At 63.4% G+C, this 111,540-nt stretch carries 121 protein-coding genes and 2 tRNA genes (2 of these 123 cut by a window edge); 54 read left to right on the top strand and 69 right to left on the bottom strand.

Annotated features, from left to right (window positions below; all coding sequences use genetic code 11):
* The 4 genes from K3136_RS09605 to dksA all read right to left on the bottom strand — a co-directional run.
* Window positions 1-343: the 5' portion of a DUF4112 domain-containing protein gene (locus K3136_RS09605; RefSeq protein WP_221430095.1), read on the bottom strand. Its footprint begins 128 nt before the window's first position; 343 of the gene's 471 nt are visible here — the first part of the coding sequence; the start codon lies at window positions 341-343; its stop codon lies beyond the left edge, outside the window.
* Window positions 344-348: 5 nt separating this feature from the next.
* A complete protein-coding gene (locus K3136_RS09600; protein ID WP_221430094.1) occupies window positions 349-1,812 on the bottom strand; it encodes an ABC transporter substrate-binding protein in 1,464 nt (487 codons plus the stop codon).
* 43 nt (window positions 1,813-1,855) lie between these two features.
* A complete protein-coding gene (locus tag K3136_RS09595) occupies window positions 1,856-2,221 on the bottom strand; it encodes a PilZ domain-containing protein (protein WP_221430093.1) in 366 nt (121 codons plus the stop codon).
* Between the two features lie 125 nt (window positions 2,222-2,346).
* Window positions 2,347-2,805 carry an RNA polymerase-binding protein DksA gene (gene dksA, locus K3136_RS09590; protein ID WP_221430092.1) on the bottom strand — a complete coding sequence of 153 codons (459 nt, stop codon included), beginning with the start codon at window positions 2,803-2,805 and terminating at the stop codon, window positions 2,347-2,349.
* 289 nt (window positions 2,806-3,094) lie between these two features.
* Between dksA and K3136_RS09585 the strand changes: the two genes are divergently transcribed.
* Window positions 3,095-3,424: an SEL1-like repeat protein gene (locus K3136_RS09585; RefSeq protein WP_221430091.1), complete on the top strand. Its 330-nt coding sequence runs from the start codon at window positions 3,095-3,097 to the stop codon at window positions 3,422-3,424.
* A 1-nt stretch (window position 3,425) separates the two neighbouring features.
* Here K3136_RS09585 and K3136_RS09580 read toward each other — a convergent pair whose 3' ends face one another.
* From K3136_RS09580 to K3136_RS09560, 5 genes are read right to left on the bottom strand one after another with little or no spacing between them, the layout of a single operon-like run.
* Window positions 3,426-4,562, bottom strand: a complete 1,137-nt coding sequence (locus tag K3136_RS09580) for a GNAT family N-acetyltransferase (protein WP_221430090.1) — start codon at window positions 4,560-4,562, stop codon at window positions 3,426-3,428.
* On the bottom strand, window positions 4,559-5,329 hold the full coding sequence (locus K3136_RS09575) for a glycerophosphodiester phosphodiesterase family protein (RefSeq protein ID WP_221430089.1): 771 nt from the start codon (window positions 5,327-5,329) through the stop codon (window positions 4,559-4,561). The genes K3136_RS09580 and K3136_RS09575 overlap by 4 nt, the downstream gene beginning before the upstream one ends.
* Window positions 5,304-5,759 carry a RidA family protein gene (locus tag K3136_RS09570; protein ID WP_221430088.1) on the bottom strand — a complete coding sequence of 152 codons (456 nt, stop codon included), beginning with the start codon at window positions 5,757-5,759 and terminating at the stop codon, window positions 5,304-5,306. The genes K3136_RS09575 and K3136_RS09570 overlap by 26 nt, the downstream gene beginning before the upstream one ends.
* A complete protein-coding gene (locus K3136_RS09565; RefSeq protein WP_221430087.1) occupies window positions 5,756-6,385 on the bottom strand; it encodes an HAD family hydrolase in 630 nt (209 codons plus the stop codon). Before K3136_RS09565 ends, K3136_RS09570 begins: the two co-directional genes overlap by 4 nt.
* Window positions 6,382-6,672 carry a DUF3572 family protein gene (locus K3136_RS09560; RefSeq protein WP_425594347.1) on the bottom strand — a complete coding sequence of 97 codons (291 nt, stop codon included), beginning with the start codon at window positions 6,670-6,672 and terminating at the stop codon, window positions 6,382-6,384. Before K3136_RS09560 ends, K3136_RS09565 begins: the two co-directional genes overlap by 4 nt.
* A 53-nt stretch (window positions 6,673-6,725) precedes the next feature.
* On the opposite strand from K3136_RS09560, the gene K3136_RS09555 reads away from it, so the two are divergent.
* The 4 genes from K3136_RS09555 to K3136_RS09540 all read left to right on the top strand — a co-directional run bounded on the left by K3136_RS09555 (window position 6,726) and on the right by K3136_RS09540 (window position 9,215).
* The gene (locus tag K3136_RS09555) at window positions 6,726-7,094 is read left to right on the top strand and encodes a response regulator (protein WP_221430086.1); all 369 of its coding nucleotides are present in this window, start codon (window positions 6,726-6,728) and stop codon (window positions 7,092-7,094) included.
* 131 nt (window positions 7,095-7,225) lie between these two features.
* Entirely contained in the window at window positions 7,226-7,471 is a 246-nt protein-coding gene (locus tag K3136_RS09550; RefSeq protein ID WP_221430085.1) for an acyl carrier protein, read from the top strand.
* Window positions 7,468-8,724 carry a serine palmitoyltransferase gene (spt, locus tag K3136_RS09545; protein ID WP_221430084.1) on the top strand — a complete coding sequence of 419 codons (1,257 nt, stop codon included), beginning with the start codon at window positions 7,468-7,470 and terminating at the stop codon, window positions 8,722-8,724. Before K3136_RS09550 ends, spt begins: the two co-directional genes overlap by 4 nt.
* A gap of 59 nt (window positions 8,725-8,783) precedes the next feature.
* Complete coding sequence (locus K3136_RS09540) at window positions 8,784-9,215, top strand: OsmC family protein (RefSeq protein WP_221430083.1); 432 nt, start codon at window positions 8,784-8,786, stop codon at window positions 9,213-9,215.
* 49 nt (window positions 9,216-9,264) lie between these two features.
* Here K3136_RS09540 and K3136_RS09535 read toward each other — a convergent pair whose 3' ends face one another.
* Window positions 9,265-10,119 (bottom strand): sterol desaturase family protein, encoded by an 855-nt coding sequence (locus K3136_RS09535; protein ID WP_221430082.1) that lies wholly within the window; start codon window positions 10,117-10,119, stop codon window positions 9,265-9,267.
* Window positions 10,120-10,194: 75 nt separating this feature from the next.
* Here K3136_RS09535 and K3136_RS09530 point away from each other — a divergent pair, with 75 nt between their 5' ends.
* Together K3136_RS09530 and K3136_RS09525 are read left to right on the top strand one after the other, a co-directional pair.
* A complete protein-coding gene (locus K3136_RS09530; protein WP_221430081.1) occupies window positions 10,195-10,863 on the top strand; it encodes a Crp/Fnr family transcriptional regulator in 669 nt (222 codons plus the stop codon).
* 142 nt (window positions 10,864-11,005) lie between these two features.
* Window positions 11,006-12,418: an Ig-like domain-containing protein gene (locus K3136_RS09525; protein WP_221430080.1), complete on the top strand. Its 1,413-nt coding sequence runs from the start codon at window positions 11,006-11,008 to the stop codon at window positions 12,416-12,418.
* A gap of 18 nt (window positions 12,419-12,436) precedes the next feature.
* Here the strand turns inward: K3136_RS09525 and K3136_RS09520 are convergent, their stop codons facing one another.
* On the bottom strand, window positions 12,437-13,099 hold the full coding sequence (locus K3136_RS09520; RefSeq protein WP_221430079.1) for a YqaA family protein: 663 nt from the start codon (window positions 13,097-13,099) through the stop codon (window positions 12,437-12,439).
* Window positions 13,100-13,335: 236 nt separating this feature from the next.
* On the opposite strand from K3136_RS09520, the gene K3136_RS09515 reads away from it, so the two are divergent.
* From K3136_RS09515 to K3136_RS09420, 20 genes are all read left to right on the top strand, one after another.
* Window positions 13,336-13,797: a hypothetical protein gene (locus K3136_RS09515; RefSeq protein WP_221430078.1), complete on the top strand. Its 462-nt coding sequence runs from the start codon at window positions 13,336-13,338 to the stop codon at window positions 13,795-13,797.
* Window position 13,798: 1 nt separating this feature from the next.
* Entirely contained in the window at window positions 13,799-15,133 is a 1,335-nt protein-coding gene (locus K3136_RS09510; RefSeq protein WP_221430077.1) for a DNA-packaging protein, read from the top strand.
* A gap of 322 nt (window positions 15,134-15,455) precedes the next feature.
* Complete coding sequence (locus K3136_RS09505) at window positions 15,456-16,610, top strand: phage portal protein (protein WP_221430076.1); 1,155 nt, start codon at window positions 15,456-15,458, stop codon at window positions 16,608-16,610.
* Window positions 16,607-16,915, top strand: a complete 309-nt coding sequence (locus K3136_RS09500) for a DUF6127 family protein (RefSeq protein ID WP_221430075.1) — start codon at window positions 16,607-16,609, stop codon at window positions 16,913-16,915. Before K3136_RS09505 ends, K3136_RS09500 begins: the two co-directional genes overlap by 4 nt.
* The gene (locus K3136_RS09495) at window positions 16,912-17,358 is read left to right on the top strand and encodes an HK97 family phage prohead protease (protein ID WP_221430074.1); all 447 of its coding nucleotides are present in this window, start codon (window positions 16,912-16,914) and stop codon (window positions 17,356-17,358) included. Before K3136_RS09500 ends, K3136_RS09495 begins: the two co-directional genes overlap by 4 nt.
* Window positions 17,359-17,465: 107 nt before the next feature.
* Window positions 17,466-18,614: a phage major capsid protein gene (locus tag K3136_RS09490; protein ID WP_221430073.1), complete on the top strand. Its 1,149-nt coding sequence runs from the start codon at window positions 17,466-17,468 to the stop codon at window positions 18,612-18,614.
* A gap of 71 nt (window positions 18,615-18,685) precedes the next feature.
* Window positions 18,686-19,222 carry a head-tail connector protein gene (locus K3136_RS09485; RefSeq protein ID WP_221430072.1) on the top strand — a complete coding sequence of 179 codons (537 nt, stop codon included), beginning with the start codon at window positions 18,686-18,688 and terminating at the stop codon, window positions 19,220-19,222.
* Window positions 19,219-19,359, top strand: a complete 141-nt coding sequence (locus K3136_RS09480; RefSeq protein WP_221430071.1) for a hypothetical protein — start codon at window positions 19,219-19,221, stop codon at window positions 19,357-19,359. Before K3136_RS09485 ends, K3136_RS09480 begins: the two co-directional genes overlap by 4 nt.
* A complete protein-coding gene (locus K3136_RS09475) occupies window positions 19,359-19,751 on the top strand; it encodes a DUF3168 domain-containing protein (RefSeq protein ID WP_221430070.1) in 393 nt (130 codons plus the stop codon). Before K3136_RS09480 ends, K3136_RS09475 begins: the two co-directional genes overlap by 1 nt.
* Window positions 19,752-19,760: 9 nt before the next feature.
* Complete coding sequence (locus tag K3136_RS09470; RefSeq protein ID WP_221430069.1) at window positions 19,761-20,168, top strand: phage major tail protein, TP901-1 family; 408 nt, start codon at window positions 19,761-19,763, stop codon at window positions 20,166-20,168.
* Window positions 20,165-20,503 carry a gene transfer agent family protein gene (locus K3136_RS09465; RefSeq protein ID WP_221430068.1) on the top strand — a complete coding sequence of 113 codons (339 nt, stop codon included), beginning with the start codon at window positions 20,165-20,167 and terminating at the stop codon, window positions 20,501-20,503. Before K3136_RS09470 ends, K3136_RS09465 begins: the two co-directional genes overlap by 4 nt.
* Entirely contained in the window at window positions 20,504-20,701 is a 198-nt protein-coding gene (locus tag K3136_RS09460) for a phage tail assembly chaperone (protein ID WP_221430067.1), read from the top strand.
* Window positions 20,691-21,254: a tail tape measure protein gene (locus K3136_RS09455; protein WP_221430066.1), complete on the top strand. Its 564-nt coding sequence runs from the start codon at window positions 20,691-20,693 to the stop codon at window positions 21,252-21,254. The genes K3136_RS09460 and K3136_RS09455 overlap by 11 nt, the downstream gene beginning before the upstream one ends.
* A gap of 10 nt (window positions 21,255-21,264) precedes the next feature.
* Window positions 21,265-23,571, top strand: a complete 2,307-nt coding sequence (locus K3136_RS09450; RefSeq protein WP_221430065.1) for a DUF2460 domain-containing protein — start codon at window positions 21,265-21,267, stop codon at window positions 23,569-23,571.
* Complete coding sequence (locus K3136_RS09445) at window positions 23,568-24,383, top strand: DUF2163 domain-containing protein (protein ID WP_221430064.1); 816 nt, start codon at window positions 23,568-23,570, stop codon at window positions 24,381-24,383. Before K3136_RS09450 ends, K3136_RS09445 begins: the two co-directional genes overlap by 4 nt.
* Window positions 24,380-24,790, top strand: coding sequence for an NlpC/P60 family protein (locus tag K3136_RS09440; protein ID WP_221430063.1), 411 nt, complete (start codon window positions 24,380-24,382; stop codon window positions 24,788-24,790). The genes K3136_RS09445 and K3136_RS09440 overlap by 4 nt, the downstream gene beginning before the upstream one ends.
* Window positions 24,791-24,799: 9 nt before the next feature.
* A complete protein-coding gene (locus K3136_RS09435; RefSeq protein ID WP_221430062.1) occupies window positions 24,800-26,974 on the top strand; it encodes a GTA baseplate fiber-binding domain-containing protein in 2,175 nt (724 codons plus the stop codon).
* 22 nt (window positions 26,975-26,996) lie between these two features.
* A complete protein-coding gene (locus tag K3136_RS09430; protein ID WP_221430061.1) occupies window positions 26,997-27,449 on the top strand; it encodes a DUF2793 domain-containing protein in 453 nt (150 codons plus the stop codon).
* Between the two features lie 201 nt (window positions 27,450-27,650).
* Window positions 27,651-28,778, top strand: coding sequence for an OmpA family protein (locus K3136_RS09425; protein ID WP_221430060.1), 1,128 nt, complete (start codon window positions 27,651-27,653; stop codon window positions 28,776-28,778).
* A 95-nt stretch (window positions 28,779-28,873) separates the two neighbouring features.
* Entirely contained in the window at window positions 28,874-29,416 is a 543-nt protein-coding gene (locus K3136_RS09420) for a superoxide dismutase family protein (RefSeq protein WP_247711325.1), read from the top strand.
* 9 nt (window positions 29,417-29,425) lie between these two features.
* On the opposite strand, the gene K3136_RS09415 is transcribed toward K3136_RS09420, so the two are convergent.
* The 7 genes from K3136_RS09415 to K3136_RS14130 form a co-directional block, all read right to left on the bottom strand.
* Complete coding sequence (locus K3136_RS09415) at window positions 29,426-31,009, bottom strand: spinster family MFS transporter (protein WP_221430059.1); 1,584 nt, start codon at window positions 31,007-31,009, stop codon at window positions 29,426-29,428.
* A gap of 4 nt (window positions 31,010-31,013) precedes the next feature.
* Window positions 31,014-31,730 carry a 7-cyano-7-deazaguanine synthase QueC gene (queC, locus tag K3136_RS09410; RefSeq protein ID WP_221430058.1) on the bottom strand — a complete coding sequence of 239 codons (717 nt, stop codon included), beginning with the start codon at window positions 31,728-31,730 and terminating at the stop codon, window positions 31,014-31,016.
* A 37-nt stretch (window positions 31,731-31,767) separates the two neighbouring features.
* Window positions 31,768-32,184, bottom strand: coding sequence for a hypothetical protein (locus K3136_RS09405; protein WP_221430057.1), 417 nt, complete (start codon window positions 32,182-32,184; stop codon window positions 31,768-31,770).
* A 117-nt stretch (window positions 32,185-32,301) separates the two neighbouring features.
* Window positions 32,302-33,207, bottom strand: coding sequence for an Hsp33 family molecular chaperone HslO (hslO, locus tag K3136_RS09400; RefSeq protein WP_221430056.1), 906 nt, complete (start codon window positions 33,205-33,207; stop codon window positions 32,302-32,304).
* Window positions 33,208-33,252: 45 nt separating this feature from the next.
* Window positions 33,253-34,218, bottom strand: a complete 966-nt coding sequence (gene argF, locus K3136_RS09395) for an ornithine carbamoyltransferase (protein WP_221430055.1) — start codon at window positions 34,216-34,218, stop codon at window positions 33,253-33,255.
* The gene (locus K3136_RS09390; protein WP_221430054.1) at window positions 34,218-35,408 is read right to left on the bottom strand and encodes an aspartate aminotransferase family protein; all 1,191 of its coding nucleotides are present in this window, start codon (window positions 35,406-35,408) and stop codon (window positions 34,218-34,220) included. Before K3136_RS09390 ends, argF begins: the two co-directional genes overlap by 1 nt.
* Before the next feature lie 134 nt (window positions 35,409-35,542).
* Window positions 35,543-36,343 carry a cold-shock protein gene (locus K3136_RS14130; protein ID WP_221430053.1) on the bottom strand — a complete coding sequence of 267 codons (801 nt, stop codon included), beginning with the start codon at window positions 36,341-36,343 and terminating at the stop codon, window positions 35,543-35,545.
* Between the two features lie 259 nt (window positions 36,344-36,602).
* Between K3136_RS14130 and K3136_RS09380 the strand changes: the two genes are divergently transcribed.
* Entirely contained in the window at window positions 36,603-37,409 is an 807-nt protein-coding gene (locus K3136_RS09380; protein WP_221430052.1) for a TerC family protein, read from the top strand.
* Window positions 37,410-37,412: 3 nt separating this feature from the next.
* A complete protein-coding gene (locus tag K3136_RS09375) occupies window positions 37,413-37,853 on the top strand; it encodes a protein tyrosine phosphatase family protein (protein ID WP_221430051.1) in 441 nt (146 codons plus the stop codon).
* On the opposite strand, the gene K3136_RS09370 is transcribed toward K3136_RS09375, so the two are convergent.
* A complete protein-coding gene (locus tag K3136_RS09370; protein WP_221430050.1) occupies window positions 37,854-39,272 on the bottom strand; it encodes an amidohydrolase in 1,419 nt (472 codons plus the stop codon).
* A gap of 66 nt (window positions 39,273-39,338) precedes the next feature.
* Here K3136_RS09370 and K3136_RS09365 point away from each other — a divergent pair, with 66 nt between their 5' ends.
* Genes K3136_RS09365 through K3136_RS09350 form a run of 4 tightly spaced genes read left to right on the top strand, consistent with a single transcriptional unit; the run spans window position 39,339 to window position 42,661 of the window.
* Window positions 39,339-39,740 (top strand): hypothetical protein, encoded by a 402-nt coding sequence (locus tag K3136_RS09365; RefSeq protein WP_221430049.1) that lies wholly within the window; start codon window positions 39,339-39,341, stop codon window positions 39,738-39,740.
* Window positions 39,741-39,750: 10 nt separating this feature from the next.
* Window positions 39,751-40,695: a sterol desaturase family protein gene (locus K3136_RS09360; protein WP_221430048.1), complete on the top strand. Its 945-nt coding sequence runs from the start codon at window positions 39,751-39,753 to the stop codon at window positions 40,693-40,695.
* Between the two features lie 24 nt (window positions 40,696-40,719).
* Window positions 40,720-42,306, top strand: coding sequence for a GMC family oxidoreductase (locus K3136_RS09355; protein ID WP_221430047.1), 1,587 nt, complete (start codon window positions 40,720-40,722; stop codon window positions 42,304-42,306).
* Window positions 42,299-42,661 carry a YkvA family protein gene (locus K3136_RS09350; RefSeq protein WP_221432288.1) on the top strand — a complete coding sequence of 121 codons (363 nt, stop codon included), beginning with the start codon at window positions 42,299-42,301 and terminating at the stop codon, window positions 42,659-42,661. The genes K3136_RS09355 and K3136_RS09350 overlap by 8 nt, the downstream gene beginning before the upstream one ends.
* A gap of 125 nt (window positions 42,662-42,786) precedes the next feature.
* Here K3136_RS09350 and K3136_RS09345 read toward each other — a convergent pair whose 3' ends face one another.
* The 19 genes from K3136_RS09345 to K3136_RS09255 all read right to left on the bottom strand — a co-directional run bounded on the left by K3136_RS09345 (window position 42,787) and on the right by K3136_RS09255 (window position 59,416).
* Complete coding sequence (locus tag K3136_RS09345; protein WP_221430046.1) at window positions 42,787-44,175, bottom strand: ammonium transporter; 1,389 nt, start codon at window positions 44,173-44,175, stop codon at window positions 42,787-42,789.
* Between the two features lie 20 nt (window positions 44,176-44,195).
* A complete protein-coding gene (locus tag K3136_RS09340) occupies window positions 44,196-44,534 on the bottom strand; it encodes a P-II family nitrogen regulator (RefSeq protein WP_221430045.1) in 339 nt (112 codons plus the stop codon).
* Window positions 44,535-44,677: 143 nt separating this feature from the next.
* Window positions 44,678-45,379, bottom strand: a complete 702-nt coding sequence (locus tag K3136_RS09335; RefSeq protein ID WP_221430044.1) for an endonuclease/exonuclease/phosphatase family protein — start codon at window positions 45,377-45,379, stop codon at window positions 44,678-44,680.
* 41 nt (window positions 45,380-45,420) lie between these two features.
* The gene (locus tag K3136_RS09330; RefSeq protein WP_221430043.1) at window positions 45,421-45,978 is read right to left on the bottom strand and encodes a pyridoxamine 5'-phosphate oxidase family protein; all 558 of its coding nucleotides are present in this window, start codon (window positions 45,976-45,978) and stop codon (window positions 45,421-45,423) included.
* A complete protein-coding gene (locus K3136_RS09325) occupies window positions 45,979-46,848 on the bottom strand; it encodes an alpha/beta fold hydrolase (protein ID WP_221430042.1) in 870 nt (289 codons plus the stop codon).
* A 51-nt stretch (window positions 46,849-46,899) separates the two neighbouring features.
* Window positions 46,900-48,423, bottom strand: coding sequence for a peptide chain release factor 3 (locus K3136_RS09320; protein ID WP_221430041.1), 1,524 nt, complete (start codon window positions 48,421-48,423; stop codon window positions 46,900-46,902).
* A 1-nt stretch (window position 48,424) separates the two neighbouring features.
* Complete coding sequence (locus tag K3136_RS09315) at window positions 48,425-48,703, bottom strand: hypothetical protein (RefSeq protein WP_221430040.1); 279 nt, start codon at window positions 48,701-48,703, stop codon at window positions 48,425-48,427.
* Between the two features lie 83 nt (window positions 48,704-48,786).
* Window positions 48,787-49,533, bottom strand: coding sequence for an SDR family NAD(P)-dependent oxidoreductase (locus K3136_RS09310; RefSeq protein ID WP_221430039.1), 747 nt, complete (start codon window positions 49,531-49,533; stop codon window positions 48,787-48,789).
* Complete coding sequence (locus K3136_RS09305) at window positions 49,530-50,027, bottom strand: DUF3617 family protein (RefSeq protein WP_221430038.1); 498 nt, start codon at window positions 50,025-50,027, stop codon at window positions 49,530-49,532. The genes K3136_RS09310 and K3136_RS09305 overlap by 4 nt, the downstream gene beginning before the upstream one ends.
* Complete coding sequence (gene pheT, locus K3136_RS09300; RefSeq protein WP_221430037.1) at window positions 50,024-52,414, bottom strand: phenylalanine--tRNA ligase subunit beta; 2,391 nt, start codon at window positions 52,412-52,414, stop codon at window positions 50,024-50,026. The genes K3136_RS09305 and pheT overlap by 4 nt, the downstream gene beginning before the upstream one ends.
* Entirely contained in the window at window positions 52,411-53,511 is a 1,101-nt protein-coding gene (pheS, locus tag K3136_RS09295; RefSeq protein WP_221430036.1) for a phenylalanine--tRNA ligase subunit alpha, read from the bottom strand. Before pheS ends, pheT begins: the two co-directional genes overlap by 4 nt.
* Window positions 53,512-53,626: 115 nt before the next feature.
* A complete protein-coding gene (locus tag K3136_RS09290) occupies window positions 53,627-54,526 on the bottom strand; it encodes a helix-turn-helix domain-containing protein (RefSeq protein ID WP_221430035.1) in 900 nt (299 codons plus the stop codon).
* Entirely contained in the window at window positions 54,523-55,437 is a 915-nt protein-coding gene (locus K3136_RS09285; RefSeq protein ID WP_221430034.1) for a helix-turn-helix domain-containing protein, read from the bottom strand. Before K3136_RS09285 ends, K3136_RS09290 begins: the two co-directional genes overlap by 4 nt.
* A 105-nt stretch (window positions 55,438-55,542) precedes the next feature.
* A complete protein-coding gene (rplT, locus tag K3136_RS09280) occupies window positions 55,543-55,902 on the bottom strand; it encodes a 50S ribosomal protein L20 (protein ID WP_100260195.1) in 360 nt (119 codons plus the stop codon).
* 23 nt (window positions 55,903-55,925) lie between these two features.
* Window positions 55,926-56,129, bottom strand: coding sequence for a 50S ribosomal protein L35 (gene rpmI, locus K3136_RS09275; RefSeq protein ID WP_221430033.1), 204 nt, complete (start codon window positions 56,127-56,129; stop codon window positions 55,926-55,928).
* Window positions 56,130-56,260: 131 nt separating this feature from the next.
* Window positions 56,261-57,010: an SDR family oxidoreductase gene (locus K3136_RS09270; RefSeq protein WP_221430032.1), complete on the bottom strand. Its 750-nt coding sequence runs from the start codon at window positions 57,008-57,010 to the stop codon at window positions 56,261-56,263.
* A gap of 1 nt (window position 57,011) precedes the next feature.
* The gene (locus K3136_RS09265) at window positions 57,012-57,776 is read right to left on the bottom strand and encodes an SDR family NAD(P)-dependent oxidoreductase (RefSeq protein ID WP_221430031.1); all 765 of its coding nucleotides are present in this window, start codon (window positions 57,774-57,776) and stop codon (window positions 57,012-57,014) included.
* Between the two features lie 99 nt (window positions 57,777-57,875).
* A complete protein-coding gene (locus K3136_RS09260; RefSeq protein ID WP_221430030.1) occupies window positions 57,876-58,514 on the bottom strand; it encodes a porin family protein in 639 nt (212 codons plus the stop codon).
* A 122-nt stretch (window positions 58,515-58,636) separates the two neighbouring features.
* Window positions 58,637-59,416 (bottom strand): inositol monophosphatase family protein, encoded by a 780-nt coding sequence (locus K3136_RS09255; RefSeq protein ID WP_221430029.1) that lies wholly within the window; start codon window positions 59,414-59,416, stop codon window positions 58,637-58,639.
* Window positions 59,417-59,532: 116 nt separating this feature from the next.
* Between K3136_RS09255 and K3136_RS09250 the strand changes: the two genes are divergently transcribed.
* Together K3136_RS09250 and K3136_RS09245 are read left to right on the top strand one after the other, a co-directional pair.
* The gene (locus K3136_RS09250; RefSeq protein WP_221430028.1) at window positions 59,533-60,519 is read left to right on the top strand and encodes a helix-turn-helix domain-containing protein; all 987 of its coding nucleotides are present in this window, start codon (window positions 59,533-59,535) and stop codon (window positions 60,517-60,519) included.
* A gap of 156 nt (window positions 60,520-60,675) precedes the next feature.
* The gene (locus K3136_RS09245; protein ID WP_221430027.1) at window positions 60,676-61,617 is read left to right on the top strand and encodes a helix-turn-helix transcriptional regulator; all 942 of its coding nucleotides are present in this window, start codon (window positions 60,676-60,678) and stop codon (window positions 61,615-61,617) included.
* A 12-nt stretch (window positions 61,618-61,629) separates the two neighbouring features.
* On the opposite strand, the gene K3136_RS09240 is transcribed toward K3136_RS09245, so the two are convergent.
* From K3136_RS09240 to glpX, 3 genes are all read right to left on the bottom strand, one after another.
* Window positions 61,630-62,565 carry a ribose-phosphate pyrophosphokinase gene (locus K3136_RS09240; RefSeq protein WP_221430026.1) on the bottom strand — a complete coding sequence of 312 codons (936 nt, stop codon included), beginning with the start codon at window positions 62,563-62,565 and terminating at the stop codon, window positions 61,630-61,632.
* 107 nt (window positions 62,566-62,672) lie between these two features.
* Window positions 62,673-63,245 carry a hypothetical protein gene (locus K3136_RS09235; RefSeq protein WP_221430025.1) on the bottom strand — a complete coding sequence of 191 codons (573 nt, stop codon included), beginning with the start codon at window positions 63,243-63,245 and terminating at the stop codon, window positions 62,673-62,675.
* Between the two features lie 52 nt (window positions 63,246-63,297).
* Window positions 63,298-64,287, bottom strand: a complete 990-nt coding sequence (gene glpX, locus K3136_RS09230) for a class II fructose-bisphosphatase (protein WP_221430024.1) — start codon at window positions 64,285-64,287, stop codon at window positions 63,298-63,300.
* 94 nt (window positions 64,288-64,381) lie between these two features.
* Here glpX and K3136_RS09225 point away from each other — a divergent pair, with 94 nt between their 5' ends.
* Entirely contained in the window at window positions 64,382-65,005 is a 624-nt protein-coding gene (locus K3136_RS09225) for a hypothetical protein (protein WP_221430023.1), read from the top strand.
* Here K3136_RS09225 and K3136_RS09220 read toward each other — a convergent pair.
* The 3 genes from K3136_RS09220 to K3136_RS09210 all read right to left on the bottom strand — a co-directional run bounded on the left by K3136_RS09220 (window position 64,965) and on the right by K3136_RS09210 (window position 67,583).
* Complete coding sequence (locus tag K3136_RS09220) at window positions 64,965-66,272, bottom strand: homoserine dehydrogenase (RefSeq protein ID WP_221430022.1); 1,308 nt, start codon at window positions 66,270-66,272, stop codon at window positions 64,965-64,967. The two genes, K3136_RS09225 and K3136_RS09220, sit on opposite strands and share 41 nt — an antisense overlap.
* Window positions 66,265-66,681 carry an acyl-CoA thioesterase gene (locus K3136_RS09215; RefSeq protein ID WP_221430021.1) on the bottom strand — a complete coding sequence of 139 codons (417 nt, stop codon included), beginning with the start codon at window positions 66,679-66,681 and terminating at the stop codon, window positions 66,265-66,267. The genes K3136_RS09220 and K3136_RS09215 overlap by 8 nt, the downstream gene beginning before the upstream one ends.
* A 68-nt stretch (window positions 66,682-66,749) precedes the next feature.
* Window positions 66,750-67,583: a hypothetical protein gene (locus K3136_RS09210; RefSeq protein ID WP_221430020.1), complete on the bottom strand. Its 834-nt coding sequence runs from the start codon at window positions 67,581-67,583 to the stop codon at window positions 66,750-66,752.
* A gap of 381 nt (window positions 67,584-67,964) precedes the next feature.
* Between K3136_RS09210 and K3136_RS09205 the strand changes: the two genes are divergently transcribed.
* The 5 genes from K3136_RS09205 to K3136_RS09185 all read left to right on the top strand — a co-directional run bounded on the left by K3136_RS09205 (window position 67,965) and on the right by K3136_RS09185 (window position 71,140).
* Window positions 67,965-68,615 carry an energy transducer TonB gene (locus tag K3136_RS09205; RefSeq protein WP_247711324.1) on the top strand — a complete coding sequence of 217 codons (651 nt, stop codon included), beginning with the start codon at window positions 67,965-67,967 and terminating at the stop codon, window positions 68,613-68,615.
* A 49-nt stretch (window positions 68,616-68,664) separates the two neighbouring features.
* Complete coding sequence (locus tag K3136_RS09200; RefSeq protein WP_221430018.1) at window positions 68,665-69,471, top strand: MotA/TolQ/ExbB proton channel family protein; 807 nt, start codon at window positions 68,665-68,667, stop codon at window positions 69,469-69,471.
* Between the two features lie 82 nt (window positions 69,472-69,553).
* Complete coding sequence (locus K3136_RS09195; protein WP_221430017.1) at window positions 69,554-70,078, top strand: ExbD/TolR family protein; 525 nt, start codon at window positions 69,554-69,556, stop codon at window positions 70,076-70,078.
* Window positions 70,079-70,124: 46 nt separating this feature from the next.
* Window positions 70,125-70,568 (top strand): ExbD/TolR family protein, encoded by a 444-nt coding sequence (locus K3136_RS09190; RefSeq protein ID WP_221430016.1) that lies wholly within the window; start codon window positions 70,125-70,127, stop codon window positions 70,566-70,568.
* A gap of 140 nt (window positions 70,569-70,708) precedes the next feature.
* Window positions 70,709-71,140, top strand: a complete 432-nt coding sequence (locus K3136_RS09185) for an ExbD/TolR family protein (protein WP_221430015.1) — start codon at window positions 70,709-70,711, stop codon at window positions 71,138-71,140.
* A 68-nt stretch (window positions 71,141-71,208) separates the two neighbouring features.
* Here K3136_RS09185 and K3136_RS09180 read toward each other — a convergent pair whose 3' ends face one another.
* The 8 genes from K3136_RS09180 to K3136_RS09145 form a co-directional block, all read right to left on the bottom strand.
* The gene (locus tag K3136_RS09180) at window positions 71,209-73,674 is read right to left on the bottom strand and encodes a ligase-associated DNA damage response DEXH box helicase (protein WP_221430014.1); all 2,466 of its coding nucleotides are present in this window, start codon (window positions 73,672-73,674) and stop codon (window positions 71,209-71,211) included.
* Window positions 73,675-73,717: 43 nt separating this feature from the next.
* Entirely contained in the window at window positions 73,718-75,364 is a 1,647-nt protein-coding gene (locus tag K3136_RS09175) for a hypothetical protein (protein WP_221430013.1), read from the bottom strand.
* The gene (locus tag K3136_RS09170; protein WP_221430012.1) at window positions 75,361-77,067 is read right to left on the bottom strand and encodes an Hsp70 family protein; all 1,707 of its coding nucleotides are present in this window, start codon (window positions 77,065-77,067) and stop codon (window positions 75,361-75,363) included. The genes K3136_RS09175 and K3136_RS09170 overlap by 4 nt, the downstream gene beginning before the upstream one ends.
* A gap of 10 nt (window positions 77,068-77,077) precedes the next feature.
* Complete coding sequence (locus K3136_RS09165; RefSeq protein WP_221430011.1) at window positions 77,078-77,896, bottom strand: DUF2059 domain-containing protein; 819 nt, start codon at window positions 77,894-77,896, stop codon at window positions 77,078-77,080.
* A 102-nt stretch (window positions 77,897-77,998) separates the two neighbouring features.
* On the bottom strand, window positions 77,999-79,423 hold the full coding sequence (locus tag K3136_RS09160; RefSeq protein WP_221430010.1) for a hypothetical protein: 1,425 nt from the start codon (window positions 79,421-79,423) through the stop codon (window positions 77,999-78,001).
* Between the two features lie 3 nt (window positions 79,424-79,426).
* Window positions 79,427-80,830, bottom strand: coding sequence for a phosphoglucomutase/phosphomannomutase PgmG (pgmG, locus tag K3136_RS09155; RefSeq protein WP_221430009.1), 1,404 nt, complete (start codon window positions 80,828-80,830; stop codon window positions 79,427-79,429).
* Window positions 80,827-81,129 carry a J domain-containing protein gene (locus tag K3136_RS09150; protein ID WP_221430008.1) on the bottom strand — a complete coding sequence of 101 codons (303 nt, stop codon included), beginning with the start codon at window positions 81,127-81,129 and terminating at the stop codon, window positions 80,827-80,829. Before K3136_RS09150 ends, pgmG begins: the two co-directional genes overlap by 4 nt.
* Window positions 81,126-81,935: a division plane positioning ATPase MipZ gene (locus tag K3136_RS09145; protein ID WP_221430007.1), complete on the bottom strand. Its 810-nt coding sequence runs from the start codon at window positions 81,933-81,935 to the stop codon at window positions 81,126-81,128. Before K3136_RS09145 ends, K3136_RS09150 begins: the two co-directional genes overlap by 4 nt.
* Window positions 81,936-82,024: 89 nt before the next feature.
* Here K3136_RS09145 and panC point away from each other — a divergent pair, with 89 nt between their 5' ends.
* A complete protein-coding gene (gene panC, locus K3136_RS09140; RefSeq protein ID WP_221430006.1) occupies window positions 82,025-82,879 on the top strand; it encodes a pantoate--beta-alanine ligase in 855 nt (284 codons plus the stop codon).
* A gap of 3 nt (window positions 82,880-82,882) precedes the next feature.
* Here panC and K3136_RS09135 read toward each other — a convergent pair whose 3' ends face one another.
* From K3136_RS09135 to pepN, 11 genes are all read right to left on the bottom strand, one after another.
* Entirely contained in the window at window positions 82,883-84,268 is a 1,386-nt protein-coding gene (locus K3136_RS09135) for a nicotinate phosphoribosyltransferase (protein WP_221430005.1), read from the bottom strand.
* Window positions 84,269-84,333: 65 nt separating this feature from the next.
* Window positions 84,334-85,401 carry a bifunctional nicotinamide-nucleotide adenylyltransferase/Nudix hydroxylase gene (locus K3136_RS09130; RefSeq protein ID WP_221430004.1) on the bottom strand — a complete coding sequence of 356 codons (1,068 nt, stop codon included), beginning with the start codon at window positions 85,399-85,401 and terminating at the stop codon, window positions 84,334-84,336.
* Between the two features lie 321 nt (window positions 85,402-85,722).
* Window positions 85,723-85,796, bottom strand: a tRNA-Gly gene (locus K3136_RS09125).
* A 73-nt stretch (window positions 85,797-85,869) separates the two neighbouring features.
* Window positions 85,870-86,511: an OmpA family protein gene (locus K3136_RS09120; RefSeq protein WP_221430003.1), complete on the bottom strand. Its 642-nt coding sequence runs from the start codon at window positions 86,509-86,511 to the stop codon at window positions 85,870-85,872.
* Window positions 86,508-88,379, bottom strand: coding sequence for a cation:proton antiporter (locus tag K3136_RS09115; RefSeq protein ID WP_221430002.1), 1,872 nt, complete (start codon window positions 88,377-88,379; stop codon window positions 86,508-86,510). Before K3136_RS09115 ends, K3136_RS09120 begins: the two co-directional genes overlap by 4 nt.
* Before the next feature lie 88 nt (window positions 88,380-88,467).
* Entirely contained in the window at window positions 88,468-89,004 is a 537-nt protein-coding gene (locus K3136_RS09110; protein ID WP_221432287.1) for an adenine phosphoribosyltransferase, read from the bottom strand.
* A 77-nt stretch (window positions 89,005-89,081) separates the two neighbouring features.
* Window positions 89,082-89,930: a cytochrome c1 gene (locus K3136_RS09105; RefSeq protein WP_221430001.1), complete on the bottom strand. Its 849-nt coding sequence runs from the start codon at window positions 89,928-89,930 to the stop codon at window positions 89,082-89,084.
* Between the two features lie 24 nt (window positions 89,931-89,954).
* A complete protein-coding gene (locus K3136_RS09100) occupies window positions 89,955-91,247 on the bottom strand; it encodes a cytochrome b (RefSeq protein ID WP_221430000.1) in 1,293 nt (430 codons plus the stop codon).
* Between the two features lie 23 nt (window positions 91,248-91,270).
* Window positions 91,271-91,825, bottom strand: coding sequence for a ubiquinol-cytochrome c reductase iron-sulfur subunit (petA, locus tag K3136_RS09095; RefSeq protein ID WP_221429999.1), 555 nt, complete (start codon window positions 91,823-91,825; stop codon window positions 91,271-91,273).
* Between the two features lie 218 nt (window positions 91,826-92,043).
* Complete coding sequence (gene pgeF / locus K3136_RS09090) at window positions 92,044-92,703, bottom strand: peptidoglycan editing factor PgeF (protein ID WP_221429998.1); 660 nt, start codon at window positions 92,701-92,703, stop codon at window positions 92,044-92,046.
* Entirely contained in the window at window positions 92,696-95,347 is a 2,652-nt protein-coding gene (gene pepN / locus K3136_RS09085) for an aminopeptidase N (RefSeq protein WP_221429997.1), read from the bottom strand. Before pepN ends, pgeF begins: the two co-directional genes overlap by 8 nt.
* A gap of 153 nt (window positions 95,348-95,500) precedes the next feature.
* Here pepN and K3136_RS09080 point away from each other — a divergent pair, with 153 nt between their 5' ends.
* The gene (locus K3136_RS09080) at window positions 95,501-96,745 is read left to right on the top strand and encodes a M48 family metallopeptidase (RefSeq protein ID WP_221429996.1); all 1,245 of its coding nucleotides are present in this window, start codon (window positions 95,501-95,503) and stop codon (window positions 96,743-96,745) included.
* On the top strand, window positions 96,742-97,533 hold the full coding sequence (locus K3136_RS09075) for a Rossmann-fold NAD(P)-binding domain-containing protein (RefSeq protein ID WP_221429995.1): 792 nt from the start codon (window positions 96,742-96,744) through the stop codon (window positions 97,531-97,533). The genes K3136_RS09080 and K3136_RS09075 overlap by 4 nt, the downstream gene beginning before the upstream one ends.
* Here the strand turns inward: K3136_RS09075 and K3136_RS09070 are convergent.
* Together K3136_RS09070 and K3136_RS09065 are read right to left on the bottom strand one after the other, a co-directional pair.
* Window positions 97,517-98,461: a DMT family transporter gene (locus K3136_RS09070; protein ID WP_221429994.1), complete on the bottom strand. Its 945-nt coding sequence runs from the start codon at window positions 98,459-98,461 to the stop codon at window positions 97,517-97,519. The two genes, K3136_RS09075 and K3136_RS09070, sit on opposite strands and share 17 nt — an antisense overlap.
* Window positions 98,458-99,453, bottom strand: coding sequence for a threonine aldolase family protein (locus K3136_RS09065; RefSeq protein ID WP_221429993.1), 996 nt, complete (start codon window positions 99,451-99,453; stop codon window positions 98,458-98,460). Before K3136_RS09065 ends, K3136_RS09070 begins: the two co-directional genes overlap by 4 nt.
* A gap of 54 nt (window positions 99,454-99,507) precedes the next feature.
* Here K3136_RS09065 and K3136_RS09060 point away from each other — a divergent pair, with 54 nt between their 5' ends.
* Window positions 99,508-99,804: a GNAT family N-acetyltransferase gene (locus tag K3136_RS09060; RefSeq protein ID WP_221429992.1), complete on the top strand. Its 297-nt coding sequence runs from the start codon at window positions 99,508-99,510 to the stop codon at window positions 99,802-99,804.
* On the opposite strand, the gene K3136_RS09055 is transcribed toward K3136_RS09060, so the two are convergent.
* The 4 genes from K3136_RS09055 to K3136_RS09040 form a co-directional block, all read right to left on the bottom strand.
* Window positions 99,801-101,327, bottom strand: a complete 1,527-nt coding sequence (locus K3136_RS09055) for a PH domain-containing protein (RefSeq protein WP_221429991.1) — start codon at window positions 101,325-101,327, stop codon at window positions 99,801-99,803. The genes K3136_RS09060 and K3136_RS09055 overlap by 4 nt on opposite strands.
* Window positions 101,324-101,791 (bottom strand): PH domain-containing protein, encoded by a 468-nt coding sequence (locus K3136_RS09050; RefSeq protein ID WP_221429990.1) that lies wholly within the window; start codon window positions 101,789-101,791, stop codon window positions 101,324-101,326. The genes K3136_RS09055 and K3136_RS09050 overlap by 4 nt, the downstream gene beginning before the upstream one ends.
* Window positions 101,792-101,823: 32 nt before the next feature.
* Entirely contained in the window at window positions 101,824-102,993 is a 1,170-nt protein-coding gene (locus tag K3136_RS09045) for an acyl-CoA dehydrogenase family protein (protein WP_221429989.1), read from the bottom strand.
* 164 nt (window positions 102,994-103,157) lie between these two features.
* Window positions 103,158-103,232: transfer RNA gene (locus K3136_RS09040), tRNA-Thr, on the bottom strand.
* A gap of 114 nt (window positions 103,233-103,346) precedes the next feature.
* Here K3136_RS09040 and K3136_RS09035 point away from each other — a divergent pair.
* The 9 genes in view from K3136_RS09035 to lspA are tightly spaced (at most 34 nt apart) and all read left to right on the top strand, a layout consistent with a single transcriptional unit that may run on beyond the window.
* Window positions 103,347-103,490: a hypothetical protein gene (locus tag K3136_RS09035; RefSeq protein WP_221429988.1), complete on the top strand. Its 144-nt coding sequence runs from the start codon at window positions 103,347-103,349 to the stop codon at window positions 103,488-103,490.
* 34 nt (window positions 103,491-103,524) lie between these two features.
* A complete protein-coding gene (gene gpmA / locus K3136_RS09030; protein WP_221429987.1) occupies window positions 103,525-104,211 on the top strand; it encodes a 2,3-diphosphoglycerate-dependent phosphoglycerate mutase in 687 nt (228 codons plus the stop codon).
* 1 nt (window position 104,212) lies between these two features.
* Complete coding sequence (gene purE, locus K3136_RS09025; protein WP_221429986.1) at window positions 104,213-104,704, top strand: 5-(carboxyamino)imidazole ribonucleotide mutase; 492 nt, start codon at window positions 104,213-104,215, stop codon at window positions 104,702-104,704.
* Window positions 104,704-105,771, top strand: coding sequence for a 5-(carboxyamino)imidazole ribonucleotide synthase (locus K3136_RS09020; RefSeq protein WP_221429985.1), 1,068 nt, complete (start codon window positions 104,704-104,706; stop codon window positions 105,769-105,771). Before purE ends, K3136_RS09020 begins: the two co-directional genes overlap by 1 nt.
* Complete coding sequence (locus tag K3136_RS09015; RefSeq protein ID WP_221429984.1) at window positions 105,768-106,259, top strand: dihydrofolate reductase; 492 nt, start codon at window positions 105,768-105,770, stop codon at window positions 106,257-106,259. Before K3136_RS09020 ends, K3136_RS09015 begins: the two co-directional genes overlap by 4 nt.
* Complete coding sequence (locus K3136_RS09010; protein WP_221429983.1) at window positions 106,256-107,437, top strand: dipeptidase; 1,182 nt, start codon at window positions 106,256-106,258, stop codon at window positions 107,435-107,437. Before K3136_RS09015 ends, K3136_RS09010 begins: the two co-directional genes overlap by 4 nt.
* A complete protein-coding gene (locus K3136_RS09005) occupies window positions 107,434-108,375 on the top strand; it encodes a bifunctional riboflavin kinase/FAD synthetase (RefSeq protein WP_221429982.1) in 942 nt (313 codons plus the stop codon). Before K3136_RS09010 ends, K3136_RS09005 begins: the two co-directional genes overlap by 4 nt.
* Window positions 108,368-111,250, top strand: a complete 2,883-nt coding sequence (gene ileS, locus K3136_RS09000; protein WP_221429981.1) for an isoleucine--tRNA ligase — start codon at window positions 108,368-108,370, stop codon at window positions 111,248-111,250. Before K3136_RS09005 ends, ileS begins: the two co-directional genes overlap by 8 nt.
* Window positions 111,247-111,540, top strand: the 5' portion of a protein-coding gene (gene lspA / locus K3136_RS08995; protein WP_221429980.1) for a signal peptidase II. Its footprint extends 252 nt past the window's final position; only the first 294 of its 546 coding nucleotides appear in the window; the start codon lies at window positions 111,247-111,249; its stop codon lies beyond the right edge, outside the window. The genes ileS and lspA overlap by 4 nt, the downstream gene beginning before the upstream one ends.

Genomic DNA, 111,540 nt, shown 5'->3' with positions numbered 1-111,540 from the left:
TCGTGTCGAAACCAATGCGCCCCATCATATGCCACAGCTTCCATTTCGGCAGGCCGAGATTGCGCGCCTCCCACACCAGGTAGGTGCCCATGGCGGCAGTGATGAGATCGCCGATCACAGGCACCAGCCCGACGACGGTGTCGAGGCCGATGCGGTAGTTCGTGCCCGGCAGGACCATGCTGCGCTCGAGGATCATTTCCATCGCCTCGATCCTGCGACGGATCGAGTGCGGATCATTTCCCATGGGAAAATCGAAACGTAGCGGCCCGGCACCGGCCTGCGATCCGAAACCGTCCTGCCTGTTGGCATCGGGTTCTATCGGCGTAAGGCGATTGTCATCCATGCGCCCTAGATGGGGGCGCGCGAGAGCGGGAACAAGGGATGGAACGCCCAGGCGTTTTCCGAGAAGCCTTCCACACCTGCACGGACCTGTGACCAGCGGATGGGTGCGCCCAGCGGGATATAGAGGTTCGTGGACAGCAGCGTCGATTCCGCTTCGGCGAGGTAGGACGCCTCCTCGGCGGGATTCAGCGCATCGAGCGCCAGCTGCATGAGATAATCGGCATCGGGCGAGCACACGCGCGGCGATACGCTGCAGTGAAACTGGTTGAGGAACCAGCGCGCCCCCGCGTAGCGCGCCGTCTCGTCGCGCAAGGCAAGGTCTGCATCTTGACCCGGACGGGCCCGCTTCGCGTCGATCCCGACGGCCGCGAAATCGCGCTGCAATGCCGCAAACAGGATGTCGGACCCCGGTCCTGTGGGAAGGTCGATCATCACTTCGACTGAATTCGACGTTGCGCTTTCCCATGCCCTAACGAGAGAGGAGGCACGTGCCCTGCGCTGTTCAAGGGAAACGCCGGGCCATCTTTCGCCCTGTTCGGCGGTATAGGCCGGCAGGCCAGCCGGCACGATCCGGGTGGTGTCCGCCCAGCCCCCGAGATTGAATTGCTGGACGAGGCCGGTTCGGTCAATGGCCAGTGCCAGGGCCTCGCGATTGGCAGCGCTGGCCAGGAAATCGTCCGTACGGATCACATCGAGGCCGAACAGCCCCAGGGTGGAATCCAGCCGCACCGTTCCGCGAGAAAGTGCGTCGGTGACCGCCAGCGGCAGCGAAGCCATGCGCCCGCCGAAGATTGCGTCGACCTGGCCGCGGGAGAAGGCCCGCGCCGCGGCCGGGGCCTTCGTCGGGATGACCTCGACGGCACGCGTGATTCCGTCCCAGTTCGACTGCTCGGCCATACCGCGCTGTTCGGGAGGGATTGCCAGCAATATCGCCACATTCCCTTCGCGCGTTACGCTCATCGGTCCGGCCTCGCCGCGCTCCAGATCGATGCCTAGCTCTGGCTGGGCGAGCAATTGGAGCAATGCAGGCATCGGGCTGCTCAGCCGGATTTCGATGACCCTTCCGGTCATCGCCCGCACTTCGGTGACCTTGGCAAGGTCGAGTCCCAGGCTGTCGCCCTCGTGCTGGCGGATCTTCCGGCGAAAGGATTCGGCAACCGCCTGAGCTGTCAGGCGGGATCCGTCGGGCAGGTCGAATTCGGTGATACGGAAGATATAGCTGCGACCATCGTCGGTGACGATCCACCGCTCTGCCAGCGCCGGAACGACCTCGCCCACCTGGTTGAAGCGCACCAGGCCCTGACGAGTGGCAGCCCGTATGGCTCGCTGCGATTGTGGTGCTGCCTCGGGACCAGGCGAGGCATAGGGTTCCGGATCGATGAAAGCGATATCGACAACGCCATCGTCCTGCGATGCAGTGCACGATGCCAGTGCTGCAAGGGCGAGGAGCGATGTGCCGATACGATGCATCGCAGCGGCCTAGCAGGCAGTCCGTGCGGCGCAAACGTCCAATCTAGACGCGGCGGATGTTCCAGTCGGGATTTCGCGGCGCAACTGCAGGGCGGGCATAGCGCGGCGCCTCGCTCTGTTCGCCAACCAGCTGGGTTCGGGCAAGGGATGCATTGATGGGTTCTTCGAAAGCCACACCCACACGCGAACCTTGCGTCCAGGCAACTTTCCCCATCACCGAACCGATGTTGCGCAACTCGACCATGACCCGTTCGCCGCTGCGCAGCATGGCGGTGCTTTCGACCATCATGCCGCCGTCGGACAAGTTGCGGATTTTGACGCGTTCGGCCTCGGCCGAACCTTCACGGCGCAGGCCGGCCATAAAAAACAGGCTGTCCCGCTTGAGGTTGCGGGTATCGATAGCAGTCATCCCAAGCGTCTCCAACTGGATGCTCACCCGTCAATACGATCCACGCACGGGTGTAGGCGCCGCTCTCATAAGCATTGGTTTCGACCAATGGTTAATTTGGAAACTTCCCGGAAAGGGACAGCCGCTCAGTTGTCGCGCGAAATCTTTTCGCGGCGTTCGTGCGCTTCCTGTGCCTCGACGGTCATGGTCGCGACAGGGCGTGCAATCAGGCGGCGCAAGCCGATCGGATCGCCGGTGACTTCGCACCAGCCGTATTCACCTGCATCGATACGACGCAGGGCGGAATCGATTTTGGAGATCAGCTTGCGCTGGCGGTCGCGGGTGCGCAGTTCGATGCCCCAATCGGTTTCCGAAGAAGCGCGGTCGTTGAGGTCAGGCTCGCGGATTGGGCCGTCCTGCAGCGACTGGAGCGTCTGGCCGGCAGCATCATGGATCGATTTCTTCCAATCCAGCAACAGCATGCGGAAATAGTCGAGCTGCCGCTCGCCCATATACTCTTCATCGTCCGACGGGACGTAGTCCTTGTCGACGGCAGCCTTGGCCTGCTTGAGTTTTTCGGAAACATTCGACGCCGAGGTGGCCATTGAGCCTTTCACCCTTCTTCCAAAATCGTATCCGAAGAGCCGCTTGACCCGCCGGTCCGGATTTTTCCGGTACCCGCAGCGCTCCGATGGCGCGGCCTATAGGAGGCGTGCCTTGGAGGCACAAGCGGCTTTCCGAATTCATCCTATAGCCTGTGACACATTAAGCGCAGCCTACCGGCAAGGACCCCAGCAAATGGTGAAGATCGGCGTTAACCATTTATTGACTATAAAGGCCGACACCTGAGCTTGTCCGGCAGGGGAGCCGGGTTGAATTGGGGGAGTTTGTAAGATGCAACTCAAGTCCATCGAAGGCGGTGCAGGCCGGATCGAACAGAGCGACGAGGCACTCGTCACCATCGCCGAACACCTGGCCGATTACGAGCAAGGCAGCATCGACGCGCTCTACGCGCTCGGCGTCGCATTCTCGACCGGAAGCCATGGCTGCACCACCGACATGATCGAAGCACACAAATGGTTCAACATCGCGGCCTCCAAGGGCCACGAGGAAGCCGCATGGTGCCGCGCCGATGTTTCGGACGAAATGACCGCTCGCGAAATCGCCGAGGCCCAGCGCCGTGCACGCGAATGGCTCATTGCCGGATCGCGCAAGGTTGCCTGACCTAGACCGATTTCCTGAAAGGCGTTCTTCGCTCGAGATAATTGCGGTCGGCGGCCACGCCTTCGCGCTCTCGCTCGAGGAACTCCGCCACCGCCGCGCGGAATCCGCTATCGGCGAACCAGTGTGCAGACACCGTTTCGACGGGCTCATAACCGCGGGCCAGCTTGTGCCCGCCCTGGGCGCCCGCCTCCACCCGTGAGAGACCCAGTTCGATCGCCACGTCGATCGCCTGGTAATAGCAAAGTTCGAAATGCAGGAAGCGGACCTGCTTCGAACAGCCCCAATAGCGACCGTACAGCGCGTCGCCGCCGATGAAATTGAGCGCACCAGCAATCGGTTCGCCATCTTCGAGCGCCAGCACCAGTACGATCTTCTCGCCCATCCGCTCGCCGAACAGGTCGAACGCCTCGCGGGTCAGGTAAGGCTGGCCCCATTTGCGCGCCCCTGTATCCTGGTAGAAATGCCAGAAGGCATCCCAGTGGTCGGGGCGTATCGCGTCTCCGCTCAGCCGGACGATTTCCAGACCTTCCTGCGCGGCGGCGCGCTCCTTACGCAGGTCCTTGCGCTTGCGTGAGGTCAATGTGGCGAGGAAATCCTCGAAGCTGCCAAAATCCTGATTGACCCAGTGGAACTGGATGTCGCTGCGCAGGAGCCAGCCGGCCTCCTCGAACAGGCTGAGCTGGTCGGGCTCGATGAAAGTCGCATGTGCCGACGAGAAGTCATTTTGCAGGCAGAGTTGCTCGGCTGCAGACAACAGCGGCGCTGCAAGCGAGCTGTCGGACAACAACAGGCGCGGCCCGGTGGCGGGCGTGAATGGCGCTGCAATCTGGAGCTTGGGGTAATATCGCCCCCCTGCCCGCTCCCACGCATCGGCAAAGGCATGGTCGAAGACATATTCGCCCTGGCTGTGCCCCTTCGCATAGGACGGCATGGCGGCAAGCGGCGGACCGTCTTCGGACGAAATGACGAGCGGGACAGGCTGCCATCCGGTGCCCGGCCCCACGCTGCCCGAATCCTCCAGCGAGGTCAGGAATTCATGGCTCATGAAGGGATTGTCGCCGGCAAGCGCATTCCATGCCGCACGGTCGATCGCACCGACCGACCCGGCGACACGTGCAGCAAGCCCCTCGTCACTCACGCCAGCCCTTCTCCTTCGGCGATAAGCGCGTCGGCATGCAGCTGTGCGTGCGCGCGGGTCTCGGGCGAATTGACGGTCCAGGTGAGCACCGGCATCCCGCGCTCTTTCAGTCCTGCTACCATCGGATTCGGCAGCGCCGCGACGTGATAGGCGATGAATTCGGGTCGCGCCGCCCACAGGGCGACATGACGCTGCCACGCCTTCTGCGTCATGCCGTGTTCGTCTTCGCGCATGACGAGCCCGCGCACCGTTTGCGGCGAATGGTCTGCAAACCATGCACAAACACGCGGATCGAAGCTCATCACCGCATGCGGTCCGGCATAGCCTTCCAGCGCATGGGCCACCGCACGGCAGGATCGCTTTACGTCGTAGCCGCGCTTCGACTTGATCTCGATGAGGATCGGGACCTTGCCGGCCAGGATGGGCAGCAGATCATCGAGGCGGGCAATCTTGTGCTCGCTGTCGAGGAAGGCAATCTGCGAGAGCTCCTCGGCGGAATGGCCGGCGGTCGGGCCGCTGACGGCGGTGAGGCGGTCGAGCTCCCAGTCATGCAGTAGCATCGCACAGCCGTCGCGGCTGCGCTGGATATCGCATTCTATTCCAAGACCGCGCTCGGCTGCGAGCGCGAAGGCGGCCAGCGAGTTTTCCGGAACGCCGTCCGAATGCAGGCCGCGATGGGCATAGGTCCAGTCGCGCAGCCAGCCGACCCGCGCCGGGTCGTGCTGGCCGACAATCAGCGCATCAAGCCTTGAGAGCAACGATCGCATCGACTTCGACAGCAGCGTCGAGCGGCAGGACCGGAACGCCGACGGCGCTGCGGGCGTGCTTTCCGACATCGCCGAAGACCTCGTACATCAGGTCCGACGCACCGTTGATGACCTTGGGCTGGTCGGTGAACTCGGGAACCGAGGCAACGAAACCACCCAGCTTCACGAATTGCGCAACCCGTTCGAGCAGGCCGGCGGCTTCCAGCTGCGCGAGGATCATCAGGCCGCAGGCGCGAGCAGCTTCGTGACCGCGCTCGATCGACACGTCCTTGCCCAGCTTGCCGGTGACGAGATTGCCGTCGACGAACGGCAGCTGGCCCGAAACATAGGCGATATGACCATCGACGACGACCGGCTGGTAGCTGGCAACGGGAGCTGCTGCTTTCGGGAGCTTCACTCCCAATTCCTCAAGTCGTTCGTGAACTCTCATGCTTCTTCCTTTTCCAGTTGCCTGCGCAGCCACGGCAGCGCTTCGGCCCAAGTGTCGATCCGGGCATCGGCATGGCCCGAAGTATGCGCGCAATCGATGTGCGGGGCGAGCATCGGTTCGCCGCACAGGTGGAGCGTCGTGATTTCGGAGATCGTCTCGCGGGCCGAACGGTGATGCTGTGCGAGATCATCGATGAAGATGGCCTTCGAGGGCGCATATTCCTGGAGGATGTTCTGCAGCGCCGGACCCTTGGGGCCCTGGTTTGTGAATACCCGCGCGTTCAGGCCATGACCCGCCAGCTGTTCGGTACGCATCTGCTGCCGTTTGTCGACGAGGTTGGTGAGGATGACGACATCGGCCTCCTCGGCCAGCGTGTTGATGCCCTCGATCGCGCCGGGGATGGGATCCTGCCGGTGCATTTCCGTATCGAAGAATCGGCCGAGCATTTTCCAGATATCGTCGGGCGCGAGCACCTCGCCGCTATCCTGCCAGCGCAGCGCCTGGCTGAAATCATTTCCGGTCATGCGGAATTCCACGCCCTGCGTTTCGGCCAGCCAGTACTTGAACGGCGAGACCATGTAGAGGAGCACCTCGTCACAGTCCGAGATGATGAGCGGGCGTGTCATGAATTCAGCTCCCTGGCGGCGGCGACCAGCGTTTCCGGTTTGGTGTTCAGTGCATCAGCGGCGGCGATGAGGTCGGGTTCGTGAGCCGCCAGAAATTCCAGAACGGCGGCCTGCACGGCCCGTTCCATTATCCCGTGCCTCAGGCGCTCTGGCGTGAGGCCGGTCAGCGACAGCAGGCGATCCGCGCGGCGTTCGTCGGTCAGCGCCCAGCCGAGCGCCTCCAGCGCGAGGACTTCGGGCGCGCGAGCGTCTCCATCCGCCGATTTGTCGCCTCTCGGAATTGTCACTGGTCCTGCTAACTCCTAAGCCCTGCCAGCAAGTGACAGGAGTGACCCGCCCCGTGGCAAAGAGAATCCTCGTTGTCGAGGACAACGACCTCAACCGTAAGCTGTTTTGCGACGTGCTCAAAGCGAGCGGATACGAGGTGGTGCCGGTTTCCGATGGCAGCAATGTGGTGGCGACCGCGAAGAAGTTCCACCCCGAGCTGGTCATCATGGATATCCAGCTGCCCAATGTCAGCGGGGTCGACCTGATCACCCAATTGAAGGCGGATGCCGATTTCGACGAGGTTCCCGTGCTTGCGGTCACCGCCTATGCCGGCAAGGGCGACGAGGAACGCATTCGCGAAGCAGGCGCGCAGGATTATCTCGCCAAACCGGTATCGATCGGGCCGTTCATGGCTGCCGTGCGCAAGCTGCTCGACGGATAATCGGGCGCGCGGCATGCAATCGAATGGATTAGGCCGCGCTTGACAAAACGCGGCGGAAACCGCTTTGCCGCCTCATTCGTTACGATCCGCGAATGCGGGTCGCACTGCACAACTTAGAATTGGACCTTTTCATGGACCGTGCCCAGGTAGACGCGAAGATCCGCGAACTCGCTGAACCCTTCAACAAGAAGGGCGTTACCATCACCGAAGAGACGACCTTCCAAAACGACCTGGAATTCGACAGCCTAACGGTCATGGATTTCGTCGCCGAGATCGAAGACGAGTTCGACATCATCATCTCGATGAACCAGCAGGCCGAGATCGAGAATTACGGCCAGCTGGTCGACGCGGTGACCAAGCTGCAGGCCGACGCATGAGCGAAGGTATCAGCCAGCCGGACCAGCCGGAACCGATCGAGGGCCACGCAAGCGACAAGGACCTCTTCTCCAAGTTCGACGATATCATTGCGCTGCGCGAAGGGCTGCTGGCGACCGGCCAGACCGACCCCTTCAACCTGGTGATGGAAAAGGTCCTCTCGCCGACCCGTGCGATCTGCAACGGACGCGAGACGATCCTGCTCGGCACCTATAATTACATGGGCATGACCTTCGACCCCGACGTGGTCGAGGCGGGCAAGCAGGCGCTGGCCGATTTCGGATCGGGCACCACCGGCAGCCGCGTTCTCAACGGCACCTACCAGGGCCACAAGGAATGCGAAGAAGCCCTGCGCGAATTCTACGACATGGACCACGCGATGGTCTTCTCGACCGGCTATCAGGCCAATCTCGGGATCATCAGCACGATCGCGGGCAAGGGCGATTACATCGTCCTCGACATCGACAGCCACGCCAGCATCTGGGACGGCTGCGCCATGGGCAATGCCGAAGTCGTGCCCTTCAAGCACAACGACATCGAAGCGATGGAAAAGCGCCTCAAGCGCATTCCCGAAGATGCCGGCAAGCTCGTCATCCTCGAAGGCGTCTACTCGATGCTGGGCGACGTTGCCCCGCTGAAGGAAATGGTCGCTGTCGCGAAGAAATACGGCGCCATGGTGCTGGTCGACGAAGCGCATTCGATGGGCTTCATCGGTGAACACGGCCGCGGCGTGGTGGAAGATGCCGGCGTGATCGACGATGTCGATTTCATCATCGGTACCTTCTCCAAGAGCGTCGGTACGGTCGGCGGTTTCTGCGTCTCGAACCATCCCAAGTTCGAGATCATGCGCCTCGTTTGCCGCCCCTATGTCTTCACCGCATCGCTCCCGCCGAGCGTTGTCGCGACTGCGGCGACCAGCATCCGCAAGCTGATGCACGGTTCGAACAAGCGCGCGCACCTGTGGGAGAATTCGAAGAACCTCCACAAGGGCCTGCGCGATCTCGGCTTCAAGCTCGGCACCGAAGAGCCGCAGAGCGCGATCATCGCGGTGATCATGCCCGATCTCCAGCAGGGCGCGGCAATGTGGGAAGCGCTGATCAAGAACGGCCTTTATGTGAACCTCGCCCGCCCGCCGGCGACGCCTGCAAACATGACGCTGCTGCGCTGCTCGCTGTGCGCCGAACATTCCGAAGAGGAAGTCGGCCAGATCCTCGATATCTTCGAGAAATCGGGCAAGGAAATCGGCATTATCTAGGCCGTCAGGGAACGCGCCCGCCCGCTCGTCCGTCTCCTCGGGGAAAGGAGATTTCTGCGATGAAAACGACGAATAGCGGCAGCGCAACCTACGAGGGCCTTGGCAAGGACGGCAAGGGTCACGTCTCGACCGGTTCGGGCGCCTTGGCCGCCCAGCCCTATGGCTTCAACACCCGTTTCGAGGATGCACCCGGCACCAATCCGGAAGAACTGGTGGCAGCCGCCCACGCGAGCTGCTTCACCATGGCGCTTTCCTTCAAGCTTGCCGAGGCCGGTTTCAGCGATGGCCGCGTAACCACCAGCGCGGAGGTTACGCTCGAGAAGGAAGATGGCGGGTTCAGGGTGACGAAATCGGCGCTGTCGACCAAGGGCAAGGTCGCAGGGATGGACCAGGGCAAGTTCGAGGAACTGGCTGCCGATGCCAAGGAAAACTGCCCGATTTCAAAACTTCTGGATTGCGAGCTCACTCTCGAGACGACGTTCGAGGGCTGAGACTTAGAAGGGCCGGCCGGGAGGGTCGCAAACCCGACCGGCCCTTCCGTCAGGCGGCGCCTTGCGCCGTCCCCTCTCCTACCTTGTCCTGCGGCTTGGCCTCTTGGGGGATGCTTCCGAACAGCGGCCATGCAAGCTGTTCGCCCAGCGAAGTCTCCGGAAGGTTCTCGACCCCGTAGCTTTGCGGATAGCTGCGCGTGATCTTCGCGGTACCGAACAGCACGTCCCAGAAGAACAGCAGGTTCCCGTAATTGCCCTTGTAATTCACCGCCGGATCGCTGGCATGACGGCCGTGATGGGCATGGTGCGTCGAGGGCGTCGAGATCGTGCGTTCGACCACCCACATCACCGGTGAAAGCCATTTGATCGCATAAAGCGGCTTGTCCCAGGCAACATCCGAATGCGCGCCGGTAATCACCAGCAGCTTCACCACGATATAGCCCGCATATACCCAGCCCAGGCCGAGGTATATCAGGACGCCGGACAGCCAGATTCCCGGCATCATCGCGTAATAGAACAGGTTGTTACGGTACACGAGCCGGACGCTCATGTAGCGCGCGTTGTGGTGCGGGCGGTGCAGGTTGTAGAGCCAAGGGAACGTGTGTGCCGCACGGTGCCACCAGTACTGCATCATGTCGTCGAGGATCAGGAACAGCCCGATCGCCGCGAAGACGTTGAGACCCGACAGGGCGCCTTGGTACTGGGGAGCGATCAGCCCGGCCAGCGCAGCCGCACCGAACAGCACCATCGGCTGGGTGAAACCTAGCAGGGCCACAATGCTGACGATTTCCACGATACCGTCATCGCGGGTCTGCTCCGCCTTTGAAAACAGGTTCGAGCGCCACAGTTCGAGCGCCGCAAAACCGAGGTAGATGGCGAGGATGGCGATGGTCGATGAGGGCACGGGGATTCTCCGGGCAAACTTGTCGAATCCCTGTCTAGCCTTTACCGCATCGTCAGAATGTCGAGAATTTTACAATTGAGCGCGACTCGGCGCTCGCTGGTGACGCCGATGCTGTTTTCGGCGCTCGACACCGCGCTCCAGGCGCATCTGGTCCGCACCTCGCGCGAGCGCACATTTGCCGACGGACAGATCATCCAGCAGCGTGGCGATCCGGCCGATGGCTTCTGGCTGATCGAGGAAGGCGCGGTTCGCGTGGGCCAGTTCCTTCCGGATGGAGAGTTTCGTGCCGTGGCGCTGCTCGGCGCGGGCGATTCCTATGGCGAGCTGGCGGTCTTTTCCGGCAATCCGAGGATCGTCGATGCGATTTCACGCGGACAAAGCCGGTTGCGCCTGATCGCCGCGCGCCCCTTCCTCGAAGCGCTGGGCAATTATCCTGCCTCGACCCGCGCCCTGCTCGGCGCGCTGTCCGAGCAATTGCAATACAGCCTGTCGATCCTCGCCGGCCTGCGCCACGGGACCAATCCCGCGCGGCTGGCCGGACTGCTGGCCGCAATGATCGGCGAGGAGGAGCGCAGAGCGAGCGTTGCCATCACCCAGCAGGAGCTTGCCGACCTGCTCGGCGTCACCCGCGCAACCGCCAACGCGGCGCTGAAGGAACTGCAACGGCACCGGCTGGTCGAGCGCGGTTACGGTACGATCCGCATTCCCGACCGCGACCGGCTCGCGCGGTTCGCGCTCAGTTGAGCGTGAAAAAACTGAATTTCTTGGTAAATTTGCCACCACGCCTAATTGTTCAACGCTTGACTGTCGCCGCTCCACAGTTACGGTCATTGAATAGATTGGGGGTTGGGTCGTGATACTTAAGAAACTTGCGCCGGCATTTGGCATGGCGTTCCTTATTGCAGGCTGCGGCGGGGATGATGGCCCTTCAGCGGGATCGTCGCAGAATATCGCGCCCCGTTTCTCTTCCCCCGCATCCGCGACTGTGGACGAGAATAACGCGGGAACGTTCTACACTGCAGCAGCGAGCGACAGTGACGGAGACGCCCTAGACTTCTCCATTGCGGGCGGAGCAGACGCTCAATCGTTCCAGCTCACCGCCAGCGGACAACTGAGTTTCGTTGATGCTCCCAATTTCGAAGATCCCGGCGATTCTGACGGCGATAATGTGTATTCGGTAACTCTGGCGGTCAGCGATGGAAGGGCCAGTTCTACGCTCGAACTCGCGGTCACCGTATCGAATCTTGCCGATGGCGTTAATCTCGAGAGAGTTGCGACAAATCTCGTCGATGCCGTGCACATTATGGGCGAGGAAGATTCGACATCCTTGTACCTTGGAACCGAGGATGGCCAGATTTTCGCATTCGATACGGTCAACGAGACTACGAGCGACATTGGCAATATTTTTGAGAACGACATCGACCGCGGCAACGCAAGAGCTGCTGGGTTAGGGATTTTTCCTTCCGATGAGGGCGGGCTTATCGCCTATGTCATCGAGACAGCGTTCTTCGACGGAATGCATCACGTTATCACGAGGACTATCCGGGCCAACCTAGTTGGAGAATGGAGCGGCGGCAACGCGATCAGCGGTACAGTGATATCCGAGGAGCAAGCCCCGCAGATCGGAGGGTTGGTGTTGGGCGGCGGCGATAGCTCCGTTCTCTTCTTTATCGACGATGGAGGTGAGCCGTCTCGCGCGCAGGAAGAAGGAATGCTAGGGAATGTTGTAAGGGTAACACCGCGCACTGCTCCCTGCCCGGGCGCCGCTTGTGGTCCATTCATCTTCGCGCGCACCGGCATCGGCACTCACAAACCGGTCGGCGCCACCAGGGTCGGCGACCAGATCTTCTTTCTGGATCAGGGCGACACTCGTTACGACGAGATCAACCGCTTCGATATTGACGAGACCGCCATCAATTTTGGCTGGTTTTACCGTGAAGGGCGGGCCGAGGTTCAAGCGGGCGGCGTGGGGCCGTTTCGCGATCCGGTTCTGGCATACGACCGCAATGGCACCACCCATGGCAATTTCGCCGCGATCACATATACGGGAACTGCAGTGCCCAATCGCGCCGAGCAATTTCTCACCGTGACAAGTGACGGCCGGTTCTTTCAGGTTGATCCAGCAGATTTGGAATCCCAGGATGTTTCGGGCAACTCGGAACTGTCAGAGATTGTCGGCGAGTTTCAAACAGACATAGGGACGCTGGAAAACGTGAAGGGTATGGCAATCGCCAATGGGATGCTCTTCGTGCTTGACGGTGACGGCGAACTATATCGCGCAGTTTCCGAACAGCTCTGACCCAGCCTGACAATCGTCTCAGCTAGCCTCTGCTGCCGGGTTTACCTCGGTCACGCCCGAACACACGCCGCCCTCTTCGTCCTCGCTGCCGCCGAGCTGGGTCAGCACCAGCACGCCGCCGACCACCAGCACCACGAAGGCGGTGGTCACGAGGCCGAGATACTTCTCGATCACATTTTTGATCGGTGCGCCGAAAACGCGGAACAATATGCCGACGGTCATGAAGATCAGCGCGCGGGCGAACAGGCTGGAGAGCACGAAGGTGACGAGGTTCATGCCGACGAAGCCCGCCGTGATCGTCAGCAGTTTGAACGGCACCGGCGTGGCGCCTGCAATCAGGATCGCCTCGAAGTCGTATTCGCGCAAATGGCAGGCGGCGACAGGGAAGGCTTCGGTCAGGCCCAGCGCGGAAATCAGCCACACGCCGACCGTATCGTAGAGCCCCCAGCCGATCGCATAGCCGAGCAGCGCGCCCGCGACCGAGGACAAGGTCGCAACTATTGCGAACTTCACCGCCTTCTTCGGCTCGGCCAGGCACATCAGGCCCAGCAGCGGATGCGGCGGGATCGGGAAGAAGCTCGATTCGACGAAGCAGAAGAAAGCCAGCCACCACACGGCATGCGGGTGCGCGGCCTTGTCCATTGTCCAGTCGTAGAGCCCGCGCAACGGTTTCATCAGCATTGGGGGGTGATTCCTCGCGTCCCGAAAGGTGCACGCCGGATTAGGCGAGCAAGGAGCTGTTGGCAATCACCTGCGATGAACCTATTTGGTTCTTTTTGCTTGACATCGTCACGCTGTTTTGGCACATAAAGGGAACATCGCGATAGTGTGATTCACCGGCCAGCGGGTCGGAGCAAGGGCGGCCACAGGGTCGCCCTTTCGTGTTTCATGCTGTCGCCGGATCGGGAGGCCGCGCGATGGCAGAAGTCAGAACGACACAGCGACACGGCAAGAACAACGGCAAGAAGGTCAGCTCGCGCTGGCGGGAGGCCTTTATCGAGGCCCTCGCCCGGACTTCGAATGTGACGAAAGCGGCAAAGGAGGCCGGCATCGAACCCGGCCAGGCCTATCGCGAACGCCGGGAAAAGCCGCAGTTCTACCAGCGCTGGCAAGATGCGCTGTGCGAAGGTTACGACCATCTCGAGCTCGAGGTCCTGAGGCGCCTGCGCGAAGGCGACTTCGTGACCGACGACGGCAACAAATACGACTTCGCTTCGGCGCTGCGCGTCCTTGCAGCTCACCGCGACAGCGTGGCGAAAGTCCGGGCGCAGCGCAGCAATACCAGCGTCGCGGACATCCGTGCCTCCATCGATCGCAAGGTGGACGAGATTCGGCAACGCGTGGCGGCCCGCGAACAAGCCCGGTCGGAACCGCACTGACATGGGACAGGAACCCGAACCTTCCGACTGGATGGACGCCATGACTGCCGCGGACAAGCGCGCGCTTGCTCGCAAGCTGACGGCTGCCGAGCGGGATGAATGGCCTTACCACTGGCGTAAGCAGGGCCGCGAGAGCCAGTTCGCACCACCGGGAGACTGGCAGACATGGCTCGTGATGGCCGGGCGCGGGTTCGGCAAGACCAGGGCGGGCGCCGAGTGGGTACTGGAAGTGGCGGATCGCGATCCAACCGCGCGCATCGCTCTTGTCGGGGCATCGCTTGGCGAAGTCCGTTCGGTGATGGTCGAAGGAGAGAGCGGCATTCTCGCCTGTTCGCCCCCCTGGCGCGCCCCGGAATACCAGTCCTCGCTCAGGACAGTCACATGGCCCAACGGCGCCATTGCAACGCTCTATTCTGCCGCCGAGCCGGAGAGCCTGCGCGGTCCGCAGCACAGCCATGCCTGGTGCGACGAGGTGGCGAAATGGTCCAACAGCCATGAACGCGCCACGCGCAGCTGGGACAACCTCCTGCTTGGGCTCAGGCTCGGCAAGGACCAGCGGATCATGGCGACCACCACGCCGCGCGCCGTCCCGCTGCTGCGCCGCCTGCTCGATGAGAAGCGCACGCAAGGTCTGGTGCTGACGCGCGGGGCGACGCGGGACAATGCCGCGAACCTGCCGACCAAGTTCCTCGCCGCGATGGATGCGGAATTCGGCAATAGCGCGCTGGGCTTGCAGGAGCTCGACGGAATTTTGCTCGAAGATATCGATGGCGCGCTGTGGAGCCGCTCGTTGCTCGATAGGTGCCGCGCTTCCAGCGCGCCTCAAGGTAACCGGCGTGTCGTGATCGGGGTCGATCCCCCGGCCAGCTCCAAAGGCGACGAATGCGGCATCGTGGCCTGCGCGCTGGACAAGAACGGCAATGGCCTTGTCCTCGCAGACTGCTCGATCGGTCCCGCCTCACCCGAACAATGGGCCCGCGCCGTGGCCGAAGCTGCAAGCGTGTGGGATGCCGACCGCGTGGTCGCCGAAGCCAACCAAGGCGGCGACATGGTCGCAAGCGTCCTGCGCGCCGCCGATGTGTCGCTGCCGCTAAAGCTGGTGCACGCCAGCCGCGGCAAGGCAGCAAGGGCCGAGCCGGTCGCCGCGCTCTACGAAGCGGGCCGGGTGAAGCACGCCGGAATGTTCGCGAAGCTCGAAGACCAGCTCTGCGGGCTGATGGCGGGCGGCGGTTACGAAGGCCCGGGACGCTCGCCGGACCGTGCAGACGCGCTCGTCTGGGCGCTTACGGAATTGATGCTCGGCAAAGCCAAGAGGCCGCGGGTCCGGCAGGTTTAGCACGGTCCGAGCGCTGGCTCAAAATCGAGATACTAAAGGCAGATATCGCAAATAGCCGCGTCTGGAGTGACGACGCCAGCGCCGAAGGCAAATGGGTTCTTACAGTGAAGGCACTCATATGTCGGAACGCCGGAGTTTGTTCGGCGCTGCGACGAGGCCGCTTTCGCTTGATGATGCTTATGCGATTTAATTGGTCCGCTCATTACGAAAACTTGCCCCTTAATCTTGAGCGTAAATGCCTAATAAGTTTGATCTTTCGATTTCCCTAACGGCCCGATTTTCGACGTTCCACTATCTCGGCTTCGAACTCTAGGAGCATCACATGTCCTTCCTCACCAGTCTCGCCACCGCCTTCAAGGGCGGGGGGCAATCGCGCGTGCCTGTCAGCCGCGGCTTTATATCGCCCTGGGCGACTGCCTTCGATGCGGCCCCGGGTCATGCGCCCTTCGACTACAGCCGCGAGGTGGGCGAGGCCTATCTCGCCAATCCGGTGGCGCAGCGTGCGGTGCGGATCGTGGCCGAGGGTGTCGGCGGCGCGCCTGTCATTTATCCCGACGAAAAGTTGCGCAGGCTCATCGAATGCTCCTGCGGGTCGCAGCCGCTGTTGGAAGTGCTCGCCGCGCATCTCGCGCTGCATGGCAACGCCTTTGTCCAGATCATCAAGGACGGGGCGGGCGTGCCGGTCGAACTCTACCCTCTTCGTCCCGAGCGGGTGCAGGTGGTGGCGGGCGAGGATGGCTGGCCGAGCGCTTATCGCTACATCCTCGCCGACCGCACGCTGACGCTGCCGCTTGAGGACGAAGACGGGTGGCCCAACGTCATTCACCTCAAGGGCTTCCACCCGACCGACGATCATTATGGCGCAGGCTGCCTTGCCGCTGCCGCGCCCGCAGTCGCCATCCACAATGCAGCGAGCGTATGGAACCGCGCTCTGCTCGACAATGCTGCGCGGCCCAGCGGCGCACTGGTCTATGACAGCGGCGATGCGGCGGGCCTGTCGGCCGAGCAGTTCGACCGGCTGAAGGCAGAACTCGCCGCCGCCTTCCAGGGCCAGGGCAATGCGGGCAGGCCAATGCTGCTCGAGGGCGGGCTCGATTGGAAGGCGATGAGCCTTTCGCCCGCCGACATGGATTTCGCCACGCTCAAGGCAGCCGCCGCACGCGATATTGCGCTCGCCTTCGGAGTTCCGCCCATGCTGCTCGGCCTGCCGGGCGACAACACCTATGCCAATTACCGCGAGGCCAACCGCGCGCTGTGGCGGCTCACGCTGCTGCCGTTGCTCTCGAAGATACTGAAGGGGCTGCAAGCGGGCATGAGCGACTGGTTTGCCGAGCCGCCGAGCGTCGATCTCGACCGTGTCCCCGCGCTCGCCGACGACCGCGAGAAGCTCTGGAGCCAGGTGACCTCTGCCGATTTCCTAGATGCGGACGAGAAGCGCGAGCTGCTCGGACTGCCAGCCAGAAAGGTACAGCAATGACTCGTGAAGACATGCTCGCGCGGCTGGTCGCGCAGGCCGATACGCAAGGCGCGGACCTCGTGACCCTGCGCGCCATCGTGGAGGAATCCAGCGAACTGGGCGCGCGCCGCGTGCTCGGCCGGCTGGGTCTCGACGATGCGGATGCTCAGGACGACATCGACGAACTGCGCGAGCTGCTTTCCGCCTGGCGCGATGCCAAGGCCAGCGCGTGGAAGGCGGCGATCGAGTGGATCGTGCGCGGCGCTCTCGCGCTGTTGCTGGTCGGGATCGCGGTCCGCCTCGGCGCGGGCGAGATGCTTTCGTGAGCGCTCTTCGCATCGCTGGCTATGCCGCCCTCTTCGACAAGCCGGACGGCGCGCGAGACATCATCCGTCCCGGCGCCTTCCATCGCACCTTGGCCGAACGCCGCGAGCCCTTCCCTCTCTACTGGCAGCACCGTCCCGACCAGCGCATCGGCTGGATCGAAACCGCGGGCGAGGATGCGCGCGGATTGCGCATCATTGCCAGCATCGACAACCCGCAAGGGCGCGCAGCCAAGCTGCTGCGCGAGCGGGCGGTGAACGGCCTCAGCTTCGGCTACCGGGCGCGCGGCTTTCGCAAGACCGCAAATGGCCGCGAGCTCGCCGATATCGAACTGTTCGAGGTCAGCCTCGTCACGCATCCCCTGCAGGATAGTGCCCGGGTGCATTTTTTGTCAGACCCTCAAACGCCGGGCGCGACCCGTCCGGGTCGCTTGGCTTCGGCCTGACCGGCCGACGCGCAGTCGCGCTTTGGCTGCCGCGTCCAAGAACACACCCATTTACCCTCGCCGCCTTCCGGGCGGCTTTTTTGTGCCCTGAAGAAAGAGGAATTCCTATGGATACCCCCACGACTACCCCTGACGCCGCCGAAGCCAGCTTCGACATCGTCGCCCGTCAGGACAAGACCGAAGCCGACATGGTTGCCCTGCGCAGCGACGTTGACGAGGTTAGGGCCCGTGTCGACAAGATCGCACAGGCCGCGACGCGCGCCGCCCGTCCGGCAATCGGCGGCACCGATGAGGCCGCACCCGAAGTGAAGGGCTTCGTCAATGGCTACCTGCGCCGCGGCGCTACCACCGAAATCAAGTCGATCAGCGGTTCGGTGCCGTCGGACGGTGGCTATGCCGTGCCGCGCCAGATCGATGCGATGATCGCCCGCGAGCTGACCGAGATCAGCCCGATCCGCGCTATCAGCCAGGTCGTCCAGACGGGCAGCGCCGGCTATCGCAAGCTCGTCACCACCGGTGGCACCGCCTCGGGCTGGGTGAGCGAGACTGCGGGCCGCCCCGAAACCGATGCCCCGAACTTCGCCGAGATCGCCCCGCCTACCGGTGAGCTCTATGCCAACCCCGCGGCCAGCCAAGCCATGCTCGACGATGCCGGTTTCGACCTCGAAAGCTGGCTCGCCAGCGAGATTGCGATGGAATTCGCCCGTGCCGAAGGTGCTGCCTTCGTCGGCGGTAGCGGTTCGAACCAGCCGATGGGCTTCCTCTCCTCGCCCGTTTCGACTGCCGAGGACGCGGTGCGCGCTTTCGGTACGCTGCAGTATATCGGCTCGGGCGATGCCGACGGCTTCGACACCAATCCCGACGCCAAGCTGATCGACCTCGTACACACGATGAAGGCAAGTCATCGTCAGGGCGCAAGCTTCGTGATGAATTCGGCCACGCTTGCCGAAGTCCGCAAGCTCAAGACCGCCGACGGCGCCTTCCTGTGGCAGCCGGGCCTTGTCGAAGGGCAGCCAGATCGCCTGCTCGGCTATCCGGTGGTCGAAGCAGAAGACATGCCCGATATCGCGGCAGGCGAATATCCGATCGCTTTCGGCAACTTCCGCCACGGCTATTTGATCGCGGAACGCAGCGCGACGCAGGTGCTGCGCGATCCCTTTACCAACAAGCCCTTCGTCCACTTCTACGCCACCAAGCGCGTGGGCGGCCAGGTGCTCGATTCCAACGCGATCAAGCTGCTCAAGATCGAGCTCTGATCCGCGACGCGCCCGCGCCGCCCCCCCTTCGGCGCGGGCGCACTTTTCCAGCCGACCATTGCGAGCTGTTTATGAAACACATTTCCGCCCCGCCGAGCCTGAGCGGAGCGCCGCTTGCCGAACTCAAGCGCTGGCTATCGATCGGCACGGCACATGAGGACGAATTGCTGACCGAACTGATCGCCGGCGCGCTGGCGCTATGCGAACGCTTCACCGGCACGGTCCCGTTCAAATGCGAGGTGCGCGAGACCATGCTGTCCGCCGCCGTCTCTCACCGGCTGTCGGCAACACCTTGCATCTCGCTGATCGACGCCACTGCAATCGACGGGCTCGACGCACGGCTGCTGACCGCTGACGACTATTCGCTCACGTTCGAGGCCGATGGCTGCGCGACATTCACTCTCGCCGGCGAAATCCCCGAAGCTCGCCTCGAGCTGCGCTATTACGCCGGCGCGGCAAGCGAATGGGAGGACCTCGACGAGGGTCTGCGCCACGGCGTCATCCGGCATGCAGCCCACAGCTTCCGCGAGCGAGAGCGAGGGGAACCGGGCCAGCTGCCCGCAGCCATCGCAGCGCTCTGGAGACCATGGCGAAAGCTGCGGCTGTGAGCGCGCTTGTGGACCGGCTGCAGGCACGCGCCGAACGCATCGCACTCGAACGAGCCGAACGCCTGCTGCGCCGCAAGCGCGTCGACTGGCGAGACCCTCGGCAGCTGTGGCCCGAATTTCTGAAAGGAGCGCTGTAATGGAGAGTGCCCTTCGCACTTCGCTTGTCGACTGGCTCGCCAGCGACACCGAACTATCGGCATCGCTCAACGCCGTGCAGGAAGAGGGGCCCTCGCCCGCACCTGCACCCACACTGTCCATCGCGGCAAGCGCGTCGGCCGACTGGTCGACCAAGACCAGCACCGGGCGCGAAGTGCGCCTGGCGCTGGAGCTTCTCGACCGCAGCGACGACCCCGCCGCGAGCGCCGCCATCGCAACCCGCATCGAACAGCGCATCGCCACCATGGCTCCGGCCCAGCCAAGCTTTCGCATCGTGAGCACGCAGTTCCTGCGCAGCCGCGTGGAACGCCGCGCGCGATCAATCCGGGCGGTGCTTCTCGAATACCGCTTCCGTCTTCTTTCGACTTCCTAGGAGTTACCAATGACAGCACAAAAAGGTGCCGCCTTCCTGCTCAAGATCGGCGACGGCGGTTCGCCCGTGACTTATGAAATCGTAGCCGGCCTGCGCACGACGAACATGTCGATCAACGGCGACACGGTGGTGGTCACGCACAAGGAGAGCGGCGGCTGGCGCGACCTGCTTTCGGGCGCGGGGACGCGATCGGTTTCGGTGAGTGCCTCGGGCATCTTCCTCGGTTCGGATGCGGAAAATGCAATCCGCGCCCATGCGCTCGCCGGTACGATCGACGACTATGAGCTGAGCTTCGAGGACGGCGCGAAGATGCAAGGGTCCTTTCTGGTCGAGCGGCTCGATTATTCCGGCGACTTCAATGGCGAGCGGACGTATTCGATGCAGCTCGAAAGTTCGGGCGCCGTGGTGCCCGCGTGACCCAAGCTCAAGCAGCCGAAGGCGGTAGCGCAACAGGAAACCCAGCCAGGGGCGAAACCTCGATCCATGTGGGAGGGCGCGAGCTTGTCTTGCGCCCCACATTCGATGCGTTGTGCCGGGCGGAGGAAGAACTCGGCTCGCTCTTCGCGCTCGTTGAACGCGCCGCTGCAGGCGAGCTACGCCTGTCCGAAATCGCCGCCCTGTTCTGGCATTGCCTCGCCAGACCGGGCGTTGTCGAGCGCGCCGATGTCGGTGAAGCGGTCGTCGAGATGGGCGTGGCCCGTGCATCGGTCCCGCTCAAGCTGCTTCTCGGCCAGGTTCTTCGCGGGCGCTGAATGGCAGAGGATTTCTCGGGCTGCGCAGTCAGGCTGTCCGGCATGGCCGCACGCCTGCTCGGCTGGACGCCCGACACCTTCTGGAATGCGACACCTGCAGAACTTGCCGCCTCTCTCGGGCCGGTCGAGCAGGCCGACGCGCCGCCCAGCCGCGATGAGATCGCGGCGATGATCGAAAGGGATCGCAATGGAAGATGATTTCGAACAGCTCGTCGTGTCGGTGCGCGCCGAAACATCGGGCTTTGCGCAGGACGTGGCCCGCATGAAGAGCGATTTCGACAGCTCGCTGCTGCCCGGTTTCGACAATGCAGGAAAGGTCTTGCAGCGCAGCCTGAAGAGCGCCTTGCAAGACGGGAAGCTGGGTTTCGAGGACCTCAAGCGCACCGCCCTTGCCGCGCTCGACGAAATCGCCGCGAAGGCGCTTTCAGGAGGGCTCGAGCAGATCTTTGCAGGTCTGGGCGGAGGAAGCGGAATCGGCGGAATACTGACTGGCCTGTTCGGCCTCCCCGGACGCGCGACGGGGGGACTTGTCTCGCCCTCGACGCCTTATCTCGTGGGCGAGCGCGGGCCGGAACTGTTCGTCCCGGACAGCGCAGGGCGGGTCGAGAGGAACGCGTCTATCGGCGGCACGCGCAACGACGTGCGCGTCTCTATCAACCTGCCCCAGCCGCGCGGAAGCTCTGCGCCCGCTTCGCTCCAGCGGTCCTCGCGCCAGGTGGCGAGCGCAGTACGTCGCGCGCTAACGGCCTAGGAGGCGAACAATGGCATTCTGGCTAGCCTCCGAGCGGAGGCGACAGCATTCCGACTGGATCCAGCGCTTCGATCCGCGATTCTGGACGGTGAACTTCCCGCGCCCGATGATGGCGAGCGTCGTCACAACGTCGCATGACGCGATGCGGGTGGACGCCGAGTTCTATCACGAGGGCGAACTTGCAGGGCTGATCTGGGAAAGCGAGGACACGCTCGACCACCCGCTCCTCGCTTACGCGACCCGCCGCGACTACGCGCATTGCGTGCTGCGGTTTCGCTGGCGCTCGTCGGGCCTGATCGCGCTCGACCAGCCCAATGGTCCGACGCTCACGATCGAGGGCCGCGATGCAAACGGCATCTCGCGTGCCTGGTATATCCGTTTGTGGAATTTCGCCAGTGGCACAATCGAAGACGCACTGATCGAATTGCCCTTCAGCGAGCTTCAGTCCGGCTATGCCTTGCCCGGCGAAGCGATCGAGCCGGGCGACATTGACCGCATGTTCATCAGCCTTGCGCCCCAAGGCTATGTCGAGGGTTCGAGCGAGCGACTGTCCGCAAGGCAGGATGCATGGGCGGAGATTTCCGACATCTCCTGCGAAGGCGAAGGCGCCATGCTCGAGATCAGCGATGTGATGATCCCCGCGCATGGCGAGCAGATGGCGACGGCCTATGACGATGCCTTCAACCAGACTCCGGCACGCCTGCTGCGGCAGGTCGAACAGCTCGGCTACCGCGGGCGGATCGTCCACTATGTCGGCATGAGCCATTATTACCGGCTCCAGGACACGGCTTCGCTGGTGAAGTATGCCGGCGAATTGTGCGGCCCTGCCACCAGCTGGCACGCGGATTTCTTCGCTCGCTCGGTTGAGATGGGCTTCGCTCCGATCGCCTCGCTGTCCTTCGAGCTGCTGGCGCAGGACTGCCCCGACTGGTGGGAGCAGCGCGACTGGAACTGGGGCTTCGGACGCACCGGATGGGACCCGCCTTCGGCCCTGCTCTCGCCGCTCAATCCGAGCGCGATGACCTTCCTGCAATCGGTCGCTGTGAACTTTGTCGCCCTGCTCGAAGGGGCGGGCGCCAAGGTCCTGTTCCAGATCGGCGAACCATGGTGGTGGGTCCAGTCGAATACGGGCGCACCATGCATCTATGACGCGAAAGCACGCGCCGAATGGGGCGGTGACATGGTCGCGATTACCGACATGCGCCAGCCGCTCGACGCGGATCAGAAGGCACTGCTCGACCGCGCCGGTCAGGCGCTCGCCGATGCGACCGCAGCGCTGGCGCAGGCCGTACGCGATGCGGCCAGTGAAGAGGCCGAGATCCTGCTCCTCGCCTTCACGCCGACGGTGCTCGATCCCGAAATGCCCGAACTGTACCGCGCCAACCTTCCGAGCGGCTGGGCATGGCCGGCTTTCGACAGGTTGCAGCTCGAGGACTACGACTGGCTCACCAGCGGCGCTGATGCTGCGCGCAAGGCAGCGCTGGAGTTCGTCGAGGCGCGCCTCGGCTACCCGATCGAGCGGCAGGATTACCTCGCCGGTTTCGTGCTCGACCAAGCCGATGCCCATGTCTTCTGGCCGCGCATCGACCGCGCACTCGACGATGCACGCGAGCGCGGCATCTCCCAGCGCTTCGTCTGGGCGCTGCCGCAGGTTTTGCGCGACGGATACACAAGATTGCCCACTTACGAGGAGGACGAGGTGAACGCCTTCGACGATGTCGCCTACCCGCTGGCACTGGGGCGCGATGCCTCTGCCAGCCCCGAGTTTTCGACCAGCGTCGCCGTGACCGCTTCGGGCCACGAGCGCCGCAATGCACTCTGGAGCGATGCACGCATGCGCTATGACGTCGGCCCCGGCGTCCGCTCGCAGGCGGAGCTGCGCGTGCTGCTCGAGTTCTTCCGCGCACGGTATGGCCCAGCTCGCGGATTTCGCCTGCGCGATCCCTACGACTTCAGCTCGAACGGAGGCGACGGCCAACCGACCGCATTCGACGAGATAATCGGCACTGGCGACGGAATGCTTGCCGATTTCCAGCTTCGCCGGAACTACGGCGATCAGCAGCGTCCGATTACCCGTCCCGAGGATGGCAGCATTCTCGTCAGTATCGACGGCCAGCCCGCATCCGGCTGGACGCATGTCGGCAAGGGCGTGATCCGGTTCGACGCAGCTCCCGCCGCGGGATCGGAAATCCGCGCAGGTTTCCTCTTCGATGTGCCTGTACGCTTTGCCGAAGACCGGCTCGACATTTCCGGCGCAACCTTTGCCGCAGGCGAAGCGCCTTCTGTGCCGCTGATCGAAATCCGCGAGACATCATGAGCCGCATCTTCTTCGACCGCGATCTCGATACGGTCGCCGCATATTGGCGCATCCACCGCAAAGACGGAGTGACGCTGGGTTTCACCACGCATGACCGCGACATCTGGTTCGGCGGGGTCCTGCATCGCGCGGCGCCGGGCATGCTTCCCTCTGCCATCCGCAAGTCGATCGATCTCGCCGACGACGAGGCCGAAGTCGAAGGCGCACTAGGTCACGACACGATCAGGCCGGGCGACCTTGCGACCGGCCGGTTCGACGGTGCGCGGGTGGAAACCGGCGTTATCGACTGGGAGACCCTTGAAAGCGCAAGCCTCTATTCGGGCTCGATCGGGTCCGTCAGGCAAGATGCGGCGGGGTTTTCCGCGCAGCTGCAGTCGGCCAAGGCCGATCTCGAAATCGACCCTGTTCCGCGCGCAAGCCCCTCTTGCAGGGCACGCTTCTGCGGTCCGGGCTGCACGCTGTCGTCCGCAGCATTTACGATCCGAAGCACCGTCGTGTCGGTCGACCTGCTCGCGAATACGGTCCAGCTCGACCTAGCCAATCATACCGCATACTCGCTTGGCGAACTGCGCTTTCTCGACGGACCGCAGACCGGATTGGTCATGCGCATCGTCGCCGAGAGAAGCGGCAAGCTCGAACTCGACCAATTGCTCGATCCGGCAACCGCTGTGGGCCAGCGCGTGCTGCTGCGGGAGGGCTGCGACAAGACGGTCGCGACCTGTGCATCGCGCTTCGCCAATGCGATCAACTTCCAGGGCGAACCGTTCCTGCCGGGCAACGACCTGCTCGCCCAGTACCCCCAGCCGCGATGACTTCGCTTGCCGAGCGCTTCGCGGCCGAGGCGGAGCGTCTGGAGGGAGCGCGCTTTCGCTTGCACGGACGCGAACCATGCACCGGGCTCGACTGCGCGGGGCTGGTTGCCTGCGCGCTGGAAAATGCCGGTGGCCCCAAGGCAGTTCTGCCGCCTTACCACCTGCGCAATCTTTCCATCGCTCCCTTCGCGGCAGCGGCACTTTGCTGCGGCTTTGAGGAAATCTCTGGCGCAATCCTTCGCGGAGACCTCCTGCTCGTTACTCCCGGCCCGGACCAACAACATCTCGTCATTGCGCTCGGACGCAATCGCTTCGTCCACGCGCACGCAGGTTTACGCCGCGTCGTGCTCCAGGGCGGGCTGCCGGCATGGCGATCTCTCGCGCAATGGCGCCTCACCAGTGACTAGAAATTGATCATGGCAACCTTGGTTCTTACCGCGGTGGGCAGCCTGTTCGGGCCCATCGGCCAACTGGTCGGCTCGCTCGCCGGCAACGCCATCGACAGCCAGCTTTTCGGCCCGGATGACCGTGAAGGTCCGAGGCTCAAGGAACTCGCGGTTACCGGCTCGAGCTATGGAACTCCGATAGCCCGGCATTACGGGTCGATGCGAGTTCCCGGAACGATAATCTGGTCGACCGACCTGCAGGAGCATCGCGACAAGCAGTCAAACGGCAAGGGTCAGCCGAAGACGGTGACCTATAGCTATTCGGTCAGTTTCGCAGTCGCGCTTTCGAGCAGGCCGATCAACCGCATTGGCCGCATCTGGGCAGATGGCAACTTGCTGCGCGGGGCGAATGAAGATCTGAAAACCGCAGGGACTTTGCGCGTCTATCAAGGCCGGATGGACCAGCCGTGCGATCCCTTGATGGAAGCCGCGCTCGGTTCGAAATGCCCAGCCTTCCGCGGCTGCGCCTATGCCGTGTTCGAAGATCTCGACCTGACCGATTTCGGAAACAGGATACCCGCGTTGAGCTTCGAGGTGATCGCTGGAGACGGTTCCCGCCTGATCGAAGAGTTGCTTGTCGATACCGATGCAGAAGTCCGCGAAGGAACCGAATTCCCGCATCTCACCGGCTTCAGTCACGAGGGCGGCAGCCTTCGCAGCGTTATCGGGACCGTTAATCGAATTCATCCGCTGGCATCGGACATTTCAGGCCAGGGCCTAGCCTTCAGCGGCGAGCCGGGCCTTGCGAACCAGCCCATATCCCTGTCTGGGCCGGCAACCTGGGACGAAGGCGAGTTCGGCAAGCAGAGCGGGCTTGCCCGCACCCGCTCGGAGGGTGCCCGCAGGACCTTTTCAGCGCTGCGCTATTACGATCCAGCGCGCGACTACCAACCGGGCGTGCAACATGCCGATGGCGACAACCGCGAGGTGCGCACCTACCAGTTCCCGGGCGCGCTGCGAGCTAGCGACGCCCTGGAACTGGTGTCGCGAGCAAGATCGCGCGGAACTGCACAGTCCGACAATCTCTATTGGCGTACGGGCGAGTTGGACCCGGCGCTCGGACCGGGCAGTCTGGTTACGCTGCCAGACACGGCCGGGCTCTGGAAGGTCGTTGGCTGGGAATGGCGAACGAACGGCGTCGAGCTAGAACTCGCGCGGCATCGAAACACCGAAGCTGCCGGGATCATTGCCGACCCGGGCGCGGGTTGGGTGCCACCGGATCGCAGCGTCGGTCCGACGACCCTGCAGGTTTTCGAGACCCCCTGGGACGGTCGCGGCAGTGCATCCCAGCGTCAGGTTTACGCCGCGGCGACGTCTTCCGGAGATCTTTGGCCCGGTGCGGCCTTTTTCGCCGTGCGCGATGGCGCCCTGGTCGAAACGGGGCAGACCCTCAATCAACGCGCGGTCATCGGCACGCTAGTCGATCTGATGCCGCCCTCCTCTGCTCTGCGATTCGAACCTTCCGCTCAGCTTCTTGTCGACCTGGTCGATGCCCAGGCTGAATTGACCAGCACGGACATGGCCGGCCTCGCATCTGGCGAAAACCGGATGCTCGTGGGCGAGGAGATCATCCAGTTCGCCAATGCCACACCGCTGGATGGCGGAAGATGGCAATTGCAAGGGCTGCTCCGAGGCCGGGGCGCCACCGAGTTCGAGGCCGGGCAAGGCCATCAGTCGGGCGCCTTGGCCATTCTCCTCGACCGGGGACTCTCGCCGCTGACGGAAGAAGGCCTGGCTGCTGGAGGGGAATCTTATGCCGCGCTTGGCCTCGGCGACGACACGGCGGTTATTGCGAATCTGGAGAATCCAGGCGCTAGCCTGCGCCCCCCTTCCCCCGTGCATCCGGTCATTTCCTTATCGTCCGGCGGCTCGCTGCTCCTGGAATGGACCCGCCGCGCGCGCGGCCAGTGGGACTGGCCGGCCGAAGTCGAGCTGCCGCTCGTCGAACAGGCGGAAAGCTATCAGGTCGGCTTCGGTCCGCTCGACCAGCCGGTTGCGCTCTGGACCACGCCCACACCCTCTCTCGCAATCGAAGGGGGAGAGGCTGCCGCTCTCATGCTGGCGAGCCCCGACCTCGAATTCTGGGTGCGGCAACAAGGCAGTTTCGCCCTCTCTCGCCCGCTTTCGCTGGGACGCCCCGAGTGACAGCCAATTTCGGAGAACACAGATGACGAATATCGCGAGCTATACTTCCACAACCGCGCGCCATTCATTGCCCCTATTATTCGCCGGCCAGGCCCAGAAGGAGTTCGTCGTCAATGAAGCCTTGGCGCGCCTGGACCTGCTTACCCAGCCAAACGTCGTCGATGAGCGTGCCGATCCCCCGACGAGCGTCGTCGCTGGCGATTGCTACCTCATCGCGGCCAACGCCACCGGCGAATGGGCGGGCAATGACGGTGCGCTGGCCGGATGGGACGGAACCCAGTGGACTATGGTCGCTCCGAAGCAAGGAATGCTCATTCGAGATACATCGCAAGCGACCTGGCTCATATTCTCGGATGGGTGGCAGCGACTGGCCGCGCCTGCCGAGCCGTCGGGAGGGAGCGTCGTCGATGTCGAAGCACGCGACGCCCTGGCCAACCTATTGTCGGCACTGAAGGAATTCGGGTTATTTTCCTGAGCCCTGCGGGAACCGCTATACGGTTGCGGCGTTGGGCCAGCGTCATGGAGGGATCATGCAGTCGTTTTTTCGAAAGGTTTCAATCGGAAAGCGCGACATTCTTGCAACAGTTCCCGTTCAATGCCCGCTTGCCAGTGAGACTAGGCAAAGTTAGATAAGTTTCACTCGGTGGCTCCAATTCGCAAAAAGGGGAAATAAATAATGCGGAAATTCGTCATAGGCATGGCGATGGCCTCTACGGCCCTTGCTTCGCCTGCCCTCGCCAAAGAGGATGCATGGTACATCGGCGCCGAATTCGGCCCGATGATCGTGGAAGACCTCGATCTTGATGTCGACGCCGGAACCGACGAAATCGTCGTTGGCACCGACACCGGTTACGATGTCGGCGGCTACGTCGGCTACGACTTCGGTGCTTTCCGTCTGGAAGCAGAAGTCAGCTATCGTGACGCGGACATCGAAGAAGCCCTTATCGGCACGAGCGGTATCGCCAGCGGCCTCGGCCCGAACGGCCGTACGCCCGGTGGTTCGTATGTCGCCGACGGTGGCATCGACGCCCTGAGCTTCATGCTCAACGGCCTGTTCGACTTCGGTTCGGACGACGGTATCCAGGCCTATGCAGGTGCTGGTATCGGTGTCGCTCGCACGAACGTCGAAATGGCAGTCAACGTCAACGGCCCGTCGATCGACGACTCGAGCAGCGACCTCGCATGGCAGCTTCTCGCTGGCGTTCGCGCTCCGCTGACCGACAACATCGATGTCGGCCTGCGCTATCGCATGTTCACGGCTGAAGACGTCGCACTCGTCGACCTCGGTGGTCGCGACCTGGAAGGCAAGCTCCGCACCCACTCGCTGATGGGCACGCTGAGCTACAACTTCGGCGCTGCGCCGCCGCCCCCGCCGCCCCCGCCGCCGCCGCCGCCGCCGCCGCCTCCGCCCCCGCCGCCTCCGCCGCCGCCGCCTCCGCCGCCGCCGCCGGTTTGCCAGCAGGGCCCGTACATCGTCTTCTTTAACTGGGACGAGTCGAACATCACGCCGGAAGCAGCGACGATCCTCGACAACGCGGTTTCGGCATACGCCAACTGCGGCACGGCTTCGGTCATGCTCGCTGGCCACACCGACACCTCGGGCTCGGCGCAGTACAACCTCGGCCTCGCCCAGCGTCGTAACACGTCGGTTCGCGACTACCTGACCGCCCGCGGCATCCCCGATGGCCGGATCAGCAGCGAAGCCTTCGGTGAAAGCCAGCTGCGCGTTCCGACCGCAGACGGCGTCCGTGAACTCCAGAACCGTCGTGTGGAAGTCACCTACGGTCCGGGTTCGGGCATGTAATTCACTCGAAAGAGTCGAAACACCGAGAAGGGGCCGGAGCAATCCGGCCCCTTTTTCGTTTGGGCTATCGAAACGTCTTGCTTAGCTAAGGACCAATGATGACCCGCACGCCATTGACGATCGCACTCGCGTTCACCGCCACCGCAGCCCTTGCAGCCTGTTCGACCGTGGGCGATCTACCCAGTGAACGGGTCGCCGAGGCCCGGCTGACCTTCGCTAACGGAGTGCCTGCCGGAACCGCTCAGCTGGTTTCCAACGGGCAGACACTTACACTGGCTGTACTGGCTACCGGTCTCGAACCCGGCGAGCACGGCTTCCATCTCCACACGACAGGCAAGTGCGAAGCCCCTGGCTTCACAAGCGCTGGAGGTCACCTCAATCCTGGCGGGAACGAGCACGGCTCGCTCAACCCGCAAGGCAAGCATCTCGGAGACTTGCCCAACCTCGTCGTCGGTGCGTCGCGTAGTGCCAGCGCCGATGTCGATCTCGGCGCCGACACCGCAGCCCTGCGGGAACAGCTCTTCGATGCCGATGGCACCGCAATCGTGATCCACGCAGGGGCCGATGATTATCTCAGCGACCCCGCAGGCGATGCAGGCTCACGGGTGGCCTGCGGAGTGCTCACGCAAACCCGCTAGGCGGCCGCGTCAGACATCTTCGCCGGCCGCGCGAGCACGCTCGAGCAGGCTCGCTTCGGCAGTCGGAACCGTGCGGTAAGCGATGAAGAGCATGACCAGCCCGATCGGAACCGCGATCAGCAAGCTGAGACCGCCCGTCGAGAGGCTATCCGTCATCGTCGACACCTGACCTGCCATGTATGGGCCGAGCGCAAGGCCGACCAGCGTCGTGGCGAGGAAGAACGTCGCCGTCGCAGTCCCGCGCATCCGCGGAAGGACCAGGTCCTGCGTGGTAGCCGCAGCCGCACCCAGCGCCGAGCTGCCGCAAAGCGATTGCATGAATGCTGCGATATAGAAGGTCGTGGGATCGAGCGTCGTGAACATGATGTAGAGGAACGGTGCCGCTGCCACGAGGCCGAAGGATACTACAAAAAGGCGGCCGGTCGGCATGCGTTCACGAAGGTAGTCGGCCATGCGTCCGCCGATGATGACACCGAGGAAACCAGCCACGGCGCCTGGTCCGCCGATCCACCAGCCGGCAGTCGACGGTGCCTCTTCCAGAATGCGAATGGCGTAGGGTGCCGCCCAGAACGACGCCGCATAGGACATGAAAGCGACCATGCCATAGCCCAGGATCGTCGACAGGAAAGCCGGCGTTCCCCAGATGAGCGAGAAGGTCGGTTCGTCGCGACGCTTGAGGGTCGATGCCCACGAGAAGATCGCGTAATAGCCGACACCGACTGCGCCCCACTGCTGCGCATTGCCGGTGAAATCGGCCATCAGATAGGCTATCCCGCCGATGATTGCCGCGCCTGCGAGATTGAGAGCTATCCCGCGGCCACCTGCTTGGGCGGCGCCAATCAGGGTGAAAGGCGGGATGACCGCAATCAGCTCCTTGAAGAAACCGCGGAAGGGATCCTTTTGAGCGGGAGTGATGATGCCTTCGCTCTGGCCACGCAGCGGTTCGCGTAGGGTGAACACCAGCATTGCGAGAAGCAGGCCGGGAAGACCGACGATAATGAACGCGGCCTGCCAGCCGGCGAGGCCTAGCGGCGCATCCGTCGGGAACGACTGGTTCCAGTTCTCGACGATCGCGCCACCGATCAGCAGCGAAATCCCGCCGCCGATGTAGAGGCCCGACGAATAGATCGCGAGCGCCGTCGCGCGCATCTTCTTGGGAAACCAGTCGGAGATCAGCGAATAGGCGCTCGGGCTGGCGGTTGCCTCACCCACACCCACGCCGATGCGTGCCACGCTGAGCGTGGTGAAGTTTTTCGCAAAACCGGAGAGCGCGGTGAACGCCGACCAGATCGCCAGACCGGCTGTCATCAGCCTCACGCGGTGCCAGCTGTCGGCCAGTTTCCCGAGAGGGATGCCGAAAAGTGCATAGAATACGCCGAATGCCGTGCCGTAGAGAAAGCCGATCTGGTCATCGCGCAGCCCGAGGTCAGCCTTGATGTCCTCTGCAAGGATCGAGATGATATTGCGATCGACGAAGTTCAGCACATAAACGATCACCAGAACCCCGAGGGCGTACCAGCTGTACGCGGGGACCTTGGTGTCGGCCTCGCCTGCTGGAACCTCGTTTGCTTCGGCAGGCGTCGGCTGGGTCAAATTCTTACTCCATCAGGGCAGGCGCGTCTTTTGCGTAGACCGTCGTATCGACAAGTCCCGCCTCGTCAAACCCCTTTCGGCGAAGTCGGCATGAATCGCATGCCCCGCAAGCGAGCCCCTCGGGTGTCGGATCATAGCAGGACCAGCTCCATGCGGGATCGAGCCCGAGCCGGTGACATTCGCGGGCAATGTCGGCTTTGCTCATATGCTGGAGGGGTGCGTGGATGATGAAGGGTTCGCCTTCGACGCCTTGTTTGGTCCCAAGCCGCGCAGTCTCCGCGAAGCTCGCGATGAATTCCGGTCGGCAATCGGGGTAGCCCGAATAATCCAGTGCGTTCACGCCAATGAAGATATCGCGGGAATGCGATGTTTCGGCAAAAGCAGTGGTCAGCGCGAGGAAGACCAGGTTGCGGGCAGGCACATAGGTGACCGGAATATCGTTGCCGACACCATGCTTCGGCACGTCGATATCATCGGTCAGGGCAGATCCTCCGAAGCGCCTGAGGTCCAGCGGCAATTCGACATGCCGCTCGACACCAAGCTTGGCAGCGATTGCCTTTGCCGACTGCAATTCGCGGACATGACGCTGGCCGTAATCGATGGTCAGCGCGTGAACCGCATGGCCCCGTTCGCGAGCAATCGCGGCGGTCACCATGGAATCGAGCCCTCCTGAAAGCAGGACAACTGCGGTTCCGGACGAATTTTCGGCTGTCTGGTTCATGCCGCGCAGCTAAGCGCAAGCGGCCCGCGCTGCAAGTTTATCGGCAGCTTCCGGTGCGACGCGCTTCGGCAGAGAACTGGAACGGGCGGCCGTCCGCGATCCCCTGGCTATCGATCTGAACAAGGCTGCTACCTTCCTTGCGGATGTTGGTGCGCCCGTAGCCATTGCCGCGGCAGGTATATTGCACAGTCACTTCGTCGGCGCCGTCTTCAACGACGAAGCGATTGCAACCCGGCTCGCTATGGCGAAGCTGGATGAGCTCTCGCCCGCTTCGCACACAGATCGAGCGAGGCGCGGTTCCATCGCGGAAACGCAATTCCCATGCACCCTTTTCCAGCGTGTCGAGCATGGCGAGCGAAGACTGCGCAAGCGCAGGGCCGCCTAAAACAGCCGCCGGAACGGCAGCCAGCAGCGCACTCAATGCGACGAGTTTGCGATTCGACATGAACTTCATCAATCAACCTTTATCACACGTGCAGGCCGCACGAACTTACCCAATATAGTATATGCGCACGATGAACCGTTTCGTAACGGCGATAATCCGAGTGCTTCGCGTAATTGGCCTGTCCGGTTACGCCTCGACCGGGAATTTCCGAGAGCAGAATGCGCAATCGACCAGAATGATCCCGTTCTCGTCGCGCATCTCGGCGCGATCGGCTTCCGGGAACTTGGCCAGCACCGTCTGGTAATGCTCGATCGAACAGCGGCAACCGCGCGAGATTTCGGTTCCTGCCGCAATGCGCACTTCCTCTTCTTCGTGGAACAGGCGCCATACGATCGCCTCCATCGAGAGGTCGCTGTCGAGCAGCTCCTCATGCTTGATCGAACCACCGAGCACGGCAATATGCTCCCATTCGGGATGATCGAGACGGGCATGGAGCCGTTCGCGCCCCTCCTCGCCATCGGGAAGGTGCTGGATCAGCATTCCGGCAGCAAGACACCCCTTGCTGCTCGAGCGCACGGCCGTGCGAATCAGGGTCGGGACCTGCTCCGACTGGAAGAAATAGGTTTCGCACGCCTCGGCCAGAGTCTCGCCCTCGAGCGGCACGATGCCCTGGTAGCGACCCTTCCCCTTCGCGATATCGAAGGTAATCGCGAGATAACCCTTGCCGAACAGTGCGAAGAGCGAGGGGTTCGCGCCCAGCTCGACCAGCCTTTCATTGTCGAAATCGACATAGCCGCGCAGTTCGCCGCTGCGATAATCGCAAGCGAGCAGGTTGATGGCCCCGGCCTCGGTTTGCGCCTGCATTGTCACCTGCGAGCCGTCATCCTTGAGCAGCGAACCCATCAAGGTGGTCAGAACGAGAGCCTCGGCCAGGAGGTGAGTGATCGGCGCCGGGTAGTCATGCGCGGACAGGATCTCGTCGAGCGTCGAATCGAGGCGCACGATGCGGCCCCGCGTATCGCGCGAAGGAATGGTGAAGCTCAGCGTGTGACCGGAATAGGTCTCGGTATCGGTGTGCGGGTTTTCAGTCATGCGCGCGCATATGGGAGCGCACGGGCCGATTGAACAGGGGTGCGGTCAGGCGCCGAGTTTGCCGAAGCACCAGAGCAGGATCGATTTCTGCGCGTGGATGCGGTTTTCCGCCTCGTCGAATACGATGGATTGCGAGCCTTCGAAGACTTCTTCGGTAACCTCGTCGCCGACATGCGCCGGAAGACAATGCATGAATTTTGCATCGGGCTTGGCCTCGGCCATCAGCTTGCTGCCGACCTGGAAGGGAGCCATCGCCGCAAGCTTGTTATGCGCGTGGTCCTGGCCCATCGAAACCCATGTGTCGGTCACGATGATATCGGCACCTCGCGCAGCTTCTGCAGCGTCATGCGTCAGCGTGACATTCGCACCGCCCTTGCGGGCCATCTCGACGAATTCGCTTTCGGGCTCGTAGCCTTTCGGAACGCCGATCCGGACGTTGAACTTGAAGAGACCCGCCGCCTCGAGGATCGAGTGCAAGACGTTATTGCCGTCGCCGAGCCATGCCACTTCGAGGCCGGGCAATGCCTTGCCATGCTCGACCATGGTGAGCAGGTCGGCGACGATCTGGCACGGATGCGAACGATCCGTCAGTCCGTTGATGACCGGGACATGCGCATGACGCGCAAGTTCTTCGGCCTTTGCGTGATCGTCGGTCCGGATCATGATCGCATCGACCATCCGGCTGAGCACCCGCGCGGTATCGGCAATGCTTTCACCGCGGCCGAGCTGGCTGGTACCCGAATCGAGGATCAGCGAGGTGCCGCCAAGCTGGCGCATGCCGATATCGAAACTCACCCGCGTGCGGGTCGAATTCTTTTCGAAAATCATGCCGAGGACATGCCCCGCAAGCGGCGCATCCGCATCCGCCTTGCCTTTCGGCCAGCCAGCGCGTGCAGTCTTGCGGTCCTGCGCGTCGGCGAGCATGGCGGCGATCGCATCCCCGCCCGCATCCGATAGGTCGAGGAAGCTCCTCACCACCGGGGCCAGGTCGAGCGCATCGCCGCCCGCCATCAGCTTGCCGCCGGGTCGAAGCTTGCCGCGCCGGCGGAAAGCTTGTCGAAGAATTCGTCGAATTCCGCATCATCGGCAACGAGCGGCGGAAGCACGCGCAGCGTCTGGTCGCCCGCAGCGACCGTGAGCAATTGGTGATTGTCGCGCAGGTGCACGAAGAAGGGCCGGCTTTCGACCTTCATGCGCAGGCCCAGCATGAGGCCCTTGCCGCGGACGAAATCGAACAGCTCGGGATAATTGCCGATGAACTGTTCGAGACGGCTGCGCAGGCGCTCGCCCTTCTCGGTCACTTCGGCGAGGAACTCGTCATTCGCCACCGCATCCATCACCGCCATGCCGGCCGCCATGGCGAGCGGGTTACCGCCGTAGGTCGAGCCATGCGTACCGAAGCCCATGCCGCGCGCCGCCTTTTCGGTGGCGAGGCAGGCACCGAAGGGGAAGCCGCCGCCGATACCCTTTGCGGTGGCCATGATGTCAGGCTCCACGCCATAATGTTCGTAGGCATAGAGCTTGCCCGTACGCGCCACGCCGCACTGCACTTCGTCGAACACCAGCATGAGGTCGTGCTCGTCGCACAGCGCCTTGAGGCCATGGATGAATTCGTCCGAGGCCGGACGGATGCCGCCCTCGCCCTGGATCGGCTCCACCAGGAATCCGGCAGTCTTGTCACTGACAAGGGCCTTGGCACTCTCGAGATTGTCGAACTCGGCATACTGGAACCCGGCAAGCATAGGGTAGAAACCCTTGTGCATCTTCTCCTGGTTCGAGGCGCTGATGGTCGCCATCGTGCGGCCGTGGAACGCGTTGGTGAAGGTGATCAGCTCGGTGCGGTTCGAATCGCCATCTTCATGCTGGTGATAGGCGCGCGCGGTCTTGATCGCGCATTCGACCGCCTCGGCGCCCGAATTGGTGAAGAAGACCGTGTCGCCGAAGGTCTTGTCGACCAGGCGCTGCGCAAGCGCTTCACCCTGCGGGCTGCCATAGAGGTTCGAGACATGCATCAGCGTCGCGGCCTGCTTCTGGATCGCGCCGATCAGCCCTTCGTGGCTGTGGCCGAGCAGGTTGACCGCGATGCCGCTGGCAAAGTCGAGATAGCGCGTGCCGTCTTCGTCGATCAGGTGGCAGTGGTCGCCCTTCACGGGGCGCACGCCGCAGCGGGGATAGACGGGCATCAGCGGGCTGATCGACATGTTCGGGTACTCTCCTCGAAGATTCAAAGACAAATGGCGGCCCCGGAACGGGAGCCGCCATCTGCGTGTTTGCCAGCGATCTATTCCTTCGCGCTTCTCAGGTCAAACGCCTCGCGAAGGTACCGGTCCGCGCCTTATTCGGCGGGGGACAGGTTGACCGCGGAATATTTGCCGCGTCGGTCGACTTCGAGATCGAACTCGTAGCGTTCGCCTTCGTTGATGGCGGACAGGCCCGAGCGCTCGACTGCGCTGATGTGCACGAATGCGTCCGGCTGGCCATCGTCGCGCGTCAGGAAGCCGAAGCCCTTCATCGAGTTGAAGAACTTGACCGTTCCGGTTGCCTTTTCGCCGGTCAGTTCACGACGGGGCGCTTCGCTCTTCGCTTCGACCGGGATCACGTCGCCAACGACCTGCAGGTCCTGGGCGGAAACCTTGCCGCCGCGATCGACGAGGTTGAACTCGAGTTCCTGGCCTTCGGCGAGGCCTTCAAGGCCGGCACGCTCGACTGCGCTGATGTGGACGAAGATGTCTTCGCCGCCGGTTTCCTGCTGGATGAAGCCGAAACCCTTCTGCGAGTTGAAGAACTTCACGGTACCCTTGCCGGTGCCGACGACCTGTGCGGGCATGCGGTTGCCACCGCCGCCACCGCCACCGCCGCCGCGCGGGCCGCCGCCGAAGCCGCCACCACCACCGCCGCCGCGGTTGCCGCCACCAAAGCCGCCACCGCCGCGATTACCGCCGCCGTAGCCGCCTCGGTCACCACCGCCGCCACCATAGCCGCCGCGATCACCGCCGCCGAAACCACCACGGTCTCCGCCGCCATAACCGCCGCCCTGGTCGAAACCACCGGGAGGACCACCAAACGGATCGTAGCTATCTTCGCCGATATTGTCCCGCTTGTCCCGTCCGCGGCGCCGCCCTCTGTCGTAACCCATAAGTCCTAAAATACCTTGTCGCGCAGCCAAGTAATCGTCGCGAGGGCACGTAGGCTGCAAGGCGTGCCGTTCGCATAAGTCAGGCGGATTCAATGAAGAAATCCTCCCGCACGGACCGAGGCATAGCGTGATTCTTCACAGCATGCGAATATTTTAGCGTCGAGGGGTCGTCTGGCGCACAAATGTGACATTTTCGCAAGGCGTCCCGCCTGCTCGTTTCCCTTGCAAGCCAGCCCTCGCTTCGGCAACGAGCATTTTCATGGACCTTATCGCACTGTTCAGCGACCCGGCAGCATGGCTGGCGCTCCTCACCCTGATCGCACTCGAAATCGTCCTCGGTGTCGACAACCTTATTTTCATCGCGATCCTGTCGAACAAGCTGCCCGAGCACCAGCAGCAGCGGGCACGGCGGATTGGCCTCGCGCTGGCGCTGATCATGCGTATCGGCATGCTGATGCTGATCGGCTGGCTGGTCACCTTGCAGGCCCCGCTCTTCGATCTGGGCATCACGGGCGAGCCGGGACCTTATGGCGAGCCGACGTTCGAAACAGCCTTCTCAGGCCGGGACCTGATCCTCCTGATAGGCGGGCTGTTCCTGCTCTGGAAGGCGACCAAGGAAATCCACCACTCGATGGAACCGGAGGACAATTCCGGTGACCTGCTCGACAAGACCCCGGGCCCGGCGGACGCGGTGAAGGCAACCTTCGGGGCGGTCATCGCGCAGATCGTGGCGATCGACCTGGTCTTCTCGGTCGATTCGATCCTGACCGCTGTCGGCATGACCGACGAGATCCCGATCATGGTCATCGCGGTGGTCATCACCGTTGGCATCATGATGATCGCCGCGGATCCCTTGGCGAAGTTCATCGAGAAGAACCCGACGCTGGTGATGCTGGCGCTGGCCTTCCTCGTCATGATCGGACTTGTCCTGATCGCCGACGGCTTCGGCTTCCACGTTCCCAAGGGATATATCTATGCCGCGATGGGTTTCTCCGTCGGCGTGGAAATTCTCAACATCATCCAACGCAAGCGCCGCGTTCCCGAAACCAGCGCACAAGAGGGCTGATCAATGACCGACTTCAGGAAGATTACCGAGAACCTGCTCGCTTCGCCCCAGATCGAGCCTGCCGACGTTGCGGCGGCCAAGGCCGAGGGCGTGACCCTCATCATCAACAACCGCCCCGACGGCGAAGCGCCCGACCAGCCGACTGGCGCCGTGATTCGCAAGGCGGCACTAGATGCCGGGATTGATTACAAGGCCATCCCAGTCAGTTCGGCGGGATTTTCCTTGCCGCAGGTCGACGCGATGGCCGAAGCGCTGGCCGGCACGACAGGCAAGACGCTCGCCTTCTGCAGGACGGGGACGCGCTCGACACTGCTCTGGGCCCTTGCGCAGGCAAAGAACGGTGGCGACCCCGAGACTATCGCGATGCAGGCCGAGTGCGGCGGCTACAATGTGGCGCCGGTCCGCCCGACCATGGACATGCTCGCCGGCAAGTCATCCGACTGATTACTTGCGATAGTCGAGGGGGGGATCGCGGTCCCCCAACAGCGAGACGTATTCGTAATCCTCACCTCGTGCGGCATCAAATTCCGCACGCGCCGCTTCGCGCAGCTCCGGGTTGCTGAATAGTTCAGCAGCCATGAGCGTCAGCGCTTTCGCGGCGTGCTGCGCGCCCTTGTGACCGATCGAATGACCGCTGGCGGCAACCGCCTGCCAGCTGTGAGCGCTGGTACCCGGCACCCATGTTGCCGTTCGCACTCCGACGGTCGGGGTGGCCCACGACACGTCACCGACATCGGTCGAGCCATAACCCAAGCTCTTCGCGTAGGGCTGGACCTTGCCTGCTTCCTCGAGCGGGATGGCGTTGTCACCGAAACTCTGTGAGATCGTTTCCGCCCATTCGCGCTCTTCTGGTGTGTATTCGATCCCGCCGAGACTTCGCAGCTTCTGATCCATCACCCGCGCCAGCGTCTCGTTCACGAGCAGCGGGTTGTTGCCGTGAATGATCTCCCATTCGACCTCTGTACCAGTTCCCATGGCGGCACCCCTCGCGGTGGCCTCAAGCCGTGTCCAGAGGGCACGGACCTCGTCTGCATCGGAATGGCGGACGTAGTAGAAAACCTCCGCGAAATCGGGGATGACGTTCGGCGCCGCGCCGCCCTCGGTAATGACGTAATGGATGCGCGTATCCATGCTCGTGTGCTCGCGCATCATGTTGACCATCATGTTCATCGCTTCCACGCCGTCGAGCGCGCTGCGCCCGCGTTCGGGAGCGCCTGCCGCATGGGCCGATACACCGCGAAAACGGAACTTCGCCGACCGATTGGCCAGACTGGTGCGCGCAGCAGCACTATTCTCGTCATCGGCATGCCAGTGAAGCGCGATGTCGACATCGTCGAACATGCCGGCGCGGGTCATGTACACCTTGCCCGATCCGCCTTCCTCTGCCGGCGTCCCGTAAAGCCGGATACGGCCGGGAGTCCCCGTCTTCTCGAGCCAGCGCCTGATAGCGATCGCCGCTGTCAGCGATCCGGCCGCAAACAAATTGTGCCCGCAAGCATGACCGGCGCCATGCGCGGAGTGCTCGCGGGTCGGCGAGGAAGTCTGGCTGATGCCGGGTAGCGCATCATATTCTGCAAGGATCGCGATCACCGGACCGCCCTCGCCCCACTCCGCAACGAAAGCGGTCGGGATATCGGCGATGCCTGCCTCGACCGAGAAGCCTTCGCTTTCCAGTTCGTCCTGCAACAATGCGCTTGATCGCGTTTCGAGATAGCCGAGCTCGGCCCAATCCCACAATTGCTGGGCGACACGCCCGGTCCGCTCTTCCTGTGCGGCAACTTCATCGAGCGGCTCGGACGTCTGCGCGGTAACCGGCATTGCAAATGCGATAGCAGCGCTGGCGAAAAAGGCGGCGGTCCTCATAAATTCTCTCCCCGAAGCTTGCGCCTGCTTGCCGCAAAGCGAGGCGCGTGCCAATCCGTCAATGCAATGGACCTCCCACCTGCCCTCCTCCAGTTCCTCGGCTCGCTCGCCGCGATCCTCGCGCTTGCAGGGCTGGCATGGTGGATGAAACTGGGGCCGCAGACCGCTCTGGCAAACGAAGACGAAGCACGTTTCGCTGCCAATGAAGCGGTCGACGGCTTTGCTGCGACAGAGGTCGCGCTCGACAAGGAAGGTCGCGGCGCGCTTCTCGGCGATGCACAGGGACGGATCCTGCTGTTGCGCCCTCATGGAACGCATTTCGCGGGCCGTGTCCTGACAGGCGAGGCAAGGGCGCGAGTCGACGGGCCCACGCTGGTGATCGACACTGCGGAGCGCCGCTATGGTTCGGTGCGGCTGGCCATCGCCGACCCTCAAGCTTGGGTTAAGCGCGTCGAGGCGATAGGATAGCGCGAACGCCATGCCCGATTTCTCGCCCACCGAATATGCCGTGCCAGGCTTTGTCGCGCTGGTCCTGATCGAAATGATCTGGGCCTGGCGGCGCAACCCGCGCGCCTATGAACCGAAAGATACGCTGACCAGCCTTGCCTTCGGGCTTGGCAGCACCGTTGCCGGGCTGCTGTTCGGCGGACTGTTCTTCGCGCTCTACCTGTTCGTGTGGGAATTCCGCGTTTTCGATATCGGCTGGGCATGGTGGGCGTGGATCGCCTGCTTCGTGCTCGACGACCTCAAATATTACTGGGTCCACCGCTTCGGCCACCGCGTCCGCTGGTTCTGGGCGAGCCATGTGAACCACCATTCGAGCCAGCATTACAACCTGAGCACCGCGCTCCGCCAGACCTGGACCGGCTTCCTGACGCTGGGTTTCGCTTTCGCATTGCCGCTGGTCCTGCTGGGCTTCCACCCGGCGATGATCGCGATCTGTGGCGGGTTCAACCTGATCTACCAGTTCTGGATCCATACCGAGGCGATCGACCGGATGCCGCGCTGGTTCGAGGCGGTCATGAACACGCCGAGCCACCACCGCGTCCACCACGCGACCAACCCGCGCTATCTCGACCGCAATTACGCGGGCGTCTTCATCGTGTGGGACAGGATGTTCGGTACGTTCGAGCCCGAGGCGAAGGACGAAGAAATCCGCTACGGCATCGTGAAGCAGCTCGGCAGCTTCAACCTGCTGTGGGCCGTGTTCCACGAATGGATCGGCATTGCGCAGGACATGTGGCGCGCGCCGTGGAAGCACAAACTGTCCTACCTCCTGCGCGAACCCGGCTGGACACATGACGGCAGCCGCCAGACCAGCGACGAAATCCGCGAGGCATGGCTCCAGCGCGCCTCTGTCGACTCCGGGGGGAAACCAGTTTCGGAAGAAAACCCGATTGCGGGTGAGGCCGAGGCTGCCTAACCTTTCGAATCGAGAGGAGAACCCATGGACGAATTCGACATAGTGGTCATTGGCGGCGGCAGCGGCGGCAGTGCGGTTGCCGGACGGCTGGCCAAGGCAGGCAAAAGCGTTTGCCTGCTCGAGGCAGGCGGACGGAATGACGGGTTCCGCGTGACGATCCCGGGCATGCTCGCTTTCAGCAACGACAAGATCAACTACCGCTTCGAGACCGTGCCGCAAAAGGGCCTCAACGGCCGTACCGGCTACCAGCCGCGTGGCAAGGGTCTTGGCGGATCATCGGCAATCAACGCCATGGTCTATATCCGCGGGCACCGTTGGGATTACGACAATTGGGAAAGCCTTGGCTGCACCGGCTGGGGCTATGACGATGTTCTTCCCTATTTCAAACGCGCCGAAACGAACGAGCGCGGCGCAGACGCGTATCACGGGGACGAAGGGCCGCTCTTCGTTTCAGACCAGAAGTTCTCCAATCCGGGCAGCCGTGCCTTTGTCGAGGCCGCGACCCAGCTGCAGCTGCCGCATAACACCGATTTCAACGGTGAGAAGCAGGCAGGCTTCGGCCTCTACCAGGTGACGCAGAAAGACGGTGAGCGCTGGTCGGCCGCGCGCGCCTATGTCGAACCGCTGCGCGGCAGCAAGAACCTCGACGTGCGTATCGGGGTCACCGTCCAGAAGCTGGAAACCGAGGATGGCCGGGTCACCGGCGTGACCTATTCGGTTGGCAAGCGTTCGCGCACGGTCAAGGCGCGCGGCGGTGTCGTGCTGAGCGCCGGGGCCTTCAATTCACCGCAGATCCTGATGCTCTCGGGTATCGGCCCGGCAGAGCACCTCAAGGAACACGGTATCGACGTCGTGCTCGACAAGCAGGCGGTAGGTTCGGACCTTCAGGACCATCTCGATTACGTGTCGAGCTGGGAAAGCCCGAGCAGGGAACTGCTTGGCGACAGTCTCCAGGGGACGCTGCGCATGGCGAAGGGCCTCATCGAGCATCGCCGCCATCGCACGGGCCCGTGGACCTCGCCCTATGCCGAGGCGGGCGGGTTCTGGACCGTGATGCCCGATGCGCCCGCACCGGACGTCCAGTGGCATTTCGTCCCGGCGATGCTGGAGGACCACGGCCGCACCAAGGTCAAGGGCCACGGCTTTTCCCTGCATGCCTGCGTCCTGCGCCCCGAAAGCCGCGGCACGGTTCGCCTCGGCAGCCGTGATGCGGCAGATGCACCGGTCATCGATCCCAATTTCCTCGGCGACGAGCGCGATCTCGCGACCTTGCGCGAGGGCGTCAGGCTGTCGCACCGGATCGTCGAAAGCCCGGCCTTGCAAGCGTACAGTCCCAAAGACCGTTACCCCATCGATCTCGCCGATGACACCCAGCTCGACGAACTGATCCGCAGCCGTGCCGATACGGTCTACCACCCTGTCGGCACCTGCCGCATGGGTGCAGGCGAGGACGATGTCGTCGACCCCACGCTCAAGGTTCGCGGCGTCGAAGGCCTGTGGGTCGCCGATGCCAGCGTGATGCCGCGACTCGTATCGGGCAACACCAATGCGCCGAGCATCATGATCGGCGAACGCTGCGCGGACTTCGTGAAAGACGCGCTCGCTGGGTAGGCTGGCCGAAAGGGCCAGCGCCCTGAAGCGCGACGTCCTCGCGCTATGGCTGGCCGCCCGCGACACGCGCACTCCGCTGGCAGCAAAGCTCCTCGCAGGGGCCGTTGCTGCCTATGCGCTAAGTCCGATTGACCTCATTCCCGACTTCATTCCCGTGCTCGGGCTGATCGACGACCTGCTGATCGTGCCTGCCGGAATCTGGCTGGTCCTGCGCATGATCCCCCCGCCTCTGCTCGAAGAACTTCGCGAGAGTGCGAGCGCAATGGCCGGGCGTCCCGCATCGCGGATCGGCGTGGCCGTAGTCGTGACGGCCTGGCTTGCGGGGTTGGTGGCACTCGCCCTCTTCCTCCTTTGACAAAAAAGGGGCCGGAACTCGTCTGAGTCCCGGCCCTTCACAAGTCGGTGTTCGCAGGAGGAACATGGGTGGGCGGGGCCGCCCGGGAGAGAGAGAGGAGAGAGTGGGCGGCCCCGCCAAGCTTGTTAGTTGTAGGCGCGCTCCCCGTGTTCGGAGATGTCGAGCCCGTCGACTTCGGTCTCTTCGCTGACCCGCAGGCCAACCGTCAGCTTGACCAAGTAGCCGGCGATGAGCGTGCCGATTGCAGCCCAGGCAATGGTGATCAGGACCGAGAATACCTGGATGCCGAGCTGCGTACCCAGCGCGGTCGAACCGTCGCCCGGGCCGCCGATCCACGGCTGGTAGACAACTGCCGTACCGATCGCGCCGACGATGCCGCCGATACCGTGGATGCCGAAAGCATCGAGACTGTCGTCGTAGCCGAACTTGGCCTTCACCTTGGCGACGAAGAAGTAGCAGACGGCTGCCGACAGGATGCCGAGCAGGATGGCACCGAACGGGCCCGAGTTGCCTGCCGCCGGGGTGACGGCAACGAGGCCTGCAATGACGCCCGAGCAGAAGCCCAGCGCCGAGCCCTTGTGACCCGCAAGCTTTTCGATGACCATCCAGGCCAGCGCACCTGCTGCCGTGGCAACGAAAGTGTTGATCATGGCGAGGCCAGCCGAACCGTCTGCTTCGAGAGCAGAACCGGCGTTGAAACCGAACCAGCCAACCCACAGCAGCCCGGTGCCGACCATGGTCAGCGTCATCGAGTGCGGCATCATCGGCTCTTGCGGCCAGCCACGGCGCTTGCCGAGGAGGTATGCAAGGACGAGGCCCGAGACACCCGCGTTGATGTGCACCACGGTACCGCCGGCAAAGTCGAGCGCGCCGTCTTCGAACAAGAGGCCGCCGCCTGCCCAGACCATGTGAGCGATCGGGAAATAGACGATGGTCAGCCAGATCGGCACGAAGGCCATCACCGCGCTGAACTTCATGCGCTCTGCCGTCGCGCCCAGGATCAGGGCGGCGGTGATTGCGGCGAAGGTCATCTGGAAGCTGATGAAGACATATTTGGAGATGACTTCATCGGTGAAGGTGGCTGCCGTGCTGCTCGCATCGGTGCCGGCGAGGAAGTAACTGCCCCCGCTGATGAACCAGCCCAGCGGGCCTTCGTAAGTCGTATCGCCGAATGCAAGGCTGTAGCCCCACATCACCCAGATGATCATGGCGAGCGCCGCGGTGGCGCCGATCTGGGTCATGGTGGAAAGCATGTTCTTCGAACGGGTCAGGCCGCCATAGAACAGCGTCAGGCCCGGGATGATCATGAGCAGCACGAGGATCGTGGCGGTCATCATCCAGGCGTTGTTTCCAGGGTTCGGCACGGCCACGGTAGCAACTTCGGCCGTTGCTGCGGCGATCGGTGTCCCGGCCGCATTGGCGGCCTCGGCGGCTTCCTGCGCCAGAGCGCCCGTAGCCGTGAAAAATGCAGCGGCACCGGTGGCGGCGACGCGCATGAGATTACGCATGGTCATCTGTGTCACTCCTTGCCGCGTCACAGCGCGGTTTCGCCGGTTTCAGCGGTACGGATGCGGGTGGCGCTGGCGAGGTCGAAGACGAAGATCTTCCCGTCGCCGATGCTTTCGGTGCTTGCGGTTTGCTGGATGGTCTCGACCACCTGCGGCGCGAGATCGTCTCCGACCGCGATTTCCAGCTTCACCTTGGGCAGCATATTGGTCGAATATTCGGCCCCGCGATAAATCTCGGTCTGGCCTTTCTGGCGGCCAAATCCCTTGACCTCCGACACGGTCATTCCGGCAACGCCAACCGCGCCGAGGGCTTCGCGCACCTCGTCGAGCTTGAACGGCTTGATGACGGCGATGATGAATTTCACGCGCTCACCCCTTCCTATTGCGAACCGGCCCAAGCACCGGCGTTCGCACATGCAGCAAGGGGCGTGCCAAACAGGAAATGAGGGAAAATTGCGCGCTTAGGCCCGCAATCGCAATATTTATTGCCTAAATATTAAGCGGTAGCCTATTTTTTAGTCAGCTCAAGTCGGGCAACCACGGGCAGGTGGTCCGATGCAACGGCAGAAAGTCCGGTGTGGTGGACATCGGAATGGACGCAGCCCCAGTGCGTGCTTGCGACGATCCGATCGAGCGTCGCCATCGGCTGGCGAGAGGGATAGCTTTTGCCCGGGGTCACAACGGTCCAGCGATCGGCGAATTCGCGCATGGCGCCGGTGCTGCGGCCCCACTGGTTGAAGTCGCCCATGATGACCGTCGGCAGGTTGCGCGAGCAGTCCTCGACGAAGGACACGAGCGAGCGGATCTGGTCACGCCGCCTCAGGCCGGACAGGTCGAGATGCGTCCCGATGATCCTTATCCGGTGCCCCTCGATCGTGATCTCGCCGCACGCCGCCCCGCGCGGCTCCAGGGTCGGAAGGTCGAGAGCTTCGCCCTCGTGAACGTCGAATTCGCGCCGGACGAGGAGCGCATTGCCGTGCCAGCCGATGCTGCGCGGCCGTTTCGCCACCTCGACCAGCCGCCAGTGCGTATCGTCGATCTCTGCTCGCGGGATGCAGGTTTCACGCGCACCGATGCGCCGGTCTGCCTCCTGCAGGGCGATAACATCGGCGTCGATTTCGTGGATGACCGACAGGATGCGCTCGGGATCGCGCTTGCGATCGAGACCAACGGCCTTGTGGATGTTGTAGCTGGCGAAAGTTAGCTGCACGGGGCCTCAACTATTCGGCCGCGCGGGAGTTGCAGTGCGATTCAGTCATCGGCGATGAAACGGTCTGTCGGACGGGTCGGCAGACCGTCGATGCTGCTTGTCCGGCCCTGGTATTTCGTCACCCATTCTTCCGGATCGGTCCGGCTATGCGCTTTCTTGAGCGTCTCGCGCTCCTCGCGATATTCCATGAAAGGGACGCCCCAGCCGCAGCTGGTCTGGACGCTCTCGACCGCGATGTCGAAAATCTGGCGGGTGCCAGGCATCATCTCGAAATGGGCGGAGAGTTCGGCCCAGTCGCTGTCTTGCGGCAGCACCGCGCGGCCCTTGCCGTAAATCCGCAGGATCAGCGCCGGCCGGTCGAAATTGCAGAACATCAGCGTGATGCGCCCGTCTGCTGCGAGGTGCGCGTGGGTCTCGTTGCCCGAACCGCCGAGGTCGAGATAGGCGACCCGGGTCGGCGCGATGACGCGAAAGGTGTCGTAGCCCTTGGGGCTCAGGTTGATGCGGGCATCTTCGGCGGCGGTGGCGACAAAGAAGACCGGCTGCTTGCCGATCATCGCGATGTGCTTGTCGTCCAACGCGTCGAAGAAGTCTGCCATCTAGAGAAAGTCCCTGATCGTCTTCATGAAGCGGTCGAACTGGTCGTGGTGGAGCCAGTGGCCGGCATTCTCGAACTCGATCACCTCGGCGTTGGAGAAGTGATCGAGCCTGCCGTCGCCCTCGGGGTTCGAGGCCCAACTGTCGGCGCCGTATAGCAGCAAGGTCGGCGCGGTGATCGCCGCCCAGGTCTGGTGGAGGAACTCATCGGCTATGTCCTCGACCGCCCAGACATTGAGGTGCGGATCGAACTTCCAGCTGTAGGTGCCATCCTCATTGCGATTCACGCCGTGGATCGTGAGATGCCGCGCCTGCTCCTCGGTGAGATAGCTGTTTTCCTCGATCATGCGGGCGAAGGCGGCCTCGATGCTTTCGTACTTGCGCGGACTACGGCCCGAGGCAGCGCGCTTCTTGCCGATCCATTCGGCCATCCGCTCCGGATAGGATTTCTCGCGCATCTCGGCCTGCCGCTTGGGGCTGGGCCCGAGACCTTCGATGGCGACGATCTTCTTGACCATATCGGGGAAGGTGCCCGCATAGCGTAGCGAGACATTGCCGCCCATCGAATGGGATACGATCGTCACAGGCCCCACACCCAGCTGGTGGACCAGTTGCGCAAGGTCGTAGACCATGTCACCTACCTGGTAGTTGCCGTCGGACACCCAGTCGCTGTCGCCATGTCCGCGGTGGTCCATCGCCACCACATGCCAGTCGTCGCGCAATTCCTCGGCAACCCAGTCCCAGCTGCGCGCATGGTCGCGTCCGCCATGGACGAGGACCAGCGGCGGCTTTCCGCGATTGCCCCAATCGAGATAGTTGAGGCGCAGGCGCTGCGAGATGAAGGTCTGGGAAGTGGGGCCGGTGAGGGTCATGCAGCCGCTTTGCAACGGCTGCACAATCGATTCAACCTCGCCTTTCCCCAATCAGCGTTCTTTCGTGGCCGAGAAAGTGAGCTCGGGGTTTTTCTCTTCCTGGTAGTTCACGTCCCAGGGGCTCTTGGCCATGAAGACGAGGTCCCCGTCGCGATCCTTGGCGAGATTGGAGAGGTTGAACTTCTCGAATTCCGCCATCGCCTTGTCGTCGCCCTTGATCCAGCGGGCGGTAGCAAAGGGCGAGGCTTCGAGCTTTGCCTCGACCTTGTACTCGGCCGAGAGCCGCGAAATCAGGACATCGAGCTGGAGCTGGCCGACGACACCGACAATCCACTGGCCGCCGATCTCCGGATAGAAGACCTGAATCACACCCTCTTCGGAAAGGTCGTCGAGCGCCTTGCGCAGCTGCTTGGTCTTGGTCGGATCGACCAGCGCGACGCGGCGCAGGATTTCGGGCGCGAAATTGGGCAGGCCGGTGAAGCGGACCTGGTTCTTCTCGCTCAGCGTATCGCCGACGCGCAAAGTGCCGTGGTTGGGAATGCCGATGATATCGCCCGGCTCTGCCGTGTCGGCCACTTCGCGGTCCTGCGCGAAGAAAAGGATCGGCGAATGGATCGCGACCGGCTTGCCGAGGCCGCTCGGCGTCAGCTTCATGCCGCGTTTGAAAGTGCCCGACACCTGCCGCATGAAGGCGATGCGGTCCCGGTGGTTGGGGTCCATATTGGCCTGCACCTTGAAGATGAAGCCCGTGACCTCGTCATGATCCGGCGTGATCTGCGTGTCGCCGGCGGGCTGCGGGCGCGGCGGCGGGGCGTATTTCGCAATCGCCTCGATCAGCTCGGTAACGCCAAAATTCTTCAGCGCCGAGCCGAAATAGACCGGGGTCAGGTCGCCGTTTCGATAGGCTTCGAGATCGAATTCCGGATAGCCGATCTGCGCCAGTTCCACATTCTCAGCAATTGCTTCGGGCAGCTCGAAATCGGCGACCCGCTTGCCCTTGAATTCCTTCGACGGCCCTTCGGGAACGACAACCTCACCGCTTTCGAAATCGAGAATGCCCTGGAACTCGCCGCCCATGCCGACGGGGTACATCTGCGGTGACACATCCAGCGCCAGCATGTCGGCGATCTCGTCGAGCAGTTCGAAGACCGGACGGCCCTCGCGGTCGACCTTGTTGACGAAGGTGATGATCGGCACGCTGCGGAGGCGGCAGACCTCGAACAGCTTGCGCGTCTGGGGTTCGATACCCTTGGCCGCGTCGATCACCATGATGGCGCTGTCGACCGCGGTCAGCGTGCGATAGGTATCTTCGGAGAAGTCCTCGTGTCCCGGCGTGTCGAGCAGGTTGAAGGTGATGCCATCACGCTCGAAGGTCATGACCGAGCTGGTCACCGAGATACCGCGCTGCTGCTCGATCTTCATCCAGTCCGAGCGCGCCCGGCGAGCCGCCCCGCGCGCCTTGACCTCGCCAGCCAGATGGATCGCGCCGCCGGTCAGCAGCAGCTTCTCGGTCAGCGTGGTCTTACCCGCGTCGGGGTGCGAGATAATGGCGAAGGTACGGCGGTCTGAGGTCATTTTAAGAGGCTTGTTTTCCAACAAATAGGTCGCGTCCAGCGATAGCAAAGCTACCGAGCATTCCAGTGACTACCGCCGCCATGATAATGATACCCATGGCCATTCCGCCATCATCAGTCGCGAATGAAGCCAGATAGGCCCATCCCGCCATGGCCGCCAACAGCAAAGCCAGCACAATAAATGCAGCCTTCTTTGGGACCGCCGAGAGAAGTGCGGGTGTCGCGGCCCACAATCCGACGAGGAACCAAAACGCCTGATACTTCGCCGGATTGCCAGCCATATCTAATGCATTCGCTGCAAGTATCCACGTTGCCAAAGTGAAGACAACAAATACCAGCGCAACGTATATCGGAAGTGTGCGCATTAATTGTCGCGGGCTACGCGGAAACCGGCGAAGTCCTGACTCACCGGCATCAGCTCTATGCGGTTGATGTTTAGATGCGGGGGCAGTTCGGCGATCCAGCGGATCGTGTCGGCGATGTCCTGCCCGGTCATGGGGTCGGCGCCGCGATAAAGGTCGTCCGAAGCCTTCTGGCTGCCCGTGCGCACCACGGTGAATTCGGTTTCGACCATGCCCGGCTCGATGCTGGTCACGCGCACGCCGGTGCCGTGAAGGTCGGCGCGAAGGGCGAGCGTGAAGTGGTTCGCGAAGGCCTTGGAGCCCGCGTAGACGTTGCCGCCCGGATAGACATAACTGCCCGCCACCGAGCCGATCGCGATGATCGCGCCCTTGCGCTCGATCAGCACGGGCAGGAGCTTGCGGGTCAGCACCACCATGGCCGTCACATTAGTGTCGATCATGGTCTGCCAGTCGTCGAGGTTCGCCTCCTGCGCGGGCGAGAGGCCCTGCGCGAGACCGGCGTTGTTCACCAGCAGGTCGATGCCCGCGAAGTCTTCCGGCAAGGCTGCAATCGCCGCATCCATCGCCTCGCTATCGCGCACATCGAAACAGGCAGCATGAACCTTGTCGGCACCGAGCTCTTCGACCAGCGCATCGAGCCGCTCCTTGCGCCGCCCGGTCGCCACGCAGCGCCAGCCGCTCGCGACCAGTGTGCGAACGGTAGCCTCGCCAATGCCTGCGGTGGCTCCGGTGACGAAGGCAGTATTCATTGTTCGATCCCCTTGTCTGGACATGGCCCGACGAGGCGCGAAATCTCGCGTGTCACAGCATAGCTACCATCGGTTCCGGGCCTGCTGACCTTTGCCTGCAAATCCGTGAAATCCGTGCGCACCTCGCCGCTGAGTTCGATCGTCGCATCTGCGGGAGCAGTGCACTTCACGACGCGATTGGCGGGTTCGCCCGATGCCTCGACGCTGGCGTATATGCAGTCGGAATCATCGCCCATTGAAAAAGGGTCGCCCACCAGCGGGATCAGGCGATTTTCCCGCGCCGGACGGCAGGAACTGGTCGTCGACTGACGGGCCTGCGCCGCTTCAACGATCTCTGCGCGCTGGGACTCGCTCAACTTTGGGTTGAAGTATTCTTCCATGGTGACCGAAGTCTCCCACAGCCCTTCCGCGAGATATTCCTCCGCGGGTTGGTCCGCAGCACAGGCCAGCAGGCCTGACGACGCCGTCACCATGAAGAGCGCGGGCAGCTTCACCCGCGCAGCTCCGCGCCCTGCTTGGCGGCGTTCTTCACGATAGCGTCCGAGATCGCCTTGATCTCTTCGTCGGTGAAGCTCTTGTCGCCCGGCTGGAGGACGACTTCGACAGCGACCGACTTCTTGCCTTCGGGCACGCCATGTCCGGCAAAGACGTCGAAGACGCGCGCATCGACGATGGCCTTCTTGTCTGCGCCGCGCACGGCCTTCACGAGGTCGCCAGCCGCGAGATCGGCGGGTACGAGGAAGGCGAAGTCGCGGGTGATCGCCTGCAAGGCGGGCGGCGAATAGGCAGCGCGCGCAAAGCCGCCGCCCTTCTTCGCCGGGATCGCATCAAGGAAGATCTCGGCCGCCATCACCGGCCCGTCGATGTCGAAGGCCTTGAGCGTGTTGGGATGCAGCGCGCCGAAGCGGGCAAGCACGTTCTTCGGGCCGAGGCGCAAGGTGGCCGACTGGCCGGGGTGGAACTGGTCGCCAGCCTCGCCCATGACCATGAGATTGCCGACCGGAGCACCGGCGGCTTCGAGCAGCGCCATGGCTTCGGCCTTGGCATCATAGGCATCGAACTTGGCGGTCTTGCCATTCGACCAGCCGCGCGGCGTCTTCTCGCCCGACAGGACTACGCCCAGCGTCGGCTTCTCGTCGCTCGCACCGTCTTTGCCACGGAAGTATCGGCGGCCGATTTCGAACAGGCGCGCACCATCAGCACCGCGGTCGGCATTGCGCTTGGCAGCCGAAAGCAGGCCCGGGATAAGCGAGGGGCGCATCGCCTTCATGTCTTCGCTGATCGGGTTGTCGAGCACCCAGAGCTCAGCCCCGTCGGCGAAATGTTCGGCCTCTGCCGTGGGCAGGAAGGACCAGGTGATCGCCTCGTTCAGCCCACGCGCGGCCGCGGCCCGGCGCAGCTTGCGCTCGGCCTGCTGAAGCGGCGTTGCCGTCGGCAGCGCGACGCCGGGGCGGCGCGGCAGCGGCTTGCTTTCGACCTCGTCGATACCATGGATGCGCACGACCTCTTCGACGAGATCGGCAGGGCCTTCGATATCGTGTCGGCGCGGCGGGCAGGTGACCGTCCAGTCATCGCCGACGGTGAAGTCGAGCGAGGTCAGGATGGCGCGCTGCTCTTCCTGCGGGACGGCAAGACCGCCGAGCCGTTCGGTGAGGCGCGGATCGAACTTGATCGTCTGCGCAGTGACAGGCGGCTGGCCTGCGCGCACGACCTCGGTCGGCTCGCCGCCACAAGTCTTGGTGATCAGGCTGGTGAGGATCGCGAGGCCATCGTCGAGGAACTCAGGATCGACACCGCGCTCGAAACGCGTGCGCGCATCCGAGGCAAGGCCGAGCTTGCGGCCCGTCACGCCGATGCGGGTCGGATCGAAATAGGCGATCTCGAGAAGGACGTCGGTGGTCGTCTCGGTCGCGCCCGAATGTTCGCCGCCCATGATGCCGGCGATGTCGTGGACGCCATTGTCGTCGGCGATCACGGTCATCGTGTCGTCGAGCGTGTAGGTTTTCTCGTTGAGCGCCTCGACCTTTTCGCCAGTCTGCGCACGGCGAGCGACCACCGCGCCCGAAAGCTTGGCAAGGTCATAGACGTGTGCCGGACGCCCGAAGGCAAGCATGAGGTAGTTGGTCGCATCGACCAGTGCCGAGATCGGGCGCTGGCCTGCCGCGATCAGGCGGCGCTGCATCCACTCGGGCGAAGGCTTCGTGTTGTCCACACCGCGAATGACGCGGCCATAGAAGGCGGGGCAGCCTTCCGGATCGTCGGTACGGATTTCGACCGGGCACTCACCCGAAGCCGCGATGGCCGAAGTTTCGACCGGCTTGAACGTGCCGAGGCCGGCAGCGGCGAGATCGCGCGCGATGCCCTGCACGCCCATGCAATCGGGGCGGTTCGGCGTGATTGCCACGTCGAAGACGGGCGAGGCATCGTGATATTCGGCGAAGGTCTGGCCGACCGGGGCATCTTCGGGCAGTTCGATGATGCCGTCATGCTCCTCGCCCAGTTCGAGCTCGCGAACCGAGCACATCATGCCGTTGGATTCGACGCCGCGGATCGCGCTTTTGCGCAGTTCCATGCCGTTTGCCGGGACGACAGCACCGGGCAGGCCCAGCACGCCCTTCATGCCCGCACGCGCATTGGGCGCGCCGCAGACGACCTGCAGCGGATCGCCCTCACCTGTATCGACGGTGAGGACCTGCAGCTTGTCGGCATCGGGATGCTTGGCCGCGGTCAAGACCTTGGCGACGCGGAAGCCCTCGAGCTTGTCCGCCGGATCCTCGATTCCCTCGACCTCGTGGCCGATGCGATTGAGCGCAGCCGCGATGTCCGCCACCGAAGCGTCGGTTTCGAGGAAATACTCCAGCCATTCGAGCGAGAACTTCATGCTTTCGCTCCCACACCTGCGGAAAGGGTCGGCTGGTCGAAGGGCGAGAAGCCGTAGTGGTCGAGCCAGCGCTGGTCGCCGTCGAAGAAGGCGCGCAAATCATCCATCCCGTATTTGAGCATGGCGAGACGGTCCACGCCCACGCCGAAAGCGAAACCCTGCCATTCGTCCGGGTCGAGACCGGCGAATTCGATCACGCGGCGGTTGACCATGCCGCTGCCGAGAAGCTCCATCCAGCCATGGCCCGGCGCATCGCCGTCCCCGCCGAGCACGCGGCGGCCACCAACGTCCTGCCAGCCCACATCGACCTCGACCGAAGGTTCGGTGAAGGGGAAGTAGGAGGGGCGCAAGCGCAGCACGATGTCGTCGCGCTCGAAGAAGGCCTTGAGGAAGGTTTCCAGCGTCCACTTCAAGTGGCCGAGGTTGATATCGCGATCGATCACGAGGCCTTCGACCTGGTGGAACATCGGCGTGTGCGTCGCGTCGCTGTCCGAACGATAGACGCGGCCCGGCGCGATGATGCGGATCGGCGCGCCCTGCTTCATCATGCTGCGGATCTGCACCGGAGACGTATGGGTCCGGAGCAGCATGCGGTTCCCGTCGGCGTCCTCGTCCGGGAAATAGAAGGTGTCGTGCATGGCGCGCGCGGGGTGCGTTTCGGCCATGTTGAGCGCGGTGAAATTGTGCCAGTCGTCCTCGATCTCGGGGCCAGTCGCGACCGAGAAGCCGAGATCGGCGAAGATTTCCGCCAGCTCGTCCATCACCTGGCTGACGGGGTGGACGCTGCTTTTCGGCGCCTGCGGTTCGGGCAGGGTCAGGTCGAGGCGCTCGGTGGCGAGCTTGCGGTCCAGTTCTGCGGCCTCGAAAGCATCCTTGCGTGCAGCAATCGCGTCGGCGACCGCCGTGCGCGCGCCCTGGATCTTGGGCGCCTGTTCCTGCCGCTCTTCGGGCGTCATCTTGCCCAGCGTCTTCATCAGCGCGGAGATGGAGCCCTGTTTGCCCAGGTACTCGATACGCAGCGCTTCGAGGGCATCGGCGTTGTCCGCCTCTTCGATGCGCGCCAGCGCACCTGATTGCAGTGTCACAAGATCGGTCATGAATCTCTCGAGGATTAGGTCCTTTGCGCGCTGCCTCTAGCGGCATAGGCGCGAATCCTAAACCCCCGTTTCCGCTTAGCCGGGCTAGAGCAGCGGTTCCGCGTGTGATCGCGGGCTATTTTAGGGGGCTGTCGGGCTGGTGGAGCACCTGCATCGCGGCGCCAGCGGTCTCCATCCGACCCTTGGCTGCAGCCGAAAGCACGGGGTGGTCGAGGAGAGAATATTCGCGCGGCGTCATGTGCATGAAGAACTTGAAATCGCGCACGAAATGGGCCTGGTCGTGATAATGCTGGTCGATCGCATCGATCCACTTCATCGAAGGGTCGAGCATGAACTGGGAGAGGCTGCGCAGGAAGCGCTGGCGCCGCAGGAGCAGTTGCGGCGGAAAGCCGAAAAACTCGCCGCAGAAGCGTTCGAGCGTTCGTGCGTTCATGCCGGTTGCCGCCGCGAGGCCGGAGACTGCATGGCACGCCGGATCGAGCAGGGCCTTCTGCACCCTCACGATGTCCTCTTCGCGGCGCGCTTCGGTTTCGAGCAGCCCGGCAAACAGCGAGGCGAGATATGCGGCACCTGCCGCGAGATCGTCACCCGTCTTCGCCAGGCCGCCGAGAGACGTGGTCACCGGGATCTGCGTCAGGCCGGGCGAAAGCTCGGTTACCTTGTCGGCAAGATCGATCGCGTGACGGTCGGTAAAGCGCGCAAGGCCGAGCGGCAGGAGACCCACGCCCCAGCAGGACGCCTCCTTCGATTCGAAACGGATCGAACTGCTGGTCGGTCCGGTCAGCGTCGCGCGCGGCACTTCGCGCAAGGGCTCCTCCCCGATCGCAGCTTTCATCGAACCGGACATGAAGAGCCGGATGTTGCTCCACTCGGGATGCAGCCAGTCGACCACGGGTCGCCGCGACGGCGCCGATATGCGCATGTGATAAAAGGTCGTGATGAAGGGTCGCAGCGGCTCGGGCGGCAGGAAAAACTTCAGGTCGACCGGGTCTGGCCCGAGCGCTGGCTCGCTCATTCAGCGGGCCGTTTGTTGCGCCTGCCGGGCGAGTCGAGCGTCTGGACGGGCGAGCCCCAAACCTGCTGCCGCTGTTCCATGAAGGCGCTCAGGACCGGGTGCGGCATGGAGGAATAGTCGGTCGGGCTCATATGCATGAAGGTCTGGAATTCCCGCACGAAATGGGCCTGGTCGTGATAGGTGCCATCGATCGCCTGGGTCCAGGTCTTGTCCTGGGCGAGCATGAAGGCGGCCAGGCTGCGCATCATGCGCTGGCGGCGCAAGAGCATGCTCGGCGGATAGCCGAAGTGCTTCATGCACAAACGCTCGAGCGTCCGTACGGTCAGGCCGGCCTGTTCGGCAAAAGCCCGCACCTCGCACATTCGCGGATCGATCATCGCTTCGTGGGTGGTGATGATCCGGTCTTCGTCGCGCGGAGAATCCGCGAACTTGCGGAAGAACTGGATGACGGCATCGACCTTCTCATCATCGGTGAGGTGGCGCGCCGAGAAAATCTTCGACAGGGGACGGAAAGCTGCGAAAGCCTCGACGGTCTGGCCATCCCAGATTTGGTCGGAAAAATCGCTTGCCGGGCGCTTGACGAAGCGTGCCCAGCCAAGCGGCATCAGGCCGATTCCCCACATGCGCGTGGTTCCGATGGAGAAGCGCACCGATCCGCAGCTCGGCCCGCTGACCATGAAAGGCGAGTGAATTTCTTCATCGCTTCCGACGAGCTGGACCGTCGGGGGATTGCTTTCGAAGAACCTGAGATTGGACCATTCGGGCTGGAGGTAATCGGTGACGATCTCGCCGGGCGGGAGCCGGACCTCGAGCAGGTGGAAACTGGTGAAGCAGCGGGCGAGGTCGGGCGGCGGCTCGAAGAACCGCACATCGATTTCGGGCTTGGCCCCGGATTTTCCCAGCTCCGCCATGCCCTTGACGTAGCGCGATATGGGGTATTTTTCTACTCCGAACGCAAAACGGGCGCCTTTCCGCTGTGGGAAAGACGCCCGTAATTCATTCGGCGATGCCGTGACTTAGGCGGGAAGAGCCTTCTTCGCCTGGTCGATGATCGCCTTGAAAGCCGCAGCTTCGTTCATGGCGAGATCCGCCATGACCTTGCGGTCGAGCTCGATGCCGGCAAGCTTCGTGCCGTGCATGAACTGCGAATAGGTGAGGCCTTCGGCGCGGACCGCAGCGTTGATACGCTGGATCCACAGGGCGCGGAAGTTGCGCTTCTTAACCTTGCGGTCGCGGTATGCGTACTGGCCGGCCTTTTCGACGGCCTGGCGCGCGACGCGGATGGTGTTCTTGCGGCGACCGCGATAGCCCTTGGCCTGGTCTAGGAGCCGCTTGTGCTTCTGGCGCGTGGTAACGCCGCGTTTAATGCGAGGCATTTCAGTATCTCCTTAGTTCGCGATCAGTCGAGGCCGTAAGGCGCCCAACTCTTGACGGCTTTCCAGTCCGCTTCGGACAGGACGGTCGTGCCGCGGTTCTGGCGGATATACTTCGCATTGTGGCTGGACAGACGGTGGCGCTTGCCGGCGACACCATGCTTGATCTTGCCGGTTGCGGTGATCTTGAAGCGCTTCTTCACACCGCTTTTGGTCTTCAGCTTGGGCATTTTCATCTCCTAATCGGATATCGAGTCAGAGACACGTACAACCAGCCCTGGCAGCCCTTACGGCCAGACCGGCAGATGAATCACGTGTCGGTGAAGGGCGCGCAAATAGCGATTCCCCCACCAAATGCAAGTCAGAAGTGGGTGACGTAGCCGCCGTCGACGAACAGCGTATGCCCGGTGATATAGGATGCCGCCTCCGAGGCGAGGAAGGCGACCGGCCCCGCGATTTCATGTGGCTGCGCCCAGCGGCCGAGCGATGTTCGCCGCTGCAGATGGTCGGAAATCTCGCTCCCCTCGGTGAACCACTGCTCGTTCGCCTCGGTCAGCACGAAACCCGGAGCCACTGCGTTCACGGTGATGCCGTCCGCACCCAGCTCGGCAGCGAGCGAGCGCGTGACGCCGTCGAGTGCTGCCTTGCTTGCGGTGTAGGCCGCATCGCCGCGCGCGATATGCGAGGCGATGGAAGTGATATTGATGATGCGGCCATATCCGCCCTCGCGCATGAGACGCGCAGCGCGCCGCGCAAGGTCGAAGGGTGCCACAAGGTTTGCATCGAGCAGGCGCTTCATGTCCTCGCGGCCGATATCCTCGAACCCCCTGCGGTCCCGCTGCCCGACATTGTTTACAAGAATGTCGAGACCCCCTGCGGCGATTTTCCCGAATGCCGCTTCGCACGCAGCATCATCGGTAATGTCGAAAGCGAGCGGCACGGCGCGAGCGCCGATCTTTCCTGCAGCCTCGCGCAGCGCGGCCTCGTCGCGGCCGTTCAGCCAGACGCTCGCACCTTCTGCCGCCAGTCGTTTCGCGATCTCGAAACCCAGCCCGCGTGCCGCACCGGTGACCAGCGCGATGCGCCCTGCAAGTGAACCCTCCGAAGTCATGTCAGTGCTCGTAGATCATCTTCACCGTCATGCCACCATCGATATTGAGATGCTGTCCGGTCACGAACCCGGCCTCGTGCAGATAGGCGACCGCTTCGGCGATATCCTCGGGCTTGCCGATCCGGCCTGCCGGGTGCTGGTCACGATCCTTGTCGCGATGCTTGGGATGCGTCCTTGCACCGCTCTTCTGCCAGGGGCCGGTCTCGATCCAGCCCGGCCGGATCGCATTGACGCGAATGTCGGGGCCAAGGCTTACGGCCAGCGAATGGGTGAGCGCGTCGAGCCCGCCCTTGGCGGCAGCATAGGCGAAGGTTTCGGGTTCGCTCATCACCGCCCGGGTCGAGGAGATATTGGCGACACTTGCCGCGCCTGACTTCTGCAGCAGGGGCAAGGCGGCGCGGGTGACGAGGAAAGCCGCGGTCAGGCTCGCATCGATCCATGCCTGCCAGTCGGCCAGCTCCAGCTCGCCCAGCGGCCCCGCATAGGGATCGGCGATGCCGGAATTGTTGACGAGGCAATCGATGCCGGAACCGTCCAGCCACTCGGTGACGCGCTCGAACGCCTTTACCACTTCTCCTTCGCGGCCCACGTCGCAGGTCAGGAAAAGCGCGGTCTCGCGCGGCAGCCTATCGCGCAACTCGGCCAGCGCCTCGGCATCGGTGTCGAGCGCGACGACTTTCCAGCCGAGCCCGTGGAATTGCATGACGGTCGCGCGGCCAATGCCGTTCGCGCCGCCGGTGATCAGAATGGTTCTTGCATCGCTCATGCCAGCCGAACGCGGCAGGCAGCGGGAGGGGTCCGGACGAAAAAGGGGCGGAGCGCCGTACTGGCGCCCCGCCCCCAATCTTGCGGTTCGAACCGTGGGTTAGAAGCGCACGCCAACCGAAGCGCCGATATTCGAGCGCTGGAAGTCGAAACCATAGAGATCGTAATTCTCGCTGATGCCGAGTTCGAGACGGCCGTAGGCGTTTTCGCCGAATCCATGCTCATAGCCGAAAGCGAAGTTGTAGCCGCCGGCCTTTTCGGTTTCGTCGAAGGTGAAGGTCTGGTCCAGGATCGGATCGTAGAACGGACCTTCGAGGGTCAGGCTCTGCTGGCTGTAACCGAGCTTACCGAAAACGAGGCCGGTGTCGCCGGTGGTCAGGCCGACATGGATGCCGGCGGCCCAGAAGCCGTCCGACGACAGGCAGAGGCCGCCGTCACACGATTCGACGCCCGACACGTCATAGGTGAAGTACGGACCGACGACGACATTGTCGCCAGCTACGAAATCGTAGCCGACTTCACCGCCGAAACCGACGGCATCGCCAAGTTCGTAGATGACGTCGTCTTCGGGATCGCCGATGCGCTCGTAGAACACGCGACCTTCGAAACGGATGCCCGACTTTTCGAGCGAAGCGGGAGCGGGACGCTCGTCTTCGTAACCGTAGTCACCGTCCTGTGCCTGCGCAGCAACAGGCATGCAGGCGCCGGCCATTGCCAGCGCGAGAACAATCTTCTTCATAATAAACTTGACCCTCATACAAATGCCGAGTGCTCGGCAGGTGCGAAGCTCTAACCAGAGAAACCTTGCCCTCAAGTTTACAGTGGCACGAATACTACGAAAGCAAAGTCACTGTTGCACAATTACGCCAAGGCCATCGCCTCGAGGACGTCCTCGAGCCGGGCCGGGTCGCCGATGGCCAGCGCGTTGCCGTCACTTCCGGCATGGAGCGGTTCGCCCGACCAGTCGCACATCAGCCCGCCCGCACCTTCGACCACGGGAACAAGCGCGGCGAAATCGTGGAGCTTGAGCCCGGCCTCGCACACGATGTCGACATGGCCGCTCGCGGTCAGGCCGTAATTGTAGCAATCGCCGCCGTAGATGATCTTGCGCTCGGCCACCGCCTTGGCGAGGCCCATGAAGTGATCGGCTTCGTGGTCGGAGAACTGGTGCGGCGTGGTTGTCGCCAGCACGGCATTTGACAGTTCGCGGCACGCAGCGCTACGCACCGGCTGGCCGTTGAAGGTCGTTTCATGCCCCAAGCGTCCGGCCCAGCGCTCGCGCCCGATCGGCTGGTCGATGATGCCCAGCACGGGAAAGCCGTCCTGCAGCAGCGCGATCAGCGTGCCGAAGATGGGACGGCCGGCGATGAAGCTGGTGGTGCCGTCGATCGGATCGAGCACCCACTGGCGCGAGGCTCCTTCGTTGCGGGTGCCGTATTCTTCGCCGATGATGCCGTCGTCGCTGCGTTCGGTCTCGATGATCTTGCGCATCGCGGCTTCGGCGGCCTGGTCGGCCTCGGTCACGAAGCTGCGATCGGCCTTCTGTTCCTGCGACCACTGGCCCCGGTAAAGCGGGCGAATGGCATCGCCTGCCGCATCGGCAAGACGATTGGCGAGCTCTAAATCCTTGCGTGAAGCCATGGTGAGCGCCGCTAACAGGCGCGCCTGCAGCGCACCATACTTATTTGCAGGTGTCTATTCGACACCATCGGTGTACAAACCCGACAAGGGCAACAGGGGAAAGGGCCATAGGGCCATTGGCTGAAGAGCGATCAACCGGCGAGGAACCGGACAAGCTGGTATCCCACACAGGTCGCACCCGCGACGGGGACCCGCTCGCCTTCAATCACCTGCCGGCAGAAGAGCTCCAGCCCTGGTTCACATGGTTCAGCGTCAGCGATGCAGACGTTCCTGCAGGGGCGACCATCACCGACGGGATACTAAACGACCATGCCGTGATCCGGATTATCTTCGGCGGGAAGTGGTGGGCCGAAACGCGCGACGGCAAGCAGGTCTTCAATCCCGGCGAAAAGGGCATGACCCTCTATTTCGGCCCGCAGACGAAGCTGATGCCGATCGCGGTGGAAGAGCGCGTGAAGGTGCTCACCGTCCACCTCGGGCCCGGAGCTGCGGCGAAACTGGGCGGTCCGCTCCAGCACGCAATGCTCGACCGGATCATCGACCATGACAAGCTGGTCGGCCATGGCCGCCTCAGTTCGCGCTTCGACATCGACGGAACGCCGCAGGAATGGCTGGATGCGATCCATGTCGAACTGCGGAAATTCATCGAGAAGCGCGGCACGCAGGATCCGGACCCCATCACCCGCGCCTTCGAGCGGCAACTGCTGGTCGATCCGTCATACCCCATGAAGGATTTCGCCGAAGAGCAGGAATGCAGCACGCGAACGGTCGAGCGGATCATCAAGCGCGATTATGGCATGTCGCCCAAGCAGGTCTGCCGCAGGGCGCGGGCGCTCGACATGGCCTCTGCCCTGCTGGGCGTTGCCATGGAAACGGAAGAATCGGCACTGCGCCTGCGCTATTTCGACCAATCGCACCTGATCCGCGAGATCAGGGCGTTCTTCGGCACGACACCGCAATGCCTGAAAGAAGGCAACCATCCCTTGCTGCGGCTCAATCTCGAGATCAGGCAGTCCCGCCGAGTGCAGGAGCTTTCCCTGCTTCCGCCCGGGACGATCGAGCCCTGGCGCGATCCCGAGGCAGAGCCATATTCCGACGACTGATCATCCTTGCCGTTTGACAGGCGGGTGCTGCGTCACGACAAGGAACCCAGCAGATATCCTGTCCTTCGGGTCGCGCTGAAGGGGGAACGCCAGATCGCCAGAGAGAAGCACTCCCGCCAGACCCGGGATGCACAGGGAAAAGCCCCGGAAGCGCTCGTGTCCTCGACCGGTTCGACGCCGGACGGACTGCCGCTTTCCTACAGCCGCGCGCCTGCGCCGGACATCGCGCCCTGGGTACAATCGCTGGCTGCCGTCGATATCGAGGCCGCTACCGACAGGCACGAATGCTGTTTCTTTTCCTGCAATCCTGCGATCCGCGTATTCCTGAAGGGCAAGTGGACGGTCGAAACCGCGAATGGCCCTTTCGAGTTCGACACCTCCAGCGGCAGCAGGACGGTCTATTTCGGGCCGCAAACCAAGGCGATGCCGGTCAAGGTAGAGGGACCGATGCAGTTCCTCCTGCTCCAGTTCCACCCGGGCGCGCCACCGCTGGACCAGAGCCTCACGCACACCCAGATGCTCAACCGCATCGAGTGCTTCGACCAGGGATTGCCCAAGGATATAAGGCAAGCAGGCTATGGCCCATCGGAAGACCGCGAGGCGTGGCTCGACCACTTCGAAGGTCACACGCGCAGGGTGCTGTTCGACCGCGTGACGCAAGAGCCGCCGGAACTTGCGCTGGCCACCTACCGTCGCATCCTGACCGATCCTGCCACCGGGGTCGAAGACATGGCGAGGGATTTCGGGATCAGCCGGCGAACGCTGGAGCGGCAGGTCAAGGAAAGCTTCGGCATCAGCCCGAAAAAGGTCATCCGCAGGGCACGCGCACTCGATATGGCAGCAGCGCTTTTGGGCGTCGCCATGCCGCAGGAGGAAGCCGAATTCCGCCTGCGTTATTTCGACCAGTCGCACATGACCCGCGAGATCAATGCCTATTTCGGCATGGCCCCCGGCGTGCTCTCGCGGCAGGACGCGATCCTGCTGCGGATCGACCTCGAAGTGCGCCAGATGCGGCGCCTCGAGGCCATGGGCGAACTGGGGATCGAACACGTCCCGTGGCGCGACCCCGATGCGGAGCCGACATCGCGCGACGATTGAAGCCGGGGCAGCTTAGTCGAACAGCGAGCTGACCGAACTTTCGTCCGCAATGCGGCGCACTGCCTCGCCAATCAGCGGAGCGATGGTGAGGATGCGGATCTTGTCCGAATCCTTGGCCGCATCGGTCGGCTTGATGGAATCGGTAATCACCAGTTCCTTCAGCGCCGAACCGTCGACACGGGCAACCGCGCCGCCCGACAACACGCCATGGGTGATGTAGGCCGTGACCGAGGCTGCACCTTCGTCGAGCAGCGACTGCGCGGCGTTGCACAGCGTACCGCCCGAATCGATGATGTCGTCGATCATGATGCAGTGGCGACCCTTCACGTCGCCGATGATGTTCATCACCTCGCTCTCGCCCGGTCGGTCGCGACGCTTGTCGACGATGGCGAGCGGCGCGTTGTCGAGCCGCTTGGCGAGCGCGCGGGCGCGGACCACGCCGCCCACGTCGGGCGAGACGACCATCAGGTCCTGGTCGCCGTAGCGGGCCTGGATGTCGGCTGCCATGACCGGCGCACCGAAAAGGTTGTCGGTCGGGATATCGAAGAAGCCCTGGATCTGGCCTGCATGGAGATCGACCGCGAGCACGCGATCGGCGCCGGCTTCGGTGATCAGGTTCGCAACCAGCTTGGCAGAGATCGGCGTGCGCGGTCCGGGCTTCCGGTCTTGGCGGGCATAGCCGAAATAGGGCACCACAGCCGTGATCCGCTTGGCAGACGCGCGCTTCAATGCATCGATGCAGATCAGCAGTTCCATGAGGTTGTCGTTCGCCGGATAGCTGGTCGACTGGACGACGAAGACATCTTCACCGCGCACGTTCTCGTGGATTTCGACGAAGATTTCCTCGTCGGCGAAGCGGCGCACCTGCGCATCGACAAGCGGCATTTCGAGATAACCTGCGATCGCGCGCGCGAGCGGCAGGTTCGAGTTGGCGGCCATGATTTTCATGTAAGCGAATCCCGTGTCGGCTGGCAGTCACCCCCGCCTAGCGACAGGTCATGGGATTGCAATATGGCGAGGCGCGGTTTTTCGCCGGTTTTCGCTGCAGGACGCACTTAATCGCCAAAGCGCGGCAAGGGACAATCCTCCAGCCGCTCAAGCTGGGGCTTGAGGTGCAAGAGCTCGCCTGCCTCTCGGACCGTGCGCAGGCTATTGCTTTCGAACGTGACCAGCCAGAACGAATGGTGGGTGTCCCAATGTGGATCGTCGACTTCGACCACCTGCAGCATGCCATCGACTTCGAGCCGCTTGGTCCGCCAGCGCACCCGCTGGATTGTCAGCACATACTGTCGGTCGGTCTCGGTCCCGCCCAATGTGTGGACCGAATAGATCGACATGGGCTTGTGGTCGCGCTTGCCCTCCGAGGTGAGCATGGCGGTGTTGAACGCCTCGATCTCGTCACGCTCTACCTCGCCCAATTCGTCGGTGTAGATTGTACGATAGGGTTTCAGCGGCGCGGCGAAGGGCTGCCCCTCGTTAAAGTCGGCAACGAGCTCGGACATGTACATGCAGGCGAGACTGGCATCATGCGGTCGCGGAGAGCCGATGCTCGTCGCGAGCGCCGCAGTTGCGAGCGGCGCAGTCAGCAACAGGGAGGCGATTGCCCCGGCAGGCACCAAGCGATTCATGTCGCTTCCATATAGCGCATAGCCTCGCCGGCAAAGTAACGGCTTTCTGTGCTCAGCCGACCTTATGCTCGCCCTTGATCCAGCGCACGGTGCCCGAGCTCGCGCGCATCACCACGCTTTCGGTCGTCATGGTGCCGCCGCGGCGGTACTTCACGCCTTCGAGCAGGCTGCCCGAAGTCACGCCGGTCGCGGCGAAGATGCAGTCGCCCTTCACCAGGTCATCACGCGTGTAGATCCGGTCGAGGTCGGTGATGCCCCACTTGGCAGCGCGGGCTTTCTCGTCGTCGTTGCGGAAGACGAGGCGGCCGTTGAACTGGCCGCCGACGCAGCGCAGTGCGGCTGCGGCAAGCACACCCTCGGGTGCGCCGCCCTGCCCCATGTACATGTCGATCGTCGTGTCCTCGTCGGTCACCGCGATCACGCCGGCAACATCGCCGTCACCGATCAGCACGACGCCGCAGCCGATGCTGCGCAACTCGGCGATCAGGTCGGAATGGCGCGGCCGGTCGAGCACGCAGACGATGATGTCGGACGGCTTCACGCCCTTGGCTTCGGCCACGGCGGTGACGTTTTCGGTCGGCGTCTTGGCGAGGTCGATGATGCCATCGGGATAGCCCGGACCGACCGCCAGCTTGTCCATGTAGACGTCGGGCGCGTTGAGCAGGCAGCCTTCGGCGGCCGCCGCCAGCACGGCAAGCGAGTTCGGACCGGCCTTGGCGGTGATCGTGGTGCCTTCGAGCGGGTCGAGCGCGATGTCGATCTTGGGGCCACGGCCCGGTGCGCCGCCAACCTTTTCGCCGATGAAGAGCATGGGCGCTTCGTCGCGCTCGCCCTCACCGATAACCACCGTGCCATCCATATAGAGAGTGTCGAAGGCCTTGCGCATTGCCTCGACCGCAGCGGCATCAGCCGCTTTCTCGTCGCCGCGGCCGATCAGCTTCGATGCCGCGACGGCGGCAGCTTCGGTCACGCGGACCATTTCGAGGACGAGGACGCGGTCGAGCGGATTGTCTGCCGGATCGGTTTCGGGGCGCGAGTTCATTGGTGGTTCAGTCCTCGGAGCGTGAGTGGGCAATCGCAGGGCGAGCAATGCGTGAATTCGTATGCAAGGCGCCGATAGACGCAGGAGCATTGCATTGTCGAGACATCTGGCGACGGTTTTTACGCTCGCCGTTTCGCTCGGGCTTCCGGCCACGGGCCATGCGCAGGACCCAGGCCGCGACCGGCAGGAGGGCGAACCTCCCGGGACGATCGACATTCTTGCCCCGCCCGTCACCGACGAACCCGAACTCGATCCAGACTGTGCCAAGCAGCAGGAAGCCTCGATCCTGTCCGGAGAGATCGTGGTCTGCGCCAAACGCACCGGCGGCGAGAACCGGCTCTACGACAAGGAGGCTGCCGAACGGCGACACGCCGAGCGCACCCAGGGCGCAAAGCCTGTCGATGTCGCAGGACCGGGGATATTCCGCGGAAAGCCGACCATCGGCGGTATGTGCTTCATCCCGCCCTGCCCGAAAGACCCGGCCTATATGATCGATTTCGAAGAGCTTCCCGATACTCCGGCAGGGTCGGACGCCGACCGCATGGCGCGCGGCCTCGCGCCTCGCGGATACGATCGCAAGCTCGATGGCGCGACTGTGATCGCCGAGGAACCGGGGCTGCAGGCGAATGCAGAGGAGCTCGGCCTGCCCCCGCCGCTGGCGGAGGAAGGCGAGGAGCTCAGTCCTTCAGGATCGGCATCACCAGAGGAGCCGCAGTAAGGCTGTCCGACCCTTCGAGCAGGGCCAGCGCCTCGGTCACGCAGCGCTCCGGTCCCTCATGGGTAACCATCGCCACCTGTACATCGCCGCCCTCGGCATCGCGGCCACGCTGGATGAGGCTCTCGATCGAAACCCCCGCATCGCGCATCGCCGCGGTGATCTCTGCAAGTACGCCCGGACGGTCGGCGACAGTGAAGCGCAGGTAATCGCGCCCGATACGGTCGCCCGGATCGGCCGGCTCGCATTGCTGGAGTGTGGCAACCGGGACGGAGAAAGGCGCGCCCGACTGGCCGCGGGCAATCTCGATCAGGTCGGCGACGACTGCGCTGGCAGTCGGCTTGTCGCCTGCCCCTGCACCCTGGAACAGCAGGCGTCCCGAAAAGTCGCCCTCTGCCACCACGGCATTGGTCGGCCCGGTGACGGCAGCAAGCGGATGGCGGAAGGGCACCAGGCACGGGCGCACACGCTGCAGCAGGCGGGGCGCATCGCCCTCCTCTTCCAGCGTCGCGATACCGACGAGGCGCACGACATATCCGAGCGCATCTGCCTGGGCGATGTCGCTTGCGCGTACCTGCGTGATGCCCTCGGTCCGCACGGCCTCGAAATCGATCCGCGTGCCGAAACCGATAGCGGCAAGGATGGCGAGCTTGTGCGCGGCATCCACGCCCTCGATATCGAAAGCGGGATCGGCCTCGGCGTAACCCTTTTCCTGAGCAGCGGCGAGCATCTCGTCGAAGTCGGCACCGGTCTGCTCCATCTCGGACAGCACGTAATTGCAGGTGCCGTTGAGGATGCCGTAGATCCGGTTCAGCGCATTGGCCGCGGTGCCTTCGCGCAGCCCCTTCACCACCGGGATACCGCCCGCCACAGCCGCCTCGAAGGCGAAGGGTGCGTGCTTGATCGCAGCCAGTTCGGCCAGCTCGAGGCCGTGATGCGCGACCATCGCCTTGTTGGCAGTGACGAAACCCTTGCCCGCGTCGAGCGCGGCGCGCGCGAGCGTGAGCGCCGGGCCGTCGGAGCCGCCGACCAGCTCGACAACGATGTCGACATCGGCGCGCTTGGCCATGGCCTGCATGTCGTCGACCCAGGCATAGGCTGACAGGTCGACACCGCGGTCCTTGGCGCGGTCGCGGGCGCTCACGGCAACGATCTCGATCGGGCGGCCGGCACGCGCGGCGATCATTGCCTGGTTCGTTTCGATCAGGCGGATAACCCCGGTGCCCACGGTACCGAGGCCGGCCAGTGCGATCCTGAGCGGCTCAGCCATCGACCGTCTCCTGCGCGGGGAAGCCCATTGCGAGGCGAACAGCATCGGGCACGGGCGTGGGCCGTCCTTCGGGCAGGTCCACATGGACGGTCAGCAGCCGCATCTCCGCACGCAACGAGCCGTCCTCGGCGCCGTGCAGCGTGATCAGCATCTTCATGCTCGAATTGCCAATCGATTCGATTGTCAGCCGCCCCTCGATCAGCTCGTCGAGCCGGATCGGGGCGAGGTAGTTGACTTCTGCGCGGCGCACGTGGAACTCCACCTCGCCGGGCATGCCATTCTTGCGGGCTTCGCGAAAATGTTCGCTGACAAGGACGTCGGCATATTCGAGATAGCGCGAATTGAAGACGACGCTCTGCGGGTCGACTTCGGCATAGCGCACGCGGAAGGTGTGTCGGAAAGGCTCCATGCCTTGCCGCCTAGCGCATGGTGCGCGCGGGAGTGAACCAGTTTGTCTTTGGGCAGGCTAAGCGCGGGTTAGCGCTTGAGCGTGCGGGTGCAGGGCCCCAGCTGCTCGATCACGAACTGATAGTCACGCGCTGCCAACGCCCTTGCCTGCGAATCGCGCGAAAGGTTCGCCTGGGTGGGCAGCTCTGCCGGCAGCGTGCAGGCGAGACGGTACCATTGCAGCGTACCTGCGCGCGGGGCGCGGGCCGACTGGTCGACGATCTCGGTCCAAGAAACACCCCAGCGCGGCGGCTGGTTCGGGCGGCGGACCACGGTGATCGAGACCGGGCCGTCGTTCTCCGTATCGAGGAAGAGCTGGGTTTCCGATTCGCCCACCAGCGTTCCCTCGACTGCCAGCGCATCGGCCACTTTCGTGACGCGCGGCGGCGCATCGGGAGCGAGGAGCGAGGTGAGGACCGGGCGAAGCGCAGCCTCGAATTCGGGCGTATAGGGACGCTGGGCGCCTTCGCCGACGAGCTGGATTTCGCCGGGGCGGCCGGCGACGGGACGCGCGAAGAGAATCATCTCGCGCTTCTTCAGCTTGGGCGCCTTGCCCTTGGAAGTCAGCGGCACGTCGACGAGATAGCGCAGGTTTTCGCCCACCGGGACATTGCCCGAGATCAGTGCAAGCGTGCGCGCCTCGACATAAAGACGGACATGGCCGGGCGCGAGGCCGGGGGCACGCTCGGGCTCGAGCGCCACCTGGTCGCGAATCTGTACATGCGCCACGATCTCGGAGTCTTCGGCGAGGCTGACGGTATCTGCGTAAGTCAGCGAGGGTGCAGGCGCAGCGCTGTCCTGCGCGGCGAGCGGTACGGACAAGGCGAGGAGGGCACTGCCGGCAATGATGGATAGGCGGGACATGGTCGGCATTAAACCTCTTTAGAATCGAATATTTGTGCTGCTGCGGACCAATCCGGAACGCTTGCCTGTGGTTCCTGCATAGCGCGCCGTGAATCGCCAGTTAACCGATAAAGCGTTTGCCCCTGCCCTGCATCGCAGCTAAGGCGTGCACCGGAACCGGGTTAATGATACAATATTGCCTGAAAGCGTCTCTCAGGGACTTTTTCAGGAACAACCCGGGTCGATCGCCGTCGTTCCTCTATGGGTCGCGAAGGTGAGAATGGAATGCGGCGCCGGGGAAACTTGCCAAGGTTTCCAACCCCTGCGGCGTCAGATTGGCCCGATTCGCGTCGGGCAGACACGATGGAGTGATGCAACCGAATGGCTTATGCTGATCAAGAGATGAGTGGCAATCGCGTCGTCGCGATCATCATCGTTGCCCTCATCCACATTGCCCTCGGTTACCTGCTGATTACCGGTCTGGCCGTCGATGCGGTCAAGAATGTGGTTGAGCGCGTAACTACGATCGATGTGGAAGAACCCCCGCCGCCGGAGCCGGAAGACGAACCGCCGCCGCCGCCGGAAGATATCCCCGAGACCGCGCCTCCGCCGCCGGTCGCGCCGCCGCCGCCGATTAATATCGCGCCTGCGCCGCCGCCGATCCGTACGCAGACGAATATTCCTCCGCCTGCGCCGCCGGCTCTCACGATTCCGCCGCCCGCCCCTCCGGCACCGCCCGCGCCACCGCCGTCAAAGGCCCGTGCAGCTTCGCCGGACAACTTCCAGCGCTGGGGTGCGCGCATTCAGAACGACTATCCGTCCAGCGCGCTTCGCCGCGAAGAACAGGGTACCGTTTCGATGCGGATCACGATCGGTGCGAATGGCCGCGTAGAGGCCTGTGCCGTCACGGGAAGCTCGGGTTCGAATGCTCTCGACCAGGCAGCATGTCGCGGTATGCAGCGTTACGCACGCTACAACCCCGCGCTCAATGATGCCGGAAACCCGGTTTCTTCGACCACCAATCAATCGATCCGCTACGTCCTGCCCGAATAGGGACAACAGGCAGAGACGATAGAGAAATTTTTCAAGAGGATTACTCGCTATGATTATCGAAATGCTCACCGCGACTGGTGCCGAAGCGCCCAAGTCTTCGTTTGGCTTCTGGCAGGCAATGGAAGAAGGCGGCCCCGTCGCCTGGTCGATCCTCGCCGTCATGGTCATCATGTCGGTCGGCTCGTTCTACATCCTGTTCACCAAGTTCTTCGAACAGCAGAAGGTGATGAACCAGTACAAGGGTGTCCGCACCAACTTCTGGCGTGCAAACAGCCTGAAGGAAGGCGCCACCAAGCTGGAAAAGAACAGCGCATGGCGCCAGCTCGTCGACGATGCAGTGGCTGCTGAAGAAAAGCACGCCAAGCTCAACGACAGCCTCGAAGCCCATGACTGGCTGCACGGTTCGCTGGCTCGTTCGGAGCACTCGATCCAGGCCAAGCTCAACGGCGGCCTCCCGTTCCTCGCAACCGTGGGTGCAACCGCACCGTTCGTCGGCCTGCTCGGTACGGTTATCGGTATCTACCGCGCACTGATCAACATCGGCGTCGCCGGTTCGGCTTCGATCGACAAGGTCGCTGGCCCGGTTGGTGAAGCACTGATCATGACCGCCATCGGTCTGCTCGTCGCCGTTCCGGCCGTGTTCGCCTACAACTGGCTGCAGAGCCGCAACCGTCGCATCTCCGACCTGATGAGCGGTTTCTCGACGGACCTGCTCGCCAACATCAACTCGAACGGTGCCATCAAGCCGATGACCGCCGCTTCGACCAAGACTGCCGCCAAGGCAGCTGCTGGTGGCCGTACGGTCCCGGGTGCTACTCCCGCAGCCGGCACCACCACGACCGCGCCGAAGCGCTAAGAGATATGCGCGGGCAGCCTTCGCGTTGCCCGCGCCATCTCATTCGTTTCGCGTGATCACAGGTAAGAATAGGATTTAAGCTATGGCGATTTCGACAGGAGGTGGCGCAGAGACGCCCATGTCGGACATCAACACCACTCCCCTCGTGGACGTGATGCTGGTGCTTCTGATCATCTTCCTCATCGCTGTCCCGGTCGCGATCCAGACGATCGAGAAGCTGGAGATCCCGGTTTTTGAGTCGGTGGAATCGAAGGACAAGGTCGAGAACCTTCTCCTGACCGTCAGCACCACCGACGAGGCAGGCCTTAGTGCAGGTGACACCGGCTTCCAGGGTGCCTCGCGTACCGGCGATTGCCGCGTCTACTTCAACAACATCACCCCGGTCACTTCGGAAGAGCTGTACGACCAGGCGTTCGAACGACTCGACAATATCGTCCAGCGCGCTGGTGGTCCGGATGCAATCATGCAGGATCCCGAAAAGATCCCGCAGGTCCACATCCGTGGCGACGTGAATGCACCGTGGTCGTGCGTTGCAGGGGCGATCTACAACGTCCAGGCAGCCGGTTACCCGACCGTCGGCTTCATCTCGAACCCGGTCGAGCCCTAAGGTCGACAGACCTTTCGGCACGGACATATTTTAGGAGTACACCACCATGGCAATGGCAGGCGGCAAGGACGATGGCGCCCCGATGATGGAAATGAACATGACGCCGTTGATCGACGTCCTGCTCGTTCTCCTCATCATGTTCATCATCACCATCCCGGTAGCGACGCACTCGGTCGATATCGATCTTCCGCAACCCAACCCCAACCCGCCGCCGGTCGAGGTTGAGCCCGACAAGAACAAGCTCGTCCTCACGCAGGACGATCGCATGCTCTGGAACGGCGAAGAGATCGGCGAAGGTGACCTCGTGAACCTTCTCCAGCAGTCGCTCTCTATCAATCCCGAGCCCGAGCTGCAGTTCGAGCCCGAGGCACTGGCCAGCTACGAACTGTCGGCCCGCGTGCTGCAGATCATCAAGGCCAGCGGCGTGACCAAGTTCGGTTTCGTGGGCAACGAGCGCTATCGTACCTTCGGTAGCGCCGGCATGCAGTAAGCACTGCAACCACCGGAAATTGCGAAAGGGGGCGGAGCAATCCGCCCCCTTTTTCATGCGCGAGAGCCCCACTGCACGACGCCACTTGTCACCTGGCTCTTTCTGTGATGTTATGTCATGACATAACGAGGAGAGAGATCATGGCATTCACGGCTCGCCGCGTACCGCTGCAGAACCAACCGATGAGCGAGATGAACGTCACGCCCTTCATCGACGTGCTCCTGGTGCTCCTGATAATGTTCATCATGGTGATCCCCATCGCCACCCATGCCTTGCTGATCCCCTTGCCGAATGGAGAGGGGCCGGAAGAAATCTTGCCCGAGAATGTCGTGCACATCGACAGCGCCGACCGGCTCTACTGGAACGGCGCGCAACTCAGCCGGCAGGAAATGCTCAACCAGCTCGCCTCGACCGCCGCGCTGGACAAGCAACCGGTGGTCAAGTTCGAACCGGACGCGCTGGCGAGTTACCAGGCTTCCGCCCGCACGATCGCGCTGATCAAGGATTCGGGCGTCAAGAACTTCGCCTTCGTCGGCAACCACAAATACCGGCAATTCGGCGCCGCACGATGAGAGGAAGGAGGGATTTGAGGCTCACCGACCGGAGGGAAGAGCCGTTCGTTCCTCCGGCGCTGCCCCGTTCAATCGCTTGATAGCGGATCGTCAATGCGCATGGCTGCACCGGCAAGGCTCTCCGCCTCGAGCAGCAATTCATCATCCACCGAGCCCTGCGGCGTCGCCTCTCGGCCGATCATCACCATGACCGGCACGGCGAGCGGACTGACACGGTCGAGTTCGACATGGACCAGTTGCTCCGCCGAGCGGTCTAGAAGGTCGGCCAGCCTGCCGACGTCGGTCATCCGCTCGCGTGCATCGGCCCATGCCGCCTCGAGCAGCACATGATCCGGCTCGTACTTGCGCAACACGTCGTAGATCAGGTCGGTCGAGAAAGTGACCTGCTTGCCGGTCTTGCGCTTGCCGGGATGCTGTCGTTCGACCAATCCGCCGATCACTGCCACTTCGCGAAAGGCGCGGCGCAGTAGGTGTGAGTTCTGCACCCACTCGATAAACTCGTCCTGCAATATGTCGGGCGATAGCAGCGGCGCGGGATCGGTCACGGGTTTGAGCCCCCAGACCGCAAGCGAATAGTCGTTGGCGACGAAGCCGCCCGGCAGCAGGCCGCGATCTTCCATCCGGCGCGTGATCAGCATGCCGAGGCTCTGGTTCGCGTTCCAGCCTTCGAACGTATAATAAACCGAGTAATGCCGCTTCGCATGCGGGAAGCTTTCGACCAGAAGCTGGCCCGGCCCCGGCATCTGCGAGCGCCAGTCCTGGACTTCCAGCCATTCGCGAACGTCGTCGGGGAAACGCGCCCAGCCCGCGCGATCGACCAGCATGGTGCGCACCCTTTCGGCAAGGTGGGTGGTGAGAGGCATGCGTGCGCCGCCATAGCTGGGGATCATCGCGTTGGAGGTCGCGGCCTTCACGAGCACCTCCATGTCCTGCAGCTTCACGACCTCGAGGCTCATGCCGGCAAAGGCGAAAGTGTCGCCCGGCGACAGCTGCGCTGCGAACCGCTCCTCGATCTTGCCGAGGCTGCGTCCGCCCCGTCCGCGGCCCGAATTGATGCGCACCTCAAGCATCTCGCTATCGATGATGATGCCTGCGTTGAGCCGGTGCCGCGCCGCCTGTTCGGGATGGGTCAGCCGCCACACGCCTTCACCATCGCGGACGATGCGCTTGAACTTGTCATAGGCCTTGAGCGAATAGCCGCCGGTGGCGACAAAGGTGAGGACACGCTCCCACACCTCCTCGTCCACCCAGGCATAGGCGAGACTCGAACGAACCTCCCGCAGCAGCGCCTTTTCCTCGAAGGGCGCAGCACAGGCACAGGCCATGACATGTTGCGCGAGCACGTCGAGCCCGCCGGGGCGGAATTCCTCGCCATCGCGCTTGCCCTCGTCGACCGCTTCCTTCGCGGCCGTGGCCTCGAGGAATTCGAATCGGTTGCCCGGGACCAGAAGTGCGCGACTGGGCTGGTCGAGCCGGTGATTGGCACGCCCGATCCTCTGGAGCAGCCGCGAAGAGCCCTTGGGCGCACCCATTTGCACGACGAGATCGATATCGCCCCAGTCGACACCAAGATCGAGGCTGGCCGTCGCCACCAGCGCGCGCAACTCGCCGCGCGCCATCGCCCCTTCCACCTTGCGCCGCGCCTCTTTCGACAGCGAACCATGGTGGATGCCGATGGGCAGGTTCTCCTCGTTCACATCCCACAGGTGCTGGAAGATGTATTCGGCAAGGAAACGCGTGTTGGTGAAGACCAGCGTCGTCTTGTTGCGCCGGATCTCCTCATAAAGCTGCGGGATCGCCCAGGTGGCGGCATGCCCGCCCCATGGCACCCGCTCCTCGTCGGGCAGCAGGATCTCGACTTCGGCAGGCGCGCCTTCCTCCCCCTGAACCAACGCGACCTCGTCGATCTCTCCCCACGGCGCGAGCCATTCGCGAAAGGCCTCGGGACGCGCCACGGTTGCGGACAGGGCGGTCCGCTGGAGATCGGGCGCGATCGCCTGGAGCCGTGAAAGAGCAAGAGCAAGCAGGTCACCGCGCTTGCCCGTGGCAAAGGCGTGGACCTCGTCGATGACGATGCGCTTGAGCCCTGCGAACATGTCGAAGCTGTCGGGATAGGACAGCAGGAGCGAAAGGCTTTCCGGCGTGGTCAGCAGGATATTGGGCGGCCGCGTACGCTGGCGCTTCTTGCGATCCGACGGCGTATCGCCGCTGCGCGTCTCGACCGTGATCGCAAGCCCCATTTCCTCGATCGGGGCGAGGAGGTTGCGCTGCACGTCATGCGCCAGCGCCTTGAGCGGAGACACGTAGAGCGTGTGCAGCCCTTCGGGCATGCTCTCCCCCGCGCGAGATGGGCAGAAGGCGGCCAGCGTGGGCAGGAAACCGCCCAGCGTCTTGCCCGCGCCGGTATCGGCCACCAGCAGCGCGTGCCGCCCCGCATCGGCCTGCTCGAGCATTTCCGCCTGGTGCCTGCGCACGCGCCAGCCGCGACCGGAAAACCAGTCGGTGATTTCGGGCGGGATCGAGACTGTGCTCACGAAAGGAAAGCGCTGTTGGCGCAGGGGCGTTCCTGATCGGCGGTCACAGGCCGCGCAAGGTTTCGAGCGGGACCCGAGCCGGAGCGGTGAGCATGTAGGATATCAGCGCCGTCTGGACCCGGCAGCGGTCGGAATGGGAAGGGTCCTGCATGACCTTTACGAAGTCCTCGCGCGAGAGCCCCACGCTGCCCCTCGCCTGGTCGATCAGCCAGCCGGGCACCGAATAGGAAAACTCGCCCGTCTTCGGCTCGACGTTGAGCAGCTTTGCATCGAGCAACCGGCGCGCCAGTTCCTGTTCCGCATCGAGCTGTTCCTGCGTCATTCCCGGGCCGCCACTCCTGAAGCTTGCATCGAGCACCGACGCACAGCTGTCTCCGCCTTCCTTGCGCGCTGCCTGCAGCCAGTCGAGTTTCTGGGCCTGGATGGCGACGAGCGTGTCGAATTCGGCAGACTGCCTGGCGAAGAGTATCTTCTGTCGGACGAACTGGCGGGGGTCGCCATAGAGAGCGGCGCCCTGGACGGGCCCGAGGAATTGCTCGAAACTGGCTGCGAATTCGGGGTCGCTGGCTTCGACCTCGGCAAAGCTCGTGCCGGCGCCGAATGCGGTTGCCGACGCGCTGTCGAGGCCTTCCTTGCGCAGCTCCTCGATACTCGCTTCGGGCTCGGCACCAAAGTCCGGCCGGCGATCGTCGTCGAAGACGCAGAAGCGCAGCGCCTGGACGATGACGAATATGATGAAGAGGCGCTGGATGATCCACGAGACCGTTTCGTTTGCGGGCTTTTCCCAGCTCGCCACGCGCTCTTCGTCGAGCAGCGCTTCCAGCTCCGGGAACTGGGTCCGCACGGTGAAGAGCACGCGGTCGATATCGTCGCGCTTGGTACGCAGGCGGTCGAGGATGTTCGATTTGCCGGGCTGCGAAAGCTCGACCCACGCCTTGTGCAGCGGGTGGCCGGCGTCCATCACTTCCTCGTGGAAGCGCATCCCTTCGAGGCGCGCGTTCAGGAACTGGAGGGCATAGCGTTCATCGAGATCGCCTGCCGCTCCCAGCCAGCGGAAGCTCTGGTTTGCGCGTTCGACCAGCGGAGCGCTGCGCGGCCAGGCCGAGGCGAGCAATTCCGAGAGCGCATGGTCGATCCGGTCGTGGAAGGCGATGTCGCCATCCTCTGCCACCGCGATAAGGCGGTCCAGCGCCGCCTCGGCGTCCCGGAATTCCTCGAGCGTCAGGCCCTCGGCGCTGTACTGGCCATCGGGATAGAGAGCCGCGTGCAGGTCTTCCCAGCCATCGGGCGGCGGGGGCGGCGAGGATGGAGCCGCGAAGCCGAGCTCGTCTCCGGACACGCCGGGGTCGCCCATGTCGCCCACCAGCGCATCGCGTGACAGTTCCTCGGGCCGGATTTCCCAGCCGAAATCCTCTTCCGGGTCGAAGCGGGGCTGGTCTACGCGCGCCGCTTCGCCGATGTCCCAGTCGTCATCGTACCAGTCGTCGTCGTCGTCTTCGAAGCTTGCGGTTTGGACCGGCGGCTGTGCGGCCAGCCTGAGCGCCATGTCGCGCGCATCTCGCAGCTGGGCATATTCCTGGACCTGCTCGTCGAGGTTCATCGCCTTCAGCTTGACCGAATAGGCCTTGCGGATAGCCGATTTCTCGCGTGTTTCCTCTATCCCGAGGACGCTCCAGGGAAAGCCGCTCATACCGGCGGGTTTGCCTCGATCTCGTCGACCAGCTGCATGAGGCTTTCGCGGGCATCGGCGATGATGCGCGGGTCCTGCTTTTCCAGCGCGGCCTTGAAGTTGTCGAGCGAGCGGCCGACGTATTCGCGCACCGGCCCCGTGAAACCTTCGTAACACCGTTCGGCGCGCTGCATGGCGGCAATGTTCACCTGCTCGTCGCGCGGGTGGACCTTGAGCTTTTCCAGCGCAGCGCGGCTCTTCTCGATTTCCTTCTGGCTGCGCTTGTCGTCCTCGTCGACGATCACGACGTTCTTCTGATAGCCGCTTGCCGGTACCGAAACGTCGATTTCGAGCAAGCCATTGGTGTCATAGGTGAAGCGCACCTCGACCTCGATCTCGCCGCGCGGCTTTGCCGGCACCGGCACGACCAATTCGCCCAGCTTCACATTGTTCTTCACCTGCCGCGCTTCACCCTGGTAGATGCCCGAGTGGATCTGGCGCTGGCCATCCTCGGACGTGGTGTAGCTTTGCATCCGGCTGACCGGCACCGGCGTGTTGCGCTCGATGATCGGCGAGAAGATACCGCCGATGCGGCCGCCGTAAGCATCGTCCATCCCGATCTCGATACCCAGCGTGAAGGGCGCGACATCGGTGATGCGGATTTCTTCCAGCCCGTCGCCGTTCGACAGCAGGCCTGCCTGGATCGCGGCACCAAGCGCCACCGCATGATCGGGGTGGACGGTAGAATTGGGGAAGCGCTTGAACATGCGGGTCAATGCCTTGCGAACCACCGGCATGCGGGTCGCGCCGCCGACCAGCACGACATCGGACAGGCTTTCGACATCGATCCCGCTGTCGCGCAGCGAGCGGATCACCGGATCGCGTAGACGCTTCACCAGTGCTTCGGCTGCTTCCTCGAATTCCTGCGTTTCGATGTCGGTGGTGAACTCCTCGTCGTCCACGGTCACGCGGAAGGTCGCGATGTTCGCGCTCGAGAGGGCGCAGCGGGTCTTCTCTGCCGCCAGCTGCAGCAGCGCATCGCGGCGGTCGGAGGGGATGCGGTCGAGCGTGTCGGAAGCGCCCAGCTTCGGCTCTGCCAGCTTGACCATGACCTCGTCGAAATCGTCGCCGCCGAGGCGGTTGTCACCGGCAGAGGCGCGGACTTCGACGATGCCTTCGAACATCTCCACGATCGAGACGTCGAACGTGCCGCCGCCAAGGTCGAAGACGAGGAAGGGCTCGCGCTCCTCCTTGTCGATCAGTCCGAATGCGAGCGCCGCGGCGGTCGGCTCGTTGATCAGCCGCTCGACCTTGAGCCCGGCGATCTCGCCCGCGCGCCGCGTGGCACGGCGCTGGCGCTCGTTGAAATAGGCAGGGACGGTGATCACCGCGCCTTCGGGACGCTCGCCCGTCGCCGCCTCGACATCGTCCACGAGGCTGCGCAGCACCATCGCCGAGAGTTCCTCGGGCGAATAGGACCGCTTGCCGAGCGTGGCCTTGCTCTCCGTACCCATGCGCCGCTTGAAGCTGGTCACGGTCTCGGACGGATGCGTCGCCATCCGGTCGAGCGCGGCGCGCCCGACCCAGCTCTGCCCGCTGCCGTCGACCGAGACGGCGGAAGGCGTCAGGAATTCGCCCAGCGCATTGGGGACAAGCTCGCTCTCCCCGTCGCGCCAGATCGCCACCGCACTGTTGGTGGTGCCAAGGTCGATACCGATGATCATGCTGGTCGGCTCAGAAATCTTCGAGCGACTTCTTGGATTCCTCGCGCCGCTTGGCGGCATAGGCGAGGCCTTCTTCGAGCGTTTGCGCATCGAGTCCGGTCAGCGCCTGCAACCGCTCACGCTCACTCGCACTCAAGTCGGCCCAGCTCCGTTCCTCGGGCAGGTCGGCCATGCGCGCTTCCATTTCCAGCACCATTTCCTTCATCGCTTCCATGATGACAGGCAGCGACTGCATCACTGCAGCGATCAGCCGCGGGTCCTGCTGCAGGGCCAGCGACTTGCGCGCATAGGACGCACCCGATTCCGTCTTGAAGAAGGTGTTGACGTCGGTGAGCTCCCTGGTGGTGAAATTCGCCGCATAAACCTCGATCATTGCCTCGCGCATGATCGGCTCCATCGATTCCATCATGTTCGACATGAGTTCGGGCATCATCTGCGCCATGCGCGCATTGCGTTCGTCGCGCACGGGATCGATCAGGAGCGCGGCCTCGCGCACTTCTGCATCGCTCATCGCGCGATCGATGCCGCCGACGCCCAGCCCGGTCGCGAGCGTTGCCTGCGTTGCCTCTGCGCCTATTTCCATCATTGGCTTGAGCATCTTGTCGAACATGCCGCCGGTCATTTCGGACATGGCCCCTGCGGGCATGATCGTGGAGATCACTTCGCGAGCGAGCGGCAGGCGGGCTTCCTGTTCGGCGGTCAGCGGCTCGACCTTGAACATCTCCGCCATGGCGGCGAGCATTTGCGCTTCGTCATCCTGTCCCTGAGCGATGACCGGCTGTGCCGACAGCGCCAGCGGCGCGCCGAGCGCGAGAATCCATTTTTTCATTAAAGCGTCCCTCCCAATAGTAATCCCTTACTGCCGCAGCACAGAGTAAGGCTCAAGTATTCACGCAGCGTAATTTCGAGCGCGCAAACGAGCGCGTGATTTTTACAACGCAGCCAGTGCCGGCAGGGCATCGCCTTGGGGGCTGTCGAGGAGTACTTCCAGCAGGGTAATCGTCACGCGGCAGCGATCCGGATTGCCCGGGTCCGCCAGCGCCGCGCCGATTTCCGCGCGCTCCAGCCCGCCGCGCACCCGCGCCTCGCGGATCGCCCAGTCGGGAAGCGCGATACTCGAGCCGCCTTCGGTCGGCAGGATGAAGTTGCGGTTCTCGAGAAACTTCACGGCAAGTTCCTGTTCCTGGAGGACGACCTCCGGGGCGAGTTGCAGGTCCTTGCGCAGGAAACTGCGCGAATAGACATCGCGGCACTGCTCTTCGCCCTGCTGGCGGGCGGCCTGGAGCCACGCGAGATAGAGCCGGCTCGCCTCGATCAGTTCGAACCTCGTGACCTCAGGGCGCACCCGCAGGATTTGGTGCCTGACGTAAGAGCGCGCTTCGTCCACATCGTAGCCTTCGGCCGCGACATTGAAGGCGAACATGTCCGCAAATTCGCGGTCGCGCTCCGCCATCGCGGCCATGTCCACCCCGTTGCCGAAGATCTGGCCGGCGATCGTGTCGAGCCTCGCCATGTCGAACGCCTCGGTCGAGATCGGAGCGGGCACCACAGTCGTACTGACCGGCGCTGGCACGCTGGTCGGCGCGGGGGCGGGATCGGGCCTGCGATCATCATCGCCCGAATCGCTGCACATGGCGACGAGGAAGAACAGCCCGAACAGCCACCAGATGCCGTATTTGTCGAGGCCATAGCGTTCGAAGACATTCGAGTTCTGGAGGCCGTAATCCTCGACCTCTGCCTGGTAGCGCGAGGGCCGGTAAGGCTCGGGCTCCGTCCAATCCTCGTCATGCGAGGGATCGGTGTAAACGCGCGGCACCGATACCACCGGCTCCGGCTCCGGCTCGGGCTCCGGCTCCGGCTCCGGCTCCGGCTCCGCCTCGGGCTCGGGCTCGGGCTCGGGCTCGGGCTCGGGCTCGGGTTCGGGTTCGGGTTCGGGTTCGGGTTCGGGTTCGGGTTCGGGTTCGGGTTCGGGTTCGGGTTCGGGGAGCTCCTCTTCCAGCTCCGACGCGTCAACCGGTTCCGCCCGGAAATTGTCCGGATCAAGATCCTCATAGACGGGAACATCGATGCGCGGCGCTTCTGGCGCAAGAGGGACGTCGGGAATGGGCGGCGGCGCGATCGGAGGCGGGGTCTCGGCAGTGGCCGGTTCACCACGCTCTGCCGCGCGCAGCTTCTCCGATGCGATGAACAACGCCTTCTCGCGCGCCTCGGTCAGCCGGGCGAAGGCCGAAATCCGCATCGAGATGTCGAGTTCGGCCTTGCGCGCGTCATAAGCGGCGCGAATTGCATCCTTATCGGATGTTTCGCCGATCCCCAGTTCGGACCATGGCCATGTGAGCTGCGACCCCGATGACAAGCCTTAGTGCCCCACGCTTTCTCCGCGCTCGAGGCCCGACAATGCCAGCTGCTCGTCGATCTGGCCGACCAGACGTTCGAGACCTTCCTCGCTATCGCTTTCGGCACGAGCCACGAGCACGTCCTGCGTGTTCGAGGCGCGCAGCAGCCACCAGCCGTCCGCCGTATTCACGCGCACGCCATCGGTGCCGTTCACATCCGCATCGGTGCCAGAGAGACGCTCCTTCACCTCTTCGATTGCGGCGAACTTGCGGCTCTCGTCGACCTGGAAGCGCATTTCCGGCGTGTTGATCATCTGCGGCATGTCGCTGCGCAGCTGCGTCACCGACTTGCCCAGTCGTGCCGAGGCGGCGAGCAGGCGCACACCTGCGTAGAGGGCATCGTCGAAGCCGTAATACTCGTCGGCGAAGAAGACGTGGCCGCTCATCTCGCCCGCGAGGGGAGATCCGGTTTCCTTCATCTTCGACTTGATCAGCGAATGGCCGGTCTTCCACATCAGCGGCTCGCCGCCGCAGGCCGCGACATGATCGTAGAGCGCACGGCTCGCCTTCACGTCGGCGATGATGGTCGCACCCTTACGGCTCGCCAGCAGGTCCTCGGCATAGATCATAAGCAGCTGGTCGCCCCAGATCACCCTGCCCTCGCCGTCGATCGCACCGATCCGGTCGCCGTCACCATCGAAGGCCACTCCGAAATCGAGGGACTTTGCGGAGACGAGCTTTCGCAGGTCTGCAAGGTTTTCCTCGACAGTAGGATCAGGATGATGATTGGGAAAATTGCCGTCGACCTCGGTGAAGAGGACATGATGTTCGCCCGGCAGCTTGGCGACGAGCCTTTCGAGCGCGGGCCCGGCAGCGCCATTGCCCGCGTCCCAACCGACGCGCATGCCTTCGAGCGCGGAGGTGTCGACACCGTCCAGCGCGGTGACCATGCGCTCGATATACTCGTCCATGACATCGCGGTCCTCGACATCGCCCGCGCCGTCGGCCCATTGCCCCGCTGCCGAAATACGGCCCAGTTCCTGGATGTCCGCACCGAAGAACGGACGGCCCTGGAACACCATCTTGAAGCCGTTGTAATTGGGGGGATTGTGGCTGCCGGTTATCTGTATGCCGCCGTCGATTTCATCGTCGCTGGCCTCGGCATAATATAGCATCGGGGTCGCGCCCATGCCGATCCGCACGACATCGCAGCCCGCCGCCGTCAGCCCTTCGACCAGCGCATGTTCCAGCATTGGCGAACTGACCCGCCCGTCATAACCGACCGCCACGCGGCTGCCGCCCGCATCGCGCAGCATGGAACCGAAGGTGCGCCCGATGGCGCGCGCATCCTCCGCGCCAAGCGTCTCGCCGATGATGCCGCGAATGTCATATTCGCGCAGGACGGTTGCGTCGAAACTGTGGGTCATTTTGGGGGCTCCAGCGGTTCGTGAGGGAGTTCATCCAAGAGAAGGTCGCGTGCAGCGTTCAGTTCCTGCATCTGCGACTTGCTACCGCCCTTGTCGGGATGGGTCATGGCAGACATGCGCCGATGCGCCTCGCGGATTTCCGCATGGTCGGCCTTGGCCGATACGTTGAGTAGCTGGCGTGCGCGGAAGATCGCCTGCGAACGGGTGGGCGCGGGACGAAGGTAGTCCCACGGCCATTTCCCCAGCGCCCAGCGGCAGAAGAAGCTCGCCGCGACGAGGAACATGACGATCTTGATCATGCGGTTTCCGTTTCTTTTATTCGTTCCACGGCTGGCAGGCGCAAGGCCGCAAGCAGCCCGCGCAATTCCTGCCTCGCAACGAGATGGCTGGTACCGAGATCGCCGAGATGACCCTTGTCGAGCAGGGTAAGGCCCGAGGGGAAAAGCTCGCGATAGATGACGCGTTCCGACAGGCCCTTGGCCACGCGGAAGCCCACGCGCTTGGACATTTCGGTCAGCGCCTGCTCGATGCGCGCGACATTGCGCGCCTCGCTATGACCGGTGCGGTTGCGCACGACGACCCAGTCCATAGTCGGCCGGTTTTCCTCGATCGCCTTGCGGCTGCGCTGGATCCGCGCCTCCCAGATCAGCTCGGCATAGAAGGACAGTTTCTTGACCTTGAAACTCTCGCCCTCGACCTGACCGATGAGATCGAAATCGACGAAGCTGTCGTTCATCGGCGTGACCAGCGTATCGGCATGCGTCGCGGCGAAACGCGCCAGCGGATCGTCACGCCCCGGCGTATCGATCAGGATGAAATCGGCATCGCGCCCGTGGCGCTGCACCATCTCGCCGAATTCCTCTGCCGGGATCAGCGGGACCGTGTGGCACTCGACGCTCGGCAGGTCGATGCCGCGCCTTGCAGCCGTGTCCGCGCGATTGTCGAAATAGCGGTTCATGGTGCGCTGGCGGTGATCGAGGTCGAACGCCACGACCTTGGCACCCTTGTATGCGAGCGCGACGGCCACATGCACCGCAGTGGTCGACTTGCCCGTCCCGCCCTTCTCGTTGGCGAAGGTAATCCAGTGGGGGACAGCGTGCGACAAATGGTTTCCAGCAATTGAGAAGTTGATGCCCGCCCTCGCGCGGCGCTAGGGCAGCAGGTGCTATCGTTCTTATCCAAGGGGATGCATGCGTGCAAACAGTCCGCGAACTTGAAGTGTTGAGGAATTCGGTCGCTGCCTTGCGGGATAGCGGTGGGTCGATTGCGCTCGTCCCCACCATGGGCGCGCTGCATGACGGGCATCTGACGCTGGTGAGGCGCGCAAAGGAGGCTGCCGATCACGTCGTCGCCTCGATCTTCGTCAACCCGCGCCAGTTCGGAGAAGGCGAGGATCTCGACGCCTATCCGCGGCAGTTGCAGCGCGACAGCGAACTGCTCGAGGCCGAGGGTGTCGCCTTGCTGTGGGCGCCGCTGCCCGAGGAAGTCTATCCGCCAGGCTATGCCACGAACATCTCGGTCGCCGGGGTTTCGGAAGGGCTGTGCGGCGGGGACCGGCCCGGCCATTTCGACGGCGTGGCGACGGTGGTGTGCAAGTTGTTCAACCAAGTCATGCCCGACATGGCCTTCTTCGGCGAGAAGGACTGGCAGCAGCTTGCCGTCATCCGCCGCATGGCGCGCGACCTCGACCTGACCCGCCCGCGTGTAGACGCAATCCACGGCGTGCCCATCGTGCGCGAGGATGACGGGCTCGCGATGAGCAGTCGCAATGCGTATCTATCGGCGGAACAACGCCAGCAAGCCGCTTCGCTACCCAAGGCGATGCGCGATGCGATTGCCGTCATTGCGGGGGGTGGGTCGGCTGGCCGGCCGCTCGGCAACTTGCGCGAAGTGCTGCAGGTCGCCGGCTTCGAGAGTGTCGATTATGCGGAAGTGCGCGACGCCGACAGCCTCGAACGGCTCGAGGCGGACAATGGCAATGCCCGCCTCTTCGTAGCCGCGAGGATCGGTGGGACACGGCTGATCGACAATATGCCGATCAGCCGCTGAGCCTTATTTCCAGCTACGTTCGCGCACCGCGTCGAAGCTGTGGCGGACAAGCAGTTCGCCATTGCGCCATACGGGCTTGAGCAGGTCGTCTGCCGGATCGATTTCGTCGAGACGCTTGGCGACGAGCTTGCCGCCCTGCTCGACCACCGCCTGGCGGCCCGCCTTGCTGGCCTTGCTCGGATCGGTGGCGGGCTTTTTCGACACGTCTTGCCAGCTGCCGTCATCGACATGCATCGCATTGGCTTTCATGGCGAAACGCAGCGTGTCGCGATTGACCAGCTGCAAGAGCCCGCCGCCCATCCCGAAGGCGATGTTGTCGATGGCGAAACCCGCATCGCCGACCGCCTTCACAAGACTTGCGATGCTCTCGACATTCATGCCGTCGCCCTGGATCACGCGGACATGCGGGTCGAGGACCTTGAAGCCCTTGCCGTTCACCGAACCGCCGAAGATGTCCCACAGCTTTTCCAGCGTGCGGAGCGGCGTTTCGACCGGGTCGCCGCTATCGGGGCGAACCACCAGCGTGCCCTTCCGGTTCAGCACCTTGTCGCGCAGGTTCTCGCCCCAGATCTTCTCGACCGCGTGGTCGAGATCGTAGCTGTCCGAGACAACCGCCACGAGCGCGCCCTCGCCGTCGAAACTGTCGAGCATGTTCTCGTAAGCGGCTTCCTCACGCGTCCGGCCCCAGCTCGTCATGGTGCTGTGTTCGGCTGCGGGTATCGAGAAGCCGGGCATGTCGGCGCCGTAATAGCGCCGTGCGGCCAGGATGCCCTCCAGCGTATCGGTGCCGCTGAAGTTCACGAGATGCGCCATGCCGCCCAGCGCCGCACTCTCGCCGCTCGACACGCCGCGCGCACCGAAATCATGCAGCTTGAAGGGCAGCTGGCCAGCCGGATCGTCGCTCGTGCGTTCAAGGCCGGCGGCAATCACGCTCTTGCACTTGCGGCTGAGCGTGGCGACCGTCGTCGGATACCAGACCGCCCGCAGCAGCGCCGTTTCGACGAAGGTCGTGAGCCAAGGCATGCGCGGGTCCGTGTTGACCACCTGGAACAGCGGCACCGACGTCGGCACCATGCTGCCTTCTTCCAACGCGCTGATCTCGATCGGGAGGTACCCGCCGTGGTCCTCGACGATGGCCTCCCAGCCCTCTCGGTTGAAGGGGACGCCATGCGCGGCGCACAGCTCGGCGGCCTCCTCGATGTCCTCGCGGCTGACAGGCTTGCCGAGGTAATCGATCAGGAACGGCTGGAGGCCGAGAAACAGCACGTCATCGGCAAAACCATTGGTCCGGCTTTCGCCATAGGCGCTGATCGCGCGCGCTTCGGGCGGGTATTGCAGGAAGTGGCTGTGCTTGTAGCTGTCCGTCGAGAGGATGATGTTGTTTGCCATGGTGTGAACTCCTCACTTTTGGCGGGTCGTATGGTTCGGAACTCCTCCGAACCGGTTAAAATCGCTTACAAATTCGCCATTTGCTCAATGATCGACCAGTGGTCCTCGAACATCTGTTCAGGCCGCAGTTCGCCGAGGCGGTACCAGCGGGCATGGGCTGCATCGTCACCGCCCTTCACCTGCGCCAGATCGCGCCGTTCGGGCATGCGGAACAGGAAGGCGTGTGTGATGATCCGCCCCCGCAAGCTACGGGCAGGCGCATCGAATACGCGCGTTTCGCTGTCCTCGATGAAGCTGGCGAGCATCGCGGGCGGGATCTGGCCCTTGTCGTCGGAGATCGCCGTCTCTTCGCGCAGCTCGCGGATCGCCGCATCGCGAATGCGTTCACCCTTGCCCACGAAACCGCCGGGCAGTGCGAGCAGGCCCTTGCCGGGCAACTGACCGCGTTCGACCAGCAGGATATGCCCCGCCTGAACGACCACCGCATCAGCCGTCACGAAGGGACCTTCACCCCACTCCTTGGGGTAGGCATCGAGATATTCGCGCTCGGCAAGCAGGCGCTTGAACTCGTCGCTTCGGGCGAATTCCTCCAGCTGCCCGGCCACAGCCCTGGAAAGGGCAGCCTGCGAGACTTCGGGGATACGCTGGAAGAAACGCTGGCGAACGTCGCTCGCCCCGAACGTCGCGTTCTCGGCTTCGATCTGGATCGAGCCCCATTCGGGGAAGAGCTTGAGGTAATAGCTCGTATTGTCCTTCCCATATCCCGCGAGCACGACCGAATAATCGTTGGTGCCGTGAAGGCCGAGGCCGTCCGGATTGGCATCGGCGAGGATGATGTCGCTCACCCGGCGCTGCGCTTCGGCAACCCATGCCGTGTCCGAATAGAGATGATCGTCGAGCGGTTCGACCACGAGTCGACCTTGCGCCATCTCATAGGCAAAGGAACCGCGCAGCATCTGCTCGCGCTCTTCGAAGGTGAAAGGATTGCGTGGATCGCGCGCTACATTTGCCGAACCCACCAGAACGACCAATTTCGCAACCCGTTCGAGCGCGTCGCGGATGATGTGTTCGTGACCAAGGTGGAGCGGCTGGAAGCGTCCGATGAAGACGCCATAATCGGCCTGGTATGCCATTGATCGAGACTCCCTCGATTGCTGTTCATGCAGGCGGACTCCCCGCCTACGCATACGTATGTGATACATGGGGCCGCATTGGTCAAATGTCGCTTTCGCACAATGGGTTGCACGGAAGTAAAGTTAACCGCCCGTTGCATGTCCTCCCAATGGGGGACTAGCCTTTATTCGAAAGTGCTTATATGCCCTTCGTCAACGAATGGGCTCCGAGTACAGCCTTTCGGGTTGCAAGGCCGGACGAGCACGCAAAAAAGCGCGCCTCCGGCCTTTTTGCTGACCTTTGCAGGCGCGCCGTTTTCAATCGATCCGATCGGTGGGGAATGGAGCGGGTAAGGGGAATCGAACCCCTCTAGCCAGCTTGGAAGGCTGGAGCATTACCACTATGCTATACCCGCATCCAGCCGGCCCCGTGCAGGGCCGTTCGAGCGGAGGCGCAGATGCCACCGCTAACAGGGTTTCGTCAACACATCATTGTTCCGGACTTGCAGTCTGCGCGGCACCGGCCGGAACGGCATCGGCCGCATCGCTTTCGGTGATGGTCTCGATCAGGGACGGACGTCGCTCGGTCGTGCGGCCGGTTTCCACCGTCACCTCGACACGGCGGTTGGTCGCGCGCCCTTCCTCATTGGGCGATCCGTCGGGCAAGGCATTGGGCGCAATGGGATTTTGCTCCCCGAATGCGATCACTTCGATCCGTTCTTCGGCAATCCTGTTTTCAACGAGGAAGTCTCTCACGGCCTCGGCCTTGAGGCGCGAGGCTTCGATATTGGCCTCGTCGCTGCCTTCGGAATCCGAGTGGCCGCGAAGCACGATCGCGCCGCCCGCACTCGTCTGGGGCGAATCGACCACCGTCGCGAGCTCGGCGCGCGCAGCCTCGGTCAGGTCCGGCGTACCGTCGGCGAAGGAAATCGTGGTCTCCAGCGGGCGCAGCGATTCCGGAGCAATACCGTTGCCGGCACCCTCGCCCTCGCCGTCCTGGAAGATCGAACGCGGCCCATCGGTGGGTGTAGCCTCGGGTTCGGGTGCATCCCCGCTCGAGCAGGCGCCAAGCATCGCGCAGGCCGCAACGCCCGCGAGCCAGTTCCTGCCTTGTATGGCTGTGTGGATCATGTCGGTTGCACCCCCTTGTTCTTGGCAGCCTTCTTCGCGGCTTTATCTTCGGCGCTACGCGCTTGCGGAGGAGAGAAGCTGAGGATCGTATCTCCCGCTCTTGGCTCCGGCTTGGCGGCATGGGTGAAGAAGCGGATCGTGCCGTTGTCGCGCATCAGCAACAGCATGTTCGCCGCATCGGGCAGCTTTTCCTGCATCTTCTCGAAATCGAATTCTTCGGACAGCTTGGTCTTGCGGAAGACCCAGCCCTGCCGCTGGCGTTCGCTGACGTCCTCCACGCCGAAGCCGCTTTCGAACAGGGCTCTTCCGCGCAGGCTTTCGGGAAGCGAGTGCCGATCATCGCCATCGGCGCTTTCACCCAGCTGGAACACGCTGTCACGACCGATCTCATGGGCGAATTCGTTGCAGACGAGCGCGTTGTAAGCCTCGTTTTCGGTAGCGGCGACGAGGTTCTGGTAGGGCGCCAGCTCGAGGTTGTGCTCGGTCGCTTCGTTGAGGATTTCGCCGTGGTAGAAATCGATTCCCTTCTGGCGCGCGAGGCCGAGGCGCTGCCAGCTGGCATCGACCACGATCACGGGCGCCTTGAGATCGCGCATCTGTTCGGCCAGCGCGATCGTCCAGGGCGTGCTGCCGACGATCAGTATGCCGGGGCGTGTCGCCCCCTTCACCTTGAGCAGCTTGGCGACGAAATCGATCGTGAAGCCGTGCGCGACGATCGTGACGACCACCACCGCAAAGCTCAGCCCGATGAGGAGCCCGCCATCGCTGAAGTTGAGGTCGGCAAGGCGCAGCGCGAACAGGCCGGAGATTGCCACGAGGACGATGCCTCGCGGAGCAATCCAGGCAAGCAGCAATCGCTCGTTCCACGGGATGCTGCTGCCGAGAAGGCTGATCAGGATCGTCGCGGGACGTACGAGGAAGAGCAGCGCCAGCAGGAAGAGCATCATCTTGAACCCCGCCGTGGTCAGCGGGTTCAGATAGGCCAGCTCGTCGCGGCCCAGCGAGGCGGACAGCAGGATGAAGATGCCCGAGACGAGCAGGATCGCGACGTTTTCCTTGAACGGGTGTATGGATCTCAAGCTAGAGACATTCATGTTTGCCAGCGCCACGCCCATAACGGTCACGGCCACAAGGCCGGCCTCATGCTCGATCAGGTTCGAAACCACGAACACGCCGATGACGGCAGTCAGGAGCACCGGCACCTTCAGGTATTCGGGCACCGCACCACGGGGGAACGACCAGGCAATCGCAAGGGCGGCCGCGTATCCGATGAGGCCGGCAACGATGGCAGCGATGATCAGCGGGGGCACCACTTCGAACAGCGAGGCGCCGGGGCTTTCGGCGACCTTGCGGAAATATTCATAGGCGATCACCGCGCACAGGGCGCCTGTGGGATCGTTGACGATGGCCTCCCACTTGAGGATCGAGGCCGGGCGCGACTTGATCGAGCTTTGCCGCAGGAGCGGGATCACGACCGTCGGGCCGGTGACGACGAGGATACCGCCGAACAGGATCGCCACTTCGGGCTGCAGGCCGGCGATATAGATCCCGGCGAGCGCGCCGAACAGCCAGCCCAGCGCGACACCGACGGTGGCAAGTCGCACGACTGCGCCGCCCGTATGCCTGAGTTCACGGAAATCGAGGCTAAGGCCACCTTCGAAGAGGATCAGCGCCACACCCACGGCCACGATCGGTTCGAGCAACTCGCCGAATGCATGTTCGGGGTCGAAGACGCCAAGCCCGACAGGCCCGGCAAGGAAACCTGCCGCAAGCATGAGGACGATGGCCGGCCAACCCGTACGCCACGCAAGCCATTGCGCGCCGATGCCGAGTATGCCCACCAAGGCTATTACGAGTGTCTGTTCCATGCCCCTCGCGATCGTTTCGCCCCCGCAAGGGCCGCTCGGTGCTTCAATGCCTTACTGCGCGGATATTTCCAAACGCGGCGGGATTTTCTCAGTCGCCGTCGAATTCCATCAGGGCGGCGACTTCAACATCGCACTCGCGAAGCTTCACCGCGCCGCCGAGATCGGGCAGGTCGATGACAAAGAAGGCGTGGCTGACCACTGCTCCGGCCTGGCGCAAGAGCTGGGCAGTGGCGCAGGCCGTACCGCCTGTTGCAAGGAGGTCATCGACCATCGCGACCCTCTGGCCAGCGGTCACCGAGGTCGGATCCATCTCCAGCCGGTCGCTGCCGTATTCCAGCGCGTAATCGACCCCGATCGTGTCGCAGGGCAGCTTGCCCGACTTGCGCACGGGCAGGAAAGGCAGAGCGGACTGGGCGGCGACTGCAGCCCCGAAGATGAAACCGCGCGCCTCCATTCCGGCGATCGCCTGCGCGCCGCTGTCCTTCACGCGGGTCGCGAGCCAGTCGACCGTCGCTGCGAAACCGGGGCCGTTACCGATAAGCGTCGTTATGTCGCGAAACTGGATGCCCTTCACGGGGAAGTCCGGAATGGTGCGGACCAGCGATTTCAGTTCCTGCGGCGTGATGATTTCTCTCCTTAAACGAAAACGCCCCTCGCATCTCGTGGATGAAAGGGGCGTTTCAAGTCGCGTGTCGGCGCGGATTACTTCTTGGGCTTCACTGCCGCCCAGATCTGGCGCTTCGACATATATGCGAGAACGGTTGCGAAGAGCAGGAAGATCAGGACCGGCCAGCCGGTCTGCTTGCGCTTCACGAGGGTCGGTTCCGCAGTCCAGGTCAGGAAGGCGGCAACGTCCTTGCTCATCTGCTCGATCGTAGCTTCGGTCCCGTCGTCAAAGGTCACCTGGCCGGCCGAGGTGAGCGGCGGCGCCATGGCGAGGTTGAGGTTCGGGAAATACGGGTTGTGGTGCAGGCCCGGGCCAGGTGCGGCTTCGGGATGTTCTTCCAGCAGTTCTTCGCTCGGCGGGGCGTAGCCCATCAGCAGCGATGCCACATAGTTGGTGCCGTCACCGCGCGCCTTCGTCATGAGCGAGAGATCGGGCGGAATGGCGTTGTTGTTCGCCGCAGCAGCCGCAACATTGTTGGGATAGGGCGACGGGAAGTAGTCGGTCGGCAAGCCCGGACGCGTGGTCGCTTCGCCGGTGTTCGGATCGATTCCCGGAACCTGCTTGGAGGCAGCAAAGGCCTTCACCTGCGCTTCGGAGTAACCGAGCTGTTCGAGATCGCGAAAGGCGACGAACTTGAGGCTGTGACAGGCCGAGCAGACCTCGTCATAGACCTTGAGGCCGCGCTGCAGCTGGGTCTGGTCCCACTTGCCGAAAGGCCCGTCGAAGGACCACGAGAGATCCATCGGTTTCTTGTAGGGCAGATGGCCGGCCGGCTCTTCGGTCGCGGCATTATAGGCGCCGATCGCGAAGGCATAGAGCGCGACGAGCGCGAAGCCGAGACCCACGAGAATCGCAACGAGGCGGACGCTGAGAAGTTTGAGCATGACCTTGTATCTTTCTCGTATCGCTTAGACAGCCGGCTCGGCGTTTTCGCCCTTCACCATCTTCTTGTCCGAGCCGAGGACGGCTTCGGTGATGGAGTAAGGCAGTTCTTCGGGCTTCTCCACGCTGCTGATGATCGGCAGGATCACCAGGAAGTGGATGAAGTAATACGCCGTGGCGATCTGGCTGAGCATCACATAGGGCTCTTCAGCCGGCGCGCCGCCGCAGATGAACAGGATGATCATCGCCGGGATCAGGCCGAACCAGAAGAACTTGCGGAACAGCGGACGGTAGTGGCCGCTGCGCACCGGCGACTTGTCGAGCCAGGGCAGGAAGAACCACAGCAGGATCGATGCGAACATCGCGATCACGCCCCACAGCTTCGCCGGCAGGATGAAGTCCACGGTGAAGGCACGAAGGATCGCGTAGAACGGCCAGAAGTACCATTCCGGAACGATGTGCGCCGGGGTCGAGAGCGGGTTTGCCTCGATGTAGTTGTCCGGGTGGCCGAGAGCGTTGGGCAGGAAGAAGACCAGCGCGAAATAGGCCAGCAGCGCGATACCGAGGCCGAAGCCGTCCTTCGCCGTGTAATACGGGTGGAAGGGAACGGTATCGCTTTCGCTCTTCACTTCGACACCGGTCGGGTTCGACGAACCCGGGATGTGCAGCGCCCAGATGTGCAGGATCACGACGCCCGCAATCACGAAGGGCAGCAGGAAGTGCAAGCTGAAGAAGCGGTTCAGCGAGGCATTGTCGGGGGCAAAGCCGCCGAGCAGCCAGACCTGGATCGGCTCGCCGACCAGCGGAATTGCGCCGAACAGGCCGGTGATGACCTTGGCGCCCCAGAAGCTCATCTGGCCCCAGGGAAGCACGTAGCCCATGAATGCGGTGGCCATCATGAGCAGGAAGATCACGACGCCCAGCAGCCAGATCATCTCGCGCGGTGCCTTGTACGAGGAGTAGAAGAGGCCACGGAAGATATGGAGGTAGACGACGATGAAGAAGAAGCTGGCGCCGTTGGCGTGCGCATAGCGCATCAGCCAGCCCCAGTTGACGTCGCGCATGATGTGCTCGGTCGTGGCGAAGGCGACCTGCGCATTCGCTGCATAGTGCATGGCGAGCACCACGCCGGTGACGATCTGAACGACCAGGAAGAAACCGGCGAGTACGCCGAAGTTCCAGAAATAGGAGAGGTTGCGCGGAACCGGATAGCCGGCGCCGACGGCATTATAGACGAGGCGCGGAAGCGGCAGCTTCTCGTCGAGAAACTTGGTGACCGCGTTCTTCGGTTCGTACTGGCGTGCCCAGGGAAAGCTCATATCTTTGTCTCTCGTCTCTTAGCTCAGCCGACCTGGATGACGGTATCCGAGATGAACTCGTATTCCGGCACTTCGAGGTTCGTCGGTGCCGGACCTTTGCGGATGCGACCGGCGGTATCGTAATGCGAACCGTGGCAGGGGCAGAAATAGCCTCCATACTCACCCTTCACTTCACCTTCGGCAGCGCCCAGCGGCACACAGCCGAGGTGGGTGCAGACGCCCATGGTGACGAGCATGTCCTCGTGACCTTCCTTGGTCCGTTCGGCGAGGGTCTGCGGGTCGCGCAGCGAGTCGGCCGGGGTGGCGTTGGCCGCAGCGATCTCGGCAGCGGTCAAGCGCTTCACGAAGAGCGGCTGCTTGCGGAAGACCGCCTTGATAGCCTGTCCCGGCTCGATCGCAGAAACGTCGACCTCGGTCGAGCTCGCCGCGAGAACATCCTTCGACGGAGCCATCTGGCTAACCAGCGGGTAAACGACTGCGAGGCCGCCGATGCCGGCTGCACTGACCGCAGCAATGTCGAGAAAGTCGCGGCGCCGTACGCCGTCTTCGGGATTAGCGGTTGCAGTCGTGTCTGCCATCAGCGCCTTGCCTTGCCTGCTTTAGGTGCCGCACCGGTTGGTGCAGCGGATTAGTTGCGTCCAAAGGGCCGGTTGCTGTGGGGTGGTCTGCGCCGGAAAAAGATACGCGGATGCCCCCGGCAATACCGGTTTGGTCGCGCCTCTAGCCGCTAAGCGGCACCTTGCCAACCGCCATTTTGGCAACTGGCGTACGCTTGCGTGCAATCCATGCAACCCGCTCAGGGCAGTGCGATAACGCTTGTTTGCCGCCCTGTGGTGGGTTTGGAGCGGTGGGTGGCCCGGCGAAACGAATGGAAGCGCGCCTCGTCGGCATAGGTGTCGAGCGCGAGATCCGCGATTCGCCCCGCCCCTCCCCGCTTCAGGCGGTGCGCCACATAGGCAGGCAGGTCGAACTGGAAGTGTCCCGGCCGGCCGCGGGCGAAGAAGCGTTCGTCCCCGCTATCGAATTGCTCGCGAAAGCCCTCGTCCACCTCGTAGCTCGCCTGCGCGATCGTCGGACCGATGACCGCCGCGATATTCGCGCGGTTCGCGCCGAGCCGCTCCATGGCGTCGAGCGTATTTTCGAGCACACCCGCGCGGGCGCCGCGCCATCCGGCATGCGCGGCCCCGACCACGCCAGCTTCGCGGTCCGCCATCAGGACCGGCGCGCAATCCGCCGTGACGATGCCGATAAGAAGGCCGCGGCGGTCGGTGACGATGCCGTCGCCCTGGCGTTTCTCGCCGCCCGCCTCGCGCATCACCAGCACATCGGGGGAATGGACCTGTTCCAGCATGACCAGCGGCGCGCCCGGCAGCACCTTGCTGCCTTCCAGCCCCTCGCGGGTGGAAAATCCGTGCGGCACGCCTTCAAGCGCCTCGCTGGTCAGCACTTCAGCCAAGGGAGCGCGTGACCTGCTCGAAGGTGTCGCGCGACAGCTTGGGCGCAGCAGCGATCCGCTCCAGCTGCTCGCGCATCATGGCCGAGCGAACCGGCTCCATCTTGCGCCAGCGCCCGAGCGAGGGGACGAAACGTGCCGCGGTCTGGGCATTGATCGGATCGAGCTCGAGAATGAGGTCGGCAATCAGCCTGTACCCCTCGCCCGAGGCTGCATGGAAGCCATGCGGATTGACTGCAAACCCCATGTAGAGCGAGCGCACGCGGTTCGGGTTCTTCATCGTGAAATCCTCGTGCTGGGCCAGCGCCTTCACATGCTCGATGACGTTGGGATGCAGCGACATCGCCTGGAGCGAGAACCACTTGTCGACGACCAGCGCATTGTCCCGATAGCGATTGTAGAAATCGAGCAGGCGGCCCGTGCGCTCGGCGCTGTCGATGCCGGTGAGAACCATCAGCGCGCCCTGCCGGTCAGTCATGTTGTCGGCGCGGTCGTACTGGTGCGCGGCAAGTTCGGCCGCCTTCTGCGGATCGCTGGCCGCCGCATAGACGAGGACGAGGGTCTTCAGCTTGCGCGCGCCCTTGGCCTCCGCGCTCTGCGAATAGGGGACCGCTTCTGCCCGCTCGTAAAGCCGGTGCAGCTCGTCCTTGAGTTCCGTGCCGATGGTGGCTTTCAGGGATTCGCGTTCTTCGAAAATCCGGCCCGGATCGGCTGCTTCGATCTGCTCCATGATGTAGGTCTGGCTGGGCATGGAAAGCAGCTCGCCGCGCATGAGGTCGTCGAGCGCCTCGTCCGCGATGACACTGCGAAGCGCGGTGACGATGTCCGTCGTTCCGGCCGCGCGCTCCTCATCGCCAAGCTCGCCCTTGCTGGCCGCGACAAGGTGCCCGACCATCAGGTCCTGCATCGCCTCGTACCGGGCGAAAGGATCGTCATCGTGGCGCGCGAGGAAGACGAGGTCGCTGCGCTCGATATTCCTGCTGATCGTGACCGGAGCCGAGAAGGTCCGGTTGATCGAGAGGACCGGCAGTTGCGCAAAGCCGGGGAAGCGGAACGTGTCGCTCTCCGTGTCGAGCACGACCAGCTGTTCACCCGAATGTTCGGCGCTCTCGCGGTCGAACAGTGCGATCTTGAGCGGGATCGGCATGGGCTTCTTGCCGGTCTGTCCCGGAGTATCCGGTACCACCTGCGAAAGCGTGAGCACCGCTTCACCGCCTTCATGCGCAAGCTCGACACTGACCCTGGGCGTCCCTGCCTGCGAATACCACAGGCGGAACTGGGTGAGGTCCAGCCCCGCACCATCCTCGATCGACTTGATGAAATCCTCGCAGGTCGCCGCCTCACCGTCGTGGCGGTCGAAATAGAGATCGGTGCCTTTGCGGAAAGCCCCCTCGCCCGCCATCGTGCGCATCATGCGGATGACTTCGGCGCCCTTGTTGTAGACCGTGGCGGTGTAGAAATTGCTGATCTCGCGGTAGCTGTCAGGCCGGATAGGGTGCGCCAGCGGGCCGCTATCTTCGGGGAACTGCGCCCCGCGCAGCACGCGCACATCCTCGATCCGCTTGACCGGCTCGGACCCCATGTCCTGGCTGAACAGCTGGTCGCGCAAGACGGTGAAGCCTTCCTTGAGCGATAGCTGGAACCAGTCGCGGCAGGTGATGCGGTTGCCCGACCAGTTATGGAAATATTCGTGACCGATCACGCCTTCCACGCCGTCGAAATCGCCATCGGTGGCGGTTTCGGGGTCGGCGAGGACGTATTTCGTATTGAAGACGTTGAGGCCCTTGTTCTCCATCGCGCCCATGTTGAAATCGGACACTGCGACGATGTTGTAGAGATCGAGGTCGTATTCGCGCCCGAACACCTCCTCGTCCCATTTCATCGAGCGCTTGAGGCTCTCCATGGCGTGCTCGGTCCTCTCGAGATCGCCGTCGCGTACCCAGACATTGAGTTCCACCTCGCGCCCGTTCATCGTGGTGAAGCTGTCGTTGCGGGCGACGAGATCGCCGGCCACCAGCGCGAAGAGATAGGAGGGCTTGGGCCAGGGATCGTGCCATTCGGCCCAGTGGTCATCGCCATCGCTGCCCTCGTCCACCTTGTTGCCGTTGCACAGGAGGATCGGGAATAGCGCCTTCGGTCCGCTCATCTTCACGGTATAAGTCGACAGGACATCGGGGCGATCGGGGAAGAAGGTGATGCGCCGGAAGCCTTCGGATTCGCATTGCGTGCACAGCATGCCGTTCGACGCATAAAGGCCCATGAGCTGCGAATTGGCGCTCGGCTCGATCTCGGTGACGATCTCGATCGTGTGACTGTCACCCTCCAGCGTCACCACGAGGTCGTCGCCATCCATCGTGTGACCGGCGCAGTCGCCTCCATCACATTTGAGCGAAACCAGCTTCGGCCCGTCGCCATTGAGGCGGATGGTGGGCGTGGGATCGGCGGCGGGATTGCGCTCGACCTCGAGTGTCGCGGTGATGCGGGTCTTGTCGATCCCGAGTTCGAAATCGAGCCGGGTCGCAGGCACCAGCCAGGCAAAAGGCGTATAATCCTCGCGCCGGATCTCGGGCGGGGCCTTCGGCTCGACGGCGGCGTCGGCCATTTCGATGTTCCCGTCGGGGGTCGTGGGGGTGCGCGCGATATCCATGTTTGTCCTGCCTCGAATGTCTGTTTGGCAATTCCTGTGTCACCTGGACCAACGCCCGTCGAGTGTTTGCGTTCATTCGGCGGAACGCTTGTGCAGACCGATTGACAGCATGGCCGCGACAGAGCAGCCAGCTTCTCCAAGGGAGGAAGGGTTATGTTCGATCTGCTCGCGGCCAGCGCGGCAAGCTTCGATGTGGAAGCGGCAACGCGCGCCTATCTGGATACCTTGCAGGGTCCGGCGCGGGCGAAGTCCGACGCCTATTTCGAAGGGGGTTACTGGCTGATCCTGTTCGGGACCCTCATCGGGGTCCTGATCGACTGGCTGATCCTGCGCTTCCGCATGGCCAGGGCCTTCCGCGACCTGGGCGAGCGTTGGTTCAAGCGCCGTTTCGGCGTCACCTGGCTGACCGCACTTCTCTATCTCGTCGTCGGCGCAGTCCTCGCGCTGCCGTGGTCGATCTACACCGGCTACTGGCGCGAGAAACAATACGACCTGCTCGACCTCGGCTTCGGGGCATGGCTGGGCGAGCAGATGATTGGTCTCGCCATCAGCCTCGTCATCGGGCCGATCATCGTGGCGATCATCTATGCCGTGATTGCCCGCGCCCCGCGCAGCTGGTGGCTGTGGGGAACGGGCGTGACCGGCGTGTTCCTCTTCGTGCTCGGAATGCTGGCCCCGGTGTTCCTGTCCCCGCTGTTCAACGAATATACCGAGATGGAAGAAGGCCCATTGCGCGACCGGATCGTGGCCATGGCGCAGGCATACGATGTCCCTGCCGACAACATCTATGTCTTCGACCAGTCGAAGCAGCACAAGCGCATTTCGGCCAATGTCTCCGGCTTCGGACCCACGATCCGCATCTCGCTCAACGACAATTTGCTCGAACGGACGAGCGAAGAGGAAATCGTTGCCGTCATGGGCCACGAGCTCGGGCATTATAAACTCGGTCACGGGCTGACCCGTACGCTCATGATGCTCGCGGTCATCGGCCTCGGCCTGTTCCTCGTGAGCATTCTCGCGCCGAAGCTCATTGCGCGCAAAGGTGCGGACTGGGGCGTGAAGGATGTCGCGGACCCCGCGTCGATCCCGGTGCTGAGCCTGCTGCTGTCGATCTACTTCATGCTGGCGACGCCGCTGTTCAACAACATCACGCGCGTGCAGGAAAACGAGGCCGACGCCTTTGGTCTCGAAGCCGCACAGGAGCCGGACGGATTTGCACGCGCCGCAATGCGCCTGTCCGAATACCGCAAGCTGGAGCCGGGCGACCTGGAGGAGTTCATCTTTTTCACCCACCCCTCTGGCGAAAACCGCGTACGGCGTTCGATGCAGTGGAAAGCCGACAATGTCGAAAATCCACAGATCGAAACGCCGCCGGAAGGCTATCTGGACGCCGAATGACTCGCCTGCTGATCTTCGGACTTGGCTACACCGCCTCGCGCATTGCAGGAGCCATGCGCGATCGCGGGTGGCAGGTCGATGCGACGGGGAGCGCGGGCAATCTCGATTTCAATGATCGGGATAGCGTGTCGGAGGCGCTGGAAAAGGCGACGCACGTCCTTTCCTCGGTCCCGCCGGACCGCGAAAGCGGTCTCGATCCGGTGCTCGACACCTATCGCGAGGTGATGGGCAAGGCCTGGTACGGCTATTTGTCTTCGACCGGTGTCTACGGCGATGCCGCAGGTGCATGGGTCGATGAAAGCTCGCCCACCGGCACCGGCAGGCGAAGCGCGCGCAGCGATGCGGATGCGCTCTGGCTCGATCTTGGCGCACGGGTCTTTCGCCTCCCGGGTATCTACGGACCGGGACGCAGCATTTTCGACCGGCTGGAACAGGGCAAGGCACACCGGATCGACATGCCGGGGCAGGTCTTCAGCCGGTGCCATGTCGACGATATCGCCGCCGGCGTCGTCGCTGCCCTTGCCGGCGATGCTCCGGAAGGCGCCTACAACCTGTCCGACGATCTGCCGGCCAGCCAGAATTGCGTGGTCGAGGAGGCGTGCCGGATCATGGGTGTCGAGCCGCCACCTCTCCAGACCATCGAGGAAGCGGATCTCTCGCCGATGGCGCGCGGTTTCTATGCCGAGAACCGCAGGGTCGCGAATGGCAAGGCAAAGCGCGTGCTCGGCTGGGAGCCGCGCTATCCGACCTATCGTGAAGGCCTCGCGGCGATCAGGGCTCGGGCGTAGCGCGGCGCGGCGGCGGTGCGCTACGCCCGCGTAGCGCCACCACCATGCCGAGCAGCGTGATCGCGGCCCCGGCAGCGGGCAGCGGGCCCCAGACGAAGCCTTCGAACAGCGTCGACAGGATCATCGCAACGATCGGCACGATGACCGAGCTGTAAGCGGCCTGTCCCGCCCCGACCTTGCGCACGAGGCCGTAATAGAGCGGGAAGGTAATCACCGAACCGGCAAGGCCGAGGTAGAGGATGCCGAGCGAATAGGCAGGCCGCGTGTCGAATTGCGGCGGACCCTGCGTGAGCAGCGCGAAACCGGCGTTCAGCACCACGCCGACGACCATCGACCACGCAAGCAGGGTCAGCAGCGGCTGGCGTTTGGCGCCTTCCATTGCCTGCACGATATTGGCGGCACTGGCCGACAGGATACCGCCCACGGTCAGCCCTGCTCCGAGCAGCACTTCGCCGAGCGTTGCAGGCGATGCGCGCCATTCCTGCGCAAACAGCATGGCCACGCCGACAGCCGCAATCGTGGAGCCGAGCACGAATTCGCGCCGGATCGGCTGGCCGAGGACGAACTTGCCGAGGATCGCATTGGGCACCACCAGCAGGGCGAACATCACCGCCACCAGCCCCGAGGTAATGAACTTCTCGGCATTGTAGACGAAGCTGAAATTGAGGCTGAACTGGAACAGGCCGAGCGCCAGCGCCCAGCGCCAGCCTGCGCGCGGCAAGGCCAGCGGCTCGCCCCGCAGTTTCGCGAGGACGAACATACCGGCGGCGGCCACGATAAAGCGCCAGGTGATCGACCAGCTGGCGGGGACCGACGAGATCTGGTCGCGGATGACCAGCCATGTCCCGCCCCAGATCAGGCTGACGAGCAGGAAAGCGGCAAGGTTGCGTGGGCTCAGCAGGCTTTCGCCGCCCGGTGATGCGCTCATAGGTCCGCGATCGCTTTCGCAAGGGCGCGGGCATCTTCCTCGCGCGTGTTCCAGGCCGTTACGAAGCGAGCCGCATCGGCGCCCCAGTCGTAAAATTCGAAACCCTTGGCGCGAAGCGCTTCACGTTCGGCAGCGGTGCAGCGCACGAAAAGCTCGTTGGCCTCGACAGGATGCATCAGCCGTTCGCCACAAGCCGTGGCGATCTCGGCCGCAGCCGCATTGGCTGCGCGGCCGTTCGAGAGCCACAAATCGCCATCGAGCATGGCGTGGATCTGCGCAGCGAGATAGCGGCCCTTGCTCTGCAAATGTCCCGCGCGCTTGCGGCGATAGAGCGCGACATCGGCAAGCGCCGGATCGAAGAAGACGATCGCTTCCGCGCTCATCCCGCCATTCTTGACGAAGCCGAAGCTCAGCGCATCGACCTGCCCGGCAACTTCGCCTGCCGGCAGGTCGAGGAAGGCGGCAGCATTGGCGAAGCGCGCTCCGTCCATGTGCAGGCCGAGGCCGCGTTCGTCGGCCAGCGCCCTGAGGCCGGCGACCTCCTCGGGTCGATAGCTGCGCCCGTATTCGCTCGCCTGCGTGATCGAAATCGCATGCGGCTGGACCTGGTGGACATCGTCGCGGATCGGATCGATCACATCGAGGACCGAGCCGCGGTCGATCTTCGCACCTTCGCCCTCGGCCAGAAGAAGCTTGGCGCCGTGGAGGTAGAAACCGGGCGCGCCGCCTTCGTCCATCTCGATATGCGCTTCGCGGTGGCAGACGACCGCTCCGTGTGGCTGCACCATCGTCGCAAGCGCGAGGCAATTGGCCGCAGTGCCGGTTGCCACCCAGAGGCACTTCGACTCACGTCCGAACAGGGATGACATCTTCTCATCGAGCGAAGCACTCAGGCCGTCACCGTCATAGGGCGAATCAGGCGCATCGGCAGCGCGCATGGCGTCCCAGACCTCGGGATGAACACTGGCGGCATTGTCTGACAGGAATTTCATCGGAACGCCTGTAGCGAGCGATGCGTTGGTTGCACAGCAAGGAAAGAATACAACATGGGTACCGCAGAAATCGAAATAGAGCGTCACGACAGGGTCACCCACGGTGATTATGTTGCGCAACTGCCCGATGTGAATGGCACGGCCAAGCTAAGCTGGACCATGCGCGAAGGCGTTCGTCATGCCGAGCATACTTTCGTCCCGCCCGCAGCGCGCGGTCGAAACATCGCCGCCAAGCTGGTCGAGGCGCTGGTGAGCGATGCGCGGAGCCATGGCTTCAAGATCGCCCCCGACTGCTCCTATGTCGAACGCTACTTCGACCGCCACGAAGAGCTGGCCGACCTGCGCGCCTAGGTCGCAGGCGCGCCCTTTGTTTCGAGCAGCTCCGAGAAGTCGGCGCTGGAAATGCTCCGGCTGATCTCGTCGCGCCAGCGCCGCGCTTCGGCAATCGGCATGCCGTGGATGCGCAGTCGTCCGCCAGCGAGGCCGAAATGGAGGCTGGCATAACCGCGTAGCCTTGCGAGCGGCCCCTGCCTGATATCGACAGACTGCAGCTTGACCCGCGAGCCGATGGCAAGGCTCGGCGAAAACCAGCCATGCCGCGAATAGACTTGGCGCTCCCCGAGCGCGCGATAGTCGTGCTTCCAGCGCCAGAATTGCTCGGCCAGCGTGAACACGAGACCGGCGGCGGGCAGCAGCCAGAACCACGCACTCCCGACCACGGCGACAACGGCAGTCACCGGGATCAGGACGAGCATTGCCAGTACCGCCTTGTCGATGCGGTATTCGGGCATTGCGCGCTGCCAACCGGTTTGCGCTGGCGGCAGCTCAAACCCGGTCACCCCGACCACAGGCTGGATCTCCTCCATCTGGCCGAAGGGAACCGCATCGTGGTTCGCCCCGCCGCTATCGCTGGCGAGGCTTATGATCTTGAGCGAATGCCAGCCGAACAGGCGGCGCACGAAGCCGGTGTTGAGACGCAGCGCCTGCACACGGTGCAATGGCATGACGAGGTCGGTGCGCGTCAGCAGTCCGCGGCGGCGGCGCAGGCCCTTGGCTGTCCGCTCGAGCCGGAAGTCCCATTCGCGCAGCGTCGTTCGCACCAGTCCCGTGGCAGTACCGAGAAGGGCCAGCATGGCCGCCGCGATGACGATCCCGGCGACCTGTGCCAGCGGACCGATTCCCGCGAGCCATTGCCCGGGTCCTGCGAGCCGCTGCTCCCATTCGTCGACGTTCCAGAGATCGAATGGCAGGAGAAATTCGAATTGCTGCGCGAGGCCACCGATCACCGCCACAACGGCAAGCGAGAATTCGAACAGGCCGAAGGTGAAGACGCGCTTCGGGCCCATCGCGAAGATCGTATCGGCCTGTTCGGGCGCGCGTCCCGCGTCCGGTTCGCTCGCCTCATCCAAGCCTTCGCGCCGGTTGCGGACCAGTTCGCGCAGGCGCTCGCCCTCGCTTTCGGACAAATAGGTGAGCGACAGGTCGTCCTTGCCGCCGGCGCCGGTTTCGAACTTCACCTCGACCAGCCCGAACAGGCGCGGCAGCAGCTTCTGCTCGAGGCTCACGTCCTGGATACGCTCGAACGGCACCGATCGTGCGGCGCGTGAGAGAACGCCGCTCTCCACGCGTATATCGGTCGCGCCCACGGTATAGGTCAGCTTGGTCCACTGGAGATAGGCGACCACGAGATTGAAGAGGATGATCGCCGCGATAATGGGTGCTGCGACAGCCATCTTGCCGCTGAAATCGCCATCGTCGAAGATGGTCATCGCCGCTACGCCGAGCGGGATGACCAGCTGCGCGAGCATCATGGCCGCGCGAACGATGAATCCCTTGGGATCGGTCCGCCGGTAGTCCGGCTCGCGAGCGGTCATTGCGTATCGCGCCGGATTGCCGCGCGGATTTCCTCGCGCATCGCGATTGCATCCTCATGCGCGAGGCCGGGCAGCGACACGGAGGCATTGTGCGATCCCGCCGTGTGGACGGTCAGCGTAGCGAGGCCGAAGCCGCGTTCGAGCGGCCCCTGCCCCACGTCGATATGCTGCACGCGGCCGAAGGGTACGACGGTATCGGAATGGAAGAGCACGCCGCGCACCACGCGCAGGCGCTCTTCCACGACCGAATATCCCCGCGTGGCATATCGGCGCATCGGCAGGTAGAAGACGAGATAGGCAACCACGAGGACGGCCGGCGCCCAGATGATCCCGGTCCATCCGGGAATCGCAAACTCGGCGATGCTCGCACCAACCAGCACAGCTACTGCCACCAGGGCCGCGACGAGGCGCATCATCGTCTTGTAGCGCGGGTCGAGCTGGGTGAGGTTTTCGCTTTCGTCCATACCGCTTTATCTATGCAATACAGCGTGGACGATCAACGCCTTTGATCGAACCTGCGCCCGACGATCGCGGCGGCGATATTGGTCTTCTGCACATCGGTCGTGCCGCCCGCGATGCCCCATGCGAAACCGTCGCGAACGCGCTGCTCCATGCCGTATTCCTTGTGATAGCCGTAGCCGCCCATCACCTGCATCCCGTTGGCCGTGACGCTCCGAACGATCTCGTTGGCGAAGCATTTCGCGGTCGAACTTTCGTAAACGCTCGGCAGGCCGTCCTCATTGTGTTCGGCATTGGCCGCCGCGCGGTAGATGAGGAGCCGCGCGGCCTCGACCTGCATTGCCATTTCGGCAAGCCGCATCTGCACCGCCTGGAAATCGACGATGGGCTTTCCGAAGGCCTGCCGCTCCTGGACATATTCGGTCGCCTGCTCGAGTGCCGCTGCCGCCAAGCCGAGCGACTGCGTGGCATTGCCGCAGCGTTCGAGCCCGAAGGCGCTCATCAGCTTGCCGAAGCCGCCCGCGGGAAGAATTACGTTTTCCTCCGGCACTCTCACGCCGTCGAAGATGATGTCGCGCGTTTCGATCCCGCGAAAGCCCATGAGCTGCTCACGCTTGCCGAAGGAGACGCCTTCCATTTCCTTTTCGACCAGCAGCGCCCCGATGCCCTTTGCCCCGGGTGCGTCGGAGAGGCGTGTGTAGACGACGTAATAATATGCGTGCCCCGCTCCGGAGGTCCAACGCTTGGTTCCGTCGAGGATGTAATGACAATTCTGGAGAAATCCGTTGGTCGTCAGATCCGTCAGCGCGGTTCCGGCATCGGGTTCCGACATGGAAACAGCCACGGTCGCCGCGCCCCTGACGACCCGAGGAATGATTTTCGCTTTCAGCGCATCCGATCCGAATCGCTCGATCGTCCTGACCGGCCCGACCAGTGCCTCGAAGATCGGAAATGCCACGGCATTCGAGATCATCGCGAACTGTTCGAGCACCAGCAGCGCCTCGAGATGGCCGAGTCCCAGCCCGCCATATTCTTCGGGCAGGTTCACGCCGAGAAAGCCCATCTCGCCATAACGGACCATCATCTCCGACGGGACGGAGAAATCCTTCTCCTCCATCTCGCGCGCAAGATCGGGCAATTCCTTTCTCGCGAATGTGCGCGCCGCGTCTTGCAGCTCGCGCTGTTGCTCGGTCAGGCGGAAATCCATCGTGCTCTCCCTTTGGAAAAGGAGTGCCGCGATGGGTGGCTATGCGCAACCCGGTTCTTGGTCACGGCAGTCAAAGTACGACTGCACGTCGCCGCCACTGCGGCGGAGCCAAGCGACGCGGACGCGTCGCGCCCGGCGTTTGAGGGTCCAAACAAAAAAGAAAATGGTGCTGCTGGGGAGGATTGAACTCCCGGCCTCACCCTTACCAAGGGTGCGCTCTACCACTGAGCTACAGCAGCACATGGTGCCCGCGAGAAAACCGTTGCGGGGTGGAGGCGCGCGCTATTGGCAGACGCGGCGCATAAGTCAACCTTCGCTTGCCCCCGAAAGCGAATTTCGCAAAAGGTTGCGCCATGAGTGCTGCCGACGACAAGATGACTCGCGAGGAACGCCTCGCCGCGAAACTTCGCGAGAACCTCCGCCGCCGCAAGGCCCAGACGCGGGAAATGCGCGAATCGGAAGATACAGGTCTTTCCAAGGATGGGTCTGACCGCTAACGCGCAGTGCTCCTAGGGGAAAACCGGAGTAATCATGTCGAAGCTGATCCTCGTTCGCCACGGCCAGAGCGAGTGGAACCTCGCCAACCGTTTCACCGGCTGGTGGGATGTAGACCTCACCGAGAAGGGCGAGGCGGAAGCGCATGAAGCCGGCGAACTGATGAAAGCCAAGGGCGTCCTGCCCACCGTCGCCTTCACCAGTGTCCAGAAACGCGCGATCAAAACGCTCAATATCGCGCTCGAGGCTTGCGAGCGGCTATGGATACCCGTGACCCGCGACTGGCACCTGAACGAGCGCCACTATGGTGGCCTCACCGGTCTCGACAAGCAGGAAACCCGCGACCGGCACGGTGACGAGCAGGTGCACATCTGGCGCCGCAGTTTCGACGTGCCGCCGCCCGAACTCGAAGCGGGCAGCGAATTCGACCTGTCGGACGACCCGCGCTACGACGGCGTGGACGTGCCGCGTACCGAAAGCCTCAAGCTCACCATCGAACGCGTGCTGCCCTACTGGGAAGAGGTGATCCTGCCGCAGCTCGCCAAGGGCGAGAACGTGATCATCTCCGCCCACGGCAACTCGCTGCGCGCGCTGGTAAAGCATCTTTCGAACATTTCCGATGACGAGATCACCGGCCTCGAAATCCCGACCGGCCAGCCGATCATCTACGACTTCGACGGCGCCACGCCCGTCGGCGAACGCTATTACCTGAAGGACGCCTGACATGAGCCAGGGGGAGGCAAAAGTCGCTATCGTCATGGGCAGCCAGTCCGACTGGAATACCATGAAATGTGCCGCCGAGGTGCTGGAGGAACTGGGCGTCGCAACCGATGTCCGCATCGTTTCCGCCCATCGCACGCCCGACCGGATGTACGATTTCGCCAAGGCCGCCGAAGCCGACGGTTTCCACGTGATCATCGCAGGCGCAGGCGGCGCGGCGCACTTGCCCGGCATGATTGCGGCGCTCACCCATGTCCCCGTGCTCGGTGTACCGGTGCAATCGAAGGCGCTTTCCGGACAGGACAGCCTGCTCTCGATCGTCCAGATGCCTGCCGGCGTCCCGGTCGGCACGCTGGCAATCGGCGAGGCCGGGGCGACCAATGCCGGTCTCTTCGCCGCCGCGATCCTCGCCAATGACGACAAGGAACTGGGCCAGCGCCTCAAGGACTGGCGGAAGGCACGCAGCGAGGCCGTAAACGAAAGGCCCGTCGACTGATGCTGGCGCGCGGCTCGACGATCGGCATCCTCGGCGGAGGCCAGCTCGGCCGGATGATGGCCATGAGCGCCGCCCAGCTCGGCTATCACACCATCGGCTATGCCCCCGAGGGCGACAATGTCAGCGGCCCGGTCAACGACGATTTCGTCACCGCCGCGTGGGACGATGGCGAGGCCCTCGCCTCCTTCGCCGCGCGTTGCGACGTCGTGACATGGGAATTCGAGAATGTCCCCGTCGACACAGCGCGCGCCATCCCTGCCGACAAGATTTTCCCCGGCCCCCTCGCGCTCGAAACGGCGCAGGACCGGCTGACCGAGAAGCGCTTCATCGAAGGCCTTGGCGGGCGACCGGCTGCCTATGCCAAGGTCGATTCGAGCCTCGACCTCGTCGCCGCAGTGGACCGCTTGGGTGCCCCCGGCATCCTCAAGACCCGCCGCGACGGCTATGACGGCAAAGGCCAGTGGCGCATTGGGTCGTCGCGCGATGCGGATGCCCTGCGCTTTCCCGACGTTCCCTGCGTCTACGAAGGCTTCGTGGAGTTCGATGCGGAATTCTCGGTCATCCTCGTACGCGGACAAGACGGCGAGATCCGTTTCTGGGATTCGACCCGCAATGTGCACGAAGGCGGCATACTAGCGGCATCGCATTTCCCGGCCGGCAATTCCGTAAGCGAACAGGTCGCCCCGGCGCGCGAACTGGCGCGCAAGGTTGCCGATGCACTCAAATATGTCGGCGTGCTCACGCTCGAATTCTTCGCCACCCATGAAGGCCCGATCTTCAACGAGATGGCACCGCGGGTGCACAATTCGGGCCACTGGACGATCGAAGGCGCCGCCACCAGCCAGTTCGAAAACCACATCCGTGCGGTTGCCGGCCTGCCGCTGGGCGATACGCGCACCACGGCGAGCGCGGTGGAAATGCGCAACATCATCGGCAGCGAGATCGACGGCGCACACGCGCTGCTGAAGGACAACGCCGCGCATTTGCACGACTATGGCAAGGCCGAGGCGAGCGAAGGGCGCAAGATGGGCCACGTCACCCGCCTGTTCCTCGACACCCGCGGATGAGCCTCTTCCTGATCTATGCGCGCGCCGCCAATGGCGCGATCGGCAAGAACGGCCAGCTGCCCTGGCACCTGCCTGCCGACCTCAAGCGCTTCAAGGCGCTCACCATGGACAAGCCCATGATCATGGGCCGCAAGACCTTCGAGAGCCTGCCCGGCCTCCTGCCCGGACGCCGCCACATCGTGCTGACCCGCAAGGAGCGCTGGGATTCGACCGGCGCCGAAGTGGTCCGCTCGGTGGACGAGGCAATCGCGAAAGCGGGCGAAGGTGACATCGCGGTGATTGGCGGTGCGGCAATATTCGACGTGTTCATGCCCCTCGCCGAACGGATCGAGCTGACCGATATCCACGAGGAATTCGACGGCGACGTCTTCATGCCGCCGCTCGGGCCCGAATGGGAAATCGCAGGGCGCGAAGACCGCGATGCGAAGGACGATCGGCCCGCCTATTCCTTCCTGACTTACACTCGCGTGGGCGAGACTGCGGAATGAAGCGCCGGATCGGCATCGGCTTCGTAGTCATTCTCATAACGGCCCTGCTGGGGTTCTTCATCTTTGCGCCTGCCTATATCGAACGCGACCTCAATCGCATCGACGGCGAGCCGCTGATCGAGGTCAGCCAGGAAGCGCGCGATCTCCACGCCGACCTTGAGATCGTCGACCTGCATTCGGACACGCTGCTGTGGAAGCGCGACCTGCTCGACCGCGCGGATCGCGGCCATGTGGATTTGCCGCGCCTCAAGGCCGGCAACGTCGCGCTGCAGGTTTTCTCGAGCGTAACGAAGTCGCCGCGAGACCAGAACTACGATTCGAACACGGGCGAAACCGACAACATCACGCCGCTGGTGATCGGCCAGCTACAGCCAATCCGCACCTGGAATAGCCTGCTCGAGCGTTCGCTCTGGCACGCGACCAAGCTGGACCGCGCCGTCGAGGAAGAGCGCGACACGCTGTTCCAGATACACGGGCAGGAAGACGTCGATCGCTTGCTGCGTTCACGCGAATCCGGTCGGGACAGCGTTGGCGCGATGCTTTCGATCGAGGGCCTGCACAACCTCGAAGGCGACCCCGCAAATCTTGAAAAGCTCCACGCGGCGGGCTTTCGCATGGCGGGGCTCACGCACTTCTTCGACAACGAACTCGCCGGCTCGATGCATGGCGTCGACAAGGGCGGGCTGACCGACATGGGCCGCGCGGTGGTGCGCCGGATGGAAGAGCTCGGCATGATCGTGGATATCGCGCATTGCAGCCCGGCCTGCGTCGCCGACATCATTGCCATGGCCCGCCGTCCCATCGTCTCGAGCCATGGCGGCGTGCAGGCGACCTGCGAGGTGAATCGCAACCTCACCGACGACCAGATTCGCGGCGTGGCGCGCACCGGCGGGATCATCGGCGTGGGCTATTGGGACGGGGCAGTATGCGACACCTCGCCGCGCTCGGTTGCCAGGGCAATGAAGCATATCCGCGATCTCGTCGGCATAGAGCATGTCGCCCTTGGTAGTGATTTCGATGGCTCGGTCACGACCCGTTTCGACACAAGCGAGCTGACACAGGTGACACAGGCGCTGATGGACGAAGGGTTCACCGAAAAGGAAATTCGCGCGGCCATGGGCGGAAATGCCCTGCGCGTCCTTGGCGCCGGGATCGAACCGATGGAGGCCGCCTCGTGAGATTTCTCGACCACCGCGAACCGCTCCCCGAAAGCCTGCGCGGCGCGATCATCGCGCTGGGCAATTTCGACGGCTTCCACCTCGGCCACCAGGCCGTGGCGAAGGAAGCGATCGACTGGGCGCGTGCGGAAGGCCGCCCCTCTATCATCGCGACTTTCGACCCGCATCCGGTCCGCTTCTTCAAGCCAGACGCCGAACCGTTCCGCCTGACCACGCTCGAGCAGCGGCAGGAACTCTACCTTGCGGCAGGCGCCACCGCGATGCTGGTGTTCCATTTCGACGGCGAGCTTGCCGGCACCACGGCAGAGGATTTCGTCCGCGTGTTGCTGGCCGAAAAACTCGGCGTGAAAGGCGTCGTCACCGGCGGGGACTTCACTTTCGGCAAGGCACGCGGCGGCAATTTCGAGAAACTTGTCGAGCTCGGCAAGGAAGTCGGGATCGAGGCGCGTGCAGTCGATCCGGTGATGGATGGCGGCGCGCCCGTATCCTCCAGCCGCGTGCGCGAGGCTCTGCGCGAGGGCGATCCGCAGGAAGCCGCACGCCTCCTCACCCGCCCCTTCGCGATTCGCGGCGTGGTCCAGCATGGCGACAAGCGCGGGCGCGAGATCGGCTATCCCACCGCCAATCTCTCGATCGAGCATTACCTGCGCCCGAAATACGGCATTTACGCCGTGACGGGCCGCATCCTTTCGACCGGGCAGGAGCTGAAAGGCGCAGCCAATATCGGCGTGCGCCCGCAGTTCGAACCGCCCAAGGAACTGCTCGAACCCTATTTCTTCGATTTTTCCGGCGATCTGTACGGCCAGGAAATCGAGGTGGCCTTCCATCACTTCCTGCGCGGCGAGGCGAAATTCGATCACCTCGACGATTTGATCTCGCAGATGGAGAAAGATTGCTTGGAGGCCCGCCATCTTCTAAGCGCGCGCGGCAATGACTGAACAGCGCGATTATCGAGACACGGTCTTCCTTCCCAAGACCGATTTTCCCATGAAGGCCGGCCTCCCCCAGAAGGAGCCGAAGATCCTTGCGCGCTGGCAGGACGAAAACCTCTACCAGCAGCTGCGCGAAGCCCGCGAAGGCCGCGAGAAGTTCATCCTCCATGACGGCCCGCCTTACGCCAATGGCGACATGCATATCGGCCATGCGCTGAACCGCATCCTCAAGGACATGGTGGTGCGTAGCCAGACGCTGCTCGGCAAGGACGCGCCCTTCGTGCCCGGCTGGGACTGCCACGGCCTGCCGATCGAATGGAAGGTCGAGGAACAGTTCCGCAAGAAGAAGCGCGACAAGAACGCGATCCCTGCGAGCGAATTCCGCGCCGAATGCCGCGCCTATGCGCAAAAATGGGTCGACGTTCAGCGCGAACAGCTCAAACGCCTCGGCCTGATGGCGGATTTCGACAATCCCTACCTCACCATGCAGTTCGAAAGCGAAGCGACCATCGTTGCCGAGCTGATGAAGTTCGCCGAGGCCGGAAATCTCTATCGCGGATCGAAGCCGGTGATGTGGTCGCCGGTCGAAGAAACCGCGCTGGCCGAAGCCGAGGTCGAATACGAGGACATCACCTCGACCCAGATCGACGTGGCGTTCGAGATCGTGGAATCGCCGATCGAGGAACTGGTTGGTGCTCATGCGGTGATCTGGACCACCACACCGTGGACGATCCCGGTGAACCAGGCTTTGGCCTATGGGCCGGATGTTGAGTATGTTCTGCTGCACTTGAACGCGTGGAGAGGCGGCCAAGGCGGTGGAGGCGCATCACCCAGTCATATTCTCGTCGCAAAAGATCGACTGGATGCTTTGGTCGAACGTTGGCAAATCGACGCTCATATCGTCGATTGGGAGGGCAAAGGCTCTGACCTCGCCGGAACCGTCGCGCGTCACCCGATGCACCATCTCGGCGGGTTTTACGCCAAGCCCCGCCCCCTGCTCGCGGGCGATTTCGTCACCACGGACAGCGGCACAGGCCTCGTCCATATGTCGCCCGATCATGGCGAGGACGACTTCCTGCTCTGCCGCGAGCACGGCATCGAGCCGGTCTTCGCGGTCATGGGCGACGGGCGCTATCGCGACGATTGGGAATGGCTCGGCGGTAAAGATGATCGCCGACGCGCGGTCATCAACAAGGCTTTCAACGCGCCCGAAGGCCCGATCTGTTCGGACCTGCGCGAACATGGGACGCTGCTTTCGGCCAGCGACGATTACACGCACTCCTACCCGCATTCGTGGCGCTCGAAGGCCAAGGTCATCTATCGCTGCACGCCGCAATGGTTCGTGCCGATGGACAAGCCGCTCGACGTGGGCGACTTCGACGTCGCCGTACCCGAGGGCTTCGGCGCGGCTGTCGCCATGGCCACGAGCAAGGACCACTCTACCTTGCGCGAAATCGCCATGCGCGAGATCGAGCGGGTGAAGTTCTATCCCGAAAAGGGCCGCCGCCGCATCGGCTCGATGGTCGAAGGCCGCCCCGACTGGGTGCTCAGCCGCCAGCGCGCATGGGGCGTGCCGATCACGCTCTTCGTGAAGGCCGACGGTACCTATCTGCAGGACCCCGCGGTCAACGCCCGCGTGGTCGAGGCGGTCAAGGAGAAGGGCGTCGATGCCTGGGACGAAAGCCGCAAGGCGGAATTCCTCGGCGCTGATCATGACCCGGGCGAATTCGAGATGGTCACCGACATTCTCGACGTCTGGTTCGATTCGGGCTGCACCCACGCCTTCACGCTGGAAAGTGGCCGCTGGCCCGACTTGCGCTGGCCCGCCGACCTCTATCTCGAAGGCAGCGACCAGCATCGCGGCTGGTTCCAGTCGAGCCTGCTCGAAAGCTCCGCCACCCGCGGCCGCGCGCCCTATGACGCGGTGCTGACCCACGGCTTCACCATGGCGAGCGACGGCAAGAAGATGTCGAAGAGCCTCGGCAACACCATCGATCCGCTCAAGGTCATGGAACAGTACGGCGCCGACATCATCCGCCTGTGGGCGCTGTCGGTCGACTTCACCGAAGACCACCGCATCGGCGATGAAATCCTGAAAGGCGTGGGCGACCAGTACCGCCGCCTGCGCAACACCTTCCGCTACCTCCTCGGCGCGCTCGACGGCTTCGTCGGCGACATGGGCGATGCAGGCGAGATTCCTGAGCTGGAGGTATACATCCTCGCGCTGCTGGCGGATCTCGACGGCAAACTGAAGAAGGCGCTCGAAGAGTACGACTTCAACACCTACACGCGCCTGCTGGTCGATTTCTGCAACGAGGACCTGTCGGCCTTCTACTTCGATATCCGCAAGGACACGCTCTATTGCGATGGTCCGGATTCGACGCGCCGCAACGCTTATCGCACCGTGCTCGACCTCTTGTTCCACGCGCTGGTCCGCTATGCCGCGCCGGTGCTGGTCTTCACGGCAGAGGAAGTCTGGACCACGCGCTATCCCGAAGGGGGCAGCGTCCACTTGCTCGACTGGCCGCCGGTCATGGGCGTTACCGCCGACGGCGCGCGCTGGGAGCGGCTACGCGCGCTTCGCGAACGCGTGACCGAAGCGATCGAGCCGCTGCGCCGCGACAAGACCATCCGTTCCAGCCTCGAAGCCGATGTGGTGGTGCCGGCCAGCGCCGTGCCCGAAGGCTTCTCCGACGAAGATCTCGCAGAACTGTTCATCACCGCGTCAGTGACGCGTGGGCAGAGCGACGAGGTGACTGTCTCGCGCACCGATGAAAACAAATGCGGCCGCTGCTGGCGCCTGCTGCCTTCCGTTGAGGAAGACGGCGCGCTGTGCGATCGCTGCGAGCCGGTCGTCGCCCAACTGGACGCTGCACAATGAACCAGCTGCTGAAACTGCGCCTGTTCGGCGTCCTGATCGCCTTCGTCATTTATGGCGTGGACCAGTGGATCAAGGCGCTCATGGTCGGACCGCTCAACCTGCGCGAAGTTCGCGTGATCGAGCTGCTGCCCTTCTTCGACCTGCGCTGGACCCAGAATTTCGGCGTCTCGATGGGCCTGTTCGAAGCGGACAGCATGGAATCGCGCTGGATCCTCGTAGGGGTCACCGCGCTGATCGCGCTGGTGGTGACGATCTGGATGTTCCGCGAAAAGCTGTTCGGCGATATCCTC

The organism is Qipengyuania gelatinilytica, from assembly GCF_019711315.1.
GTDB lineage: Bacteria > Pseudomonadota > Alphaproteobacteria > Sphingomonadales > Sphingomonadaceae > Qipengyuania > Qipengyuania gelatinilytica.
The sequence above is the reverse complement of the archived record's forward strand: the minus strand, read 5'-3'. Positions and strand labels throughout refer to the sequence as shown.

Coding starts and splice junctions, on each gene's coding strand:
- K3136_RS09165 (WP_221430011.1), bottom strand. CDS start 77,896: ATGAAAAAATGGATTCTCGCGCTCGGCGCGCCGCTGGCGCTGTCGGCA.
- K3136_RS09490 (WP_221430073.1), top strand. CDS start 17,466: ATGGATACCCCCACGACTACCCCTGACGCCGCCGAAGCCAGCTTCGAC.
- K3136_RS09355 (WP_221430047.1), top strand. CDS start 40,720: ATGGACGAATTCGACATAGTGGTCATTGGCGGCGGCAGCGGCGGCAGT.
- K3136_RS09205 (WP_247711324.1), top strand. CDS start 67,965: ATGAGTGGCAATCGCGTCGTCGCGATCATCATCGTTGCCCTCATCCAC.
- K3136_RS09055 (WP_221429991.1), bottom strand. CDS start 101,327: ATGACCGCTCGCGAGCCGGACTACCGGCGGACCGATCCCAAGGGATTC.
- K3136_RS09330 (WP_221430043.1), bottom strand. CDS start 45,978: ATGGCAGACTTCTTCGACGCGTTGGACGACAAGCACATCGCGATGATC.
- K3136_RS09105 (WP_221430001.1), bottom strand. CDS start 89,930: ATGCTCAAACTTCTCAGCGTCCGCCTCGTTGCGATTCTCGTGGGTCTC.
- K3136_RS09455 (WP_221430066.1), top strand. CDS start 20,691: ATGGAAGATGATTTCGAACAGCTCGTCGTGTCGGTGCGCGCCGAAACA.
- K3136_RS09500 (WP_221430075.1), top strand. CDS start 16,607: ATGACTCGTGAAGACATGCTCGCGCGGCTGGTCGCGCAGGCCGATACG.
- K3136_RS09310 (WP_221430039.1), bottom strand. CDS start 49,533: ATGAATACTGCCTTCGTCACCGGAGCCACCGCAGGCATTGGCGAGGCT.
- queC (WP_221430058.1), bottom strand. CDS start 31,730: ATGAACCAGACAGCCGAAAATTCGTCCGGAACCGCAGTTGTCCTGCTT.
- K3136_RS09120 (WP_221430003.1), bottom strand. CDS start 86,511: ATGATCCACACAGCCATACAAGGCAGGAACTGGCTCGCGGGCGTTGCG.
- K3136_RS09515 (WP_221430078.1), top strand. CDS start 13,336: ATGGCAGAAGTCAGAACGACACAGCGACACGGCAAGAACAACGGCAAG.
- K3136_RS09235 (WP_221430025.1), bottom strand. CDS start 63,245: ATGAATCGCTTGGTGCCTGCCGGGGCAATCGCCTCCCTGTTGCTGACT.
- K3136_RS09210 (WP_221430020.1), bottom strand. CDS start 67,583: ATGTCCCGCCTATCCATCATTGCCGGCAGTGCCCTCCTCGCCTTGTCC.
- pgmG (WP_221430009.1), bottom strand. CDS start 80,830: ATGACCCACAGTTTCGACGCAACCGTCCTGCGCGAATATGACATTCGC.
- K3136_RS09445 (WP_221430064.1), top strand. CDS start 23,568: ATGAGCCGCATCTTCTTCGACCGCGATCTCGATACGGTCGCCGCATAT.
- K3136_RS09190 (WP_221430016.1), top strand. CDS start 70,125: ATGGCAATGGCAGGCGGCAAGGACGATGGCGCCCCGATGATGGAAATG.
- K3136_RS09380 (WP_221430052.1), top strand. CDS start 36,603: ATGGACCTTATCGCACTGTTCAGCGACCCGGCAGCATGGCTGGCGCTC.
- K3136_RS09550 (WP_221430085.1), top strand. CDS start 7,226: ATGGACCGTGCCCAGGTAGACGCGAAGATCCGCGAACTCGCTGAACCC.
- K3136_RS09150 (WP_221430008.1), bottom strand. CDS start 81,129: ATGATCAAGATCGTCATGTTCCTCGTCGCGGCGAGCTTCTTCTGCCGC.
- K3136_RS09475 (WP_221430070.1), top strand. CDS start 19,359: ATGGAGAGTGCCCTTCGCACTTCGCTTGTCGACTGGCTCGCCAGCGAC.
- K3136_RS09485 (WP_221430072.1), top strand. CDS start 18,686: ATGAAACACATTTCCGCCCCGCCGAGCCTGAGCGGAGCGCCGCTTGCC.
- spt (WP_221430084.1), top strand. CDS start 7,468: ATGAGCGAAGGTATCAGCCAGCCGGACCAGCCGGAACCGATCGAGGGC.
- K3136_RS09450 (WP_221430065.1), top strand. CDS start 21,265: ATGGCATTCTGGCTAGCCTCCGAGCGGAGGCGACAGCATTCCGACTGG.
- K3136_RS09390 (WP_221430054.1), bottom strand. CDS start 35,408: ATGTCGATCAGCCCGCTGATGCCCGTCTATCCCCGCTGCGGCGTGCGC.
- K3136_RS09575 (WP_221430089.1), bottom strand. CDS start 5,329: ATGCGATCGTTGCTCTCAAGGCTTGATGCGCTGATTGTCGGCCAGCAC.
- pepN (WP_221429997.1), bottom strand. CDS start 95,347: ATGGATATCGCGCGCACCCCCACGACCCCCGACGGGAACATCGAAATG.
- K3136_RS09100 (WP_221430000.1), bottom strand. CDS start 91,247: ATGAGCTTTCCCTGGGCACGCCAGTACGAACCGAAGAACGCGGTCACC.
- K3136_RS09135 (WP_221430005.1), bottom strand. CDS start 84,268: ATGGCAAACAACATCATCCTCTCGACGGACAGCTACAAGCACAGCCAC.
- gpmA (WP_221429987.1), top strand. CDS start 103,525: ATGTCGAAGCTGATCCTCGTTCGCCACGGCCAGAGCGAGTGGAACCTC.
- K3136_RS09430 (WP_221430061.1), top strand. CDS start 26,997: ATGACGAATATCGCGAGCTATACTTCCACAACCGCGCGCCATTCATTG.
- K3136_RS09320 (WP_221430041.1), bottom strand. CDS start 48,423: ATGACCTCAGACCGCCGTACCTTCGCCATTATCTCGCACCCCGACGCG.
- K3136_RS09460 (WP_221430067.1), top strand. CDS start 20,504: ATGGCAGAGGATTTCTCGGGCTGCGCAGTCAGGCTGTCCGGCATGGCC.
- K3136_RS09270 (WP_221430032.1), bottom strand. CDS start 57,010: ATGACTTCGGAGGGTTCACTTGCAGGGCGCATCGCGCTGGTCACCGGT.
- K3136_RS09015 (WP_221429984.1), top strand. CDS start 105,768: ATGAGCCTCTTCCTGATCTATGCGCGCGCCGCCAATGGCGCGATCGGC.
- K3136_RS09060 (WP_221429992.1), top strand. CDS start 99,508: ATGGGTACCGCAGAAATCGAAATAGAGCGTCACGACAGGGTCACCCAC.
- K3136_RS09565 (WP_221430087.1), bottom strand. CDS start 6,385: ATGACACGCCCGCTCATCATCTCGGACTGTGACGAGGTGCTCCTCTAC.
- K3136_RS09425 (WP_221430060.1), top strand. CDS start 27,651: ATGCGGAAATTCGTCATAGGCATGGCGATGGCCTCTACGGCCCTTGCT.
- glpX (WP_221430024.1), bottom strand. CDS start 64,287: ATGAACTCGCGCCCCGAAACCGATCCGGCAGACAATCCGCTCGACCGC.
- K3136_RS09265 (WP_221430031.1), bottom strand. CDS start 57,776: ATGAGCGATGCAAGAACCATTCTGATCACCGGCGGCGCGAACGGCATT.
- K3136_RS09440 (WP_221430063.1), top strand. CDS start 24,380: ATGACTTCGCTTGCCGAGCGCTTCGCGGCCGAGGCGGAGCGTCTGGAG.
- K3136_RS09200 (WP_221430018.1), top strand. CDS start 68,665: ATGATTATCGAAATGCTCACCGCGACTGGTGCCGAAGCGCCCAAGTCT.
- K3136_RS09570 (WP_221430088.1), bottom strand. CDS start 5,759: ATGAGAGTTCACGAACGACTTGAGGAATTGGGAGTGAAGCTCCCGAAA.
- K3136_RS09215 (WP_221430021.1), bottom strand. CDS start 66,681: ATGGAGCCTTTCCGACACACCTTCCGCGTGCGCTATGCCGAAGTCGAC.
- K3136_RS09505 (WP_221430076.1), top strand. CDS start 15,456: ATGTCCTTCCTCACCAGTCTCGCCACCGCCTTCAAGGGCGGGGGGCAA.
- K3136_RS09195 (WP_221430017.1), top strand. CDS start 69,554: ATGGCGATTTCGACAGGAGGTGGCGCAGAGACGCCCATGTCGGACATC.
- hslO (WP_221430056.1), bottom strand. CDS start 33,207: ATGACTGAAAACCCGCACACCGATACCGAGACCTATTCCGGTCACACG.
- pheT (WP_221430037.1), bottom strand. CDS start 52,414: ATGAAGTTCTCGCTCGAATGGCTGGAGTATTTCCTCGAAACCGACGCT.
- dksA (WP_221430092.1), bottom strand. CDS start 2,805: ATGGCCACCTCGGCGTCGAATGTTTCCGAAAAACTCAAGCAGGCCAAG.
- argF (WP_221430055.1), bottom strand. CDS start 34,218: ATGGCGGGCGGCGATGCGCTCGACCTGGCCCCGGTGGTGAGGAGCTTC.
- K3136_RS09375 (WP_221430051.1), top strand. CDS start 37,413: ATGACCGACTTCAGGAAGATTACCGAGAACCTGCTCGCTTCGCCCCAG.
- K3136_RS09050 (WP_221429990.1), bottom strand. CDS start 101,791: ATGGACGAAAGCGAAAACCTCACCCAGCTCGACCCGCGCTACAAGACG.
- K3136_RS09585 (WP_221430091.1), top strand. CDS start 3,095: ATGCAACTCAAGTCCATCGAAGGCGGTGCAGGCCGGATCGAACAGAGC.
- K3136_RS09170 (WP_221430012.1), bottom strand. CDS start 77,067: ATGATCATCGGTATCGACCTTGGCACCACCAACAGTGCGGTGGCGATC.
- K3136_RS09010 (WP_221429983.1), top strand. CDS start 106,256: ATGAAGCGCCGGATCGGCATCGGCTTCGTAGTCATTCTCATAACGGCC.
- K3136_RS09520 (WP_221430079.1), bottom strand. CDS start 13,099: ATGCTGATGAAACCGTTGCGCGGGCTCTACGACTGGACAATGGACAAG.
- K3136_RS09185 (WP_221430015.1), top strand. CDS start 70,709: ATGGCATTCACGGCTCGCCGCGTACCGCTGCAGAACCAACCGATGAGC.
- K3136_RS09345 (WP_221430046.1), bottom strand. CDS start 44,175: ATGACCATGCGTAATCTCATGCGCGTCGCCGCCACCGGTGCCGCTGCA.
- K3136_RS09365 (WP_221430049.1), top strand. CDS start 39,339: ATGGACCTCCCACCTGCCCTCCTCCAGTTCCTCGGCTCGCTCGCCGCG.
- rplT (WP_100260195.1), bottom strand. CDS start 55,902: ATGCCTCGCATTAAACGCGGCGTTACCACGCGCCAGAAGCACAAGCGG.
- K3136_RS09325 (WP_221430042.1), bottom strand. CDS start 46,848: ATGACCCTCACCGGCCCCACTTCCCAGACCTTCATCTCGCAGCGCCTG.
- purE (WP_221429986.1), top strand. CDS start 104,213: ATGAGCCAGGGGGAGGCAAAAGTCGCTATCGTCATGGGCAGCCAGTCC.
- K3136_RS09470 (WP_221430069.1), top strand. CDS start 19,761: ATGACAGCACAAAAAGGTGCCGCCTTCCTGCTCAAGATCGGCGACGGC.
- K3136_RS09420 (WP_247711325.1), top strand. CDS start 28,874: ATGATGACCCGCACGCCATTGACGATCGCACTCGCGTTCACCGCCACC.
- K3136_RS09360 (WP_221430048.1), top strand. CDS start 39,751: ATGCCCGATTTCTCGCCCACCGAATATGCCGTGCCAGGCTTTGTCGCG.
- K3136_RS09220 (WP_221430022.1), bottom strand. CDS start 66,272: ATGGCTGAGCCGCTCAGGATCGCACTGGCCGGCCTCGGTACCGTGGGC.
- K3136_RS09435 (WP_221430062.1), top strand. CDS start 24,800: ATGGCAACCTTGGTTCTTACCGCGGTGGGCAGCCTGTTCGGGCCCATC.
- K3136_RS09070 (WP_221429994.1), bottom strand. CDS start 98,461: ATGAGCGCATCACCGGGCGGCGAAAGCCTGCTGAGCCCACGCAACCTT.
- K3136_RS09510 (WP_221430077.1), top strand. CDS start 13,799: ATGGGACAGGAACCCGAACCTTCCGACTGGATGGACGCCATGACTGCC.
- K3136_RS09035 (WP_221429988.1), top strand. CDS start 103,347: ATGAGTGCTGCCGACGACAAGATGACTCGCGAGGAACGCCTCGCCGCG.
- ileS (WP_221429981.1), top strand. CDS start 108,368: ATGACTGAACAGCGCGATTATCGAGACACGGTCTTCCTTCCCAAGACC.
- K3136_RS09080 (WP_221429996.1), top strand. CDS start 95,501: ATGTTCGATCTGCTCGCGGCCAGCGCGGCAAGCTTCGATGTGGAAGCG.
- K3136_RS09240 (WP_221430026.1), bottom strand. CDS start 62,565: ATGAAAATCATGGCCGCCAACTCGAACCTGCCGCTCGCGCGCGCGATC.
- K3136_RS09405 (WP_221430057.1), bottom strand. CDS start 32,184: ATGAAGTTCATGTCGAATCGCAAACTCGTCGCATTGAGTGCGCTGCTG.
- K3136_RS09595 (WP_221430093.1), bottom strand. CDS start 2,221: ATGACTGCTATCGATACCCGCAACCTCAAGCGGGACAGCCTGTTTTTT.
- K3136_RS09315 (WP_221430040.1), bottom strand. CDS start 48,703: ATGGCTGGCAATCCGGCGAAGTATCAGGCGTTTTGGTTCCTCGTCGGA.
- petA (WP_221429999.1), bottom strand. CDS start 91,825: ATGGCAGACACGACTGCAACCGCTAATCCCGAAGACGGCGTACGGCGC.
- K3136_RS09255 (WP_221430029.1), bottom strand. CDS start 59,416: ATGGCTTCACGCAAGGATTTAGAGCTCGCCAATCGTCTTGCCGATGCG.
- K3136_RS09045 (WP_221429989.1), bottom strand. CDS start 102,993: ATGGATTTCCGCCTGACCGAGCAACAGCGCGAGCTGCAAGACGCGGCG.
- K3136_RS09020 (WP_221429985.1), top strand. CDS start 104,704: ATGCTGGCGCGCGGCTCGACGATCGGCATCCTCGGCGGAGGCCAGCTC.
- K3136_RS14130 (WP_221430053.1), bottom strand. CDS start 36,343: ATGGGTTACGACAGAGGGCGGCGCCGCGGACGGGACAAGCGGGACAAT.
- K3136_RS09065 (WP_221429993.1), bottom strand. CDS start 99,453: ATGAAATTCCTGTCAGACAATGCCGCCAGTGTTCATCCCGAGGTCTGG.
- K3136_RS09370 (WP_221430050.1), bottom strand. CDS start 39,272: ATGAGGACCGCCGCCTTTTTCGCCAGCGCTGCTATCGCATTTGCAATG.
- K3136_RS09075 (WP_221429995.1), top strand. CDS start 96,742: ATGACTCGCCTGCTGATCTTCGGACTTGGCTACACCGCCTCGCGCATT.
- K3136_RS09290 (WP_221430035.1), bottom strand. CDS start 54,526: ATGAGCGAGCCAGCGCTCGGGCCAGACCCGGTCGACCTGAAGTTTTTC.
- K3136_RS09600 (WP_221430094.1), bottom strand. CDS start 1,812: ATGCATCGTATCGGCACATCGCTCCTCGCCCTTGCAGCACTGGCATCG.
- K3136_RS09115 (WP_221430002.1), bottom strand. CDS start 88,379: ATGGAACAGACACTCGTAATAGCCTTGGTGGGCATACTCGGCATCGGC.
- K3136_RS09285 (WP_221430034.1), bottom strand. CDS start 55,437: ATGGCGGAGCTGGGAAAATCCGGGGCCAAGCCCGAAATCGATGTGCGG.
- K3136_RS09540 (WP_221430083.1), top strand. CDS start 8,784: ATGAAAACGACGAATAGCGGCAGCGCAACCTACGAGGGCCTTGGCAAG.
- K3136_RS09130 (WP_221430004.1), bottom strand. CDS start 85,401: ATGGCATACCAGGCCGATTATGGCGTCTTCATCGGACGCTTCCAGCCG.
- pheS (WP_221430036.1), bottom strand. CDS start 53,511: ATGACCGATCTTGTGACACTGCAATCAGGTGCGCTGGCGCGCATCGAA.
- rpmI (WP_221430033.1), bottom strand. CDS start 56,129: ATGCCCAAGCTGAAGACCAAAAGCGGTGTGAAGAAGCGCTTCAAGATC.
- K3136_RS09175 (WP_221430013.1), bottom strand. CDS start 75,364: ATGAGCGGCTTTCCCTGGAGCGTCCTCGGGATAGAGGAAACACGCGAG.
- K3136_RS09525 (WP_221430080.1), top strand. CDS start 11,006: ATGGCGTTCCTTATTGCAGGCTGCGGCGGGGATGATGGCCCTTCAGCG.
- K3136_RS09260 (WP_221430030.1), bottom strand. CDS start 58,514: ATGAAGAAGATTGTTCTCGCGCTGGCAATGGCCGGCGCCTGCATGCCT.